The sequence below is a fragment of the Rhizobium sp. BK399 genome (genome assembly GCF_014194695.1).
Taxonomy (GTDB): domain Bacteria; phylum Pseudomonadota; class Alphaproteobacteria; order Rhizobiales; family Rhizobiaceae; genus Rhizobium.
Window position 1 is genome coordinate 1 of sequence record NZ_JACIAH010000007.1, and the last position, 112,603, is coordinate 112,603.

Consider the following 112,603-nt stretch of genomic DNA (forward strand, 5'->3'; position numbering starts at 1 on the left):
GCCAATCTCAAAGAAATCTCTAGAGCGAAGGACTTCGTCGCCAGCAGCGCCGCCGCCCTCGTTCAGTGAGTGGGCTTATAGATCCTACCCCTTTTCTAAGTCAACAGCCGTTTTCAAAAAAAGCGAGATTTCTTGCATCGTATTGAATTCTAAGCCGGATTTTCGGAGGCCGGGTTTTCTGCCCTCTGAATGCGCCGATAGCCGGGTCATTTTTACAGAAATAGCAGCGCGGGACGCGATGACGAGGTCCTTCGCCCTCACATCTTCACAATCGGATGATCTCAAGGGCGAATGATTTGCGTGCGCGCACGCGGCCCATTTGACTTCCATTATTAAACTATGCACTTTTCGGCGCCAGTCAGACCTGCCCGAAGAAGCCTACCGAAAGGACGCGGATCCACCTGCCATGATGACGGAGAAGATGATGATCCGCTCGTTCGGCAACGAGCCGCCGCTTCTCGCCGATGGCAGACGTGCGCCCGACCGCCGCGAAGTTTCACTACGTTGGCTTTCGGGTACGTTCCTCACCGGCATCACCTCAAGCGTGCTGATGGGTGTCGCGCTGTTTGCGGCACTCGACGGGCGCCAGCAGCTGGCGATCCCCGCGGAAGCCTACGCCACGATCAATGCCGACGCCCATGTGGACGATACAGATGTGACGCGCGGCGGTCGGCTGATTGCGTCCGCGATCGCCGCCAAGCCGTCGGACCGCAAAATCATGGAGGTCTCCACCGTCGTCCATGAGGGCGACAAGGAGGTCGTCCGTCGCCAGCCTTTCGCGCGCGTGAAGATGACGCTTGCCGCCAACCACGTGGCGACCGAGGATTATCCAAGCTTCAATCCACTGACGATCTTCGCGGCAGACGAGCCTGACGCACAGCCGGCTGTTCGCACCGGGCAGATCTACGGCTCCGATGTCGAGTCAGAGGTCAGCTTGAAGACCGTGGCTTATCCGACGACGAAATCCGATCTTCAGGTTGCAGCCGGCCTGACCCTCGATGAGATCGAGGAGAACGTCCGCTCCAACGGTTCGGTCCTGACCGACGGTGCGGCTCAGGTGGCAGCCCTTTACTATGTTGATCCGCGCCGTTTCTCCAATGATGACAACGACGTCGATCTGGCGACCGGCCTGACAGCGCGCGTTCTCGAACAGAACATGACGGTCTCGGCGCCGGAATCGATCACGCCGCAGACGGAAGAGTTCGCCGACGACATCATTCCGGTGCGTCAGGATACGTCGATCACCAAGGCCATGGCGGATTCGGGCTACCCCGAGCCACAGGCCAAGGGTGTCTCCGGCTATTTGTCGCCGCTAATCGGATCCGACGAACTGTCCAAGGGGGACGTGCTGCGCATCGGCATCTTGCAGAGGGGCGAACAGGCGAAAATCATCCGTGTCAGCGTCTATCGCGGCACCCGTCATCTCGTCACCGTGGCACTCGACGATCACGATCGCTTTGTTGCCGGCCGCGAACCGCCGCAGATCGACGCGGTCACCACCGCCTTCGACGACAGCTCGACATCGATCCCGTCTAACCAGAACCTGCCGCGCGTATATGACGGGATCTATCGTGCCGCACTCTCCTACGGCATGACGAAGGACATGACCGCGCTGATCATCAAGCTGCTGGCGAGCAGCGTCGATTTTCAGGCGGAGCTGCGCCCGACCGATACGTTGGAAGCTTTCTTCTCGGTCGCCGATTCCAGCGGCCAGGCAACGGAAGATTCCGAGCTTCTTTATGTGAACGCTCGCTTCGGCGACACGCAGACCAGCTTCTACCGCTTCCAGGATCCGGAAGACGGTTCGATCGACTACTTCGATCAGGACGGCAAGAGCATTCGGCAGTTTTTGCTGCGCAATCCGGTCCCGAACGGCATATTCAAGTCCGGCTTCGGCATGCGACGGCATCCGATCCTGGGCTTCGCACGCATGCATACGGGCGTCGATTGGGCCGCCCCGCGCGGCACGGCGATTATCGCTGTCGGTAATGGCACCGTAGAGAAGGCCGGCTGGGATTCCGGCGGCTATGGCAACCAGACGATCGTTCGCCACGCCAACGGCTATGAATCCTCCTACAATCACCAGAGCGCGATCGCCAAGGGCGTCGTTCCCGGCGCCAAGGTTCGCCAGGGCCAAGTGATCGGCTGGGTTGGAACGACCGGTGAATCCACCGGCCCGCATCTGCACTACGAAATGATCGTCAACGGCACCAAGGTCGATCCGTTGCGCGTGCGCTTGCCGGGCGGCAAGTCGTTGAAGGGCGGGGCGCTGGCAAAGTTCGAGGACGAGCGGAAGCGCATCGATGCGCTCCTTGGCAACCAGCCGCCGCCGCAGGTAGCAAGCAAATAACATCCCACAAAAATGGCGGCCGAGGCCGCCATTTTCCTTCCTGGTATCCAGAGCTTACGCCGCTTCGTTGACCGCGGAATTCCGCGTGCGGAACAATAGCCGGTCGGTGCCGCTGGTGATCTTCACCGTGGAGCCGTCAGGCACCTGGCCCGAGAGGATCTGTTCGGCGAGCGGATCCTGAACGTACTTCTGGATTACCCGCTTCAGCGGACGTGCGCCATAAACAGGGTCGTAACCCTTGTTGGCGAGCCAGTTGCGAGCATCGTCGTCGAGTTCGAGCGTGATCTTGCGCTCGGCAAGCAGGGCCACCAGCCGCTTCAACTGGATATCGACGATCGCGCCCATTTCCTCGCGCTTCAGGCGGTGGAACAGGATGATCTCATCGATACGGTTCAGGAATTCCGGCCGGAAATGACCGCGCACCACATCCATCACCTGTTCACGAACCGCTTCGCTGTCGTCCCCGTCCTTCAGCTGGGTCAGATACTCGGCACCGAGGTTCGACGTCATGATGATCATCGTGTTGCGGAAATCGACCGTCCGGCCCTGGCCATCGGTCAGACGACCATCGTCCAGAACCTGCAGCAGGATGTTGAAGACATCGGGATGCGCCTTCTCGATCTCGTCGAACAAGACAACCTGATACGGCCTCCGGCGAACGGCTTCCGTCAGCGCGCCGCCTTCATCGTAACCGACATAGCCGGGAGGCGCACCGATGAGCCGGGCCACGGAGTGCTTCTCCATGTACTCGGACATATCCATGCGCACCATCGCCGTTTCGTCGTCGAAGAGGAAGCGGGCAAGCGCCTTGGTCAGCTCCGTCTTGCCGACGCCGGTCGGACCGAGGAAGATGAACGAGCCGATCGGCCGGTTCGGATCCTGCAGACCGGCGCGCGCACGGCGCACGGCACGCGAAACGGCCTGAACCGCATCGCCTTGGCCGATCACCGATTTCGCCAGCTCGTCTTCCATCCTGAGCAACTTGTCGCGTTCGCCTTCCAGCATCTTGTCGACGGGGATACCTGTCCAGCGGGAAACGACATGCGCGATGTTGTCGGGGGTCACGACCTCCTGCACCATGGCGCTGCGATCGCTGTCCTGCTGTTCGGCTTCGCCAAGCTTCTTTTCCAGGTCCGGAATAACGCCGTAGGTGAGTTCGCCGGCGCGCTGGAACTCGCCCTTGCGCTGGGCGATCGCCAGATCGTTGCGGGCTTCGTCCAACTGCTTCTTCAGGTCGGCTGCCAGGCCAAGCTTCTGCTTTTCCGCCTGCCAGCGGGCCGTCAGCGCATCGGCTTCTTCCTCGAGACCGGTCAGCTCTGTTTCAAGCCGCACCAGCCGGTCGGCAGACGCCGTATCGGTTTCCTTCTTCAGCGCTTCGCGCTCGATTTTCAGCTGCATGATGCGGCGATCGAGTTCGTCCAGCTCCTCGGGCTTGGAATCCACCTGCATGCGCAACCGCGCAGCGGCTTCATCCATCAGGTCGATCGCCTTGTCGGGCAAGAAGCGGTCGGTAATATAGCGGTTGGAAAGCGTCGCAGCCGCAACGAGGGCCGAATCCGAGATCCGGACCTTGTGATGCTGTTCGTATTTTTCCTTGAGACCGCGCAGAATCGAGATCGTGTCCTCGACCGTCGGCTCCTCGACCATGACAGGCTGGAAGCGGCGGGCAAGAGCCGGATCTTTTTCGACATGCTTGCGGTATTCGTCGAGCGTGGTCGCACCGACGCAATGCAACTCGCCGCGGGCAAGCGCTGGCTTCAGGAGGTTGGAGGCGTCCATCGCCCCATCCGCCTTGCCGGCGCCGACAAGTGTGTGCATTTCGTCGATGAAGAGGATGATCTCGCCGTTTTCGGCCTGCACCTCATTCAGGACTGCCTTCAGACGCTCCTCGAACTCGCCGCGATATTTGGCGCCAGCAATCAGTGCGCCCATATCGAGCGCCATCAGCTTCTTGTCCTTGAGAGACTCGGGCACGTCGCCGTTGACGATGCGCAGCGCAAGGCCTTCGACGATGGCGGTCTTGCCGACGCCCGGCTCGCCGATCAGCACCGGATTGTTCTTCGTGCGGCGCGACAGAACCTGGATCGTGCGGCGGATTTCGTCGTCACGGCCGATGACGGGATCGAGTTTGCCTTCGCGGGCTTCGCTGGTCAGATCGCGAGCATACTTCTTCAGCGAATCGAAGCCCTGTTCGGCATTCGAGCTGTCGGCAGTACGGCCCTTGCGGATCTCGTTGATGACCTGATTGAGCGCAAGCGCAGTCACCCCGGCGTTCTTCAACGTCGTGGATGTCGAGGCCGAAGTCTCGATCGCCAGAGCCTGCAACAGGCGCTCGACGGTGACGAAACTGTCGCCGGCTTTCTTCGATGCCTCTTCGGCGGTCGAAAGAACCTTGGCAAGCGGCTGCGCAAGATAGATCTGCCCGTTGCCGCCGGAGACTTTCGGCAGCTTGGCAAGTGCGGCGTCGTTGGCAAGGCGCGCGGCCTTGGGATCACCGCCGGCGCGCTCGATGAGCGACGCTGCCATGCCCTGATCGTCGTCGAGCAGGACTTTCAGGACGTGTTCGGGGGTGAATTGCTGGTGCCCCTGCGCAAGCGCATAGGTCTGGGCGGACTGAATAAAACCGCGCACCCGCTCGGAGTATTTTTCGATATTCATACTGTACCTCCATAAATCGCCCTGCCCTCATAAGGCACAGGCCGATGACTGAGATTGAGCTCCCTCAAACGGCAAGCCCATCGTTCGGCCGCGTTTGGGATTTGCGGCTGACGAACCTGGGCTGGATATGGTGGAGGATTTCAAAAGTTTAAAGAGGCGATGACGCGAAAAACGCGCCGCCGTGCGACCGAGGGGGAGTAGCGTCGAAGCCTCTGCAGAATCCAAGTACGTTGTGGTAACAGGGCCGACAGTTTACGCTGTGATTTACGCATCCATCACTGGAAAACGCCCGCGCCGCATGTGTTCAACACCGGCGCGGGCTAATAGCTCCCCGTTATTGCGGGGCGAGCCGCTCAAGATCATTCAGCCGTTTCAGTGCGGCCTGCTGCCGAAGCAAGGCGTAGTTGATGCCACTTGCATTCAGTGAGCTGCCTTCCTGATACGGAAACTGGGTAAAATCTGAGAAGAAGTCCTTGATCTTGGCTTGCACGGGAACGAGCAGCCACATGTTGCGGGCAAGGAACTCGATGGCCCCGCCCCCCTCCTTCATGCCGCGTTCGTAGGGATCCATGCGCAGGTTTGCGATGTTGGCCCAGGCCGGTATTTCACGCGTCGCCGTGGCGATGTTTCCTTCGCTGTTGATTGCAAAGCTGAGCTTCCAGTCGTTCCAGCGAATGGCGTTGAGATTGCCGCCCTGGTCAAAATAATACACTGCGTCACGTGGGCCCGTTGGAACTTCGCCCTTTAGCAATGGTCCTAGATCATAACCATCCAGGTGCACCTTGAAGTCCTTGGTGCCGGCTTTGAAGCCCGCCTTCATCTGCTCCTTGACGTCTGGTATTCCGGCAACGCTTGCAAAAGTCGGCATCCAGTCCATCAACGTGACGATCTCGTTGACCTCGGTTCCGGGCTTAACGACACCCGGCCACCGAACCATCATCGGGATGCGGAAGCCACCCTCCCATGTTGTGCCCTTTTCACCGTGGAACATCGTCATTGCGCCATCTGGCCACAGAGCGAGTTCCGCGCCGTTGTCGGTGGTGTAGAGGACGATGGTGTTCTCGGCGATCCCCAGCTGATCCAACTGGTCGAGAAGCTGGCCGACGTGACCGTCGTGTTCCACCATGCCATCGGCATGGATGCCCTTCCCGGTCTTGCCAAGCGAGTCAGCCTTCAGGTGCGTGAAGACGTGCATGCGTGTCGAGTTGAACCAGCAGAAGAATGGTTTATCCGCCTTGGCTTGGCGGTCGATAAAATTCTTGGCGGCAGCCAGGAACTCCTCGTCGATCGTTTCCATGCGCTTGGTGTTGAGCTCACCAGTATCCTCGATCTTCCCATCCGCGCTCGACTTGATCACGCCACGAGGCCCGAACTGCCGGCGGAACGCCGGATCCTTCGGGTAGAAGTAACCCTCCGGCTCTTCCTCGGCGTTGAGGTGGTAGAGATTGCCGAAGAACTCATCGAAGCCATGCTTGGTCGGCAGGTGTTGGTCCTGGTCGCCAAGGTGGTTCTTGCCGAACTGGCCGGTCGCATAGCCCTGCGTCTTCAACACATCGGCGATGGTCGGCATCCAATCCTGGATACCATGCGGATCCCCCGGCATGCCGATCGTCAGCAAGCCGGTACGAAATGGCTCCTGCCCGAGAATGAAAGAAGCGCGGCCGGCGGTGCAGCTCTGCTGGCCATAGGAGTCGGTAAAGATGGCTCCCTCCCTGGCGATGCGGTCGATATTGGGCGTGCGGTAGCCCATCAGCCCCATCGTGTAGGCACTGATCTGCGGGATGCCGATGTCATCGCCGAAGATGACCAGGATGTTCGGCTTCTTGCCGGCTGGCGCAGCGGTCTGTGCCTGGGCTGCGGCGGAACTCGCCATACTGGCGACCGCGACGGCCCCAGCAGCAAGGGCGGTCGACCCTATCAGCAGGTTGCGGCGGGTAAGGTTGCTGGTGTCGGAGGAGGTTGCTCGTACGTCGTCGTCGCAGGCCATGTCGCGTGTCTCCCGTCAAACGTGAACGTTTGCAATGTTGTCTGGTGATGAGATGCATTGGCGCTCTCAACTCAGACACAGCCACGGCGAAGGCGTAAGTACGTTACAGTAAATACGCCGCACTTTAACGTTCGGCCGAGCCCGGATTGGGAGGGCGAGCCGAATCCCAAATGCAAAAAAGGCCGCTCCGAAGAGCGACCTTTCTACACAAGTACGGAACGCTGAAACGATCCGGCTATTCCGAAGCGGCATCGGCCAAAGCCGGGGCGTCGTTGGAACCCGCGTCTTCGCCCTCAGCGGAAGCCTCACCTTCTGCAGCGCGACGCGGACGGCGCGGACGGCTGCCGGTAGCGCGGCGCCGAGGCTGACGCTCGCGCGGCTGACCTGCAGCACTTTCCTCGTCCATCGAGACCTCTGCCGGAATGCCTTCGATCTCCGGCTGCGGACCGCTGCCGTCGTTGACTTCGGGCTGCGGCGCCGCAGCTACGGCTTCAACCGGCGCTGCAGCTGGTTGCTGTTCCTGGCGCCGCGGCTGGCGTGCCTGGTCGTCATGACGGCGCGGCTGCTCCTCGTGGCGACGCTGCGGCTGCTCGTCCGAACGGCGCTGCTGATGCTCATGTTGCTGGCGCGGCGGCTGAACGATAACGACATCATCGTTGTCGACACCTTCGATGTCGTCGCCTTCGCGCTCCGTGCCTTCACTAAAGTCGTTGCGATCGTCGCGCTGGAAGCGTTCCTGCATCTGCGCCTGTGCGGCAGCAATGATGCGGTTGTAATGCTCAGCGTGCTGCAGGTAGTTTTCGGCGATAACACGGTCGCCCGAACTCTGCGCGTCGCGAGCGAGCTGCGCATACTTTTCGGCGATATGCTGCGCGGTACCACGGATCTTAACGTCTGGGCCGGAGCTGTCGTATGTCCGCGTCAGCGGATTGCCGCCCTTGCGGTTGAAATTGTTGTTATTGTTATTTCCACCACCGCCGCCGCCGTTGTTATTGCCACGCCCGCGACCGCGCTTGTTCTGCTGTCCTGGCCTCATAGATCGTTCACCTGAATTCTCTGTTTGTTGTGGAGTTATGGCATCAACCGCCGTGGCCGGTTCACCGGCTCAGAGCCCTTGTGCCGCAAGCATACTGCGCCTTCGCGCCAACCTGCCGCTTGTTCTCAAGTCAGTTTGACTGATTCACGCATTGGGTCGTATTCAACCTTTGAAGCTCTCGTTTAAAAGAGCGGACCCCCGAGGCCGAGCTAGTATCGAACGGCTCACCGTTCTGTCCCATCTCTCCAACGCGTGGGGTCAACCTATATTGCTTCCCGTGGAAATCCAAGCCTTTTCTTCGCAATGACACCAATGTCCTGTTCGATGCTTTAAGTTGTCGCGCATCACTTGAGCGCGAACACAAGCGCCCGGTCATTCTGGCCGTAATCTTTTACGGATTCCAGAAGCTTGAAGCCTTCAGCCTCGAAAACGTCCGTTACGTCGTTTCGCTGGTCGTAGCCGATCTCAAGTCCCACGACGCCGTTCGGCTTTATGAACCTTGCCGCATCCTTGGCGATGGTTCTGTAGGCGTCAAGCCCATCCCGACCGCCATCCAGTGCGGCAAGGGGATCAAATTTCGTCACTTCGGGAGCGAGAGTGTGAACGACCTTAGAAGCGATATAGGGCGGATTTGAGACAATCGCATGAAACGTGCCGTGGATACTGTCAAACCAACTGGACTGTATGGCTTCAAAGCGATCCTGCAATCCGTTTCTTTCCGCGTTTGATTTTGCCGTCCTCAACGCGTCGGCCGATATATCGCTGCCGACACCTGACGCTTCCGGACACCCGCTCAACAGAGCTAGGCATATCGCCCCGGTTCCGGTTCCCAAGTCAAGGATATGGATACGGCCCTCGGTATTTGCAAGATCGTGCAGATATGGAAGCACCGTATCGACGAGAATTTCTGTATCGGGCCTTGGCTCGAGGGTTTCCGCTGACAACGAAAGCGGCAGACCATAGAACTCGCGTTCGCCGAGAATGCGATGAACCGGCTCATGCGCCAACCGGCGTTCGATCGCTTGCTCGATCAATGTCGCCTGCTCATTGCCCAGGGTCTCGCCACCGCGCGTCACGATGGCAGTCGTCGAAAGTCCAAGCAGCCCTGCGACAAGGACGCGGGCATCCGCGGCGGCGCTGTCTATTCCGACTTCGGTGAAGCGCCGGCGAGCTTCAACCAACATTTGGGAAACCGTAGGCTCGGCCTGTTTCCCGCTCATGCCGCTCATTGCTGCTCGCCGAGTTGCGCCAACTGGCTCGCCTGATAGTCGGCCATCAACGCGTCGACCACCTCGTCGATCTCGCCGACCATCATCCGGTCCAGTTTGTAGAGGGTCAGATTGATGCGGTGATCCGTCACCCGTCCCTGTGGGAAGTTGTAGGTACGGATGCGTTCGGAACGGTCGCCGGAGCCGACTTGGCTTTTGCGGTCGGCGGAACGCTCGCTGTCGGCGCGCTGGCGCTCGGCATCATAAAGGCGCGAGCGCAGAACCTGCATCGCCTTGGCGCGGTTCTGGTGTTGCGACTTCTCGGAGCTGGTGACAACAATGCCGGTCGGCAGGTGGGTGATGCGAACGGCTGAGTCCGTAGTGTTGACGTGCTGGCCGCCGGCGCCAGAGGAGCGCATCGTGTCGATGCGGATGTCTTCCGGCCGGATCTCGATGTCGATCTCTTCTGCTTCCGGCAAGACCGCGACCGTCGCGGCCGAGGTATGGATACGGCCTCCCGCTTCCGTTTCCGGTACGCGCTGGACGCGGTGGACGCCGGATTCGAACTTCAGCTTGGCAAACACGCCCTTGCCGGTGATCGTCGCGATGATTTCCTTGAAGCCACCCGCTTCGCCTTCGCTCGACGACAGGACTTCTACCTTCCAGCCATGGGCAGCCGCGTAACGCTCATACATCCGGAACAGGTCGCCGGCGAAGAGCGCGGCTTCCGAGCCGCCGGTGCCGGCGCGGATTTCCAAAATCGCGCTCTTCTCGTCGGCTGCATCCTTCGGCAGCAACAGGATCTGAATTTCCTGCTCCAGCGCCTCCAGCCGCTCCTTAACTTCGGGCAGCTCCAGTTCAGCCAGGTCGCGCATTTCGCGGTCCACGGACTTGTCGTTCAGCAAGGTCTCAAGGTCCGCAAGCTCCGCAATCGCCTTCTCGTAGGCGCGAATCTTCGTGACGACAGGCTGCAGCTCGGAATACTCGGAGGCGAGCTTGACGTAGACTTCGGCCGAAGGACCGGCCGACATGCGCGCTTCGATCTCGCCGAAACGGCGTTCCAGCTCGCGCATCTTTTCAACGGGAAGCTTCGCCACCCTTCACTCCGATTCTGCTTGTCTTGAACTATAGAGGAATATTATGAGCGTCGGCGAAGTGGGCAAGCACCTCGCGTATCGAGGTCGCCGACTTGGTATCGTCAAGCGCCTCGTTCATCACTTTTGCCAGCGCCTCGGCATCGAGACCGAGCAGCATCGCCTTAACAGGACCGATCGACGCCGGCGACATCGACACCGCACGGAAGCCGATGCCGAGCAGCGCCATTGCCGAGATCGGCTTGCCGGCAAGCTCGCCGCAGAGCGTCACCGGCGTGTTGTTTCGCTCACCCGCGCGTACGATGTCGCGCAGGATCCGGAGGAACGGCTTGCCAAGCGGATCGAAGCGATCGGAAACCCGTGCGTTGCCGCGGTCGACCGCCATCGAAAACTGGAAGAGGTCATTCGAGCCGACCGAAACGAAGTCGACCGCCGACATCAGCTCGTCGAGCTGCCAGAGCAGCGCCGGCACCTCCAGCATCGCGCCGAACTGCAGCTTGCGCGGCAGACCGTGGCCGAAGCGGGAGAGGTGTTGAACTTCCTTCTGCAAAAGCTCACGGACCGCGGCGATCTCGGAAACCTCGGTCACCATCGGTACCATCAGCTTCAGCTCGATACCGGCCGCTGCCTTCAGCATGGCGCGCAATTGCGTGCGTAGCAGGCCCGGACGATCGAGCGACAGGCGGATCGCCCGCCAGCCAAGCGCCGGATTTTCTTCTTCATGGCCACGGAAATAGGGAACGACCTTATCGCCGCCGATATCGAGCGTACGGAAGGTGACGACGCGCCCGGCCGCCTGCTTCAGCACGTTGCGATAGAACAGTTCCTGTTCTTCCGCCTTCGGCATGGTTGAGGCGATCATGAACTGCAACTCGGTACGAAACAGTCCGATGCCTTCGGCGCCCGAGTCCGAGAGCTGCGGCAGATCAACCAGCAGCCCGGCATTCATCATCAGGGACACGCGCTGCCCGTCCTTGGTGCGCGGCTCGACGGAGCGCAGCGCCCGGAACTGCTCCTGCCGACGGGCCCGGAACCGGACCTTTTCCTCATACGAACGCTGGTGTTCGGGCATCGGGCGAAGATGCACATGCCCGCCATCCCCATCGATGATCACGGCATCGCCGTTTTCGGCAAGCGCCACCACGCCGGCTGCCTGGCCGATGACAGGAATACCCATGGCTCGCGCAACGATCACCACATGGCTCGTCACCGCACCTTCCTCCAGCACGAGCCCGCGCACGTTGGCGCGCGGATAGTCCAACAGCTCAGCCGCGCCCATCGCGCGCGCCAAGATGATGGCGTCGCTCGGGAAACCATCGCCCGCGGTGCGACCGGTATAGCCGGTCAGCTGCCGCAGTAGCCGGTTCGCCAGATCTTCGAAATCGTGCATCCGCTCGCGCAGATAGGGATCCGTCATGCGGATCATGCGCGCCTTCGTGTCGCTCTGCACCTTCTCGACCGCGGCTTCCGCCGTCAGGCCGTTACGGATCGCTTCCTCGAGTTTGCGCACCCATCCCTGGTCATGAGCGAACATCCGATAGGTCTCGAGTACCTCGCGGTGCTCACCCTCCATCGAAACGTCGCGCTGCGACAGAAGGTCATCGATCGAGATGCGCAGCGACCCGAGCGCCTCGCCCAGACGACGGATTTCCTTCTCGGAATCCTCGTTCAGCAAGTTGGTAACGACAATGCGCGGCTCGTGCAGCACGACGTAGCCGAGGCCAATACCCTCGTTATAGGTATCGCCATCGATGGTCACCGAACGTGTCAGGTCGAGTTCGAGACCAGGCTTGGTGATCTTCTTGAGCTCGCCGGTGGCGATCATCTCGGCAAGCACCATCGCGGTCGTCTCGAGCGCTTCGAGCTCTTCTTCGCGGTAGGTGCGGCTTGCCTTGTTCTGCACGACCAGAACGCCGAGCGAACGGCCGGTGCGCAGGATCGGCACGCCAAGGAAGGAATGATAGATTTCTTCGCCGGTTTCCGGCAGGTAGCGGAAGGCGGGATGAGATTGCGCGTCGGAAAGATTGAGCGGCTGCGCCGATGCGGCGATCGTGCCGACGAGACCCTGACCCATCTTGAGTTGGGACAGGTGGACCGCTTCCTTCTTCAGACCTTCGGTTGCATAGAGTTCGAGGACGCCGTCGGCGCGCAGGACGTAGACGGAGCAAACCTCCGCCACCATGTTGCCTGCGATCTGGCGAACGATCCGGTCGAGACGCTCCTGCGGCTCCAGCGGCTCCGCCATCAACTCGCGTAGCCGCTTGAGCAGCACGCGCGGACCGCCGGAAAGGTCTCTCATTGCGTCTCAAGCTCCAAAACAAACATCAAAGTCACACAGCCGATTGCCGCGTGACTTCTCAACTTGAACGCGCGGCAAGTCTGTTCAGAATCAGTTCTTATCTAGACCGTAGCAGGAATGCAAAGTCCTGACAGCGAGTTCCGCATAAGGACCGTCGATCAGGATGGAAATTTTGATCTCAGAGGTCGTAATGGCCTTGATGTTGATGCCCTTGTCGGCCAGCGCCTTGAACGCGGTAGCGGCAACACCGGCGTGACTACGCATACCGATGCCGATGACCGAGACCTTTACGAGGCCCGATTCGTTCTGAACGACATCGTAGCCGATCTTTTCCTTGTTCTCGCCGAGAACCTTGATCGCCTTGTCGACATCACCAGACGGAACCGTGAAAGTCATGTCGGTCTTCGAGCCGTCTTCGGAGATGTTCTGGACGATCATGTCGACGTTGATGTGGCTTTCGGCCAGCGGTCCGAAGATCGCGGCGGAAACGCCCGGCCGGTCGGCAAGACGGCGAAGCGAGATCTGAGCCTCATCCTTGGCATAGGCGATGCCGGTGACTACTTCCTGTTCCACGATTTCATCCTCGTCACAAATCAGCGTTCCGGGCGGATTCAAGAAGTCACCCATGCCCGGAGCATCGGGATCTTCGAAAGAGGAGCGCACGAAGGTACGGACCTTGTGCACCATGGCAAGCTCGACAGAGCGAACCTGCAGGACCTTAGCGCCGAGCGAGGCCATTTCGAGCATTTCCTCGAAAGCGATCTTCTTCAGGCGGCGCGCCTGCGGCACGATGCGCGGGTCCGTGGTGTAGACGCCATCGACGTCGGTATAGATGTCGCAGCGATCGGCCTTCAGTGCCGCAGCAACGGCAACGGCAGAGGTGTCCGAACCGCCACGACCGAGCGTCGCGATGCGATTGTCCGGACCGATGCCCTGGAAGCCGGCGATAACGGCAACCTGCCCCTCGCCCATGCGGTTGACAATGTCTGCACCATCGATTTCCTGAATGCGGGCAGCACCGTGAGCATTGTCCGTGCGGATGGCGATCTGCCAACCCTGCCAGGAGCGCGCATTGATATCCATCGCCTGCAGCGCGATTGCCAACAGCCCGGCTGTCACCTGCTCGCCTGATGCAACGACAGCATCATATTCACGCGCATCGTAAAACGGGGAATATGCGCCGACGACCTTCGGCATGTTCTGCACCCAGCCAACGAGCTCGTTGGTCTTGCCGGACATGGCCGAGACAACGACCGCCACTTCATGGCCGGCATCGACTTCACGTTTCACATGGCGGGCAACGTTCTTGATGCGGTCCAGATCAGCGACGGAGGTTCCGCCGAATTTCATTACGATGCGTGCCATATGCCTCTACCACGACCTAGTGCCGAGAGAGACCAAAGCCAGACCCGGCATCACGAGCCCCCTGCATGGAGCCGCACGGCTGAAGAGCCAGGAATTGGGAGTTTCTGGAACCCTTCTAACGCCTTGCGCCCCCGGGGCCCAAGTTGCCGCGTCTCTTAGCGAGTTTGTGGGGGGGTGGCAAGGTGCCGAAAGGAGAATGCCGGCGTGACGGGCTGACCGTCAAAGGAGTGCGCCGATGCCATCACGCCTGTTTGCATTTTTGCCAGCCTCGGCCAGCAACGCCTGGTCTTTGTGCCTTCCCTAAGGTTCGATCTCGTCTTGCAGCCTCTTGAGGATGTGGATGAGCTGCGGAGCCATTTCCCTGATCTCGGTCAGGTGAATGGCGGTCAAGCGTTTCAACACTCCCTCAGCCTTGTCAGTAAGCTCCAGTGTTTGCCGCCGTTTGTCATTCGGATCGGCGCGGCGCGACACATAGCCAGCGCTAACCAGCCGACCGACCAGTTCCGTCGCCGAATGCGGCGCTATCAACAGTCGTTCTGCAAGCATTCCGATGGTCATCGCATCCTCGCCGCGATGACCCTTGATTGCGAGCAGCGCCTGATGCTGTTGTGTCGGAAGTCCCTCTTCCTGCGCTGCGGACGTGCTGAAGTCCATGAAACGGCGCAAAGTATAACGCAAGTTGGACAAGGCTTCGTAGTCGGCGGAACGCAAGACCCTCCTCGTCGCCGGTGCGGCGGCCGGCATGACGGCAATCTTCGGCTCCCCGGTTGCCGCAGTCATGCTCGCCGTCGAACTGCTGCTTTTCGAATGGAAGCCTCGAAGCTTCATCCCGGTTGCCATCGCCGCCTGCGTGTCGATCTGCTGGCGCCCCTTCCTCTTCGAAGCCGGCCCCCTTTTCCCCAAGCAGTTTCACATGGACCTTCCCTGGTGGGGCATCGGGATTTGTGCAGCAATGGGCATCGTCGCCGGCCTGCAATCCGGCCTCCTGACGACGCTGCTCTACAAGATCGAAGATCTCTTCGAGGCACTGCCGATCCACTGGATGTGGTGGCCAGCAATCGGCGGACTGTTCATCGGCTTCGGTGGCTTGATCGAGCCTCGCGCCCTGGGCGTCGGCTACGACATTATCGACGGATTGCTCAACAACACGCTTTTGCCGCCGGCGGTGTTGGCGATCCTGCTTGTGAAGTCGGCCATCTGGCTCGTGGCTCTGTCTTCAGGCACTTCGGGCGGTGTGCTTGCGCCACTATTGATCTTCGGAGGTGCTCTCGGCTGGCTAATCGGCCTGGCGCTCCCGGGCGACCCTGGATTCTGGGCCTTGCTTGGCATGGCCGCGATGATGGGCGGAACCATGCGGGCGCCGCTGACGGGAACCTTCTTCGCCGTCGAACTCACCGGCGACATTTCTGTGCTGGTACCGCTCTTGGCGGCGACGGTCACGGCCTACGCCGTGACCGTGCTTCTCCTTCGTCGCTCGATCCTCACGGAAAAGATCGCCAGACGTGGCCAGCACATCACGCGGGAATACGGCATCGATCCTTTCGAATTGACGCGAGCGCGCGACATCATGATCAAGGATGTCGATACGCTTTCGGCAAGGATGACAGTCGGCGAGGCCTGCGCGTTCTTCGCGACGACATCAAGAACGCACCGGGTTTATCCCATTGTCGACCAGGAAGGCGCCCTCAAAGGGCTTGTGTCTCGTGCCGAGGCGTTGCAATGGCAACAGGAAGCCGTGCTTTTCGACCAGCGCCTTGACGACATGGTTTCAGACGCCTCCATCCCTGCGGCTCATCCAGACGATACGGCAGGATACGTTGCCGACCTGATGCTTTCGACAGACGCTGGACGCATCCCGATCGTGGACCCACAGACCGCCAAGCTTGACGGCTTGATTGCGCGGAAGGACCTGCTGCGCCTTCGCCGCACCCTGCGGGCGGCAGAGACCGAGCGAAAACCCTTTCTCGGGCCACGGACGGCAGACGGCGAATAGTCACGATGCAGCCACCTGTTCTGACGCGCATACCCATCGAGGGCTTTCGCCTAGGCAATTGGCCCTGAGCCGCCGGAATGATGTTGCTACCTGCTCGAAAAGATGCAGTTCCATCGCACTCCAGAAAACAAGCGGCCTAGTCTCTCCCTAAATCCGGCGCCGGAGTTTGGACCGGCGCACCCGGTCCAAGCACTAGGGCTCCGATGCGCTTTGCAGAGGTACCGCTCAAGGCGCCCGATCGCCGAAACAATCCCGCTGAAGTCGTCAACTCGCGCCAATACCAAGTTTTGACTTCACAGTTTCTTAATTAGCCATCAGTTACCCTAAGTTGTTCGATAAGGGGCTGTGGCACAACGTGAACCGCATGAAGTGGGATCGGACGCGACAATCAGATACGTTGCATTCTTCAAGGTTTACCTGTCCGACCATCGTCTCAGGTGCGATGCCTGTGACGCTTCCACCGAAAGTCGTTGCACATGGCAGTTGTAATGCCGCCCACAAAGCCACCTGCTCAGCAGGCTCGCAAAGAAATCTACAATATCGTATTCGCGACGTTAAACCGGCTGGAGATTGAAGCCTCGCCGGCGAACTACGAGCTCATGTACGACGTCATCAGCGGCAACAATCCGGAGCTTCGCGAAAAGTTTTCGCGCCTCCGCAAGCCGATTGCGGATCATGAGGTCGAGGCGTTGGCTCGAACCTACCTACCGCATCATTTCGGCAAATCGATTCACGACGAGTCCGCAAGCCGCCTCCAAAACGAACTGACCAGTTTGAAAGAGTCGCTGCAGTCAGGCCAAAGCTCGCTCTCGACCTTCACGAACATGCTGGGCCAGGCGACCGGGAAAATCTCCTCGATCGACCCAAGGGACACGAAGACGATGCAGTCCCACCTCGGCTCCATTCGCCAACTGAGCGAGGTCCAGCAGTCGAAGAGTGCCAAGTTGCTTGAAAACGTTTCGACACAAATCTCAACAGTTGCGGCCATTTCAGACGAAGTGGAGCAATTCGAGCGCACGAAGTTTACGCATCCGACCACGAGGCTTGCCAACCGGCGCGGATTCCACAAGAAGCTTGCCGAGCTTTACGGCGCAGAACGCTACCCGGACGATATTTCGCTTCTTTTTTGTAATCTGTTGGTTCTGACGCCCTTTGAGACCGCGGAATTCCTCAGGCTCAAGGAAGCATTCCTCGAACGCCTTGGCGCTATCGTCTCGCAAACCGTTCAGACGATGGATTTCGCCGCGTGGCTTGACCGGCCGCAGATCGGCCTCATTGTCCGGACGAGCGCGGAGACGGAGGTCCAGAAGATTGCCGATCAACTGAAGAGAAGTTGCCTCGTTGCTTTTGACAGCCGACAGGGTGTGATGCCGAAAGTTATTGCCCGCTTCGGCTGCAGCACGACCCACCAGGCCGGCACGGCATCCGAACTGGTGGCGAACACTGAAAAGGCTCTTCAGACAGCGATTGACGAACAGAACGAGAAGGTAGTGTTCCTCTCGGGAGCCGCGCGCAAAGACTGGATGCTCTATCGCAGTTGACAACGTGGTGCGACGCCGGATCTCGCGGTGGTCATCACAGCCTTCGCCATTGCATAGTGTGTCAGAAAAAGGCAGCCTAGACTTGCCTGGAAACGCGCTGACGGAGGCTTGCTTGCTCCGGTCCTGTTGTGCCGCCAGGTCTCCGGCGCGAGGGCCTCGATCGGATCATGACGCGTGCGCAGCAAATAGGCGTTATCATCGGCCTTGCCATTGTCGCGGCCTTCACGATGTTGCGGGCAAGCGATCCGCCGCTTCTGCGGCAAATCCGTGACATTACCTTCGACGAGTATCAGCGCATTTCGCCGCGCGCCTTCGAGCCGACGCCGGTCCGTATCATCGACATCGACGAAGCCTCGCTCAAGGAATTCGGTCAGTGGCCCTGGCCACGCGACCGGCTTGCCCTTCTCGTGCAGCGGCTGTCGGATATGGGCGCAGCTGCGATCGCCTTCGACGTGCTGTTCGCCGAGCCAGATCGCCTGTCGCCACGCAGCGTCATGCGTGATGTCGCCGGCGTCGATCCGACCCTGCTGAGCCGGCTGCCCGACAATGACGAGCTTTTCGCCGAGGCGATCGCCGGACGTCCGGTGGTGCTCGGCTTCGGCCTAACCACTGAAGGCAATTATCGACCGCCGGTCAAGGCGGGCTTTGCCTTTACCGGCGAGAGCCCTCTCCACGCTCCTCCCCGCCTGGACGCAGCGACACCAATCCGCCCGCAGTTGCAGATCAACGCGACGGGTCTCGGCCACATCAGCCTCAATCCCGGCAATCCCTCCGCAGTCGTTCGCAAGGTCCCTCTCTTTCTGACGGACGGCGAACAACTCTATCCGAATCTGGCGATCGAGGCCCTGCGTGTCGCCCAGGGCGCTTCCACCTATGTACTGGCGGCCGCTCCCGAGGCTCCTGACACGCTGACATCGGTCAAGATTGGCGAGTTCGTCGTGCCGGTGACGGCAGGTGGGGAACTGTGGCTTTACACCAGCCCCGACATTGCCGACCGCTATATTTCCGCCGGCAAGATTCTTGCGCCGCAGGGTGTCGATCCGCAGGTCGCCGCTGCGATCGAAGGAAGTATCGTCTTCGTCGGCACGTCCTCCGCCGGTCTGCAGGACATTCGCACGACCGCTCTCGGCCAGAACGTTCCGGGTGTCTCCATGCACGCCCAGACCGTCGAGCAGATCCTGACCGGTCACTTTCTCTCCCGACCGGACTGGGCGGACGGATTGGAAATTCTTGCGATTGCCGTGCTGGGCACGATCCTGGTCGTGCTGACGACCTTCGTCAGCCCGGCCGTGGCACTCGCGTGCGGCCTGTGTATCACAGCGCTGGCGCTCGCCGCCTCCTGGTTTGCCTTTTCCGCCTGGGGCCTGCTTCTGGATCCGCTGGCTCCGATCATTGCCGGCTCGATCATCCATTTCGCCGCCACCTCGTTTCGCATCCTCGTCATCGACCGCGAGCGGCGCGAAGTCCGCCGAGCCTTCGGGCAATACCTCTCGCCCTCCCTACTCTACAGGATCGAGCACACCCGCGATGCGATGCGCCTCGGAGGCGATGACCGCGAACTGACGGTAATGTTCGTTGACGTGCGCGGCTTCACCGAACTCAGCGAACGGCTGCAGCCCGCCGAGGTCGTCCGCTTTCTGAATACGCTGCTCGATGCCCTCAGCCGTCATGTGACCGCCAATGAAGGCACGCTCGACAAGTTTATCGGCGACTCGATCATGGCCTTCTGGAACGCCCCGGTGGATGTCGCAAACCACCCTGCCAAGGCGGTTCGCGCGGCCCTTGCCATGCGTGAAACACTTGCATCCCTTAACGCGGCGGATGCCTTCGGCTTCGGCCCGGACTATCAGGTGGGCATCGGCATCGGCATTCACACGGGGCTTGCCTGTGTGGGCAACATGGGAGCGGAGACACGCTTCAACTATTCTGCCGTCGGTGATGCCGTCAACGTCGCAGCGCGCATCGAATCTGCCTGCAAGGAGGTTGGCTTCGATATCCTCGTTTCGGAGAACACCGCTGCCGAAATGGCACAGTTCGCACTGCTCGACGCCGGGCTACTCGGACTAAAGGGCAAGAGCAGCCGGGCACGACTATACGCTGTCGTAGGCGGCGAGCGGGTTCGAGATTCGAGTGCTTTTAGCGACATGCAGCGCATTCATACGGCGCTCGTTGCAGCGCTCCGCACTCATTCGGCGGAGAGCCGGAAAATGCTCAACGTCGCCAAACTAAAGGCGGGGGAGCTAACCGCGACACTGCCTCAATTTTACAGCCGACTCGGGCGCCGAGCCGACCACTTCCGTGACAGTCCCGGCGGCGATCACGACGGTACTCGCGTCGGCTTACCGCACGAGGCCAAGGTGCATCTTGAACCTTAATAGTTGCCGCTTCTGCCTCCGCCACCACCATAGCGACCGCCGCGATCTCGATCATTATCGTCGCCGCCACGTCCACGATGATCCCGGTCGTCGTGGTCGCGCCCGTGGTGATCCCGGTCATGGTGGTGGTGGTGATGGTCAGGCTTGTCCGGCTTGTCGGGTGGATCCGGCGTGTCCGGCGGCTGCTGCTGTGGCTCTGGCGCTTGAGGTGCCTGATGGGGCGGCTGAGGGGCGGGTGGAGGTGGCGCCGGCGCGGGGGCTTGCGGAGCCGGTTGCTGCTGCCGCTGCGGCTGTGGTCGATCCTGGCGGTCCTGTCGCAAGGATGCCAGCCCGCAGCTTGTACGAATGCCGCCGAGCACGCCGGAAAGTTGCTGATCACCGGAGAGGAACGGCAGCGCGCGTGGATTGCTCAGCGTCTGCAGCGTACGACGGTCGACCTTGCTAGGATCGGTCATCCTGCCGCCGCGAGTTGCAACCACGCAGTCGCACTGCTGACGCAATTGCCGACAGCCACCCGGACCGCAGAAACTCGCCGCACCACTCAGCAACACGATGGCAGTCGTCCCGTTGGGTCCAACGTAGAAGTCAAAGGCGGTACCACGTACACCAATGGTCCCTGCCGGAGTTACGATCGAGTAGGCGGACGATGCCGAATTGCCGCTGATCCACCGGAACGTGCCTTTCGCCGCCTTGATCGAAAGCCGCTTTACGGAAGCGGAATCATCGTAGACGAACTTGTCGATCACAACCGTCGAGCCAGCACCGACGGCAAGCTTCGTCCCATCCTTGAATATGAACTGCCCAAGACCCGAGGATGATGTTTTTATACGCTCGTCTCTGTGAACAGGCGATCGCACCACCAGTGGGCCGGTCTCGCCCGAGACCTCGGTCCGGATCAATGTCGCCTGACCAACAGGCTCGGCGGAAAACGCCGTCATCGGGCCAAACAACGCAGCAAAGACACCTGCAGCGACAGCACCACAGAAGCGAAACATGACCGCCCCCCAACAAACTTTTTTTATATTAGCATATTGTTAACTTTAACGTCTCCTCATCTTCTTGGTGTAGGCTGAGCATTTTCTCGCCTCGTCTTGGGGTTGCTTATGACGCAGCGTCTACGCCCGGCCCTTGACTTCCTCGACACTTCGTCCGACTTCACTCAGAACGAATGCGAGGAACGGAAATATGAGCGAAGCGGCAAAGAGCACGATCGACCAGGACGAAGTGGACCGCTTCTCGGCAATGGCGGCAGAATGGTGGAGTCCCACGGGGAAGTTCAGGCCGCTGCACAAATTCAATCCCGTTCGGCTCGCCTATATCCGCGACAAGGCAGCCGAGACCTTCGGCCGCGATGTTCGCAGCGCAAGGCCGCTTGAAGGGCTTCGCGTTCTGGATATCGGTTGCGGCGGCGGTCTCCTCTCGGAGCCAGTCGCACGGATGGGAGCAACCGTCGTCGGTGCGGATCCGTCTGAAAAGAATATCGGAATTGCCTCGACGCATGCGAAGGCTTCCGGCGTCGCCGTTGACTACCGTGCAGTTACCGCCGAGCAGCTTGCAGAGGCTGGCGAGACTTTTGACATCGTTCTAAACATGGAGGTCGTCGAGCACGTCGCAGACGTCGATTTCTTCCTCAGCACCTGCGCCAAGATGGTTCGCCCCGGTGGCTTGATGTTCGTCGCAACGATCAACCGGACGATGAAGGCGGCCGCACTCGCCATCTTTGCCGCCGAGAATATCTTGCGGTGGCTGCCGCGGGGCACGCATCAATACGAGAAGCTGGTCCGCCCAGAAGAGATCGAAAAGCCTGTCACGGAAAATGGCCTCACGATTATCGACCGCACAGGCGTGTTCTTCAATCCGCTGTCAAACCAGTGGAATCTGTCGAAGGACATGGACGTGAACTACATGTTGCTGGCGAAACGCGCCGGCCCATAACATCCACGATCAGGCGCTTGCCCGGCGTCCCTGTCGCGAGCCGCAACACTCCGTGAAAGGCTTGCCCGAACCGCAAGGACACAGGTCGCGACTGCGCCGTTGCAGACGACCGATCAGTGGCACCTTCACCGCCGACGGCAGCGACGACGCCACGAAGGCCACTAGCTTTGCCGACAGGCCCGGCACTACCAGCCGACGGCCGGACTTGAAACCGCGCCAGGCGCGCTCGGCCACGTAGACGGCGCTGAGCTTCGGCAGGATCTTGAACAGCGCGGCCCGACCCGCGCCGGAACTTTCAAGGAACTCTGTCGCCACCGGCCCGGGGGCGACGCAAGTCACCGTAACGCCGGTCGATCCGACCTCTTGATGTAAGGCCTCCGAAAAAGAGCGGACAAACGCCTTGCTGGCATAGTACAGCGCCATGTTCGGACCGGGAGTAAAGCCGGCAATGGAACCGAGATTGAGTACGCCGCCACGCCCGCGCGCCACCATTCCCGGCAGAAAATGCAGCGTCATATCCGTCAGTGCGCGGATGTTGAGGTCGACCATGCCGAGCTGGTCGGCAATAGGAAGCGTCGTCGCTGCCCCACGCAAACCATAGCCGGCGCTGTTGACCAGCACCTCACAAAACAGTCCGTTGGAAGTTAGGAATTCCTTCAATTGTGCCGATGCGTCGGTTGCACGAAGGTCAAGCGACAGCGTGAATGCCTGGCCGCCCGCCTCTTTCACATCGCTCGCCGCGGCAGCCAGTCCATCCAGCGACCGTGCAACAAGGACGACGACCGTCCCGTCTCGTGCAGCCACCTTCGCGATTGCCCGGCCGATGCCCCGTGATCCACCGACGACGACGACGGCGGGGCGCAATGTTTCACGCTGCTCGTCCATCATGATGCCGTTCCTGACGCAACCTCACCGGAGATCACCTCACTGGTAGCCAGGCCTCGGGCCTCATCGGCGATCGCGCCGTTCAGGATGCTCTCGAAGCGAACCAGGGCACGCGCAACGTTCGCGCCATCCATCACCCGATGGTCGTAGTGGATGCGGACCGTGACTGTCCCGTCTTCGGAAATCGGCCCATAGTTGAAAATGGTGGTCAGCGGCGTCAGCGGGTTCAAGGATTCTGCTCCGAGGCCCGAATAGACCGATAGCTGGAATGTGCCGAAACGCCGCCCGCGCTGTCGTCCAAGGTTCAGCCCGAGCCACATCAGCAGCCAGCGGATAGGGCCCGGCGCGCGGGCAAATTTCAGTGCCCTGCGAAACTCCTTGATCTCATGAATCGGCTTCGATCGGGCTGCAAGGAAGTGTTCCTCGATTTCCGCGATGGACTGATGCTCAGGATCCTTCATCGTACTCAGCAGAACGATCCGCTCGCCGTCATGCTCCCGCTCGTGCGCAACAGAGGCAACACTGACCGGATACTCATAGAGCTGCGGCCTGGGCAACTTGACATACGCGCGCCGCAGTTCCGGAACGTCCTGGCTGAGAAGCGCATAGCCTTTCAGAAACAACACCGTCCACGATGTCTTGGTCTGTTGCGCCATTCTCGCCTGTTGCAGCGGTGCGAGGTTCATCTGCCTCTGAACTGTGACGCGCGGCACACCGATCGAAAACCTCATCAGGTCCCCGACGAGACGCCGCGATGGCGAAAGCTTGATGGCACGTCCCCGCATCATGCGTCCTCTAATAGATGTAGGGGATGATTCGCTTCGTCCGGTCCATGTAGGCGCGATACTCCGGCCCGAAGATCTCGAGCATCATCCGCTCTTCCTTGTCCACCCGCAGAAAGAAGAGGACTGCAAAGCCGATCACCCCAGCCAGCCCAACCACCCAATTCGCCAGCAGAAACGCCTGGCCGAGCGCCATGAGCATAAAGGACGTATACATCGGGTGGCGGACGAGCGCGTAAGGGCCGTGGGAAATCAACTCATGCTTTTCGCGTATCTGCAGGGAGATCGACCAGTTCCTGCCGAGCGCCTTGTGCGTCCTGCGGAAGACCCACATGGCCGAGAAAAACAAGACTGCACCAATGATCACCGCCCACAAATGCGCCGGGTAGTCGGCAGCTTCCGGCTTCCCCGTCGCGACGTAGAAGCCCGGAATGAACGCGAGCCCGAGCAATGCGACCGAAAGTCCAACTATTTCAACGCCGGAGCGACGATCGCTAACGACCTTTGTGCGCCTCGCGCGGCGTTCCGAGGGATAGCGAATGGCATACCAAGCGATAATGCCAAGCACCCACACGATTTTACCAATGAGAGCAATGCTCAATTCAGATCACCGGAGTCCTTCGTCGATCATGCGAAGGCGATGACCTGATCGGCTCGCTTCGCACTCACGTATTCATTTCTCGTAGCTTTGTAATGAACTCTTGCGGACGAAGCCAGATGCTCGGCGTCTTGTATCCCATAGAACCTGCAATCTCGCCGACGAAATTGTTGCAATTGTCGACCGTGGCCTGCCACAACTTCGATTTTGCCTGCAATTGGCGAATGAAAGCGACGGTTTTGTTGTACTCGGCCTGGGTGAGCAGAATGCGCCAACTTGCCGAACGGTAGGCTTCTTCAAGGTCACCATCCGTCGCCCCGGTCGTAGCCGGAACGGGAATGAAATGCCCGAGAACGTAGGGCGCAGCGTCAGGAGAAGCCGGCGCAAGCCCGGCAACCTCCGGATTGATCATCCCGCCGGCCTTGTTCAGGCGTCCAAAGACCGCGTAGGTATGGCCATAGGTCAGCGCATAGCGTGAACGGAACTCGATGAAATACTGGCCTTCGCGCTGGGAGGCCTTACCGACTTGTGAACCGCTGGCATCCGAAGTGAACCTCGGTTGCGGCGGTTTGTCGTCCGATTGGCAAGATGTGAGTGCGAGAGCGGTGAGAACCAGCAGGAAAAGGGGGCCTTTTGCAAGCGTCATCGTTACGCTTTATCTCCGACATCGAATGAGCGCGGACCCTCAAGCAAAAATGCCAGCCTAGGGTTGCGCATTTGCGCAGAGGCGGCCCGGCTCCGACAAACGATCGGGGGAGGGGCCACGAAGTCCCTCCCCCTAACTCAAAGATCAGATGTTACTTGGTGATTGGTGCGGCTTCAGCCACCGGTGGCGGGGCCTTCCCCTTGCCTTTACCAACTGCTCCGCAAGCCGTCAGGCTCGAAACGGAAAACAACGCAACCAGGCACATGATTAGGATTCTGCTCATCAAAGTAGTCCTCTCCGTTAGCATGGAATAGGTTATCGAAGGCAACGATTCTACTAATAGCGGTAAAATAGCCCCAAGCCAAGTGCAGAAAGGGCACAGCCTACCCCCACGTCACGCAAGCGACGCGCAAAGCTAACAGACGGTGGCAATATCGATACAAAATGTAAGTATCATATGACCAAAACTGGCGTCCCGACGGGTGCCCGCCCGTAGAGATGAATGATGTCCTCATTGGTCATGCGGATGCAACCATTAGACACCGCCTGCCCAATCAGCCATGGTTCGTTTGTTCCGTGGATACGGAAATAAGTATCCTGTCCGCCGCGGTAAAGATAAAGCGCCGCCGCACCGAGGGGATTGTTCTCGCCGCCGGGAACACCACCTGCATATTGCGCCAAACGCGGCTTGCGCTCGATCATGCTCGCCGTCGGCGTCCACGATGGCCATTCAGCCTTCCGGCCAACAACGGCGCTGCCCTTAAGCGTGAGACCTTCCTCACCGACGGCAACACCGTAGCGTGTCGCGCGGCCTTCACCCTCGACATAGTAGAGACGACGCTCATAGGTGTTGACGACTACGCTGCCGGGCTGCTCGCTGCCCGAATATGCAACTTCCCGCCGACGGATGGGAGAACTCGTCGAGGAGAACGGATTCCCTATCGGCCAGCTCGCCGTAGTGCATCCAGAGGTCATCAAAGCGACACAGCCCAAGACAAGGCCACGGCGCGTAATATGGTCGTTATCCATCGTTACCTGCTAAGATTGGTGAGCCCTACTTCCTTCCTTTAGCATTCCGTGGTTTTCAGGCCAAGTCTCAACCCCACAGAGAATCTAAGCCTCCACAAATTGCATATGGGCGTATTAGTGGGCGGGCTCGGCTAACCCTTTCCATGCAAAAACCATCCTATCGTTGTATAAGTCTTTCATAAAGGTATCGCGGCGGCGCGCACCTCTTGCGGGAACAAGCACCAAAAAGCTAATTTGGACCGATTTCGCGCGCCGGCGCATCAGGGAATTTAGCGAGGATGCGCTGCCACATTGGCATTGCCTTGCTGCAGGGGGAGTATAACAGGAAACGATGAACCTTGGCTTCGAAGGAAAAGTAGCGATTGTCACCGGCGCCGGCTCCGGCATCGGCGCAGCCATCTCCCGCCGCTTGGCTGAGGAAGGCGCGCAGGTCGTCGTCACAGACATCAATGCCGAGGCAGCGGAGCGCGTTGCCGATGAGATTCATGTCCAAGGAGGCCTGTCGCGCCATTTCGCTGTCGATGTGACCGACGCGGCAGCGGTAGAAAAGCTGATTGGAACGGTTGTCGAGACGTGCGGCGGTCTGCATCTTGCCGTCAACAATGCCGGCGTTGATGGTGTTCGCAAGGCAACCGGCGACTACCCCCTCGACAACTGGCACAAGCTGATGGACGTCAACCTCAACGGCGTCTTCTATTGCATGAAGTACGAAATCGGAGCGATGTTCGCGGGTGGCGGCGGTGCTATCGTGAACGTCTCTTCAGTGCTCGGCACCGTCGCCTTGCCAATCGCATGCGCCTATACGGCAGCGAAACATGGCGTCGTAGGACTGACAAAGGCAGCTGCGATCGAATATGCTCGCCTGGGCATTCGAATCAACGCGGTCGGTCCTGGCTGGATCGAAACGCCGCTCTCGTCCGAACATCGCGACATTGCCAGCAGCCGACGCATGGAGGCGCTACAGCCCATGGGAAGGCGCGGCACGCCGGAAGAAGTGGCGGCTCTCGTCTGCTTCCTGTTATCCGAGCAGGCGAGCTTCATCACCGGTAGCTACCATCTCGTCGACGGAGCCTACAGCGCGCACTAGAGCTTCTCGGGGTTAAACTGAAGATTCCAGTCTAGTTCACGTCGTCAGGCAAAACAGGCAGGGCGGCGATCTCGATGCCCTCGTCCAGAAGCGCCTGCGCCTCATCCACTGTCGTCTGTCCGATGATCCCGCGAGCGTCGCTTTCTCCGTAGTGGATCTTGCGGGCCTCCTCGGGAAATCGCGTACCGACATCCTCGGAATTGGCCTTGATTGTCGCAACGGCCTCTTTCAGCTTTTGAAAAGCATCCCGACGCATCGTATCCATCGCCAGCGTCTGCATTTCGTCCTTCTTGCGCGCGGTCGATACCGAGGGCGCCATCAGGAGCTTGGAGATCGACGCCGAATTGCAGCTAGGACAGGTCAGGAAGCCGGATGCGATCTGGCGATCGAAATCGGCGCTTTCGGAAAACCAGCCTTCGAACTCATGGGCATTTTCACAACGCAGAGAATAACGGATCAAGCCGCGACGCCTCCTGCGACAACCCCCGCAACCCTCTCAATAGAGAAATCGCGACCGTTCTTCAGGTTCGGAATCTTGTCATGCGCGGCCTTGACGGCAGAGGGGTCAATGTCGGCGACGATAACGGCTTCGCCCTCCGGACCGGCTGACGCCAGCACCCTGCCCCATGGATCAACGATCATCGAGTGACCGAACGTTTCACGCCCGTCCTCGTGGCGACCGGCCTGAGCAGCAGCGACAACGAAAACGCCATTCTCGATTGCGCGCGCCCGCAGCAGGATTTCCCAATGAGCTTCGCCAGTCTGCTTCGTAAAGGCGGCCGGCACCGTCATCACTTCGGCTCCGGCGACAGCTTGCGCCCGAAAAAGCGCCGGGAAGCGGACGTCATAGCAAATCGCAAAACCCATTTCGGCAAAGGGCAGCGACAACACACGCGCCTCCGACCCCGGACGGTATGCCGCGCTCTCGCGCCAGCTTTCGCCATTGTCGAGATCGACATCGAACATATGAATCTTGTCGTAGCGATTGAGGATCTTGCCGTCGGGACCAAAGAGAAAGCCACGGTTGGCGAGCTTGCCGTCATCCAGAGCGATCGCGGTCGACCCCACATGCATGAAGATGCCCAGCTCTCTGGCGAGCTCCGAACCAGTGCGAGCGATGACATCGTTGCCCTCGTCGCGCAGCACAGCCTTGGCGGCGGCCCGGTCACGCTGCAGCATGCCGGTCATTTCCGGCGTCTGTATATAGGTCGCACCCTGACTGGCCGCCTCACGAACGAGGCGCACCATCGCCGCGGTGTTCCTCTCGGGATCGACACCGGAACACATCTGAATGGCAGCAGCCCTGAACGTCATTTCTCTTCCTTAGGCCGCGAGTAGCGGATCGAGCTCGCCGGCGCGATCCAGCGCGTAAAGATCATCGCATCCGCCCACATGCTGCTCACCAATGAAAATCTGCGGAAACGTCGTGCGGCCGTTGGACTTGCCGATCATTTCCTGGCGGAGATCAGGCGCGAAGGTCGCGTCGTGCTCGACGAAATCGACGCCCTTTTCGGACAACAGCGACTTGGCGCGCACGCAATAGCCGCAGGCTTGGCGCGTATAGATGGTGACGGGTGCCATTAGGACTCCAGACAAAATACAAGTTATCTTTTCGTCATATAGTTTCTGAAAGAGCCCTTGCAAAGGTCAAAACCGTGATGTCGGTCGCCCCCGCCTTGCGCAGAACCCTGGCCGCCGCCGCAACGGTGGCGCCGGTCGTGTAAACGTCGTCAACAAGGACGAGCCGCTTGCCGAAGACGTCGTTGTCCCGCGCCTTGGCGATCGCGAAGACACCGCGCACATTCTCCTCGCGCGCCTTTGCGCCGAGCCCCACTTGCGGGCGCGTCCGCTTGATGCGCAACAACGTGGCGGGCAGCAGCACCTTCCCGGATTGCTGTGCGAGATGACGGGCCAGTTCGGCCGCCTGATTGAATTTGCGCGAGAACATTCGGCTCCGATGCAGCGGCACCGGCAAGATGGCGTCGCAGCGCTCGACCATGCCGTCACTCGCCCGCAGCATCCATCCGGCCATCATCGGCGCGAGATCTGTTCGGTCGCGATATTTCAGGCCATGCACCAACTGACGCACCGGCTCGTCATGAAAAGCAGCGGATCGAAGTCGGTCAAAAGGCGGAGGATTGGCAATTGCCTCGGCGCTGAGGATACCCGAGCCAAGATCATGCGAGAATGGCACGCCCAGGACCTCGCAATAGGGCCGCTCAATAAAGCGCAGGCCAGACCAGCATTTCGGGCATAGACCGCTGTGGCGGCCGGTCGCGACACCGCAAACCACGCATCCCGGCGGATAGACGAGGTCGGCCAAAAGCTGGAAGGGACGCGTCAGGAGCGCCCCATTCAACTCCGCGGGCAATCGTAATCCCCTAAATCCCATCTGCCCCTCAACCCGTTACGCGAGACTAGCGCGTTTCGCGTCTGGAGAAAATCGCCTTGCGACACCCGGTTCGTGGGACTATGCACTGCCCATGGATATCATCTTCGACCAGCCCCGGATTGCTGCAAACCGGCATCGCGCGCTTCTCAACCATGACCCGAAGGCGACGTTTCTCCTTGATATCGCCGCAGAAGAATTGGGCGAGCGCCTCGCGGTGGTCGAACGGACGTTCGACCACGCTGTCGAATTGCATGGTGCGACCGGTGTTGCGGCCCGCGCAGCGATTTCAACCGGCAAGATCGGCAAACTGACCCGGGTCGAGAGCGAGCAGGCCTATGCGAAAGCAGAGGAGGCCTTCGTCAAGGCCACTCTCGAAGAGGTTCCTCTCGAGCCGCAATCCACCAATCTAGTGTTGGCGCCGCTCAGTCTTCACCTGACAAACGATACGCCAGGCGTCTTCATCCAGATTCGCCGCGCTTTGAAACCCGATGGTCTCTTTCTTGCGGCGATCCCAGGCGCGGGGACGTTGCAAGAGTTGCGCGACGTACTGCTGGCAACGGAGATCGAGCTTACCGGGGGCGCAAGTCCGCGGGTGATTCCATTTGCTGATGTGCGAGATGTCGGCGGACTGATGCAGCGCGCAGGCTTTGCCCTTCCCGTCATCGACGCCGAGACCTATACGGTGCGTTACGACTCGATTTTTCCCCTGATGAAGGACTTGCGGGCGATGGGGATGACCAATCCGCTCGTAGCGAGGAGTCGCAAGCCCCTGACACGCGCCTTCTTCCTACGGGCGGCGGAGATCTACGCCGAGCGCTATGCCGACCCGGATGGCCGGATCAGAGCTACCTTCTCGATCATCTATGTCTCGGGATGGGCACCGCACGAAAGCCAGCAGAAGCCGCTTCGACCTGGATCGGCGAAGGTCAGGCTCGCCGACGCGTTGAAGGTCGAGGAACACAAACTCAAGCAGTAGCGACCGCTCTTCCTAGTTCGGTAATGTGAGATAGTTGCCGACGCCAACGAAAAGGTCCGCGAGGCTACCGCTCATCGCTCCGAACCCAACGATTAGGCTAACCGCTATCAGCGATGCAATCAGGCCATACTCGATCGCTGTCGCGCCACGGATGTCAGCCAGAAATGCCCTTACTCTTTGCATTGCCCACCTCGGCGATCAAGCGGCAGTCGTCAAACACGTTGCGGCTGCCGCAGCAACAACGTCGGTGTCAGCAGCCAACCCCGCTTCCGTATCCCTGAACGACGCAGACCGAGCCAGGTGTCTCCTGAAGGACGCTCCGGCGGATCGTGTAGCGTTTGCCGTTCTCGGTCTTCGGAATCGAGCCGGTCGTCATTGTATCGAATTCAGATGGCGCGCTCGCAAAAACGCTCGACTTGGACTTGTCGGCAAGCATCGGCGTCAAGATCAAAGTCAAGGCTACAACAGCCGTGCCGAACAGCAGCGCGATGTTCAGCGCCCCCGTCCTGCTAGAGCCAGTCGAGGTCTGCTGCTTCTCTCTTACAGCTTTCCAGAAATCGTCGTCCATGCGTCAAGCCTTCTACACACACGCCAGTTGCTTGATTGAGGCCGATATTTGGCAGAAGGTGTTAAACGATCGATTAATATCCACACCCAAATTGGACGCTTGCGGAATAATAATCAGAAGTTCCTAAAGTAAATCCTGCAAGATCGGAATGAGTGGCTCGTCCGCGGGCGGCATCGGATAGTCGCGTAGAGCTTGCGGCTTCACCCACTTCAACGCCTGCCCCTCTTTCCCATGCGGAATTCCTTCATAGCGCCGGCACACATAGAGCGGCATCAAAAGGTGGAATTTCTCATAGGTATGGCTCGCGAAGCTGAGCGGCGCCAGGCAGGCGACCTTCGTCGTGATCCCCAGTTCCTCATGCAGCTCACGCACCAGTGATTCCTCGGGCGTCTCGCCCGGCTCGACCTTGCCGCCGGGGAACTCCCAAAGTCCGGCAAGTGATTTTCCCTCGGGGCGTTGCGCCAGCAGGATGCGTCCGTCCGAATCGATCAGGGCGCAAGCGGCAACAAGAAGGATGCTTCGGGCGGGCGTGGCGTCACTCATCGCGACGGCTCCTGCCGCCAATAGGAATAGCGATAGGCCTCATGGAAGCCGAGCCGCTCATAAAGCCCCAAAGCCGGAGAGTTCGTCGCTTTCACCTGCAACCAGGCCGAACGGGCGCTGCGCATTCTGGCCCAGCGCAAGGCGGAGGTCAGGATTTCCATCCCCAATCCCTCGCGGCGGCGCTCCCTGGCAACGGAAAGCGACATGATGCCGGCAAGGTCATTGTCTTGAACGCAAAGGACCGTTGCGAGTGGCCCCGTCTGCGTGTCCTCGATCATGAAGAGGCCTGACGGCGGCTTGATCGCGTTGATGATCTCTGCGAGCGCCGGCTTCAGCTTGGACGAGACGCCGTCGGTTGCCAGATTGGCATCCACGAAGCGGCCGATGTCATGGGTCGGCAAGTGATCGAGCGTATCAGGCAGCTCCGCATGGGCAAGATCGCAGGTCATCACGATCGTCTCGTCGAAGGATGACCATTGCTGCGCCCGAATAAGGTCGATCAGCACCGGTGAGGCCAGCGGTGTCTGACGAAGGACAGCCGGGCGGCCATAGGCTTCGAACTTGCGACTTGCCTTCGCCAGCCGAATTTCGACATCGCGGTGATCCGAAGGATCGAGCGGCACGATGGAGTTCAGCCGGTTGGACGGATGTCCCGCGGTCAGCCGCACCTGCCAGCTGCCGTCATACTGTACGGACGAGGCCGGCCAGGCGCGGAAACCGACGGCCTCCAGCCTGCGCACGAGCGGCAGATTTGGCTTCTTGGATAAAGTTTCAGTCAATGAAAGATCAGCTCCGGTAGTCACCGTTGATGGCGACATACTCCTTTGTAAGGTCGCACGTCCAGACCGTAGCGGTGCCGTTTCCGAGACCGATGTCGACCTTCACAGGAATATCCTGCTTTCTCATCACATTGGTTGCGGCTTCCTCGGAATAACCGGCGTCACGCTCGCCATTGACGGCGACACGCACATCGCCGAACCAAATCGCCAGCCGGTCGCGGTCTGCCATCTCACCCGACTTACCGACGGCCATGACAATACGGCCCCAGTTGGCGTCTTCGCCAGCAGCAGCGGTCTTGACCAGCGGCGAATTGGCGATCGACAACGCGATCCTCTTCGCAGCCGCATCGCTTTCGGCACCGGTCACGGTGATCTCCAGCATCTTCGTGGCACCCTCGCCGTCGCGCACGACCTGCAGCGCAAGATCCTTGAGAAGATCATTGAGCGCAGCGCGGAATGAGGCCAGGCGCGCATCATCGGCCTTCTCGACACGAACTTGACCATCTTCGGCAGCCGCGCCGGTAGCAAACAGCATCAGCGTGTCGGAGGTCGAGGTGTCGCTGTCGACCGTCATTGAATTGAACGTCGGATCAACACCCGCAGACAGGAGCGCCTGCAGGGCGGCGGGAGCGATATCGGCATCGGTTACCACGAAGGAAAGCATGGTCGCCATATCGGGAGCAATCATGCCGGCACCCTTGGCAATGCCGTTGATCGCCACCTTCACGCCGCCGATCTCCGCGCTGCGGGTGGCGACCTTCGGATAGGTGTCGGTGGTCATGATCGCCTTGGCGGCCTCGAACCAGAAGTCGCCGGTTGCATCCGCGTGCATCTGGTCGAGAACGCCAGAGAACTTCGTCGCGTCCAGCGGTTCGCCGATGACGCCGGTGGACGCGAGGTAAACCTCGCTCTCACCGCAACCAACGGCAGCCGCTGCCGACTTTGCCGTCAAGGCAGTCGCCTCACGCCCCTTCAGGCCCGTAAAGGCATTCGCATTACCGGAATTGACGACGACGGCGCGCGCGGTGCCATGCGGCAGGTTTGCGCGGCAAAAATCGACCGGTGCAGAGGGGCACTTCGAACGCGTAAAGACGCCGGCGACCGCTGCGGGCTTGTCGAACACCATCATCAGCACGTCGGTGCGGTTCTTGTACTTGATGCCGGCCGATGCAGTGGCCATGCGCACGCCGCGCAAGGCGGGCACGGTGGCATAGGATTTCGGAGCGAGCGGAGAAACGGAACCGGACATGGCGATCGACCTGATGGCTGGAAGGATTTTCAGGGCGAAGTATAAGCCGGCTCGCCCTGCGGAAATACGACAACTGCTATAGGGAAGGGCCCGGAAGAACCGGGCCCTAAACTTTGGATCTTACTGCTGCGGCTGCGCGGCGGGCGGTTCGTCGCCCGGCTGCGGCTGCTTGTTGGCGTCGTCGTAGCCCTTGCGCAGTGCTTCGTCGGTAATGTCGACCTTGGACTTTTCCTTGGCAGCGGCGAGAAGCGCAAGATACTTGTCACGCATGACGAGTTGGCGAACCTGATCCTTGACCTGATCGAAGGCCGGCGGAGGTGCGTCCCGCTTATCCTCGACGAGGATGACGTGATAGCCGAAATCGGTCTTCACGGGCGTCTTGGTGTAGGTGCCCTTGTCAAGCGCGAAGGCGGCCACTTCGAATTCCTTGACCATGCGGCCCTTGGTGAAATAGCCGAGATCACCGCCGTCAGCCTTGTTCGGATCGGTAGACTTTTCCTTCGCCAGATCCGCGAAGTTCTTGCCGGCGTCGAGCTGCTTGATCACGTCCTTGGCCTCGTCCTCGGTCTTCACGAGGATGTGGCGTGCGTGCACTTCTTCCTGCTTCGGAAGTGCCGCGACTTCCTTGTCGTAGCGCGCCTTCACTTCAGCGTCCGTGACCGTGTCAACAACCTGCTTCTTGAAGTAGGCGTTGTGCAGTTCGCGATCGGCGAGATACTGCATGCGCTTCTTGAATTCGGCGGTCTGGTCGAGCTTCTCGGCAATCGCGTCCTGAGCCAGCAGCTTGACGTCGATGGCGGCGGACAGCGCGGCGATTTTCTTCTGGTCGTCTGGCAACTGTGCCAGCTGCGGGTCGAGATTGGCGACAGCCAGATCGAGGTCGGACTGATGAATTTCGACATTGCCAACCTTGGCAATGACGGCATCCGGCTTGTCTTCCGCGTAGACCGGCGCCTGGAACGCAACAAAGGTTGCGAACGCCATCACAGCGATTTTGTTGTAGTTCAACATCAAATAACCCTTCACAGTTACACCCACCGGCTTCAGCTTCGTGAATTCAGCCTGAAACAGCCATCAACACTGGAATGTGGCCTTTGTATATCAGCCAAATCCGTTGACATCATTCGACCCCCCTCTTATCTGTCACGCAACCTCGCGTCCAGAACAGTTTCCTGGCGTTTCGAGACGTGTGCCTGAAATTCGGCTGGGCAGCGGATTAAGAAAAGCCGGGGGATATTATTGAGAAAGGACCAGTCATATGGTCAGCTTTGGCGGTATAGCCCGCAAAATATTTGGCTCTGCCAATGATCGCCGCGTGCGGTCCTTCCAGCCGAAAGTCGCAGCCATCAACGCCATCGAAGAAAAAACGAAGGCATTGAGCGACGAACAACTGGCTGCCCAGACCGTCGAATTCCGCAAGATGCTGGCTGACGGCAAGACGCTCGATGACATCCTTGTGCCTGCGTTCGCCGTTGTTCGCGAGGCTTCGCGCCGTGTTCTCGGCATGCGACCTTTTGACGTACAGCTGATCGGCGGCATGATTCTCAATGATGGCGACATCGCTGAGATGAAGACCGGTGAAGGCAAGACGCTTGTCGCGACCCTGCCGGTTTATCTGAACGCACTTGCCGGCAAGGGCGTGCACGTCGTTACCGTAAACGACTACCTCGCCCGCCGCGACGCCGCGACCATGGGCAAGATCTACGGCTTCCTCGGCCTCACCACAGGCGTCATCGTCCACGGCCTGTCGGACGAAGAGCGTGCTGCCGCCTATAACTGCGACATCACCTACGCGACCAACAATGAACTCGGCTTCGATTATCTGCGCGATAACATGAAGTACGAGAAGAACCAGATGGTCCAGCGCGGCCACAATTTCGCGATCGTCGACGAAGTGGACTCGATCCTCGTTGACGAAGCGCGCACGCCGCTGATCATCTCCGGTCCGCTCGACGACCGCTCCGATCTCTACAACACGATCGACGCCTTCATCCCCCAGCTAACCGAGGGCGACTACGAGATTGACGAGAAGCAGCGCTCGGCCAACTTCTCCGAAGTAGGCACGGAAAAGCTGGAAAACCTGCTCCGTCAGGCCGGCCTGCTGAAGGGTGCCTCGCTCTACGACATCGAGAACGTTGCGATCGTCCACCACGTCAACAACGCCTTGAAGGCACACAAGCTGTTCCAGCGCGACAAGGACTACATCGTCCGCAATGACGAGATCGTCATCATCGACGAATTTACCGGTCGCATGATGCCCGGTCGCCGTTACTCGGAAGGCCAGCACCAGGCGCTGGAAGCCAAGGAAAAGGTGACGATCCAGCCGGAAAACCAGACGCTGGCGCAGATCACCTTCCAGAACTACTTCCGCATGTACGACAAGCTCGCTGGCATGACCGGTACGGCGCAGACGGAAGCCGAAGAATTCGGCAACATCTATGGTCTCGAGGTCGTCGAAGTGCCGACCAACCTGCCGATCAAGCGTATCGACGAGGACGACGAGGTCTACCGGACCTTCGAAGAGAAGTACAAGGCGATCATTGCCGAGATTGCGGACGCGCAGACGCGCGGCCAGCCGGTTCTCGTCGGTACCACCTCGATCGAAAAGTCGGAACTTCTCGCCGAGCTGATGCGCAAGCAGGGCTTCAAGGACTTCCAGGTTCTCAACGCCCGCTACCACGAGCAGGAAGCCTACATCGTCGCCCAGGCCGGTGTGCCTGGCGCGGTGACGATCGCCACCAACATGGCAGGCCGAGGCACCGATATTCAGCTCGGCGGCAACCTCGAAATGCGTATCGAGCGCGAACTTGGCGAGGTCGAGCCCGGTCCCGAGCGTGACGCCAAGATCGAAGCGATCCGCGAGGAGATCAAGCAGCTCAAGGAAAAGGCACTCGCCGCCGGTGGCCTCTACGTCATCGCTACCGAGCGCCACGAGAGCCGCCGCATCGACAACCAGCTGCGCGGTCGTTCCGGTCGCCAGGGCGACCCGGGCCGCTCGAAGTTCTACCTGTCGCTTCAGGACGACCTGATGCGTATCTTCGGCTCCGACCGCATGGACGGGATGCTGCAGAAGCTCGGTCTCAAGGAAGGCGAAGCCATCGTCCATCCCTGGATCAACAAGGCGCTGGAGCGTGCGCAGAAAAAGGTCGAGGCTCGTAACTTCGATATCCGCAAGAACCTTCTGAAGTACGACGACGTTCTGAACGATCAGCGCAAGGTGATCTTCGAACAGCGCCTCGAGCTGATGGAATCGGCGAACATCTCCGAGACCGTCTCCGACATGCGCCGCGAGGTCATTGAAGACCTGGTCGAAAAGCACATCCCGGAACGCGCCTATGCCGAGCAATGGGATGCCGCTGGCCTGAAGGAACGGACCGCTGCCCTGCTCAACCTCGATCTGCCGGTTGAAGACTGGGTCAAGGAGGAAGGCATCGGCGAGGACAATATCCGCGAACGCCTGACGGAAGCGTCGAACGCGGCCTTCACAGAGAAAGCTGAGCGTTTCGGCGACGACATTATGCACTATGTCGAGCGCTCGATCGTCATGCAGACGCTCGATCACCTCTGGCGCGAGCATATCGTCAACCTCGATCACCTACGCTCCGTCATCGGCTTCCGTGGCTATGCTCAGCGCGATCCGCTGCAGGAATACAAGTCGGAAGCGTTCGAGCTCTTCACCTCGCTGCTCAACAACCTGCGTGAAGCCGTCACTGCCCAGCTGATGCGCGTCGAACTCGTACAGCAGGCGCCAGCCGAGCCGGAACCGCCGTTCATGCAGGCTCATCACCTGGATCCGGATACCGGCGAAGATGATTTTGCACCGGCCTTCCAGGCTTCTGAAGTGACTGTTGCCCCGGAAAACCGCAATCCAGCCGATCCGTCGACCTGGGGTCACGTCGGCCGAAACGAGCCCTGCCCTTGCGGCTCGGGCAAGAAGTTCAAACATTGCCACGGCGCCTTCGCACAGGCCTAAGCCAGCAGCAAACGTTCTGAAAATGCCGCCTTCGGGCGGCATTTTCTTTTGTGGAAACAGCGCACCGCATTAAGCGCCGACGCACGGCTACAACCGTTTCTTAACGCTGCTCTGCCAAGACTTCGGCTAGGATTTGCCTGAAGAGTTTTGCGTGTTTGTGATGGCGGTCATTGAGACGGCGGAAAAGATGCTGCCTGCGGGTCTGCGCCCGGCGGCTAGCCGTATGCTGCGCGCACTCGCTGCCGTCATGACGGCACGGGGAGACAAGGCTGCCGCCCAGCGCATGGCGCTGACCGCCTTTTCCATTCGCATTGTCAGCGCCAGTCTCGCCTTTCTGTCGCAAATCGTATTGGCGCGCCTCATGGGCGAATACGAGTACGGAATCTTTGTATTCGTCTGGGTTCTGATCGTCCTCTTCGGCGATCTTTCCTGCCTCGGCTTCCACACCGCCATTGTCCGCTTCCTGCCGCAATACAAGGCAGCGGGCGCGTTTGAAAAGATCCGCGGGTTGACCGGCACCGCCCGCATCTTCGGCTTGCTTTCCGGCACCGCCGCCCTTGCCGCCGGCATGATCGCCCTGCACGTCTTCGGCGAGAGGATCGAGAGCTACTACGTCATGCCGATCTTCCTCGGACTGATCGCCATGCCGATGATCGCGCTCGGCGACATCCTGGAAGGCACGTCGCGCGCCAATCACTGGCCTGTCATGGCGTTGAGCCCTGCCTACATCGTCCGGCCTGTACTCATCATTCTCTTTATGTTGACTGCGATCGGGCTCGGCGCGCCGCACACTGCGATGACGGCGATGCAGGCCGCGCTCGCCGCCACCTATGTCACCACCGTTGGGCAATACGTCGCGACGCTCTTGCGGTTGCGCCGTCATTACCACGAAGGTCCGCGTCAAGTCGATTTTCTCGGTTGGCTCGGCGTCGCTTTCCCGATCTTCCTCATCGAAGGCGTCGGCTTCCTCCTGACCAATTCCGACGTTGTCGTCGTCGGCATCTTCCTCGAGCCACACGACGTCGCGATCTATTTCGCTGCCGCCAAGACGATGGCGCTCGTCCACTTCATCAATTTTTCGGTGAAGGCAGCCTCCGGCCCTCGCTTTTCAAGCCTCATCGCTGAAGGGACACGCCAGCAGCTAGCGGCGGCTGCGATCGACGCGGCCAGATGGACTTTCTGGCCCGCGCTTGCAATCGGCCTTGCCGTGGTGGCTGCCGGTCACTTGCTGCTCTCGCTCTTTGGCGGCGCCTTCACGGACGGCTACGTGTTGATGGCGATCCTGCTCGCCGGCATTCTCTCCAAAGCGTTGGTCGGACCGGCTGAAACGTTGCTGATGATGGCGGGCAAACAGAACACGTGTGTTCTGCTTTATGCCGTAGCGCTTGCAGCGAACATCGGCCTCAACCTGCTCTTCATCCCCAGACTGGGCATCGAGGGCGCTGCGATCGCCACGGCCTCGGCCATGGGCGTGGAAGCCATCCTCCTGCACTTTGCTGTCCGGCATACGCTTGGCATCGCGCTCTTCGCCTTTGCCGCGTCTCCGGCCAAAACAGACATGGAAGCCCGATAAAATGGTCCGCAATCCTCCAGCTACCGAAACGACCGACGTCACGACGAACCGCATGGTTCACGAGCTTGCGGCTCTCGATTTCGATACGCCGCACGCGGACGCGCGTGTTGAAATCGGCCGCCCGGGCCGCGAGCTCTGCCTCTACTCAGGCAAGCTCGGCTACGAACTGCAGGAAGAGCTCGACTTCCTGTCCAATCGCGCGATGGAGCCGAACGTCTTCTTCACCGGGCGTTTTCTGGCGCCCGCCATGCCCCGCCTGGACGACAGGCAGGTTAGCTTCGCCCTGTTACGGGACCAGAACGACGCACGCAGCCGAATGCGCTTCCTCATGCCGTTCTCAGTCGAAAAGCCAGGCTTCGCCGTTGGCCCCTCGATCATCCGTGTCTGGTCGAACAGTTTCGCGCCACTCGGCACGCCGCTGATCGATGCCGAGGAAGCGGGCGAGACGCTGGACAATCTCTATGACGGCCTGACCCATCAAGACCTGCGCCTGCCGCAGATCCTGGTCCTTCCGGATGTCCGGCTGAACGGCATCTTTGCCCGTATGGCAAGGGCGGTCGCCATCAGCCGCAACCTGCCGATCACCATTACCAATCCCTACCAGCGCGCCATGCTGCAAAGCGACGAAGATGCCGTCGCCTACCTTCGCAGTTCGATTTCCTCGTCACATATGCGCGAGATGCGCAGGCAGTGGCGCCTGCTCGAGGAGCAGGGCACGGTCGTCTACAGCGTCGCCCGCCAGCCGCACGAAGTCCACACGCGCTTCGAGGAGTTCCTTGCGCTCGAGGCAGGCGGCTGGAAGGGCAAGAAGCGCAGCGCGCTCGTGACCGACCGCTACCACACCGCCTTTGCCCGTGAGGCCGTTTCCAATCTCGCCGCCGTCGACGCCGTGCGTATCCACACGATCGACTTCAACGGCAAGGCAATCGCTGCCACGGTGGTTTTGATGATGGGCGGCGAGGCCTATACGTGGAAGACGGCCTATGACGAAGCTTACTCGCGCTATTCGCCGGGCAAGCTGCTGATGGGCGAGTTGACGGAATGGCACCTCGACGACGCCAACATCATGCGCTCGGACTCCTGTGCTGTCCCTAACCATCCGATCATGGACCGCTTCTGGCAGGAGCGCGAGGACATGGGAACGATGGTGATCGGGCTTGCCCAGAATGGCGACCGCGACGTGCGCCAGGTGGCCGCCCAGCTTCACATGTATAGCAGCACGAGAAATGTTGCGAAGATGCTGCGCCAAAAGATCATGTCGCTTGCACGGCGCGGCAAGTCTCCGCAATAAGGCGCAAATCCCAAGAGCCTCAGCCGGCGCTGGCCCGCTCTCTGAGCAAGCGGCGGATAACCTTGCCCGTCGTCGTAAGCGGCAGTTCTGTAACGAATTCCACCTCGCGCGGGTACTCGTGCATCGAGAGACGTAGTTTCACCCAGTCGCTGATCTCCGACGCCAGTCCATCGCTCGGCTCGAACCCCGGCGCCAGCACCACATAGGCTTTGACGATCTCGGTACGGACGGGATCCGGCTTGCCCACCGCCCCGGCCAGTTGCACTGCCGGATGCCCGATCAGACAGTCCTCGATTTCCGCCGGTCCGATGCGGTAGCCCGAGGAGGTAATGACATCGTCATCCCGCCCGAAGAACGTCACATATCCGTCGGCGTCCTGACGGCCGATGTCCCCGGTCAGCAGCCAGTCACCAACGAACTTCCGCTCGGTTGCAGCAGCGTCGTTCCAATATCCGAGGAACATCACGGGATCGGGCCGGCGGATGGCTATCTGCCCGGCTTCGCCGATGACGAGCTCTTCGCCTGCTTCGCTGACGATCGCAACGCTATGCCCGGGCACCGGCCGACCGATCGCACCGGGACGACTGACCCCGATGGCGGCATTCGACGAGAGCACGAAATTGCACTCCGTTTGACCGTAGAACTCGTTGACGGTGATCCCCAGCGTGCGCTTGACCCACTCCTGTGTTTCCGCACCGAGCGACTCGCCTGCCGAACCGATCGTGCGCAACACGAGATCGTACTTGGAACGCGGATCAGGCACCGATTTCAGCAGCCGCAAGGCTGTCGGCGGGATGAAACCATTGCGCACCTTCATCTCGGCCATGATCCGATACGCCATGTCGGCATCGAATTTCTGCGCCGGTGAGGAGACGACGGGCACGCCGAGCAGCAGGCTTGGCAGGAGAGCGTTCAGTACCCCTCCGGCCCAGGCCCAGTCTGATGGCGTCCAGACCTTGTCGCTCGGTTGCGGAAAGCCTTCGTGCGCGAACTGCATGCCGGGTATGTGTCCAGCCAAGACCTGGTGCCCGTGCAACGCGCCTTTTGGCGGGCCTGTCGTTCCCGACGTGAAGATCATCAGCGCCGGATCGTGGGGTGCTGTCTTCGCGACCTCGAAGACAGGCGGATGGCTTTCGACCAACGCTGTAAACGATCGCACGCCATGACGATCGCTGTCGACGCAGATCACTTCTGCCAGGTCGGGCAGTCGTTCGCGTATGTGGCTAATGCGGTCGAGTCCGAACCTGTTGGTGATGACGGTGGAAGCGCCGGCGGTACGCAGCCTGTATTCCAACGCCTCGACGCCGAAGAGCAAGGCCAGCGGCAGCGCGATCGCGCCCATCTTGTAGATCGCGACATGGGCAATGACAGTCTCGAAAGACTGCGGCAGAAGCAAAGCGACCCGATCGCCTCTCTTTACCCCCAAAGACATCAGAGCATTGGCAAGCGACGAAGACCGATCCGCGAGTTGCCGATAGGTCATTGAGAGGTGATTGCCGTCGGGGCTGAAATGCTCAAGGCAGACGCGATCCGGCACGCGCTCGGCCCATTCGTCGCTGACCGCGCGGCCGATATTAAAATCCCCGGGTATATCCCACGCGAAATCGCGGTAGAGGTCTTCATAGCGATCGCGCTGCGGCAGTCTCATCGGCGAAAATCCAGTCAAATGCTGCAACAGCTAACACCCGAAACTCCGCCGACGCAAGCGCGAGACCAGCGGACGCCCCTCTGGTCGGTCACAAAACTTTTATGCGAGCAACCAACACTTTCGCGCTTGCCGCGCTAGATCAAGGAGCGCGCTGGGTAGCGATCGAATGTTTGGAGCAATTTCATGGACTACGTCAACTTTGGCGGCACCGGGCTGGAAGTTTCGAAAATCTGCCTGGGCTGCATGACCTTCGGCGAGCCTGCCCGCGGTAACCATAGCTGGACGCTCGGCGAGGAAGAAAGCCGGGCGCTGATCAGGCAGGCGCTTGATCTCGGCATCAATTTTCTCGACACGGCCAATGTCTACTCGGACGGATCGTCCGAAGAGATAGTCGGCCGAGCGATCCGCGACTTTGCCAAGCGCGACGAGATCGTGCTCGCGACCAAGGTTTTCAACCGCATGCGTCCCGGTCCGAATGGCGCCGGCCTCTCACGCAAAGCGATCTTCGACGAGATCGACAACAGCCTGCGTCGGCTCGGGACCGACCATGTCGACCTTTATCAGATCCACCGTTTTGACCATACGACGCCGATCGAGGAAACGCTGGAAGCCCTGCACGACGTCGTGAAGGCCGGCAAGGCGCGCTATATCGGCGCCTCCTCCATGTATGCCTGGCAATTCGCCAAGATGCTCTACACCTCGCGTGCCAATGGCTGGACACCCTTCGTCAGCATGCAGGATCACCTGAATTTGCTTTATCGCGAGGAAGAACGCGAAATGCTCCCATTCTGCCAGGATCAGAAGATCGCGGTGATCCCCTGGAGTCCACTCGCCCGCGGCCGGCTGACGCGCGACTGGGATGAGAAGACCGCCCGCAGCGAAACAGACGAATTCGGCAAGACGCTCTACAAGCAGGCGGAAGATGCCGATCGCGCCATTATTGGTGCCGTCGGCAAGCTGGCCGAGAAACATGGTGTTTCACGTGCCCAGATCGCCACTGCCTGGATCCTGCAGAAGAGCGCGGTGACAGCACCGATCATCGGTGCATCGAAAGCCAACCACCTTACTGATGCGGTCGCGGCGCTCGCCGTCAAGCTGGCGCCGGAGGACGTTGTAGCCCTCGAAGATCCTTACGTTCCCCACCGGGTCGAAGGCTTCAAGTAAAACGATTGTTGGCAAAGCGCCGGTCGCTGGCCTCGGCCGGCAACCGGCCAATTCGGTTTGCGCATTCCTCTCAAGGATCCACCATGACGACCATTCCCTTCGAGGCCCGCCGCTTTCAATCTACCGCCGCCTACTACACGCGTTATCGCGTCCCCTATCCGGATGAACTGATCGAGCGGATCGCTGAGCGCGGCGGTCTTGCGCCCGACGAACGCCTGCTCGATCTCGGTTGCGGTCCCGGCCAGCTCGGCATCGCCTTCGCGCGACTGGCCAAGGCGACCGTCACAGGCCTCGACCCCGAGCCCGAGATGCTGGAGGTGGCCCACGCTGATGCCGCCGCTGCCGGCGTTGATGTCACCTTTGTCAAAGGCTCTTCCTATGATCTTGATTCACGCTTCGCGCCCCTGAAGATGACGGTCATGGGGCGTTCTTTCCATTGGATGGACCGACTAGCAACGCTGACTGCGCTCGATGAGATCACCGTTGCCGACGGCTGCGTGGTGTTGTTTGGCGACCGTCATATCTCCTCGACGCCGGAGTGGCGACAGGCCGTGAACCCGCTTGCCGAAGCCTTCGCACCCGAGCGCAATGCCGATCGCGAACGACGCAAGGCACCCGACTGGATAGAGCATGAAAACATCCTGCTTCGCTCACCCTTCAACGATCTGGAGCGGATCTCGGTTATCAGGGAACGCAAGCTTGGCCTTGACGATATCGTCGGCCGCGCCTTTTCCACCTCTGTGACGTCGCCACAGGCGCTCGGCGAGAGAACGGCCGCATTCGAGGCAGAACTGCGCAACAGCCTTCTCAAGCTGTCGCCGGAGGGCGCCTTCGCGGAGGTGGTGGAGATCGGCGGCCTGATCGCACGCCGAAGCTAGCGGTCAGCGCTTCTTTACCGGAGAAAGCGCATCGCGGGTGGTATAAAGAAAGCTGTCGGAGAGCTCGCGGCTCTCGACGGCGCGTGCGAGGACGACGGCGCCCATCATCGCTGAGAGGGTCGTGAAGCCCTTCGCGCGCCGCTCCTCAGCCGTCTCGCCGGGAACGATACCGGATAGAATATCGACGAGCATCGAAAGCCCGTCATTGAAGGTCTCGCGCATCGGCCCGCGGCTGCGGCTGACCTCCTGGGCAAGCGAGGCAAAGACACAGCTGCCGCCTGGATCATCGACGCTGCATCGGGACAGATAGTGATTGAGCAGCGCATCCAGAGGCTGCGCCGGTGCCGCGGCAATGATCTCGTTCCAGCGGATCTTCACCTTTTCGATCAAGGTGCGGCTGACTTCGAGCGCCAGGTCCTCCTTCGATTCGAAATGCCCGTAGAATCCGCCATGCGTCATCCCGGCCGCCTTCATGATGTCGGCGACGCCGATACCGTCGAAACCCTTTTCGCGAAACAGCACGCCTGCGACCTGCAGGATCTTCTCGCGATTTTCGGCAAATTTCTCTCGGCTGACCCGCATTCATTTCTCCGCAATTGGCAGCTTGACAATTTATATGATGTCCATCATCAATATGCAATAATTATGATGATCATCATCTAAAATCCAGATCGTACGACAACCCCAGACGGAAGCGTCATTATGGTATCGACTGCACTTGCCTCATCGCTGGCGCGACGCAACATCCACTATGGATGGATTGTTGTCGCCGCAACTTTCCTGACCATGCTGGTGACAGCCGGCGCGATGGGCGCCCCCGGCGTCCTGATCAAGCCCCTTCAGGATGAATTCGGCTGGGAGACCTCGCAGATATCGTCGGCGCTTGCCGTCCGCTTGATTCTCTTCGGTCTCATGGGGCCTTTCTCGGCCGCCTTCATGAACTATTTTGGCGTCCGCAAGGTGATCGTCTTCGCGATGATCCTGATCTCAAGCGGCTTCGTCGGCTCGCTGTTCATGACTGAGCTTTGGCAGTTGCTTCTGCTCTGGGGCGTGGTTGTCGGCCTCGGCACCGGGCTGACCGCCATGGTGCTCGCCGCCACCGTCTCGGCCCGCTGGTTCACCAGGCACCGTGGCCTCGTGGTCGGCATGCTGTCGGCGAGTTCCGCCACGGGCCAGCTGGTCTTTCTGCCAATGATGGCGCAGCTGACGGAAACCTACGGCTGGCGCGCGACGGTCTTCTTCGTCTGTGGCATGATCCTGTTTGCGGCACTCGTCGTGCTCGCCTTCATGCGCGACCGCCCCTCCGATCTCAACCTGCCGTCCTTCGGAGAGGCACAGGTGACGCCGCCGCCCGCGCGGACCGGCGGACTGCTCACCATGCTCGCCGCACCTGTTGTCGTCCTCAAGGAGGTCTCAAAGACCTCGACCTTCTGGATCCTCTTTGCCACCTTCTTCATCTGCGGACTGAGCACAAACGGCCTGATCCAGACCCATTTCGTGACGCTCTGCGGCGATTTCGGCATCCTGCCGGTGGCTGCGGCCAGCGTTCTCGCCGTAATGGGCATCTTCGATTTCTTTGGCACGATCGGCTCTGGCTGGCTGTCCGACCGTTTCGACAATCGCTGGCTGCTTTTCTGGTATTACGGGCTGCGCGGACTGTCGCTGCTATTCCTGCCATTCAGCGATTTCACCTTCTACGGCCTGTCGATCTTCGCCGTCTTCTACGGCCTCGACTGGATCGCCACCGTTCCACCGACAGTGAAGATCGCCGCCGACCGCTTCGGCCGCGAAAAAGCTGGCATCGTCTTCGGCTGGGTCTTCACCGGCCATCAGCTGGGTGCCGCCACCGCCGCCTATGGCGCCGGCCTGTCGCGAACAGAACTGCAGAGCTATCTACCCGCCTTCTTCATTGCCGGCGCCTTCTGCCTGCTCGCCTCGGTCCTCGCGATCACGCTGAAGAAGTCGGGCCTTCACGCACCCGCTGCCGCCGGCGCACACTGACACGGTTTCCGGCCTGAGACGGCGGGCCGGAAACTCCAATAAATCAAGCCGAGAACTTCGCCCGCCGTCTTGCGCGCGCGGGCGAACGCATGCTAGACAGCCGCCTCGTCGGTATCCGTTGCCCCATTGGCGGAATTGGTAGACGCGCTCGACTCAAAATCGAGTTTCGAAAGAAGTGCTGGTTCGACCCCGGCATGGGGCACCACCGACAATCCCACTGCTGCTGCCAGACATCACCACCGGACAGTTTCTCTCGGGTGTTTTTTTGTCAGGCCTGGTCGACGCGTTTCCAGCACGATCGCTCAATGCGGCGCGCCAATAGCAACCACTCGGCGCCGATTGCGCCTAAGCGGTGCTCAAGCACGGCCGCAAGCAGGATCTTCAGTGAAAGCTTCCTGCGAAAACGACGCCCAGTGAGATAAAGATCATTGCCCCAACGATGACGGCAAGCTTGCTGATTGCGCCGGGGACGTGGACCCCTGCCGCATCGACCTTACATGCGAGATAGAGGGGGAATGCGACGAAGAAGATCGAGATCCACTTCGGGCGCATCATCGTCGCATCGACAGCCAGCATGATGACGAAGACCAGAAACATGCTGACGACAAGCATCCGGCCGATCACCCGCGTCCATTCGCTGCTCGCAGCGAAAATGGTGCGGAGATGCCCGCGATAGACAACGGCGAGAATAGCGATCGTCAATGCACAGCATTTGACAATTGATTCCACCAGCTCCAAGGCGGCGATGAGCTGCAGAGGCATCCCGTGGCTCGATGCTGCCCGCATCTTTGTCACCGTGTCACCGGTTGCCGCATCGAGATGGGTTACCGCCCAATAAACGTGCGGGGCAACAACAGCGAGACCAACCGCAATGGTCGCGGCCAGCCGCCAGTTGAGAACCAATCGGCGCAGGCTGGGTTCAAGCAGGAGCGCAACTACGGTCGCCACGGGGATGATCGCAAAGTTGTACTTTGCCAGAAATCCCAGGCCGGCCGCCGCGCCGAGAAGCGCGTAGTTGCCAGCCGACGGGCGCTCGGCCACTAACGTCAGCACGTAGAGGAACAGCGCAACAGCAGCGAAGGCGCCAATGCTGTGGGTCAAATCCCGCTGCGACAGCAGAAAGACCGCCGGCAGGCTCAGGAAGCCGAGAATGGAAATCCAGGCAGTGTCACGCTCTCCCACCACTTTGCGAGCAGCCAAGCCAAGAAACAGGCAGCTCATCAGCAACGTCGCATTCTTCATGAATGCCAGCGTATCGACTGACACGCCGAAGACCTTGGCGAAACAGTAGAACACCCAGTTGTAGAGAGGCGGCTGGTCGCCATAACCGAATTGCAACGCATGCGAGAGTGCGACTTGTTCCGCCTCGTCGGAGGCGAGATCGCCGCCGCGCAGCAGCCGAAGGACGAAGCTCGCGGTAAAATACGTTGCCAGCAGAAGGACGGGAAGGAGTGTGCTTAGCCGCGTCGAACGGCGAGGGGAAACATATGAACCACTAGTAGTATCCGTCAAATTTCGGCCCCATCTCCGCTCGCCTGGACAATGCTCTGTGGCGGAAACATGCAATTCCTCTGATAAACCGCACAACAGTTCACCTGTAACTTCGGGGACTTACCAGCGCCGTTCCTGCGGGGGGTGTTGCTCCAACGCAACGCTTGCCGAGCCGACCCGGTGGCAGCATTGCCGCCGCAATCTGTCTCTACCCACCATTTGGTTGGAGGTTGCAAATCAACTGTTTAACTTTTGAGGCGTTTCCGCCAAACTGCGGCCGCCCAAAAAGGAAAGCGCGCGCGTGCATCAGGAAGTATCGCTTATTGCCACAATTGCCGTGAGTTTCGTCTGTGCGGCGATCCTCGGTTACATCGCCGACCGACTGCGTCTGCCGCCACTGGTCGGCTATCTTCTCGCCGGCATTGCCATGGGGCCGATGACGCCTGGCTTCGTCGCCGATACCGAGCTTGCAAGTCAGTTGGCCGAAATGGGCGTCATCCTGTTGATGTTTGGCGTTGGTCTGCATTTTTCCACCGCCGATCTGCTCGCCGTGCGTGGCATCGCTGTCCCGGGCGCGCTCGCGAGGATCGCCATCGTCACGCTGATCGGTATTGGACTCGCCAACTGGTGGGGCTGGGGCCTTGGAGCCGGAATTGTATTCGGCCTCAGCCTGTCTGTGGCGAGTACGGTCGTGCTGCTGAAGGCCCTGGAAGAGCGTAACCTGCTGAATTCGGCCAGCGGCAGGGTGGCTGTCGGCTGGCTGATCGTCGAAGACCTGGCCATGGTTCTGGCGCTGGTGCTGCTGCCTGCCCTTGCCGGATTGCTCGGGGGCCATGCCGCCGATGGCGCCGGGGCCGGACTGCCGCTTCCCATGACGATTGCGTTGACGCTGCTGAAAGTCGGCGCCTTTGCCGTCATGGCAATCTTTCTCGGACCAAAGATCGTGCCCTGGCTCCTGACGCTGGTCGCCCGAACCGGCTCACGAGAACTCTTCACCTTGACGGTACTCGCGATAGCGCTGGGTATCGCATTCGGCTCGGCGGCAATCTTCGGCGTGTCGTTCGCGCTTGGCGCCTTTTTCGCCGGCGTGGTGATGAGCGAATCCAACCTCAGCCATCGGGCCGCCGCCGATTCGCTACCGCTTCAGAACGCCTTTTCCGTGCTGTTCTTCGTTTCCGTGGGGATGCTGTTCGACCCGTCGATCCTGGTGCGCCAGCCGATGGCGGTGATCAGTGCACTGGCTTTGATCATCGTCGGCAAGGCTATCATCTCTTTCCTGATCGTCGTCCTGCTTCGCTATCCGATCGGAATGGCACTGACGGTATCGGGCGGCCTCGCGCAAATCGGCGAATTCTCGTTCATTCTCGCCAGTCTCGGCGTTTCGCTTGGACTGCTACCGACTGACGGCAAAGATATCATCCTCGGATCGGCGATTATCTCGATCATCCTGAATCCGCTTGTCTGTGCTGGCGCCGAAGTGCTGCACACCCGGGTGCACACAAGGTGGCCGGTCCTCAGCAATCACTTTGGCCGCCGCCGGCACGAGGCACTCGGCCGAGAACTTGAAAAGATCCGGGCGATCAACGAAGCACGCGAACATCAGCATCAGCTCGAGATGCAGGAGCTTATCGAGACCTTCCCGTTGTTCGCCAAGGTGGACGAGGACTCGCAGGAGGAGTTGCTGCTGCTTTTCCGTCCGAAGTCGGCGCTTCCTGGCGAACGCGTGATCCGAAAGGGCGATCGTGGCGATGGCCTGTACTTCCTGTCTTCAGGTGCGGTCGAGGTGCAACTCCCGGACGGCCCGATCCCGCTCGAGCCAGGGGCGTTTTTCGGAGAGATGGCGCTTCTCAGCGGTGGACGTCGCACGGCGGATGTCGTCGCCGTCGACTTCTGCCAGTTCCTTGTGCTCGAACGGCGCGACTTCAACATGTTCACCGCAAAGCACCCCATCCTGCGTCAGGCCGTCAGCGAAATGGCGCGGGAACGCACCGAAATGAATGTGATGCGGCAACAACGCAGTCAGCCCTCCAGCGTCGCATCGTGACGCATCCGGCGCCGAGTGCGATCACGAAGATTTTTTGGCACGTCACCCTACGAACGACACAGCGCCCATTTACAGCCGCATCGGCGCCTCATAAAGCTCATGCGCCCGAAGCGAAAGGATTGGAATGCTCCGCAGACTCTACGACTGGACCATGTCTCTCGCCGCCCGGAAATCGGCCGAAGTCTGGCTTGCCGTTATCGCCTTCGTTGAAAGTTCCGTCTTTCTCGTTCCCGCCGATGTTCTCTTCCTGCCGATGGCGCTTGCAAAGCCCGAGCGCGCCTATCGCTATGCGTTAGTCGCGACCGTTGCCTCGGTGCTCGGCGGCATCGCAGGCTGGGCGCTGGGCTATTATGCCTACGATGCAATCGCTCGCCCTGTTCTGGAGTTCTACGGCAAGCTCGACGCCTTCGAGCAGCTGAGGCTCTATATTCATGACGAGTGGGAAATTCTCCTGCTCCTGCTCGTAACCTCCGGCTTGGCGCATCTGCCGCCGATCAAGGTGGTGACGATTCTTGCCGGCGTCATTCACATGAATCTCGGCTTCTTCATCATCTCGGCGATCGTTGCACGCGGTGCACGCTTCCTGTTCCTGGCGTGGTTGCTGCGCCGTTACGGCGAGCCGATCCGCCATTTCATCGAAAAGCGTCTTGGGCAGGTTGCGGGTGTTGTTGCCGCCGTCGCCATTGCGCTTGGGATTGCCTATAAACTACTTGCCCACTGAGCCATTTCCGCGGAGTCCTACATGCCTGCCTCGTTTTCCCTTGCACGCCCAGTCATCGGCTATTCGCTGGCACTCGCGCTCGGCATGGCGGTGGTAGTCGGCACCGCGCTCGGCTTCCAGTATATCGGCGGCTATATTCCCTGCGCCCTTTGCCTGCTGCAGCGCCAGCCCTACTACTACGGCATTCCGATCGCGATCCTCGGCGCAATCGCCTCCGCGGTTGGCCTTCCGAGCTGGATCGGCCGTGCGTTCCTGCTCGCCGCCGGTATTCTTATGATCGTCGGAGCCGGCATGGGCGTTTACCATGCCGGTGTCGAGTGGCAGTACTGGCAAGGGCCGGCGACCTGCTCGACCACGGCAGGCAGCATGACGCAGAACGCCGGTGACCTGTTGGGCGAACTGAACAGCATCAAGGGTCCGTCCTGCACCGACGCGGCGCTGCGCGTCCTCGGCCTGTCCTTCGCCGGTTGGAACGTGATCGCGAGCCTGGTCCTGGCCGCCTTCGCCTTCATCGGCGTCCGCAAGACGGCTTGAGCCTTTCCGATTCGAGACTGATCAGGGCTGCAGTTCGCTATCCCAGTACAGATAGTCGAGCCAGCTGTCGTGCAGGTAGTTCGGCGGGAAAAGCCGGCCGTTGTTGTGCAGATCCTGCACCGTAGGCTGGTACGGCTTCTGATTCGGGAACATGCCAGCCTGCTTCGGCAGCTTGCTGCCTTTTCTGAGGTTACAGGGAGAGCAGGCCGCAACGACGTTCTGCCAGGTCGTCTCCCCGCCATGGGCGCGCGGAATGACGTGATCGAACGTCAGGTCGTCATGTTCGCCGCAATACTGACATTCGAACTTGTCGCGCAGGAACACGTTGAAGCGGGTGAACGCCGGATTGCGGGAAGGCTGGACGTAGGTCTTGAGGCAGACGACGCTCGGGAGCCGCATCGAAAAGCTCGGCGAGGACACCGAATGTTCGTATTCTGCAATGATATTCACACGGTCGAGAAATACCGCCTTGATCGCGTCCTGCCAGGACCACAGCGACAAGGGGTAATAACTCAGGGGCCTGTAGTCAGCGTTCAGGACGAGCGCCGGCAGGGCCTGTGGGGAGACTGCAATCGTCAAGGGACTCTCCTGATCGATTCGGCATCTGCCCTCTTATATTAGGCCGGTTGTGACGGCATTGTGAAGTCTAATAAATTCAGGCATCAATCCTGTTGTTCAAGCACTGCAGTTCAGTCGATCGGCAATATGCCGCGACCGAGCTTGACGGCGTAATAGGCCCAGAAAAGCCTTGCCGCGACTGAACGCCATGGCGACCATGCACGAGCCAGCGAGGCCAGCTCGCGGGGCGGTGGGCGAACCCCGAGACCGAATGCCGCAGCCACGGCGTTCTGCAAAGCGACGTCACCGGACGGAAATACGTCCGCGTGGCCGCCGCAAAACATCAGATAAACCTCGGCGGTCCAGGGACCGACGCCCTTGAGAGCCGTCAGCTCTGCCAGCGCCACCTCGGGCGGCAACGCAGAGAGCGCCAGGAGATCGAGGCGACCGGAAGCCACCGCCTCGGCAATGCGCGCAAGCGTTTCGGCCTTGGCGCGCGAAAGGCCGAACTCCCGCCATGCGTCGGGATGAAGTAGCACATAGTTGTCGGCGGTCAGCAAGCCTTCGGCTGGCTGCATCCGCTTCCAGATCGCTTCGGCGCTGGCGCGCGACACCATTTGCGAGACGATGATGTGCGCAAGCCCCTCAAAACCGGGCTCACGCAGCCGCAACGGCAGCGGCCCGGCCTCGACCGCAATGGTAAAAAGCCGCGGGTCGAGGCGAAGCAGGCTCTCCAGCCCTTCCCTCACATCGTCGTCACTGCGAATGATCAGCACGCTTCCTCGCGATCCCACCGAATCCGTGGCAGAAGAAAGCATGACCGCGATTCCCCGTCAAAAGCCTGTCTTTCGTTTTGCGCCAAGCCCCAATGGCCCACTACATCTTGGCCACGCCCTGTCGGCCTTTCTCAACCAGGACATGGCGGCATTGTCGGATGGACGTTTCCTGCTGCGCATAGAAGACATCGACCTGACGCGCTGTACACCCGAATTGGAAGCCGGCATCTACGCCGATCTTGAATGGCTCGGTATCGACTGGGAACGCCCGGTGCGGCGTCAGTCGGAGCATTTTGTAGAATACCAGACGGCACTCGACAACCTGATCGGGCGCGGCCTCGCATACCCATCGTTCATGACGCGAGGCGAAATCAAGGCGCGGGTTTCTCTCACCGAAGCCGCCGGCAACCCCTGGCCGCGTGATCCCGACGGCTCGCCGCTCTATCCACCCGACGATCGTGACCGCTCCGCGCTCGACCGTCAGCAACTGCTCGCATCTGGCACGAAGCACGCCTGGCGTCTCGATATGGCGAAGGCCTTGACGGCTGCGGGCAGCGCCATTTCCTGGGAGGAGACAGGAGACGGCGACCGTGGCCGGATCGCTGCAGATCCTGGTGCCTGGGGGGACGTCGTCCTATCGCGGTCGGATGCGCCGTCGAGCTACCATCTCTCGGTGGTTCTTGACGACGCCCTGCAAGAGGTCACCCACGTGGTCCGCGGGCTCGATCTCTTTCATTCGACCTCGGTGCACCGGCTGCTGCAAAATCTGCTCGGCCTGCCGGTGCCAATCTATCATCATCATCGGCTGATCGCCGATGAAGACGGACGCAAGCTTTCGAAAAGCCGAAGCGATACGGGGCTTGCCGAGCTTCGCGAGCGCGGCCTGTCACCCGCCGATATCCGCCGCCTTGTGGGGCTTTGAGGTCTTGCCCTGCCCACCGCCCAAAAAATTGCTCTTGAAGATCGCACGTACTCGAAACTTCAGGAGCGCGGCATTGAGCTCTGCACCGATGATGAAGATGACGCCGACCATATAAAGAAAGATCAAAACGATCATCACCGATGCCAGGCCGGCGTAGGTCGCGGTATAATTCGCGAAGGTCGCCAGGTAGTAGGCGAAGATCAACGCTCCCGCCAACCAGAGCAGGAGCGTCACCAGGACTCCCGGCACGACGTCGAACACGCGCCGACGCCCCGCGGGCAGCCACAGATGCACGACGAAGAGGCCGACGGTCAGCATGAACAACGTACCGTAGACACGCCAGCTGAAGACAACCTCCAGCGTATCGGCAAAGAGCGGGAACCACTGGCGCGCATAATCGAGAGCCAGCGGCACGGCGACAAGCAGGATGCTGACGGCGGCAAAGATGATGACCGCGATAACGACATAGCCAAGGCTTGCAAGGCGCGTGAGATACCATGGCCGCGTTTCCTGGACGCGGTAGGCGCGGTTGAGCGAGATTCGCAGGGCCTCGACGCCGTTCGAGGCGAAGTAGGCGGCCGCCAGCACGGACACCGTGAGCAGGCCGCCGCGCGGTACCGTCAGAACCTGAATCACCTGATCGACGAGCGGTTTTGCGATCGCCTCGGGCCAGGTATCGAAGATCAGATGTATCGCCCTATCGGAAAACTGGTCGGCCCCCAGGAAGGTCGCCAATGTCGTCCCAAAAATGAGGAAGGGAAATACCGCCAGAAGCGTGGACAATGCGACATGGCTCGCCATCGCGAAGCCGTCGTCCTCTATAAGGTGGCAGATAGCATCGTAGACCACATCATAGAAGATGCGCATTATCTTCGGCATTGCGTCTCCCGGCTTTCGTCGTTGTATCGCCCGTTCGAATATGGGAAACCACTCCCATTTTGTACAGGAATCATTCCATGTCGGATCAGCGCACTATCATCGTGACAGGATGCTCTTCCGGCATCGGCGCACACTGCGCCCGCGCGCTGAAAGCTGATGGCTGGCGGGTCTTCGCGACCGTACGCAAGTTTGATGACTTGGCATCGCTCGAAGCCGACGGCATCGAAGCGCTCCGTATGGACTATACCCGCCCTGATACGATCTCGGATCTTGTGCGCGATGTGGTGGCGCTAACTGGCGGACGCATCGACGCGCTGTTCAACAACGGCGCCTATGGTCAGCCCGGCGCCGTCGAAGACCTTCCGACCGACGCCCTGCGCGCTCAGTTCGAAACGAACGTCTTCGGTTGGCATGAATTGACCCGCCAGGTGGTGCCGCTGATGCGCAAGCGCGGCCAGGGTCGGATCGTGCAATGCTCATCGATCCTCGGCGTCGTGCCGTATCGCTTCCGCGGTGCCTACACCGCCTCCAAGTTCGCGCTCGAAGGCCTCAGCATCAGCCTTCGCATGGAGCTGCAGGGCACCGGCATTCATGTGAGCCTGATCGAACCCGGGCCGATTGCCTCCCGCTTCACGGCAAACGCACTCGCAAAAATCAACGAGCACATCGACGTCAAGAACTCGGTGCATGCGGCAGATTACCGCCGTCAGCTTGCACGCCTTGACGGCTCGGGTAGTCCTAATCGACATAAGCTCGGTCCGGACGCCGTTTATGCCGTGCTGAAGCACGCATTGAACTCCAGCAATCCGAAACCACATTACCCCGTAACCACGCCGGCGAAGCAGGGCATGGTGCTGAAGAGGCTGCTGCCCGCTGACCTCTTCTACCGCCTGATGCGCTGGGTGGACTGATCAAGAAAGCCAGAGCCAGCATGTCCACGGTCACCTATATCCTCGCGATCATCGTCATGGGCATCGTCGCCCTCGTGTTGATTCGCGGGCTCTTCAACATGATGAAGGGCGGCAATCCGAATCTTTCTAACAAGCTGATGCAGCTGCGCGTGCTGCTGCAGGCAATCGCCGTGCTCCTGATCATGCTGACGCTCTGGCTGACCGGTGGCGGCCGCCCTAGCTAAGGCGGGGAAGAGAGAGGGGAGAGGCATGGTAAGGCTCAATAAGATCTACACCAAGACCGGCGATGACGGCACGACGGCGCTTGTTTCCGGGCCGCGTCGCCTGAAATACGATCTACGTGTCGAAGCCTACGGGACGATCGATGAAGCCAACTCCGCGATCGGCGTCGCGCGCCTGCATATGCAGGGCATGCCGGTCCTGGAGCGGATGCTGATGTTGATCCAGAACGACCTCTTCGACCTCGGCGCGGACCTTGCGACGCCCGACGATGGCAAGCCGCCGGCGCACGAGCCGCTGCGCATCGTCGATAGCCAGGTCGCACGCATCGAGAGTGACATCGATGAGTTGAACGCGGACCTGCAGCCTCTGAAGTCTTTCGTGCTGCCGGGTGGTCACTCGGCCGCGGCACACCTTCATCTCGCCCGCACGATCGCACGCCGGGCCGAGCGGCTGATGGTCGAGCTCGCCCGCGCCGACGGCGAAGTCGTCAGTGAAGCGGCATTGAAATACGTCAACCGCGTTTCCGACTTCCTGTTCGTCGCCGCCCGCCATGCCAATGACCGCGGGCACGCGGATGTGCTTTGGGTTCCGGGGAAAAACAGGTAGGTTCCTCGCCGACCATGTGACGCGAACGCCGGGGGCAGGCTTCATGTTCATACCACTGCACGATGCCAATACGCTGAAGCATATCAAGGTCCAATGGGTGACGATGGCGCTGATCGCGGTGGACTTCGCGATTTGGCTATTCACCGGGGTTGTCGCCAGCCAGTCTGTGTCGCAGGCGACGATTGTCGGCCTGGGTTACATTCCTGCGGTATCCTTTCATCACGCAACGCTGGCGCCGGCGCTGGCCCTCATCCCCGAACCACTGACCTACATTACCTACTCCTTCGTGCATTCCGGTTTCTGGCACCTCGCGCCAAACATGCTCTTCCTTTGGGTCTTCGGCGATAATGTCGAAGACGCGATGGGGCATTTCCGTTTTCTTATCTTTTATCTGCTTTGCGCGGCTGCCGGCGCTCTCGTCCATGGGCTCGTGGGCCCGACATCGGAAGCGCCGCTTGTAGGCGCCTCAGGCGCGATCTCCGGCGTGGTCACCGCCTACGTCGTCTTGCATCCCCGCGTGAAAGTCTGGGTATTGGTGCTGATGCGCGTGCCGCTGCCGTTGCCGGCCTTCGTCCCGCTGCTTTTGTGGATCGGCCAGCAGTTCGTCATGCTGGTGCTGGAGCCAAACGGCGGCATTTCCTGGGGCGCGCATGTCGGCGGGATCGTCGCCGGTGGCGTTCTGGTTCTCGTCATGCGCCGCCGCGGCGTTCCGCTTTTCGATCGCGAAGTCGTCATGCCGAGGGCCGTCAGGGACCGGCCGACGCCCAACCCGGCAATGGTCGCGGTACCTGGCCAACCGCTACGTCCGCGGCTGCCCTGGGATAAGCCCTGACCCCATTATTGACGTGAACGTAAAGGTAATATACTCACGGGATCAATTTGCCATTCTGCGGCATGTGAGCGTTGTGTTTGGAGGAAAAACGCGTATCCATGTCGCCATTCGACAATCGGAGCAGCGCCGAAACGCGCATTTTCTTGGCGAAAGAGTTGAAGGAAGGACCCCATGAAAATTCTCGTCCCCGTGAAGCGGGTGGTTGATTACAACGTGAAGATCCGCGTGAAGCCGGATGGCACAGGCGTCGAGCTCGCGAATGTGAAGATGTCGATGAACCCGTTCGACGAGATCTCGGTGGAGGAGGCGCTGCGGCTAAAGGAAGCCGGCAAGGCCGAGGAAGTCGTTGTCGTGTCGATCGGTCCTGCCAAGTCTGAAGAGACACTGCGCACCGCACTCGCCATGGGCGCGGACCGGGCGATCCTGGTCGAGACCGACGATGCCGTCGAGCCACTCGCCGTTGCCAAAATTCTCAAGGGCGTCGTCGACGCTGAAGAGCCGGGTCTCATCATCGTTGGCAAGCAGGCGATCGATGACGATTCCAACCAGACCGGCCAGATGCTGGCGGCGCTGCTCGGCACCGCGCAGGCAACCTTCGCCTCGAAGATCGAAATCGGTGATGGCAAGGCAACCGTGACGCGCGAAGTCGACGGCGGCCTGCAGACCATCGACGTCAAGCTCCCGGCCGTCGTCACATCAGATCTGCGCTTGAACGAGCCGCGCTATGCCTCGCTGCCGAACATCATGAAGGCGAAGAAGAAGCCGCTCGACAAGAAGAGCCCCGCCGATTTCGGCGTCTCCACAGCGCCGCGCCTGAAGGTCTTGAAGACCGAAGAGCCGTCCGGCCGCAAGGCGGGCGTCAAGGTCAAGTCGGTCGCCGAGCTGGTCGAAAAGCTGAAGACCGAAGCCGGCGTCCTCTAGGGTTCGAGAAAGGGAGATTATATCCATGGCCATTCTTCTTCTGGCTGACCACGACGGCAGCCACCTTTCCGACCAGACCGCCAAGACGCTGACGGCGGCATCGAAGATCGGCGGCGACGTCACCATCCTCGTCGCGGGTGCCGGCGCCAAGGCCGCCGCCGAACAAGCTGCCAAGCTGTCGGGTGTTTCCAAGGTGCTGGTTGCGGAGGACGCAGTCCTTGCCAACAACCTCGCCGAACCCCTGGCGGCCCTGATCGTTTCGCTCGCGGCAAGCTATGACACGCTCATCGCCGCCGCCACCTCGACCGGCAAGAACGTCATGCCGCGCGTTGCCGCCCTGCTCGACGTCGCCCAGGTCTCGGAGATCATTGAAGTGGTCTCTGCCGACACCTTCAAGCGGCCGATCTATGCTGGCAACGCCATCCAGACGGTACAGGCGACCGACGCCAAGAAGGTCATCACCGTGCGCACTGCCTCCTTCGCCGCCGCTGCCGAAGGCGGTTCCGCCGCGGTTGAGACCGTCGCGGCTGCTGCCAATCCCGGTCTGTCGACCTTCGTCAAGGACGCACTGTCGGCCTCCGACCGTCCGGAACTGACCTCGGCGAAGATCATCATCTCGGGTGGCCGGGCGCTGGGCTCGGCCGAGAAGTTCAAGGAAGTCATCCTGCCGGTCGCCGATAAGCTCGGGGCCGCCGTCGGCGCCTCGCGCGCCGCCGTCGATGCCGGCTACGCCCCGAACGACTGGCAGGTCGGGCAGACCGGCAAGGTCGTGGCACCTGACCTTTACATCGCCTGCGGCATCTCCGGTGCCATCCAGCATCTCGCCGGCATGAAGGATTCGAAGGTCATCGTCGCCATCAACAAGGACGAAGAGGCGCCAATCTTCCAGGTCGCCGACTACGGCCTCGTCGCTGATCTGTTCGATGCCCTGCCGGAACTGCAGAAGGCCCTTTGAAACGAGCAGATGCCTTCATTTCGCACTTGCGAATGACTGGAAAATTATCTTTTTAAGGGCTACTACTTCTGCCGGGCGATCATTCGTCCGGCAGTTTTGCTAGAAAAATGCGGCGGCGCGGCGGCGCATGCCGAGCGGGGGTTTGGAGATGAATGCGGTGTTGAAAACGGTTGGTATCATCGGCGCGGGCCAGATGGGTTGCGGCATTGCACAGGTTTCGGCAACGGCCGGCTACAAGGTCCAAATCTACGATCTCTCCGACGAACGCGTCCAGCACGGTCTCGCCACCATCAATGGCAACCTCGCCCGCCACGTAACGAGTGGCAAGATGACGGACGACGAGCGCTCCGCCACGCTTTCCCTGATTTCAGGCTCCTCCGACCTCAACGATCTCGCCGCCTGCGATCTGGTGATCGAAGCGGCGACCGAGGACGAAAGCGTCAAGCGCAAGATCTATGCTCAGGTCTGTCCGGTCCTGAAGCCGGAAGCGATCCTTGCCACCAACACATCCTCGCTCTCGATCACCCGGCTTGCCTCAACCACCGATCGGCCCGAACACTTCATGGGCATCCATTTCATGAATCCGGTTCCGGTCATGAAACTCGTGGAGCTGGTTCGCGGCATCGCGACCGACGAGGTGACCTTCGCGACAGCCAAGGAATTCGTCGCATCGCTGGAAAAGACCGTGACGGTCGCCGAGGATTTCCCGGCTTTCATCGTCAACCGGATCCTGCTGCCGATGATCAACGAGGCGATCTACACGCTCTATGAAGGCGTTGGCACCGTCGATGCGATCGACACCGCAATGAAGCTCGGCGCCAACCACCCGATGGGACCGCTGCAGCTCGCCGATTTCATTGGTCTCGACACCTGCCTGTCGATCATGCAGGTGCTGCACGACGGCCTCGCCGACTCCAAATACCGCCCCTGCCCGCTACTGGTGAAGTATGTCGAGGCCGGCTGGCTCGGCCGTAAATCCGGCCGCGGCTTTTACGACTATCGCGGCGAAACGCCGATCCCGACGCGCTAAGGTTTGGCGGCGGCCAGAGCAGCGGGAATCCCCTGCTCCACTACCAACGCCGTGAGTGCTCGCTCGACGCGAATTCGGATTTCCGCGTTTTGACCGGCTCGTGCATCAAAGCAGGCGGCGCCAATCGTTAAGTTCCGCCTTCCTTTTGCTTTTCTTGCCGCCCGAGCGGTTGATTCCGCTCAACGCTGGTTTGAGAGCTACTCCTTGATGTCAGGCTCGACGAGCTTCGCCAAGTTGCGAAGCGATTCCTGCCAGCCAAGATAACATGCCTCCGGAGGGATCACGTCTGGCACGCCCGCCTGGACGACATCGAGCTCTGTGCCGACCGAGACTTTTCGAAATGTCACGGTGACTTCCATTTCGCCGGGCAAGTTGGGATCATCGAATTTATCCGTGTAGCGAAGCTTCTCGCCCGGTACCAGTTCGAGATAACTGCCCCCGAAAGAATGGCTGTCGCCGGTCGTGAAATTCCGGAAGGACATCCTGTGTGTTCCGCCGACGGTCGGCTCAAAATGGTGGACCGTGCAGGTAAACCCATTGGGTGGAAGCCATTTGGCCAGCGCGTCCGGCTCCACGAATGCGCGATAGACTTTCTCGGGACTGGCCCCCAGGACGCGATGAAGACGTATCGTATTGGGCATGACGTTCCTCCTTTGGATTGAACTCTGAGAACGCGCATAGGACGAACCTGCTACGGTCAATCCGACAACGGGATTGAATATTTGGCACCAGCCTGGCTCGGTCCATTCAGCAGCGCCGAGCAATGCATGCCATATCTTTGCGGAGCGAAACCGGCAAAGCGATCCCATCTGAGGGGGCGTTCTTTACAGTAATATACGTCCCCAATGATGCCATCTTATGCATGATCTCCGCGTTCAATCTCAATCCGATCTGACAGAAAGAGTGCGAAATGTTGAAACGCAATTTAACGGTGGCGATCGTCCTAGTTGCCTCCGCCTTTCACTCCGGAGCAGCGAGCGCCCAGACCTTGAGCTACGCAGACGCGGTGACGAAGCTGGCGGATGACTGCGGCGCGGACATCCAGAAGCTCTGCAAGGGGCTAAATCTCGGGAATGGGCGAATTGCAGATTGCCTGCAGCAGAACGCCGCCAAGGTGTCGGCAACTTGCAAGGGCTCGTTGAGCACCGCCTTCCAGTCGATCACCCAGCGCGAACATGCCCAGGTGTCGTACAAACAAGTCTGTCAGAGGGACATGTCGAAGAGCTGCTCCGGCATCAAGGGTGACGGCTTTGTTCTCGCCTGCCTCGTCAAGAAGGAAAAGCGTGTCAGCAAGGAATGCAACCAGGTCATTACCGATGCGGGATGGAGATGAACCAATGAAGCGCATTTTTTCAAGGATGTCCCTGGCCATCGCCGTCGCGGTTCTCCTTCCCGGACTTGCCGCCGCACAGGAGGTGTCGCAAGAGCGGATCGTCAAGGGACTGGGCAAACTGACGGCAGCGGCCCCTGTGATCGATCTCGTGATTTTGCGCGAGGAGGCGATCAGTGGCGGAAGCAAGCCGATGTCGGCACTTCCAAATTGGCAACGGATCGCGAAGCTGCCGCAGATGGTTGTCGAGATCAATTTCGAGAATGACTCCGTTTCCATTCAGCCGAAGTCGTACCGCACACTCGGGATGATCGCCGACGCCCTGCATCATCCAAACCTATGGGCCTACAATTTCCTCATTGTCGGTCACTCAAGCGCGACAGGCGATGAAAAGCACAATCTCGAGCTTAGTGAGCAACGTGCGGCGGCCATCAAGGAAGCTCTTTCGACAACCTTCGCAGTCGATCCTCGACGCCTCTACGCCGTCGGCGTTGGTGAACACTTGCCGATCGAAGGCACCGATGTGAACGGGTCGAACAACAGGCGCGTGCAACTCATCAATCTTGGGGTCTTCAAGAGCAAATCGTAGTTTGACAGGGATTGCACGGCGTCGAACGAAACGCCGTGCAATCCGATGAACCGCTGCGGAGCGAAGGCGACAGCGGACGAGAGTCGCCGCCGGACGCACCCTTCTCGATGCCGCTCGCGGGGACTATTCTTTCTCCCGGACTCCCTAACCTGGCGATTGGAGGGCTCGTGTCGGTAGGCAGCCGTAGCAAACTTCCCTTCGTGTTGGCGGTCGCAACGCTTCCGACGATTTTTGCATCGGGAAGCGATGCGGCGGATCTCACCGTTCGAATTGATAGCGGAATGCTGAGAGGCGAGAGGTCAGGCACTGTCCTAAGCTTCAAAGGAATCCCCTACGCGGCACCGCCGGTCGGCAGGCTGAGATGGCGCAATCCGACACCAGTACAAAAATGGACCGGCGTCAGGGACGCGCGCAACTTCGGTCCTTCATGCATGCAGACTGACGACGTGCCGAAGTCCGAGGATTGCTTGACCCTCAATGTCTGGAGACCCGCCAAGCACTTCGAGAGATCGCTTCCGGTGATGGTTTGGATTTACGGCGGCGCGCTTGTTCACGGAAACACCGCTCAATATCCCGGCAACCAGCTTGCCGCCCAGAGAGTCGTGTTCGTCAGCATGAATTACCGCATGGGACGGCTGGGCTTCTTTGCCCATCCCGGGCTCATAGCGGAATTGCCCGGCGAACCGGTGGGCAATTATGGTTACATGGACCAGCTTGCAGCCTTGAGGTGGGTCCAGCAAAACATCAGAGCCTTCGGTGGCGACCCAACAAAAGTAACCATATTCGGAGAGTCAGCAGGTGGCGGCTCGGTGATGGCACACATGATATCGCCGCTATCACGAGGACTTTTCCAGGCAGCCATTTTGCAGTCGCCGACCCTCCCCACCGCGCGTGCGCGAAGCTTGCAGCAGCCGTCATTGAAACAAGCCGAGAAAATCGCGTTGGACTACGCAAAGTCTCTCGGAATTGCTGGCAGCGATTCAGCCGCTCTGGCGGCGCTCCGGGCGCTGCCTGCTGAAAAGCTGACGGAGGGTGCGTCTGCCCAAGCGGTGCTGACAGGAATGTCGACGGGTAAGCCCATTGTCGGCGTCTCCGGTCCGATCGTGGATGGGCGGTTCTTGCTCGAAACACCCGAAGCGGCCTTCGCAGCACGACGGCAGGCGTCAGTGCCCGTCATTGTGGGTGCGGATAGCCTTGGTCTTGGCATCGGTCAGGCGGCGTCGAAAGACGACCTCTTCCAGATGTTCGGAGAGCAGGCAGCGGAAGCCCGTGCGCTTTATGACCCAGACAATCAGGAGACGCTTGATGCGCTGAAACAGCGGGTCCTCGCCGACAAGACGATTATTGAACCGTCTCGCCATCTCGCTGACGAGATGCTCCGAGCGGGTCAGCCGACGTGGTGGTATCGTTTTTCCTATGTCGCCGAGGCCCTGCGCAACGATCCGACATGGAAAGGCACTCCGCACGGCTCCGAATTTCCCTATACGTTCGATATTCCTGCCGCGTTGGTGAAAGGCAAAGTTACGCCAGCCGACTGGGCCATGGCCGCGCTGGCGAGTGCTTATTGGGTTGATTTTGCAACGAAGGGTGATCCCAACGGCGGATCCCGGCCGAATTGGCCAATCTACGATCCCAATGTCGATAAAGTCATGAGATTCACCAATGGCGGCGCGCTTGTAGCGCCCGATCCGCTGAAACGCAGGCTTGATCTCTGGCAACGATATTGGAACGAACAGAACTGACGGGTCAGGCGCTGCGGTTCAGAGGGCTTGGCCGGTGTTGTGCCGCAAGTGGCGACGCGAGATTTTTGGACAATTCTATTTCTGGTGCTATGTCTTGAAAGCGGTTTGAGGCGAAGCGCGGAGCGCGCATGTCGACAGCGGTTGCCATTCTGGGGGGTATCGGGCTGTTCTTGCTCGGTATGACCGTCATGACCGACGGCCTAAAGGCGCTGGCGGGATCGGCGCTGCGCACCGTGCTAGGCAAGGCCGCTGCAACACCGCTTTCGGGCGCTTTTTGGGGCGCGATCGTCACTCTGCTCGTCCAGTCGTCAAGCGCTGTGACGATGACGACGATTGGCCTTGTCAGCGCCGGACTCCTGACCTTCCCGCAAGGACTCGGCCTCGTATTTGGAGCAAATGTCGGCACGACGGGAACCGCCTGGCTCGTGGCGCTGATCGGTGTGCGCGTCTCGCTTTCGACCTACGCCTTGCCGATCATCTTCTTTGGCGCGCTGGCGAAGTTGCTTGGTGGTCGGCGGATCGCGGCCATCGGCGGCGCCCTCGCGGGATTTGCGCTGGTTCTCTATGGTTTGACAACGTTGCAGCAGGGCATGGGCGGCTTGGCCGAGACCCTGCATCCGTCCGACCTGCCCGCTGTCCTCGGCACGCCGGGTGTCGGCTGGATGGAGGGCTCGGTCGGCCTCTTAAGCCTTATCGTCGTCGGCTTGGCGATGACGGCAGTCATGCAGTCCTCGACAGCGTCGATCGCCGTGACCATCTCGGCTTTCTACGCCGGTGCGGTCGGCCTCGAGCAGGGCGCGGCCCTGATCATCGGTCAAAACATCGGGACGGCGACCAGCTCCGCCTTGGCGGCCATTGGCGCCAGCGCAACGGCCAAGCGCCTGGCTCTTGCCTATGTCCTGTTCAAGCTCATCGCAGCACTCATCGCAATCGTCGCCTTTCCTTTCACGGCGCCGCTGATGCGGGCCTTTACCGCATCGATCGATGGGATGACGCTGCTGGCTGCCTACCATACGGCCTATAATGTGGTCGGCGTCGCAGTGCTCCTTCCTGCGACGGAGTGGTTCACCCGCACGGTCGAGCGGCTCTTGCCCTCCAAGCAGACGGCACTTCAGCAAGCGCTCGATCCAAGCGCGCTCGCCAGTCCGGTGATCGCCGTCGAAACCGCACGCCGTGTCATAGCCGGCGTTCTCGGAAGGATCGCGGCCGCCGTTTCCGCGACCCTTTCCGGCGGCGGCACGCAGTCAACCGAGGCCAACGACGCGGCCGCGCTTCTGGAAGTGCGGGCGTTCCTCTCCGAACTGAGTGCCGGTCCAGAGACGGACGCTGAGCGCCAGCGTATGACGAGCACGCTCCACGCACTCGACCACGCCTCCCGCCTCCTCGAAAGCTTGGCCGACGGCGGTCCGCTAAGACATCCGGCCGAGGCAACAGATGGCCTCCGCACCACCGATCTTTGCACACGCACCATGCGTGCGGTGGAGGCAATCGCCGGTTCCATCACCTCGGAATGTGCTCTGACCATAAAAGCCACCCCCATCGGCTGGAACGTCTCGGCCGAGGTCGCCGTGGCGCTCGCTGACGCCGAGGCTGCTGCAAGCGCGCTAGAAGTCCTGCAGCGCAACCATCGCGCCGCCATCCTCGCATCCGTTGCCCCAGGCGAGCTGACGGCGGCGGACGCATTTGCGCGGATCGATGCTGCCCGACGGCTGGACCGGATCGCTCATCACGCCTGGCGCGCGGCCGTCCATCTCCTCGGTCGTGGTGCAAATGCCGATTGAGGCGTGTCGTGAGCCGACGCGAGCGGGCAAGATACGGCGTTGCCGCTCTTTTTTGAGAGGAGAGACCTCGGCGGGGGTTCCGCGACAACCACCGAGGTCTCCCTGTACCCCTTCGAGAAGAATTCTTGAGGTAGAGCGCGCAGCGATTTTGGAAACCCAATGACGACGCATAAATTGAGTCAACCGGCGTGCGGGGCGATGCCATCGTCACAAGCGGACCGGCTTGTCGCTCCGTCGCTATCCTTGCCAAACGCAAAACACCCAGCCCGGCTATTGTGCTAGATTGCGTCATCACGTGCTTCCGTTGCGGAGGGATCGAGAATGCAGCGCAAGCTGGCCACGATCATGGTCGGGGATTTCGTCGGCTCCACCCCTGCTATGGAAACGGACGAGGAAGGGGCAATTGTCCGAATCGATGCCGTCCTCGACACGGTTCGTTCGGTCGTCCGGCGTCATGACGGCCGTGTCTTCGGCACCGCAGGCGACGCCCTGCTCGCCGAGTTCAGCAGCCCTGTCAACGCGCTGAGGTGCGCGATCGCGGCGCGTGCCGAGATCGCCGCCATGCCTGGATCGAGCGGTGGCGAGATGCGTTTCGGCCTCCACGTTGCAGATGTCGTCGTGGTCGGCACGGACCTGCGCGGCGACGGGGTGAACATCGCCGCCCGCATCGAGACGTCGGCTCAACCTGGCGCAATCGAGGTTTCAGGGCTGCTATACGACCAGGTCCGGCGGGTGTCGCCATGCGGGTTCGAAGATACCGGCGAACGGCAGCTGAAGGGCATTATCGAGCCGATCCGGGTCTACCGGGTCACCGAACTGGTGGACCGCCACGTGTTTCAGTTCGCTCCAACGCGTTCCACGCCGAATGCGGCCCAATCTCCTCGTACGAACTCGATCGCAGTGGCGCGCTTCGACATTGCACCCGGCGCTGTCGTGGATCAATCTTTCCTGGCGGAAGGCATTACCGACGACCTCACACTGGAGCTTAGCCGCCTGAAGGGATTGTTTGTCAGTTCCCGCTCCGCGGCAACCGCCCTGACGACCAAAGACCCGGTCGAGATCGGCCGCCTACTCGGCGTTGGCTATGTCATCAGCGGTTCCATCCGGCAAGCGGGTGACGAGATGCGGATCAACATCCAGTTGACGGAAACTGGTGAGGGTCTGGTCATCTGGTCCGATCGCATCACGCGTCCGTTTCGCGAATTGCTCGATGTCATGGACGAGATCATCGCGCGCGTTGCAGCCACCGTCTCTGGACGGGTCGAGCAGTCGGAACTTGCTGCGGCTCGGTTGAAGCGTCCGGAAAACATGACCGCCTACGAGTATTATCTGCGCGGACTTGACCATCACCGCCTGATTGGCGTCTCGGATAGTCACATCCACGAAGCCATGGCCTGGTTCGAGCGCTCCATGACCACGGACCCCGGGTTCGGCCGGCCTTTCGGCATGCACGTCTGCTCATGGAGCAACCTGCCAAGTTTTGACCTCCAGAAGGCGGAACAGCAGGTCGCACACGCGCTCGCCCTCGATCCCACGGACCCTGAAGCCCATCGCATCATGGGCGCGATCAAGATGAAGTCAGGCGATTTCGTTTCGGCGCGTTACCATCATATCCGTGCGCATGAACTCGCCCCGAACGACGCCTATATTCTCGGCCGCAGCGCGGCGTTCTATGTTTATGCCGGAGAGCCTGAGCGCGCCCTCGAAATGCTTGATCGCGCCGAGACGCTCGATCCCTTCCTGCCAGTCTGGATCACCGAGGAGCGAGTGGCGGCCCTCTACGCGCTGGGTCGTTTCGACGACATGCTGCGCGTCGCGCTCACACTGCCCTTCCAGACGAGGAGGACGTCGCTCTACCAGATCGCTGCCTGCATGGCCTGCGGCAACACGGCACGGGCTGAGCTTCTGGTTCGGCAGGCGCTTTCGCTCGATCCCGGTCTCTCGGCAGTCTACATCAGGATGCAGGAAACCTATGCGGACACGTCGATCACGGAGACCATGATCCAGCGCAATTGCGATGCCGGCTTGCCATTGACGCCGCGGAAGCCCGCGGTCCGGAAGAAATCGCTCTTGCTGAGATGACGAGCGCCGAGCAGCGTGCCTTCGCGTTCAGCTCACGACAGGGCGAAGATCCTTACCTCTCTCCCGATGCCGTGAAGCTCCTCCATCCGGGAGACCGAGCTGATGCCGCTATCTCGCAGGATCTCCGAAACGTGGGCGTCCCCGACAATCGCTTCCGTCGTCAGGATCACGTTTGGATCGGCAAGGCCCTGCACGCGCGACGCGATATTGACCGTCTGGCCGAAGTAGTCCTGCCGGTCGTTCAGGTTGACGGCAAGGCATGGTCCCTCATGGATGCCGATCTTCAGGAGGAGATCGTCGCTGCCATGTTCGGCATTCAATTGAAGCATCGCCTCCCGCATCCGCAGGGCGGCCGCAACCGCGCGGTCGGGGCTCGGGAAAGTCGCCATCACAGCATCGCCAATCGTCTTGACGACCGCTCCGGCCTCCGTGGCGACGATCTCGTGAAGAACCCTGAAATGGGCCCGCACCAGGTCGAAAGCGGCGAGATCCCCCACACGCTCGTAGAGGGCGGTCGAGCCTCTGAGGTCCGTGAAAAGGAACGTCAGGCTTGTGATCTTCAGCCGCTGGTCGACGTCAAGCGTGTCGGTCCGGTAGATGTCGCGGAAGCTCTGGTTCGTCAGCAGACGCTTGGCCGTCAGGAATGGTCGCCTGCTGCCCAATAGGTTATGCAGGTCGTCTCCAGCGACGCAGATGTTCGGTACAACTCTGCGATCGGTGTGGTTCTCGAGGGCGATCCGCAGAGGGCCTGGACGGAGCGTTAGCGTATCGCTCAACGCATGCCCGCGACTGATGACCATCGAGAGGTTCTGCCGTTCGCCGGTCGGCTCGCCCTGCACGTCGATGAACTGCGCCGAATGTGTTACCGCATCGAAAATGATGACGAATTGTGCCGGCAGTCGTACGGAGACGAAAGCCTTCTCGCCCGGATCCAGCTCGATGATCTCCAAGAGGATTCGTCCGAAGATCGCTTCGAAGTCCTCTGGCAAATCGACGCCGGAGCTGAAGAAGATTTGACGGTAGTACTCCAGCGGAGGTAGCCGATCGGGATCATGGGCAGCGATCCGGCGCACGCGCGGACTGACCGTGAATGTCACCTCGACCATCTCGTCGAGCGTTGGCTCGTAGCCAGCTGCACAGAGCGCGCAATGGTAGCTCTCCTGGTCGACGGTCTTGAGGGTCGCGCCGGTGTCAAGGACTCCACCACAACCTGGACAAAGGACATTCCAGGTCATCTCGAACACGCCCAGACGGGCCGCATGCAGCAGCGCCGCGATCGTTTTCTCTTCATCGAGATGATGTGCCTTTGCGAAGGCCAGCGCATTGATGCGATTGAGATCCCGATCCGAGCCGCGCATGACTGCGTTCTCGATGCACTCGACCGTCTGCCGGTCGGCCGCCTGTCGCAGGGCGGCAAAAAGCGCGTCCACTTCACTCATCAGACAAGCCTCTCTGCGCCTGGTCCCACGACGGACGGCGCAGGAGCAGAAATCATAACACGGGAACGCCCTGATAGAAATCTTGACACCTGACACTGCCCCCTAGCACTCCGGCGTATGCGCTGCGGATTACTACCTGGACTGGAGCCAAGTCGCCAGATCTTTGCGCCGCGGAAACCCAGGCGCCCGGTGCGAAAATTGCATCGGCCGGCGAAAACTCAGCTCCCAGCGGATCAGTCGTCCGGCAACCACCGACAACCGGTTCCCGCGCACTGCGCGCAGCACAGTCGTTGTAACTTTCTTTTTCACAGGGTCTTGTAACTATGATTTTCATAGTCAATTAGGGTCTTGTTGAAGCCAGTTCAACGACCGCGTTGCAAGCCAAGGAGATGACCAATGGTTGACGCCACCTACCCTCGAGAGCAAACCGCATTCCTTCTTGTCGATCCGTACAACGATTTCCTGTCCGAAGGCGGAAAGGTTCATCCACATATCAAGCCAATCGCCGATGAGGTGGGGCTTCTTGATAACCTCCGCCGTTTGGATGGTGCCGTGCGATCGGTGGGCATCCAGGTGGCCATCGTTCCCCACCGTCGGTGGGAGCCCGGCGACTATGAGGATTGGGATCACCCAAATCCGACGCAGCAATTGATCATGCACCGCCACAGCTTCGCGCGCGGTGAGTGGGGCGGCGAATGGCACCCCGATTTTGCGCCGAAGCCCGGCGACATCGTCGCCAAGGAACACTGGGGTCAAAGCGGGTTTGCCAACACCGATCTCGACATGCGGCTGAAGCAGAAGGGTATCACCCATGTGATCGTGGTCGGATTGCTCGCCAACACCTGCATCGAGTCCACTGCCCGTTTCGCGATGGAACTCGGTTATCACGTGACCCTTGTGACCGACGCAACGGCCGCCTTCTCGCACGCGATGATGCATGCGGCGCATGAGTTGAACGGTCCGACGTTCGCGCACTCAATCCTGACAACAGCGGAACTGATCGAGGCTTTGCCTGAGGCGCAAGGCTAAACCCAAAACGGAACCTGAAAGGTACGGCAATGAAAGAGACACCAAAGGCTGAGAGCGATGCCATGTCGGGGCTCCGGCGCCCGGTCATCTTCGGTGCGGAAGTGCGTCAGGCGCTCGAAGCCGCGAAGCCTGAGGTCGTCATTAATCAGCTCCCCTGACTCCCGGCCCACCGGCTAAGCGTCGATGACGCGCTCAAAAGGCCGGTGCGAAGGTCGTCTATCATGACCTCTCACTAACGGGAGCCGCCAACCACAAGGCGAAGGCATCTCTCGGCTCCTCTCCGCGACCATGGCTCTGGAAGTCTTGAGGGCAACGGCCGAGAAGACGAGGGAGCGACGCCGTTGCCAATGAGGACAAGGAAGGCTTCACATCCCCCCAATCCCGCCGGTCTGGAAGACCTTCGAAATGCTTCACAGTGTCGTCGAGCTGCACCCACGCATGTTTCGATTGCTCGAAGACGGACATGGCAGGCGGCGCGTAGGCAGGGTCGGCAAACGCGCCGACCCCCACACCGATCCAGGACGGCGCACCATCGGCCTTCCAATAGACGGTCGAACCGCAGGTCGGGCAAAAATACATATGAACCTTGCGGCCGCTATCGGCAGTGCGAATGAATTCGGTCGACGTCCCGCATATTTCGACACAATCGATTGCATAGAACGAATTGGCGCTGAACGGTGCGCCCGTTCTTCGCTGACACGCGAGACAGTGACACAGCGCCGTCAATAGTGGTGGTTCGCTAACGGCCGGTCTGAGAGCGCCACAGGCGCATTGGGCATCGGCCATAAAAACTCCTTCCGCTTACGCGGTGAGATCAATCGAGCTGTGAGGGGTGTAACGCAGGCCCGAACCGCAATTCATGCGAAGGGGCGGAGCCCTGATGCAATGTCGGCCTACTAAACATGAATGTAGACCGCGGACCGCCGAAGTCTAGTGGACCGCCTAGTACTACGAGCGGCGAGCGCCGGATCTCATACGACGAGCAACCTTTGGCGATCGTCGCCGGAGAGGCTGGTCCGGAATTTTCGTTGCGTTATGCTTGGTGGGCATCGCTTGGCAATTGCGTTTCGCGGGAACGCGCCCTTTAGTAGAGCTGGTCGTGGCAAACGGTGTATCAGGGCACAAGCGCATGGATCCCACACACTTGTTCGAACTGGTTATCGGTATGTTCGTGGCGATCATCGCGCTGCACTATGCCGCCGACCGGTTTGGGTTGCCGCCGTCCGTGGCCCTGCTTGCCGGCGGCGCGCTGCTCGCTTTCCTGCCGGGCCTGCCGACGATTACCGTCGACCCCGGTTTGGTGCTCGTCATCTTCCTGCCGCCACTCCTCATGGACGGTGCTTGGTCCATCGCTCTTCATCCGCTGCGCCGTCATGTGATCGGCATCGCCTCGCTTGCCATCGGAGCGGTGTTTTTCACCTGCGCCGTCGTGGCCGCTGTCACCCATCTCCTGTTTCCGTCGCTGCCCTGGGCAGCGTGCGCGGCGCTCGGCGCAATCGTTTCGCCACCTGACGCCGTTTCCGCCCGCGCTATCCTGGAGCGGGTACGGTTGCCCCGGCGCCTGCAAATCCTGCTCGAGGGCGAAAGCCTGCTCAACGACGCGAGCGGCCTCGTGCTGTTCCGTTTCGCGGTCGCCGCCGCGGTCACCGGGGGTTTCAGCGTGGTCGACGCGGCAGGAAGCTTCCTGCTTCTGGCAGCAGGCGGCGCCTTCGTCGGCATCATCGTCGGAACGGTCTGGGTTCTGTTCGTGCGGCGGCTCGGCGATGAGTACCTGATAATCGCCGGAACGACCCTGTTGTGTTGGGCCTCATATCTGCTGGGCGAACTGATCCATGTTTCGGGCGTCATTGCCACCGTGACCGCCGGCCTGATCATGGGTTGGTATCAGCACACGGTCCTTTCGGCCTCGACGCGCATGCGCGGCACGTCGTTCTGGACCGTGATCGTCTTCCTGATGGAAGCCGCTGTCTTCATATTGATCGGGCTATCGCTGCGCGGGGTCGTCGAACGCGGCGGCGGCTTTGGTGTCGTCGCTGCAACGATGGGATTGCCCATCCTTGCAATCCTTGTCGCACTCACGCTCGCACGCTTTGCCTGGCTCTTCGGATCCGACCTCGTGATCAAGGTCTGCAACCTTCTGGGTTTTGATCGATACACGCCGCTCGGCAGCCGCGGCGTAACTGTCATAGGCTGGGCAGGCGTCCGCGGCGTCGTGACGCTGGCGCTTGCCCTGAGCGTGCCGGAAGGCTTCCCCGGCAGGGACCTCATCCTGGTTACGTCGTTCGCCGTCATTGTCGGAACCGTGCTTGTGCAGGGAACGACGCTCGGACACGTCATCAGTTGGGCACGGCTGACCGAGCCCCAGGCGGAAAGGGCGCACCTCTCCATGAGCCAGGCCGAAGCTGCCATGGCCCAGGCGCAATTCGCGACAGTCCAAAGCCTGGCCTACGACAAAGAGGGAAACCTCATCCATCCCCAGCTGCTGGAGCGCTATCAGCGCAGGGCCGTGGCGATCGTCGACTATGCCGCACGCACCGACCACTACTCGCCGATCCTCCATGCCCATTTCGATGTCGTTCTCGAGGCGGTAGCGACAGGGCGCCGTGAACTGATCCGGCTCCACCGCGCTGGCGAGATCGACGACGAGACGTTGCATGAGCTGGAACGGGACCTGGATCTCGAGGAGCTCAGCGCGATTTCAGCCAAGTCGTGACCGAAGCCATGGTGATCAGCCGCGCCGGGCGGCTTCGATCTTAGCAACGTCGATCTTTTGCATCGTCATCATCGCGTCAAACGCACGCTTGGCTTGCGCGCCGCCAGCCGCGAGCGCTTCAGTCAGAACGCGCGGGGTGATCTGCCAGGAAACACCCCACTTGTCCTTGCACCAGCCGCATTCGCTTTCCTGACCGCCATTGCCGACGATGGCATTCCAGTAGCGATCGGTTTCCTCCTGATCGTTAGTCGCGATCTGAAAGGAAAAGGCTTCGTTGTGCTTGAAAATGGGGCCGCCGTTCAGGCCGATGCAGGGGATACCGGCAACCGTGAATTCGACCACCAGCACGTCTCCCTGCTTGCCGTCCGGATAATCTCCCGGTGCGCGAATGACGGCACCGACCGCACTGTCCGGAAAGGTCTCGGCGTAAAAGCGCGCGGCGGCCTCGGCCTCCTTGTCGTACCATACGCAGATCGTATTCTTGGGCATGTCGCGGTTCCTTCGCTGTTGGTTGCCGTGTCCTCCTGACATAAGGGGCAAACCGACTTTCTCCAGTTGAGAGAAGCCGTTTCACGCTTCTACAACCAAAAGCGGTCGAAGGTGCTTTGGAGACGGATGGAAACGACGGAATGCCTTAAGAGCCCACCGCGCCCTTGATCAGCGCCTTCGCGTCGTCGCTGTCCCAGGCGGCCGGGCCGTTCATGGCGGAGATCAGGCAGCCCTTGTCGTCAATCAACAGCGTGACCGGCAGACCGAAGGCAAGGCCTTCCTTCTTCAGGCTGTTGAACACCTCGATGGTGTTGTCGCGATAGAGCTTCAGCGCATCGACGCCGATTTCGCTGAGGAAGGCCTTTGGCTTCTCGTCATCGCCGGTGTCGATGTTGACCGGCACGACCTGAAACTTGTCGCTGCCTAGCTCCTTCTCCAATGTGTTCAGAGCCGGCATTTCCTCGCGGCAGGGCACACACCACGTCGCCCACAGATTGAAGAGCACCGTCTTGCCGGCGAAACTGTCGAGCGTCATCGGCTGGCCGTCTGCGCCCTTGAAGGCGACGGTAGTGAGCTTGCGATGCTCGTCAGGGGCAACCATCGCCGCCACCTGGCCCTTGAGCAGCGGTGCGATCCGCGTGGCAATCTCCTTTGTCGCCGCGCATTCGCCCGAGGCCGTTTGCGTCCCGCCATTGCCAGACCCGGCTTCCCTGATGTAAACCGCTGCCGCACCGGCAATAATGCCTGCGACGGCCGCGATCCCGATCAGCTTCAGGGATGGCAGGCGCAGGGGCGTTCTTGTCGTCATTTCATTCTCCGAGACACGCGTTCTTCAAGGCAGGCATCGTCATGGCCGACAGCACGGACACCAAATCCTCCAACCAGATGTGGGGCGGCCGTTTCGCCTCCGGTCCCGATGCGATCATGGAGGAGATAAATGCCTCGATCGGTTTCGACAAGAAGCTGTTTGCCCAGGACATCCGCGGCTCGATCGCCCATGCCACCATGCTTGCCCACCAGGGCATCATTTCCGCTGACGATAAAGACAAAATCGTCGCGGGGCTAAACACGATCCTGTCAGAAATAGAGAGCGGCAACTTCGAATTCTCCCGCAAGCTCGAGGACATTCACATGAATGTCGAGGCCCGTCTCGCGACGCTGATCGGCCCGGCCGCCGGTCGTCTCCACACGGCCCGCTCGCGCAACGACCAGGTGGCGCTCGACTTCCGCCTGTGGGTGAAGGAAGAGCTGCAGAAGACCGAGCAGCTGCTCACCAATCTGATCGCAGCCTTCCTCGACCGCGCCGAAGAGCATGCCGACACCGTCATGCCCGGTTTCACGCACCTGCAGACGGCGCAGCCCGTCACCTTCGGTCATCACTGCATGGCCTATGTCGAAATGTTCGGCCGCGACCGCTCGCGCGTCCGTCACGCCATCGAGCACCTGGACGAAAGCCCGATCGGCTCGGCGGCACTCGCCGGCACCGGCTATCCGATCGATCGCCATATGACGGCCAAGGCGCTCGGCTTCCGAGAGCCGACCCGCAATTCGATCGACACCGTTTCGGACCGCGATTTCGCCATCGAATTCCTGGCCCTCGCCGCCATCTGTGCCATGCACCTGTCGCGTCTGGCCGAGGAGATCGTCATCTGGTCGACGCCTCAGTTCGGTTTCGTCCGCTTGTCGGATGCCTTCTCCACCGGCTCCTCGATCATGCCGCAGAAGAAGAACCCGGATGCCGCCGAGCTGGTGCGCGCCAAGACCGGCCGCATCAACGGCTCACTGATCGCCCTGCTGACGATCATGAAGGGTCTGCCGCTCGCCTATTCCAAGGACATGCAGGAAGACAAGGAACAGGTCTTCGACGCCGCCGAAAGCCTGGAACTGGCAATATCAGCCATGACCGGCATGGTCCGCGACATGACAATCAATACCGCCCGTATGAAGGCCGCGGCCGGCTCCGGCTATTCGACGGCGACCGACCTTGCCGACTGGCTCGTGCGCGAAGCCGGACTGCCGTTCCGCGACGCCCACCATGTGACCGGCCGTGCGGTAGCGTTGGCCGAGAGCAAAAGCTGTGATTTGGCCGAGCTGCCGCTTGCCGATCTGCAGGCCATCAACGCTGCCATCACCGACAGGGTGTACGATGTTCTGACGGTCGAGGCATCGGTTGCCAGCCGCAAGAGCTTCGGCGGAACCGCGCCTTCGGAAGTGCGCAAGCAGATCGCCTATTGGCGCGCCCGCAACTGACCTCAACAATCAGGGTGCACAAGCTGGATAAACTTCGCTATGAAGATGTCCACCAGTGCCGCTTCCCAAGAGGAATTCCATGCAGAAGAGCTTGCCGCAGATCGTCCGCCTGACGGTTGTTTTTGCCGTGATCGGCCTTGCCGTCGCCGGGTGCGGACGAAAAGGCGATCTCGATCCGCCGAGCGCGAATGCAACGAAGACCGGCGACTCGTCGAAGCCGACGCCGCAGCCGGGCACCGCGAACAGGCCATTCATTCTCGATCCGCTTCTCTAAGAGGCCAAGACCGTGAACCATTTCCAGTACATTGACGGCGTCCTCCACGCCGAAAACGTTCCCGTTCCCGAGATCGCCAAGGGCGTCGGCACGCCGTTTTACTGCTATTCCACGGCAACACTCGAGCGCCACTACCGCGTCTTCGCCGAAGCGTTGAGCGGTGTCGACGCGATGGTCTGCTATGCCATGAAGGCGAACTCCAACCAGGCGGTACTGAAGACGCTCGGCAATCTCGGCGCGGGGATCGACGTTGTCTCCGAAGGCGAACTGCGCCGCGCACTGGCCGCCGGCATCCCGGCATCGCGCATCATGTTCTCGGGCGTCGGCAAGACGCCGCGGGAAATGGATTATGCGCTCGAGGCCGGTATCTACTGCTTCAACGTCGAGTCCGAGCCGGAACTCGAGATCCTCAACCAGCGTGCCGTCAAGGCCGGGAAAAAGGCACCGGTCTCCTTCCGGATTAATCCCGATGTCGACGCACGGACGCATGCGAAGATCTCGACCGGCAAGAAGGAAAACAAGTTCGGCATTTCATGGGAGCGCGCCCGCGCCGTCTATGCCCGCGCCGCGACCCTGCCTGGGATCGAAGTGACCGGCATTGACATGCATATCGGCAGCCAGATTACCGACCTGCAGCCGTTCGAGGACGCCTTCAAGCTGCTGCGCGAACTGGTCGGCACGCTGCGCGCAGACGGCCACGCCATACACCACGTCGATGTCGGCGGCGGCCTTGGCATTCCTTACCGCGATGACAACAACCCACCACCGTCACCGGAAGCCTATGCCGCAGTCGTCACGAGCGCGCTGCGCGAACTCAACTGCAAGATCGTCACCGAGCCCGGCCGCCTGATCGTCGGCAATGCCGGCATTCTGGTCACCGAGGTGGTTTATGTGAAGGACGGCGGCGAGAAGACCTTCGTGATCGTCGACGGCGCGATGAACGATCTCATCCGCCCGACGCTCTATGAGGCCTATCACGAGATCCGCCCGGTCGTGATCTCGGCGGCGAACGCGCCCCGCATCAAGGCGGATGTCGTCGGTCCTGTCTGCGAAACCGGCGATTTCTTGGCGCTGGACCGCGAAATGGCCATTCCGAAGCCGGGCGACCTTTTCGCCGTTAGCACCGCGGGCGCATATGGGGCGGTTCAGGCAGGCACGTACAACAGCCGCCTTTTGGTTCCCGAAGTGCTGGTAAAAGGCGGCGATTTCCACGTGATTCGCCCGCGCGGCACCTATGAAGAGCTGATCGGACTCGATTCCGTTCCGGCTTGGCTGGATTGATCACGCGCTCGACGATGACTTCACTTTTTGGCGAAGAGCCCTGAAAAATCGGGATCGATCGGCGCTTGCCCTCGTCTTCGCCACAAAGAATGTTATCCTTGATTGAGAGCGAATTGCGCTAGCAATCGCCGAAGCGCCCTCTGCCCTTGAACGCCAGCTCGCGGAGAACGGATTGAACAAGAGCTCCAGCAGGGAGAAAAACGGTGCATTTGCCCTGAGGCCATCCTTGGCAAGGCTGGTTGCGGCAAAGCGCTTTCTGGCGCGCTTGGTGCTGCTGTCCGAGCAAATCTTGCCGCTCTTCCTGCCGATCCTTTCCGTCGTGGCGCTGTATCTGGCGGCATCGTGGTTCGGCGTCTTCCGCTACGCACCAGAGTGGATCCGCCTGGCGCTGCTCGTCGTTTTCGCGATTGCCGCCGTCGCAACGCTGCTTCCGCTGCGTCGGCTCCATTGGCCCGACACGGCCGCTGCCGACCGGCTGCTCGAACAGCGCAACGGCCTGCAGCACCAGCCGGTGGCCGTCCAGGAAGACGAGCCCGCCACCGACACTCCCTTCGCGCGCGCCCTCTGGCGCGAACACCAGACGCGTATGGCGGAGAAGATCGCGGCGCTCGATACTGGCTTTCCGCGTCCCGACATCGCCTCGCACGACCGGATGGCGTTGCGCGCCGTTCCCGCGCTGCTTGTGGTGATGGCTTTCGGCTATTCGCTGTCGATGAACGGCGGCTCGATTACGGACGCGCTGCAGCCGCGACCGACACCGCAGGCGACCGATCCCGCCGTGCGCATCGATGCCTGGGTTACGCCTCCGTCGTACACCGGCCGCGCCCCGATCTATCTGACGGCGAATGGCACCGAGCAGGCGGCGATCCGCGTTCCTCAACTCTCGAATCTGACGATCCGCGTCAGCGGCGGCAAGACCGCCGAGAAAGTCATCTTCAGGAACGAGAACGGCGAGGCGCAGGAGATCGTGTCTCAAGAGGCGGGCAAGCCGACCGCGCCAATTCCGCAGCCTGAAGGCGCTGCAAATACGCCTCCGTCGGCTGCCACGCATGAGATGAAGCTCGAGGAAAACGGCCAGCTTGAAGTCAACGGCCGGACGTGGAGCTTCGATGTCATCGCCGACAAGGCGCCGGAAATAGCCTTCAATGGGATGCCGAAGCCGACGGTCAATGGTGCGCTCGAAATCGGCTTCACCGTCAAGGACGACTACGGCGTGCAGGAAGCGCGTGCCGAGATCGTTCCCGTTGATGCCGACCCCGCCGCAACACCTCTGTATCCACTGCCCGATTTCCGGTTGGACATCCCTCGCCGCAACTCGCGAGATGCGAAAGGCGTAACCAGCAAGAACCTCACCGAGCACCCGCTGTCCGGCAAGCGCGTCCGCATTACGCTCGTTGCCAAGGACGCTGCAGGCCAGACCGGCCGTAGTCCTCCGCATGAGATGACGCTGCCGGCCCGCCCGTTCAACGAGCCGCTTGCCGCTGCCGTGGCCGAGGAACGGCAGGTGTTCACGCTAGATACACGGAAGATGCCGGAAGCGGTTGCGCTGAACGAAGCACTGACGCTGCGGCCGGAAGAGACGATCCCGAACCTGACCAACTACCTGCTGCTGCAATCGGCGCTGACACGCATGAAGCTCACCAAGGGCGAAGAGGCGATGAAGGACACCGCCGATTATCTTTGGGACATTGCGATCGGCATGGAGGATGGCGACCTTTCGCAGGCCGAGCGCAACCTCCGCAATGCGCAGCAGAACCTGGCCGACGCGTTGCAGCGCAATGCACCGGATGCCGAGATCAAGAAGCTCATGGACGAGCTGCGCAAGGCAATGCAGGACTACATGAAGGAGCTCGCCCAGCGCATGCAGAATGCGCCGATGCAGCCGAACCAGAACGCGCAGAACATCATTCGCCAGCAGGACCTGGAGCGGATGATGGATCAGATCGAGAATCTGGCTCGCTCGGGCAATCGCGATGCGGCCCAGCAGATGCTCTCCGAACTGCAGCGGATGATGAATAATCTGCAGGCCGGCAGGCCGCAGCAAGGACAGCAGGGCCAGGACAACAGCCAGATGCGCCAGCAGATGGACAAACTCGGCCAGATCCTGCGTGACCAGCAGAAGCTGATGGAGGAAACCTTCAAGCTGGATCAGCAGCTGAAGGACCGCATGCAGCGTGGCGACCCCAACATGGGCATGAACGATCCGCTCCTCGACGACATGCCGATGGACAACGACGGCATGCAACAGGATCAACGGCAGGGCCAGCAAGATCAGGGTCAGAATCCGAACCAGAACCAGCAAGGTCAGAACCAGCCGGGGCAGCAGCCTTCGGATCAGATGACCGCGGAGCAGCTGCGCGAAGCCCTGAAGCAACTGCGTTCGCGCCAGGACGAACTCGGCAAGCAGCTCGGAGAGCTTCAGAAGGGGCTCGGCGACATGGGTATCAAGCCCGGCCCGGGCTTCGGCCAGGCGCAGCGCGAAATGGAAGGCGCCGGGCGTGAGCTCGGCCAAGGCCATGGCGAGCCCGCCATACAGGGCCAGGGACGCGCATTGGAAGCGCTGCGCCAAGGCGCGCGCGACATGATGAACCAGATGATGCAGGCAATGCAGGGTCAGCAGGGCCAGGGCCCACAGGGGCAGGTGGGACAAGGCAACCAGAACGGCCGCGATCCCCTTGGCCGTCCACGCCGCGCTGAAGGACCGGATTTCGGCGATCAGGTGAAGGTGCCTGACGAGATTGACGTCCAGCGGGCCCGAGAAATCCTCGACGCCATTCGCGAAAAGCTCGGCAACAACCCGACGCAGGCGATCGAGCGGCAATATCTGGAACGACTGCTAGACATCCAGTAGCGCGTTTGTGCCATTTCGGGTCACAATAGCGTGAGATTCAATGCCTCCACGCGAGAGATACCTATGTCTACTGTGACGCGAGATCGCGCGTCGTTTGGGCACGAGTTGAGGGTATTTCCATGAAAACGGAATTGAAGCTGATTGCAGCTGTCGCTCTTGGATTCGGCATGGCCGCAAGCACGGCAAGCGCATGGGATATCGGTGGTTTCGCAACGACCAACAGTGGCGGCAAGACGCTCGCTGCAGACGGTTACGAATCAAACTGGGATAGATCGGACCGCTATCGCCCGGCTCCCTACAGCATGGAGACGACGGGAAGCATCTCGTCCAATGGCTCGAAGGTACGGCGACCGGTGAATTGCCCGCCGCGGCCGGTTCCCGGTACGCTGCAGACGCAGGGTGGGAACAGCGGAACGACGATAAATTCGGCTTGCCCCGATTATTGAGAAGCTGCGGCTTTCTTACCGGTTGTGCCATCGTCTTAGTGAAGCGATGACAGAGTTGTGCCGATGCCATTGTCGACGCCAAGCTCCAAAATTGAACGCCAAGGCTAGCCTTGCCTGCCGAAAGCTTCGTATGTCACCCTGCAGGTGAATAACGATAGCGATTCGATGGCAATTCTCTTCAAGACGGTAATCAGCGAAAGCGCGGCATTTGAGTTGATCGAGAATGCGCTTGCCCGAACCGGCGAATATGATGGCTACCTCAACGTCGTGGCTGACGAAGGCGAGAAGACCCTCCCCTGGTCACCCGGCATGCATGCCGAGCAGTTCCAGGCGGAAATCACGGAGATTCTCCGTTCGACCTGGGACATCTGCCGCTTCTGGGTGATCTACGAACGCCGGGACGATCGACAGGATGCCGAGGCCAACGCCATTCGCAATGCGGCGTTCAGGCTGACGCGCGGCTATGCCGGCGTCATTGTCGTCACGCTCAGCCTGCTTCACAAGCGCGACAGCCTTGCCGATATCGAACTGATCTTTGTGTGTTTCCAGCAGGACTTCCAGCGACGCAATTTTCGCGTCCGCTATGAAGGCAAATTCATCCCCAACGAGGGCTGAATTGTCGAGAGAGTGCCGTTAGCCGCCTCAGGCGGCCAACGCGCGCGCCACGGCCTTGCGAATGTCAGGCAAGGCAAAGGGCTTCGAGACGACATCGACAATCTTTTCCGCCAGGTCGTCAGCGCGTTCGCGCTGTTCCGCATAGCCGGTCATCAGCAGGATTTTCAGCGCCGGGAAAGCGGATTTCGCCTGATGCGCCAGTTCGATGCCGTCCATCACGGGCATGCGGATATCCGAGAGCAGCAGGTCGTAGACGCCGTCTCTGAGTTTTTCCAGTCCTTCCGCACCGTCGGCAGCTTCCTCGGTCTCATGACCGTCAAGACGCAAAGCGCGGGCTACGAAAGAGCGCAGGGAATCCTCGTCTTCCGTAATCAGAATTTTTGCCATGGTGTGCATCACTCCGTTTCATGCCCCGCAACGGAAATCACACGACTTTCCTTTGCGATCGGTAAACGGCACGAAGGGATGGACGGGATGGTTAACAACCCGTCTTATCCTGACATAGTCAGGCGTCGCCGGTGACGACGCCGACAAAAGGAAGTTCGCGGAACGCATAAGCGACATCCATGCCGTAGCCGACGACGAAATAGTCGGGGCATTCGAAACCGACATAGTCGGCCTCCAGCTTTTCCTTGCGCTTGACGCTCTTGTCGAGGAGCACGGCGATATTGACGTTGCGGGCGCCGCGCTCGTAAAGCAATTCCTTGGCAAACAGCAACGTGCGGCCAGACTCCAGAATGTCGTCGATCAGAAGAACGTCGCGATCCTTCACGTCGCTGTCGATGTCCTTGACGATCCGAACCCCTTGCGAGACCGTGCCGGTGCCATAGCTCGACAGCGTGATGAACTCGACCTCGGGCGCCAACCCGCTGTCATGCAGCGCGCGAATAAGGTCGGCAGCAAAGATGAACGAGCCCTTCAAAACCGCGATGACCAGCAGATCCTTCGTCGGTCCCGATGCAATCTGCTTCGCCATCACATGATTGCGTTCGGCGATCTGCTCGGCGGTGAAGAGTGGTTCGATGTTTTTTCCGCGCACGACGGGCATAAGAAGGCTTGCTCCATGACTAGAAGCACAAGCCGTTACCACAAACGGCGGGACGAAACACCCCTTAGGGCATGAAGGAAAGCCGGACTTCCGGCATTTTTCCACCCGCGTACTGCACTCTGGTCGAAAATCCGCGGCTCTGCCCGCCATAAATGACATCTGCAGGCGGGTTGATGACGATGCTTGCGGTCAGCTGCTCATTGGCAAGAAAATCAGCGCGGATGGGGCGCACGACCTGTGTCGTGCCGCTCTGATTGTCGATGATGCCATTGATCAGCAACACCCGCATGCCGTTCGCATCGCGGGGCGTCATCGTTACATGCGCGAAATGCAGCGGCGAGTCCGTCGATGCCGCCTCGCTTTGCGAAAAGCCAGCAAATCCCCCAACGAGGCCGAACACGAGCACTGAGAGAGCGAGCACCAGCGCGACGAAGGTTCTGACCGATGCCTGCTGCAACCAAGCCTCGCCTGCCCGAGCGAGCGCGGATGGAAGCGACCGCGGTTCTACGCTCGACATGCTCGACGGCTGTGACGGGCGCCGTCGATTGTCATTGAAGCTGCGTCTATCAAAGCCTTGTGTGCGGTTGTTCGAAATCACCACGAATTCGGCATCGGCGACGTCCGTTGGTCGAGCTCGGCGCGCCTCGCGCTTGATCGGTTCGGGCGGCAGAAAATCATAGGTACGGCCGGGCGCCTGGCGTCTGAACGAGGAGGAAGTCATGATGACGGCCTTTCCGGTGTCCACATGGTTTCGGGGCCGGACAGAAATCCGGCATTGAAACGAATCCTGCTCAGTCGTAAATTTTAATGGTTAATGCTTCGCAAAGATCGCCATCAAAGCGGCGTCTTTCCGGTAAATTTACTGGTTGTTAATGGTGTTGGTTAACAAGTCGTGCGGTGAACAAACAAAAGACTGATCTCCCGTTGATCCACTTCGAAAATGTCGGTTTGCGCTATGGCATGGGCCCGGAAATTCTCCGGGACCTGACGTTCGACATTCCGAAGAAATCGTTCCAGTTCCTGACCGGCCCTTCGGGCGCCGGCAAGACCACGCTGCTGAGATTGCTGTTCCTTTCGTTGCAGCCGACCCGCGGGCTGATCCGCATGTTCGGACGCGACATTTCCGACATTCCGCGGCCCGAACTGCCGCTGCTGCGTCGCCGTGTCGGCATCATCTTCCAGGAATTCCGTCTGCTGGATCATTTGACCACCTACGAAAACGTAGCCTTGCCACTGCGCGTTCGCGGCAAGGACGAGAGCTCCTACAAGACGGACGTACTCGAGCTTTTGAAGTGGGTCGGCCTCGGCGAGCGCATCAATGTCCTGCCACCGGTGCTGTCGGGCGGCGAAAAACAGCGCGCCGCGATCGCGCGCGCCCTGATCGACCGTCCCGAAATTCTTCTCGCCGACGAGCCGACCGCGAACGTCGATCCGCCGATGGCCCGCCGACTGCTCAATCTGTTCCTTGAGCTCAACCGTCTCGGTACGGCGGTTGTCATCGCGACCCATGATCTGGCCCTGATGGACCAGGTGGAAGCCCGCCGTATGATTCTCTCGGAAGGGCACCTCGATATCCATGACTAAAGCTGCGCCCAAACCGCCCGCAGAGGCCGCCCAGAAAAGCCAGAAGCGGCCGGAGATGAAGGTGCGCCCGACGGCCCCGATCCTGCCCTCCGCCAACATTCAGGGCAATGCGCTAATGGTGGTCATCGCCATCATGGCCTTCCTTGCCTGCCTGACACTCGGCGGCGTCAGCATGGTGCGCTCCACGGCTGCGAGCTGGGAAAGCCAGATTTCCCGCGAGGTCACGATCCAGATCAAGCCCGACGAGGGGTTGGACATGGAGAAGACGCTGGCGCAGGCGCGCGACCTCGCGCTCACCTTCGTCGGCACCAAGGACGGCCAGATCGTTGACGAAGCGGCAACTGCTCGTCTCCTCGAACCCTGGCTCGGCACCGGGCTCGACATCAAGGAGCTGCCGGTTCCGCGGCTTATCATCATCACCATCGACGAGAACAACCCACCGGATTTCGAGGCGATGCGGACGCTGCTGAAGGAGAGCATTCCTCAGGCCTCGCTCGACGACCACCGCACTTGGGTAGACCGGCTGGTTTCGATGGCCCACACGACCGTTATGATCGGCACCGGCATCCTGCTGCTGGTTTTCTCGGCGATGGTGCTGACCGTGGTCTTCGCGACCCGTGGCGCCCTGTCCGGCAATCGTCACATCGTTGAAGTTCTGCACTTCGTCGGTGCGGAAAGCTCGTTTGTCGCCACCGAGTTCCAGAAGCACTTTCTGAAAATCAGCCTCAAGGGATCGGCGGTCGGCAGTGCCCTCGCCGCGCTCTTCTTCATGACCGCCGGCTTCCTGCAGAGCCGCACGCTGGCGACCCCGCAGACCGACCAGGCAACCGCTCTCTTCGGTACGTTTTCGGTCGGCGCCCTCGGCTATGCCGGCATCTTCGCAACCATGATCGTCATCGCGCTACTGACGACTTTTACAGCTCGCCTCACCGTCATGCGAACGATTTACGAGATTGACACGTTGCGTTCCGATCCGACACGGGCGGACGGGCTCGTGAATTGAGCTTTACATGCCTTTTTTGCCATGAAAGCGTCTGTTCGCCGCCGCAATCTGCATATATTTTCCGATTCATGAGCATGGGCCACATGTCGCGCACCCCGATTCGCCCGGAAACGGAGCTTGCTCGCTCCGAAGGGAGGCCTGTGCGCGGTCCTGTGCGGCGCATGCTGCGCTGGGGTGGCATGGCGTCCGTTCTGGCCATGGCCCTCGTCTTTGGTGGGTTTCTGCGGTTTGCCGATTCGGTCACGACGCTGAAGCCGCCGCTTGATCCCCGGGCGGATGCGATCGTCGTTCTGACCGGCGGCTACCAGCGTATCGACCAGGCCGTCGAATTGCTGCAGAAAGGCGCCGGCAAGCGCCTGCTGATTTCGGGGGTTCACCCGGCAACCACGCCAAAGCAGATCCGCAGAATGACCCAGGCCTCGCCTGAGCTTTTCTCCTGCTGCGTCGACGTCGGCTACGATGCGCTCGATACGATCGGCAACGCGCAGGAAGCATCGAACTGGATCCACCAGCGCGGCTACAAGAGCGTCCTTGTCGTTACCAATAACTACCATATGCCGCGCAGCCTGGCGGAACTCGCTTACGTCGACTCCGAAACCCAGTTCATTCCCTATCCTGTCGTGAACACCGACCTGAAGACGAGCGACTGGTTCACCGACCCCAACGCCGTCCGCGTGATGCTCGCCGAGTATGCGAAAGTGCTCTTCGCCGGCGCGCGAAACCTGACCGGGCTCGGCCGTCACCCGGGGCTACGCTCGGCCGGCGTCTCCGGCTAAGACCGACGGAAACCTTTTTCTGCGAGCCAATATCGTGTAGGAGGGCGCAACCGCCTCTTGCGGGCATTGGCCTCGGGAAAATTTATGATCGCCCTGCGTTCCGTTCTCTTCAACACGATCTTCTACGCCAACCTCATCCTCCGGATGATCGTACTGTCCCCCTATTACTTCCTCGCACCACGCAAGGAAGCCTATAGTGTGCCGAAGAACTGGGCGCTGTCGTGCCACTGGCTGATGGAAAAGATCGTGGGCACGACCTTCGAGATCGAGGGCATGGAGAACCTGCCTGACGGCGGCTATATCCTGGCGCCGAAGCACCAGTCGTTCTGGGACACCTATGCCCTGCTGCCGTGGCTGAAGGATCCGGTCTACATCCTCAAACGCGAGCTGATGTGGATTCCGCTCTTCGGCTGGTATGCCAAGAAGCAGCGGATGATCCCGATCAACCGCGGCGCGCGCGGCAAGGTGATGGTCGAGGCATTGCGGCGGACCAAAGAAGAACTGGCGACCGGCCGCCAGCTGATCATCTATCCCGAGGGAACCCGTCGTCCGCCGGGCGCAGAGCCGCTCTACAAATACGGCATCGCCCGCATGTACCGCGACCTGCAGCTGCCGGTCGTGCCGGTCGCCATGCATCCCGGCTTGTTCTGGCCGCGACGCAGCACAATGCGCTATCCCGGCCACTTCAAGGTAAGAATCCTGCCGCCGATCCATCCTGGGATGGATCCCGATGCCTTCTTTGCCCATCTGATCGAGGTGACCGAGAGGGCAAGCGACGAGCTGCTGATCGACACCATCAAGCGGAACCCGGATCTGCCGCTCCCGCCGACCGCCGCTAACCGTCTCGCGGAATTGCAAAAGAGTGAGACAGCGACGGCCTGAGGTCAGGCGGCTTGTTTCAGCCGCTCCACTTCGCCGACCACCTGCTCCAGCCAGTGATCGCGAATGCCCATTTCCCGCAAGTGCGCCAGTGTATTGAAGACATAGGCGTCGTTCGGCCCCGACTTGCCTTGAGCACGGTGGACTACGGATGCGGCCGCAATCGCATCGAGACTGCCGGCATATTGCGTGTGTTTGCGATCTACGACATAGGCGACCGCCTTGCTTGTCCGGCCGTCCGCCAGCTGGAGCGGCAGGCAGCGCTCGAGATAGACGTTGGTGACCAGCTCGCGCTCCCGGAGATAGTCGATCGTTTCATCCCATAGCGACGGGGCGATCCGGAAGCCCATGCCGCGACATGATCCGCCGCGATCGAGGCCCAGCACGAGGCCTGGATTCTGCTCGGTGCCACGATGCACCCAGGAACGGACGCAGAGCGAACGCCTGTAGCCATAGACAAGAGCCTGAGAACGCTCCAAAAACTCGAAACCCGGATTCCACATCAGGGATCCGTAGCCAAATACCCAAAATTCGTCCATATCGCACGCCAGACCGACATTCCCACTCGCGAGTCACCATTGGAGAACATCATGGCATCGTCAAGCCAATCCCGTAGCGGCAGAAAATTCTGGTTGCTCGGCGGCGGTATCGTCCTGGTGATCGCGCTCTACACCGCCGGCTGGTTCTATGCTGCCTCGCAACTGAAAACGACCGTGCTGAGGGCGATCGCACCCGGCAATACAGCCGGCGTCAGCGGCGAGTGCGCGGATATCGACTTCCGCGGCTATCCGTTCCGCATTGGCCTCTTCTGCTCGAAAGTCGATGTCGATGACAGCGTCAACGGCGTGTCGGCGAGTTTCGGCCAGCTGCGCTCAGCAGCCCAAGTCTACGCTCCAGGCCATATCGTGTGGGAACTCGACTCGCCTGCCGAGATCCGTAGTGCCCACGGCCTGACCCTCAACGCCGAATGGGCTAGCCTGCAGTCCAGCCTGATAACGAAGCTGAAGGGCATCGACCGTTCCTCCACCGTCATCGAAGGGCTGAAGGGAACGGCAGTATCCTCGCAGACCGGCCAGTCGATCAACTTCGACGCCGCTCATACCGAAATTCACCTCCGTCAGAACGGCGGCGATCTTGACAGCGCGATCTCCGTCACGGACGCCAATACCGTGATCAAGGACTGGCCGGCCTTCCCCAAGCTCTCGGCGAGCGCCGACGTGACGCTCGCCGGCAAGGCCGGCATGATCGATGGCAGCGATCAAAGAGGCCTCTACGGCTCGAGCGGCGAACTGCGCAAGGTTGTGGCCGATATTGGTGACGGCAAGGTCATGACACTGAGCGGCCCCTTCTCCTTCGACGAAGAGGGCTATCTCTCAGGCAAGTTCAAGCTGGAGATCGAACAGCTCGGCCCTTGGCGCGACAGCATCAAGCAGACCTTCCCCGAGATCGCCAAGACCGTCGATACCGCCGCCAAGCTTTTGAAGGCGCTGGCAGGCGGCGGCGACAAGGTGTCGGTCGACCTCGTCGTGGCACGCGGCAATGCCACGGTCGGCGGCTTCATCCCGCTCGGATCGATCCCGCCGATCTGAAACTAGGGCCTTTCAGGGTCAAGCATTCTTCTCGAGCGGATGCGGGCGACCGAAGTCGGGGGCATCGACATCCTGACCCGCCTGGATGATCGAGCGGCGGATCGAGCGGGTTCGCGTGAAGAGATCGAAGATCTTGTCGCCCTCGCCCCAGCGAATGGCCCGCTGCAGATAGGCGAGATCTTCGGAGAAGCGCGCCAGCATTTCGAGGATGGCATCCTTGTTGTGAAGGCAGACATCGCGCCACATCGTCGGGTCGGAGGCGGCGAGACGCGTGAAATCGCGGAAACCGGAGGCGGAATATTTGATGACTTCCGACTCAGTGACCGCTTCCAGATCGTCCGCAGTGCCGACGATGTTGTAGGCGATGATGTGCGGCAGGTGCGAGACAATAGCCAGCACCTTGTCGTGATGCTCCGGATCCATCTCGTCGACCTTGGAGCCCAACGCTTCCCAGAACTGCCGCAGCCTTTTCAGTGCTGCTTCATCCGTGCCCGCGATCGGCGTGAAAATGCACCAGCGCCCTTCGAAGAGCCCCGGGAAACCGGCGTCCGGACCGGACTTCTCGGTACCCGCCAGCGGATGGCCAGGAATGAAATGGACATGCGGCGGCATATGCGGCTGCATCTGCGCTATGACCGAAGCCTTGGTCGAGCCGACGTCGGTGACAATCGCACCGGGCTTCAGGCTGCCGGCGATCTCCTTGGCAACACTCTCTGATGCCCCTACCGGCACCGAGACGATCACGAGGTCCGCATCCTTGACCGCCTCGGCCGATGACGTCGTATAGCGGTCGCCGAGTTGCAGTTCCTCGGCCCGCTTCAGCGTGTCGGCACTGCGCGTGGCGATGACAACCTCTTTCGCCAGACCAAGCCGCTTGATGTCATGCGCGATGGAGGAGCCGATCAGGCCGATCCCGATCAGCGCAATGCGATCGAACTGCACCGTCATGACTTGCGTCCCATAAACTCGCCGAGCGCTTCGATGACGCCGCGGTTCGCCTCTTCCGGGCCGATGCTCATGCGCAGCGCGTTGGGGAATCCGTAGCCCTTCACCGCCCTCAGGATATATCCGCGGCTTGTCAGGAACTCATCGGCCTCGGGCGCGCGCTTGCCGTCGACATCGGGGAAGTGAATGAGCACGAAATTGGTGACCGATGGCGTCACCTTGAGACCGATAGCCTCGAGCGCGACCGTCATCTTTTCGATCCACATCAGATTGAAGGCGACCGCTTCCTGCATGAACCCTTGGTCGCGGATGGCAGCAGCACCGGCAGAGATGGCCGCTGCGTTCATGTTAAACGGACCACGGACACGATTGACCGCATCGATGATATCGGCCGGCGCATACATCCAGCCGACACGCAGCGCCGCCAAGCCGTAGACCTTCGAGAAGGTGCGGGTCATGACGACGTTCGGGTTGGACGACACGATCTCGATGCCGGCCTCATAATCGTTGCGGCGGACGTATTCGGCATAGGCCGCGTCAAGGATGAGCACGACGTTCTTGGATAGGGCAGCATGCAGGCGACGAATCTCGCTGACGGGGACGAATGTGCCCGTCGGATTGCCGGGGTTGGCGATAAAGACCATCTTCGTCTTCGGCGTAACCGCAGCAAGGATCGCATCGACGTCAACCGTTGCGTCCTTCTCCTTGACGGTAACGGGGGTGGCACCCGCACCCATGATCTGGATCTTGTAGACGAGGAAGCCATGCTCGGTGATGATGGCTTCGTCGCCAGTGCCGAGATAGACATGGCAGAGCAGCCCGAGCAACTCGTCCGAGCCATTGCCGCACATGATGTTAGCCGGGTTAAGCCCGTGAACCGCCGCGATGGCCTCGCGCAGTTCGAGGGCCTGCCCGTCCGGATACCGTTCGAGGCTGTCGGCGGCATTGCGGAAGGCGTCGATTGCCTTCGGGCTCGCGCCAAGCGGCGTCTCATTGGACGAGAGCTTGTAGACACGGGCGACGCCCGGCGCATGTTCCTTGCCCGGCACATAGGCTGCGATATCCAGAATACCGGAACGCGGAACGGGCTTGCTCTTGTCTTCGCTCATCAGATCGACCTTGGGAAAATACCGGGAAAAATTCGGCTGAAAATTGCCAAGAGGCAATAGAACGGAAAGGCGATCTTGTCGAGTGCCGCGGGACCTGGGTCAGGACCGGCTAGCGGCTGCGCGTCGTCGGAACACCATGCGGCGCCAGCACCGGCACGAAGACGCGCCGCGAGGCGCGGGCGGCAACGGGCAGGCCCTGATAGAGTCGCTTCTGCGCCTCGACGATGATGACGCCGGAAAAGGCGGGCCATAAGGTGCGTCCCACGCGGTCGAAAACGCTGCGCAATCGCATCATGGTCCGCAGCTTCGACGGCGGAAAGAACAGAGCCTCCGCTGTCGCGCCGGGCGTGAAATTGGTCTCGCGCAACAGACTTGTCAGCTGCCCGCGCGAATAGGGGCGCCCTGACCCAAACGGTGTATGTTCCATGCGCGCCCAAACACCGCGACGGTTCGGCACGACAATGACCAGCCGACCGCCAGGCGCCAGCACGCGCCACAGCTCCTTCAGGGTTTCCCGTGGGCTCTCGGCGAATTCGAGCGAATGGACCATCAGCACCCGGTCGATCGATGAATCGGGCAGCGGCAGCTCCTCGTCGAAGATCAGGGCCGTCGTCGACAATGCACCCACAGGCCAGTTCACCGCCCCCTGCCCCGCCGGCATGAAGGCAAAGGTTCGCTCCGTGTCGGGCTGGAAGCGATCGAGGAAGGGAACGACATAGCCCAGACCCACAAGGCGCTCCTGCGGCAGCCGGACCCAAAGCGAGGAAAGCGCCATGGCGATCGACTGCTCGGCAATACGTCCGAGGTCGGAATGATAGAACTGGCGAAGGTCGACGATATCAGCGTGCATTGAGGCAAATGTTATCAATGGGCGGTTGGACTTCAAGGCACGACCCTCTACATTCCCGGTAAACCCGCGATAAAGAGGCTGCCTGAGACTATGAAACCTTTGGATTTAGACGTTTTTCTTTGCCGTTCCGATAATTTCGGCGTGTTGGTTCATGATCCGGAAACCGGCCTGACCGCCTCGATCGACGCGCCCGATGCCGCTGCCGTCGAAAAGGCGGCAAGCCGCCGTGGCTGGACGATCTCGCATATTTTCACGACCCATCATCACACCGACCACGTTGAAGGCAATCTGGCGCTCAAGGAGCAGTATGGCTGCGAGATCATCGGTCCGGTCAACGAAGCGGTGGCGATCCCTGGCCTCGACAAGACGATGGCCGACGGCGACACGTTCCTGTTCGGCGACCACACGGTTTCGGTCATCGAAACACCAGGGCATACGGCCGGGCACATCTGCTATCACTTTGTCGACGACAAGCTGCTGTTTGCCGCCGACACGCTCTTTGCGCTCGGCTGCGGCCGCCTGTTCGAGCGACCGGCCGCCGATATGTGGCATTCGCTGCAGAAGTTAGCCGTTCTGCCCGACGAAACCGCCGTCTATTTCGGCCACGAATATACCCTGTCGAACGCGCGCTTCGCACTCACCATCGATCCTGATAATCAGCGCCTGATCAGCCGTGCAGCCGAGATCGAGGCGCTGCGGGCCGAGAACAAGTTCACGATTCCGACGACGCTGGCGCTGGAGAAGGAGACCAACCCCTTCCTGCGCGCCGCCGATCCCGCCATCCGCCGCAACCTCTTGATGGAAACCAAGACCAACGAGGAAGTCTTCGCGGAAATTCGCCGGCGCAAGGACAATTTCTAATGTCGCCGGACGACATTATTCGCGAACTTGGAATGCAGCCGCACCCCGAAGGCGGCTGGTATGTGCAGACCTTTCGCGACACCGACGGCGGATCACGCGGCCATTCGACGGCGATCTACTATCTATTGAAGGCGGGGCAGCGATCCCACTGGCACCGTGTTCGCGATGCTGTAGAGGTATGGCATCATTATGCCGGGGCTCCGCTTGCTCTTCACCGCTCGCAGGATGGCAGCGGCCGCGAGACGGTGGTGCTTGGGACTGACATCCTCAAGGGCGAGCGTCCGCAGGCGGTCATTCCCGCCAACTGGTGGCAATCGGCTGAAACGACAGGCGATTACACGCTCGTCGGATGCACCGTTGCGCCAGGCTTCGACTTCGCCTCCTTCGAGATGGCACCACCGGACTGGCAGCCTGTCGGTTGAACGCTATTCGGCGGCCGCCGGCTGTTCGGCAGTCGTGGCCTTCCGGCGAAACAGCTCGTTTGCGGCGAGAACGGCGCCGCCTGTAACCAGCACGCACGCAAGCGCGATCCGCCAGCTCGGCTCGGCAAAGCCGAACAGCGTCAGGTTCAACGTCGAAAGAAGCGGCGCGGCATAGCTCGCAGCGCCGAGGATCTGGATATCACCATTCTTGACGCCGTAATCCCAGGCATAGAAGGCTGCACCGACCGGGAAGAGCCCGAGGCCGAGAACCGCAACCCACTGCGAGACCCCCACGGGCCAGACCGTTGTCTCCAGGCCGAGATGGCAGATGGACGACAGGATCGCGGTCGCGAGGCAGAAGCCGGTGACGACATCGGTCGAGACAGCATCGAACCGGCGCGTCAGCAGTGAATAGCCCGACCACGTGAAGGCGCAGAGGAAGGCCGCGCCATAGCCGACGGCATAGGCACCATCGAAGTTGATGCCGTTGCGGCCGACGATCAGGAAGGTGCCACAGAGACCGGCCAGCGCTCCCGCGACATGATACCAGCGCAGCCGTTCGCCCGGTAGCAACGCCGACCCGACAACGATCAGCAGCGGCCAGAGATAGGCAATCAGCCCGGCCTCGACCGCCGGCGCATTCCTGAGCGCCGTGAAGTAAAGGAAATGATATCCGAACAGCCCGGCGATCCCAACGATCCATACCTTGGCCGGCTGCTTGAGCAGAGCGAGCCGCGACGGATTGAGGATCAGCACGACGATGCCGGGGATGCTGCCGATGGCAAAGCAGATCGCGGACAGCTGGAAGGGCGGCATCGTACCTGACGCAGCCGTGAATAACGCCAGGAACGACCACATGAGAATAGCCGCAAAGCCGATTAGCGTTGCCCGAAGCTTCACCTGTCCCCCTTTACGGAGACACTTGCTCCGTCAGCTCGCGCCGTATTTCACCGCCGTGATCGTCACCGGACCGTATTGCGTCGGAATACGGACGTAGACCGGAGCATATACATTTGCAGCATCCGACTTGGCAAACCAGATTTCCATCCGGCTGCTCTTGCTCAGATAGTCGATATCGCTGCGGCCCTTCTTGTAGCCGGAGCGCGGGACGAAGCGCACGCTGCAAACGGTCGCTTTGCCGCTGAACCCCGACGTCGAGAAATCCTGAGAGCCCTTTGGCGAGAGCACCAGATCCATGCGCATTTCGCCATCGTAGATCGGCAGTTTCTGCGCGCAGACATTGGCGTCGGCAGGGAAGATCAGGCCGGAGATCGGATCAAGGACGGAACGCAGGTCGCTTGCCGGCACGCTGACCCAGTTCTTCGGCGGTGTCCGTGGCGGCCTGACGGTCGTCGAAGTGATATTGCCGTTGTTGTAACGCACCTCGTATGTCCGGGCGCGCTTGCCGCTCTTGTAATAGAGATAGTAGCGGGACGCCTGCAGCCGGTCACCGCGCAGGACGCCGTCAACGCTGGTCTTTGCAGAGATATTGGTGACGAGATCGGCAAGTCCTGCCGAGCTGATGTCGCCGGATACCTTGTAGCTCTTGTCGTCCTCGATCTTCGTCAGGAAGGCGGCGCGCGCAATCGTCAGGATACCAAGCGAAACCCTGTACTCGGTGCGATGCACGATCTCGCTTGCGCCGGCCGGAATGGCCACCAGCGCTGCGACTGCGGAAATAAGAATGCGTTTGCCCAGATGAGCCATGAAATGAACCTTGTTCAGGCGGCTGGAAACGCCGTTGATAACGGTCTATACGCCTGTCTCTCGATGAAGCAAACACGAGCTTTTTGACAGAATTGCGGGAAATGCCAAGGATTGGCTTGACGCGCACGGCCTGTCTGACTATAGAACCGCAACTTTCCAATCATGGTCTGATGGATTGCTAGCCCGGTTTTGCGTGGGCGTGCACCCGATGGCCGAGAAAAACAAGAATAGGTGTTCCATGTCCCGCATGTGCGAATTGACCGGCAAGGCAGTCCTCGTTGGCAACAATGTCAGCCATGCCAACAACAAGACCAAGCGCCGGTTCCTCCCGAACCTGTGCCAGGTTACGCTGATCTCCGACGCGCTCGGCCAGCGTTACCGTCTTCGCGTTTCGGCTGCTGCTCTTCGTTCCGTCGAGCATCGTGGCGGTCTCGATGCCTTCCTGATCAAGGCAAGCGAAAATGAACTGTCGATGCGCGCTCGTCTGCTGCGTCGCCAGATCGTCAAGAAGACTGCCGAAGCCGCTGCTGCGTAAGCTTCGACTGCTTCTTTTTCATACGGCTTCAGAAGGCTTGCACGGATGAACTCCGGACAAGCCTTTTGCTTTGCCGGTCTGTTCCTCCAACTGGTGGCATACCCCAGGATAAAAAAATGCTGACGACACGCTCTACGCTTATCTATGTCACCCTCATGACGCTGGTCGTCGTCGCCTCGAACTTCCTCGTGCAGTTCCCTCTGAATGCCGAATTCGCCGGCATCAATCTGGCCGACATCCTGACCTGGGGTGCTTTTACTTATCCGGTCGCCTTCCTCATCACCGATCTGACCAACCGCCAGTTCGGACCGCAGGCGGCCCGCAAGGTCGTCTTCGCCGGCTTCGTCGTCGGTGTGGCGCTGTCCTTCTATACCTCGGTGCCGCGCATCGCGATTGCGTCGGGCTCGGCCTACCTGGCCGGTCAGCTGCTTGATATCTCGGTCTTCAATCGCCTGCGCCGTCAGGCCTGGTGGCGCGCGCCGCTCGTCGGCTCGCTGATCGGCTCGATGCTGGACACGATCATCTTCTTCTCCTTCGCATTTGCTGCCTTCTTCGTCTTCTTCGGCCCGAATGATCCCTTCGCGCTGGAATCCGCCCCGATCCTCGGCGCATTCACGGCCGAAGCCCCGCGCTGGATTTCCTGGGCGATCGGCGACTTTACGGTGAAGGTAGTCGTCGGTCTCGTAATGCTGCTGCCATACGGCGCACTGATGAACGTGCTGCGCCCCCTGCAGGCCGCCGCCGCCCGCTGAGCGCGCTCCCCCCAATTCGAGTTCCAGCTGTTCGGCGGAGCCTATGGCTCCGCCGTTCCTGTTACTGAGACCGAGTCAGGGAGAATTCTCGTCGGGAAGTGTGTGCGGCCCCGAGCCCAATTCGAGCGACGCAGCGAAGCAAAATAGATTCTCCGGTGACGAGCGTACGAAGAGCGGCGGGCAACGGATCGGGACTGATTGCGGGCATTGAACCGAAAGTCGATTTCGGCGGCTGATACGCCGCTGTCACCGCTGCAGGTGTGCCGTGTCGCCAGATGGTACCTCGACCAGTCGAAATTCCAGCATCAGGTTGCGCTGCAGGATGGAGTGATTGTCGTCGGAGACTATCACCACATGCGTGGTCCCGTCCTCGGCTGCGAAGACATCCAAGCCTTCCATGTTGTCGATCTGGTAGCCGAAATCGCCCTGCAGCAAGATCTCTCCGTCCATCACGGAACCGGGACGAATGTCGGCGGCCTTGATGCGGCGGAGTCGCATTCCGATGCCTTCCGCGACATTGAAGCGCCGCTCGAGGAGCAAGAGGTCACCATTCTGCAGAAACGCTCCGTCCGTCGCGTCGAAGTCGCCATAATGGGCGAGCGCAAGACGTCCCTTCAATGGCCCGTCGAGGATCGCGGCGTAGGCATTGTCATCGGCGTCCAAGCTGCGCTCGGCCACAATCAGTGTGCCGCCCTTCAGCGCGCTGTCCGCGGGCGCGACGGCGATCGTTTCAAAGCCGCGATTGGCGCGCAGGGATTTCTTGGAAAACGGATTGGGAATCATGTCGATTGCACGCGACACCTCAAAGCCCGGATCGGGATAGACGTCAACGCGGTGATCCTGTTCGAAGGAGACCAGGATTTCGTTGCCGTGCAACGCCAAGCCCTCCGCATCCATATGTCCCTTGCCTTCGAAGGTCCGCCCGGCACGATTCCTCATCGGCGTGATCGCGACGTCGGCGAGACCAGACAGGCGCCCCTGTGGATCGCGCTCGATGCGCCCGGTCATCCAGTGGCCGGTGTCGAGTACGCCGACGAAATGCGTCTTGTCCTGTCGAAACCGGATCGACGACAGCGAGCCAAACAGCCGCTGCGGCGAGACCATTTCCAACCCGCCGAGGAATTCAAGCGGACCGAACCGGGTATCGTCGGAACCAATCTTGAATTCAGTGATGGCGCGGCTGCGAACCTCGACGCTGCCATCGGCAAGTGCTGGCGGCACGAATGCCGCCAGACCAACGGCGATCGCGATCAGGCTGGCGAAAGGCTTCCCGAGCATCCAGAAAGCGTCCTTTCGCGGTTAGCCGGCGCGGCGGAGGCGACCGCCCCGCGGCTGGACGGTCTTGTCTTCGAAGAGCGATGCAAGCTGCTCGGTCATCGCACCGGCCAGCTCGTCCGCGTCGACGATGGTTACGGCGCGCCTATAATAGCGCGTCACGTCATGGCCGATGCCAATTGCCAGAAGCTCGACGGGAGAACGCGTCTCGATGCGCTCGATGACGGCGCGTAGGTGCCTTTCCAGGTAGCTGCCCGGATTGACCGACAATGTCGAATCGTCGACCGGCGCGCCGTCGGAGATCATCATCAGGATCTTGCGTTGCTCGCGCCGCGCGATCAGGCGGTTATGCGCCCACATCAGCGCCTCGCCGTCGATGTTTTCCTTCAGCAGGCCTTCGCGCATCATCAGGCCAAGATTGGCCCGCGCGCGGCGCCAGGGAGCATCGGCCGACTTGTAGATGATGTGGCGCAGATCGTTGAGACGGCCAGGCGTCTGTGGCTTACCGCTGCCGAGCCACTTTTCGCGCGCCTGTCCGCCCTTCCAGGCCTTCGTCGTGAAGCCGAGGATCTCCACCTTGACACCGCAGCGCTCGAGTGTACGGGCCAGGATATCGGCGCAGGTGGCGGCGACCGTGATCGGACGGCCACGCATCGAGCCCGAATTGTCGATCAGAAGCGTCACGACCGTATCGCGGAACTGCGTGTCTCGCTCCATTTTGAACGAGAGTGCCTGCATCGGGTCGATAATCATGCGTGTAAGGCGTGCTGGGTCGAGATAGCCTTCCTCGAGGTCGAAATCCCAGGAACGGTTCTGCTGTGCCATCAAGCGGCGTTGCAGGCGGTTGGCCAGTCGCCCGACCGCGCCCTGCAGGTGCGCCAGCTGCTTGTCGAGGAAGGCGCGCAGGCGCTCCAGCTCGGCGGCGTCACAGAGCTCTTCGGCCGTGATCGTCTCATCGAATTCCTCAGTGAAGACGTGGTAGTCGACCTTCTCGTTGAAGTCGTCGAAGGGGGTGTTCGGACGGCGGGTTTCGCCCGGAGTCTCGGAATCTTCCTCGCCCTCATCCTGCATGTCGTCGTCGGAGATTTCGGCGCCTTCGGTCTCGCCGTCCTCCATCTGCTCGTCGGCGACTTCGCTGTCCTCTACGGGTGCGGCATCGGAGCCGGCGTCGTCGTCGACTTCGTCCTGATCCTGCTCGTCGCCGTTCGGCTGGTCTTCCTGCTCAGACTCGTCGTCGGACTCCGGCTCGCTGTCGTCGTCGCCATACTCCTCGGCCATTTCCATGGCGGAGAGCATGTGGCGTATTACCTTCGAGAAGGCCTGCTGGTCACTGATGACGGCGGGAAGGTTGTCGAGATCGGCTCCGGCCTTTTCCTCGATGAAGGAGCGCCAGAGATCGAGCACCTTGCCGGCAGAAGCTGGCGGTTGCTGGCCGGTCAGCTTCTCGCGCACCATCATGGCGACGGCTTCGCCGATCGGCGCATCCTCCTGCCGCTCGATGCCAGAGAGATTCGCCTTGGCGTATTTCTCCTCGGTCATCGAACGCAAGTTGGCGGCCACACCTTCCATGCGCAGCGCGCCGATCGATTCCACACGCGCCTGCTCGACAGCGTCGAAGATTGCGCGGGCGTCGGAACCCTGCGGCGCCATCGTCGCGTGCACCTTATCGTCGTGGCAAGCGAGTCGCAGCGCCATCGAGTCGCCAAGTCCACGCGTCACCGCCAGCTCATGCTTCGTCGGGCGCTTGGAGAGTTCGGGCAAGCGGACACGCTCGGCCGTCATTCCGGGGCGCTCATTGGCGAAGGTCACCTCGACGTCGCCATCGCCGGCGATCGCGCGAACACTGCCTGATATCGCCCGACGCAACGGTTCGACGTCGACTGGCGAGCCGGGCTTTGCTTTCGAATTGTCACCGCGAGCAGCCATGGTCGGTCGGCCTTAGGCCTCCAGAACAATGTTTGCAGCACTCTCTTTCAGCTCGACGCCGAAAGCGCGCTGGTAGTGCTCGGCCACCAGCGGGCGCTCCAGCTCGTCGCACTTGTTCAGGAAGGTGGTGCGGAAGGCGAAGGCGAGGTCACCGAAAATCTCAGCGTTCTCGGCCCAGGTGATGACGGTACGCGGGCTCATAACGGTCGACAGGTCGCCATTCATGAACGAAGCGCGCGTGAGATCGGCAACGCGGACCATCTTGGAGACGATGTCGCGGCCGTTCTTGTCCTTGCCGAAGCTCTTCACCTTGGAAGCGACGATATTCACTTCGTGATCGTGCGGCAGATAGTTCAGAGTGGTGACGATCGACCAGCGGTCCATCTGTGCCTGGTTGATCTGCTGCGTGCCGTGATAGAGGCCCGTCGTGTCGCCGAGACCGATGGTGTTTGCGGTTGCAAACAGGCGGAAGGCGGGGTGCGGGCGAATGACGCGGCTCTGGTCGAGCAGCGTCAGGCGACCGGACGACTCCAGCACGCGCTGGATGACGAACATGACGTCCGGGCGGCCGGCATCGTATTCGTCGAAGACGAGCGCGACATTATGCTGGTACGCCCAGGGCAGGATGCCGTCCTTGAATTCAGTAACCTGCAGACCGTCCTTGAGGACGATCGCGTCCTTGCCGACGAGGTCGATACGGCTGACATGGCTGTCGAGGTTGATACGCACGCAGGGCCAGTTGAGGCGAGCGGCGACCTGTTCGATATGCGAGGACTTACCGGTGCCGTGATAGCCGGAGATCATCACGCGTCGGTTATGGGCAAAGCCGGCAAGAATGGCGAGCGTGGTCTCGCGGTCGAAGAGATAGTCGGGGTCGAGGTCCGGAACATAGGCGCTGCCCTGGCTGTAAGCCGGCACGCGAATATCGGAATCGATACCAAAGACCTCCCTGACCGAAACGGTGGTGTCCGGAATCTCCGAAATATCAAGGTCAATCTTGCTCATCATGTCTCCAAGGCGGGTGCCCGACACCCGGCCATACTGTATCAGCCCATTTCACAACCATGACGCCGCAAGTCTACACTGCGCTCGTTCATGTCGGAACGTCGGCGATGCTTCTCCGGGACTGAAACGAAACCTCGGGGGCGGTAAACTACCGCTAGCGAGCATTCTTGAACAAAGTCCCGGACAAGAAACGCCGCGCCCGGAAGTGGCCGAGGCGCCTGTGGGACAAACGCAAAAAATTGTGCCGCGGTTGCCTGCGGCCTCAGCCGATTTGGGACCATACCTGATTGAAGACCAAGAGCAAGGACGGGAACTAACAAAAACCGTTCTGCTTCAATAATTGATAGGCCTGGATGACGGCGCGGAACCGTTCCTCCGAACCACGGTCGCCGCCGTTGGCGTCGGGGTGGTGCTTCTTGACCAGTTCCTTGTACCGGCTCTTGATCTCCGAGGAGGTCGCGCTGGCGTCAAGGCCCATCGTGTCGAACGCCTTCGCTTCGAGGCTTTTCAGCTTGCGCTGCTCAGGGAAGCGCGGGCCGTTTCCCTTGGTGCCGTTGACGAAGCCGAAGGGATCGCGGACGCGGTAAGTACCCGAGCGCATATCGGAATGCAGCGGGCTGTTCTTGGCCGACTTGTTGACGCCGACCGTCCAGGTCGGGCGGTGGCCGGTGATCGCTTCCTTCTGGTAGCGCGCGATCTCGCCGTCGGAGAGGCCGGAAAAGTAGTTGTAGCCCTTGTTGTATTCCTTGACGTGCTCGAAGCAGAACAGAAAAAACTGCCCCTCGGCATTGCGTCCGACGGGAGCGCGATGCACGCCTTTCTTGTCGCAGCCGTCCCACTGACAGGAAGGGGGAGCCTGTTCGGGTTCCTGCTCGCGTTTGCGGCGGGTGCGGATGCGGTCGAAATATTTGGAATCGAGTCTCATGACGGCACTAATTTTAGGCCTCCGAAGAGGCGACAACAAGAATTGACAAACCGGAATGTTGCTGGCTTGGTGGGAACCTTTTTCGCAAAGCAACGAGACCATGACCCTGCAGACCCGCATCGAAGAAAAGCTGACCGCCGCGTTCGCGCCGGAGCGCCTCAGCGTGATCAATGAAAGCCATCTTCATGCAGGTCATCAGCCTGATATGACGGGGACCGGCGAGACCCATATGCGGGTTCGCATCGTATCCGCCATGTTTGCCGGCATGCCGCGACTGGCAAGACACCGTGCGATCACGGAGCTTTTGAAGCCAGAACTGGATGCCGGATTGCATGCCCTCGCCGTCGAGCCAGCAGCACCAGGCGAACCGGTGCGCTGGTAGCGAGCACGGGCTCTATATAGTGACCTGGTCGCACTTTCCAATGCGACCGAAAGGGTCATCGTCCCTTTTCAGCGGATCAGAAGAGCCGTCGCGTAAAGACCGATGCCGAATACCGTGTGCGAGACCAGGTTCAGGAAACGCACCTTGTTCGGGTTTGGCGTCTTAGACGCGGCCCAACCGATGCCGAGGCCCGGTTGCAGCAGGAACCAGCCGGCACCAACGGTGACAATCGCCCAGATCCACGCCGGTAGAAACGTCGGCGCTGCGAGCCAGGCCGGGCCCGTAAGCAGCACAAGCAGGATCCCGTAAAGAATGCCGACCGCATAGTGGCCGATCCAGCCGAGCGCGAGCTCGTGCTTGTACGGAGCGGCCGTGCCGATATCTCCGTGGAAGACCTTGCCGTCCTTCAGGTGCCAGAACCAGCGCCCCACCGGCGCCCAGTTCGGCAGTGGCCCCCCCGTGGCTTTCGCAAGAACAATTGCCCAGATGTCCATGAGGACCGTTGCCCCGACGCCGATGGCGATGGCCCGCCAGAAAATATCAAACATATCAAATCCATAATAATGATGTCGGCGACGGACTCCTCTCCGTCGCAAACAAGAGTTGATGCTCGCCTCAGGCCGGACCTGCTTCGTTTTCCTCTGCCGGCCGGATTCGAAGTTTGGTGATGCGGTTCTTTTCGCGCTTCATCACGATGAAGCGCTTGTCGTGGAAGGTGAAGGCCTGCCGCTCCTCCGGGATCGTCATCGACTCGTGGATGACGAGGCCAGCAATCGTCGTCGCTTCCTCATCCGGCAAATGCCAGTCGAGCGCGCGGTTGAGATCGCGGATGGGCACGTTGCCGTCGACCACGATCGAGCCATCCGCCTCCTGACGTACCCCCTGGATATCGATGTCGTGTTCGTCGGCGATGTCGCCGACAATCTCCTCAAGGATGTCCTCGAGCGTCACGATGCCTTGCACCTCGCCATACTCGTCGACGACGACCGCGAAATGCTGCTTGCGGCGCAGGAATGCATTCAGCTGCGCTTCCAGGCTCGTACTGTCAGGCACGAACCACGGCTTCTGGGCGATCTTGCTGATATCAAGATGCTCTGGCTCCGCATCACGCTCGGCAAGCGCGCGCAGCAGATCCTTGGAGTGCACAACGCCTATGATGTTGTCCGTTGACCCACGCCAGAGCGGCATGCGGGTGAACGGGCTTTCGAGGATCGTTCGCACGACCACCTCGGGTGGATCGTCGGCATTGATCGCCCGCATCGCCATGCGGTGCACCATGATATCGGAGAGTTCCAGTTCGCCGAGATCAAGGACGCCTCCCAACCGGTCGCGGTCCGCCTTCACGACCGATCCCTCCCGGTGCAGAAGGTCGACGGCGCCGCGCAGTTCTTCGTGCGCCGAGAGCATCGAAACCTCGCGCGAGAGATTGATGCCGAACAGCGACAGAATCCGGCGAACGATTGCATTGACGAAAGACGACAACGGGCCGACGACGGCGACGAACGTCTTGACCGCATAGGCGGTGTTCAGCGCAAACCGATCCGGCGTCGAGATCGCCCAGCTCTTCGGCAAGACTTCGGCGAAAATGACAAGAATGACGGTCATCGCGAGGGTCGCGAGCGCGACGCCCGAATTGCCAAACAGCCCGAGGAACAGGCTGGTCGCCAGCGACGAAGAGAGGATGTTGGCAAGATTGTTGCCGATCAGCAGGGCGCCGATCAGCCGGTCCCGGCGCTCGATCAGCTGACGCACGATCCCTGCGCGTTCCTCGCCATTGGCCTCGAGTGTGTGAATGCGGCTGCGGGACACCGCAGTCAGCGCCGTTTCCGAACCTGAAAAGAACGCAGACATGAGGACGAGGGCCACGATGGAGACAATTTCCGGCCAGTATACGGAAAGAAATGCCAGCGTGCCTTCGAGGGTCATTGCGGGTGTTTCTCCTTGAGGAAGCTCAGCACTTCCGAGGCGGGAACATCATTGGCGACAAAGGACTGCCCGATGCCGCGCGTCAGGATGAAGGTCAGCTTGCCGCCCTTCACCTTCTTGTCTTGGGCGATCGCATCCATCAAGACTTCGGCCGGCGGCAGCGCGCCGAGAATTTCCGACATGCGGGTCGGCAGGCCGACGGCCTTCAGGTGGGTTTCGACGCGGCGGGCGTCATCCGGGCTTGCGAGGTTCATGCGCGCCGAGAATTCGTGCGCCAGGACCATGCCGATCGAAACGCCTTCGCCATGAACGAGGCGCGCGCTGTCATAGGCGGTTGCCGCCTCCAATGCGTGGCCGAAGGTGTGGCCGAGATTGAGAAGCGCGCGCTGTCCGGTCTCGCGCTCGTCGGCGACGACGACATCTGCCTTCGCCTGGCAACTCGTGGCAATCGCCTCGATCCGAGCCGCACCCCCGGCAAAAACCGCTTGCCAGTTGGCTTCCAGCCACGCGAAAAAATCAGGCTTGTCGATCAGGCCGTACTTCGCGACCTCGGCATAGCCGGCGCGAAATTCCCGAGCGCTCAGTGAATTCAAGACGTCGGTATCGGCAAGCACCAGGTCCGGCTGATGGAAAACGCCGATCAGGTTCTTGCCGTGACGGCTGTTGATGCCCGTCTTGCCGCCGACCGAGGAGTCGACCTGCGACAGCAGTGAGGTCGGCACCTGCACGAAACGCACGCCGCGGCGCACGATGCCGGCCGCAAAGCCGGTGAGATCGCCAATGACGCCACCGCCGAGTGCAATCACGTAATCGTTGCGCTCGATCCGCGCTTCAAGGACCTTGTCGCAAACCGTCATCAGGTGTTCGAAGCTCTTGGTCTTCTCGCCTGCCGGCAGCACAAGCGTTGCCGAAGCGATGCCCGCTGCTTCGAGGCTTTGCACCAGCGCATCCAAATAGAGCGGGGCCACGTGCTCGTCGGTGACGACTGCCGCCTTGCGGCCCTTGAGGCGCGACGCGATCTCCGCACCGGCGCGGGCGATCAGGCCGGGACCGATCAGAATGTCATAAGTACGCTCGCCGAGCGGCACATGGACCTTGCGTTCGGAGGCAGGGGCAATCGCATTCATCTGGCTGCACTTTCGGTTCGGGCGTCGATCACGGCTTGGAGCACCTCTTCTGCCATGAGTTCCTTGCGCACATCGCGCGAGAGGACAGTGAGGTCGGCGAGTTCGTAGATCGGATAGCGCGCGTTCATCAGGCTTTCGAGGGTCTGCTTCGGGTTCTCTGTCTTGAGCAGCGGCCGAGTATCGCGCTTGCAGACGCGCTCCCAGAGAACCTCAAGATCCGCCTTCAGCCAGACGGAAATACCACCCTTCTTGATATGCTTGCGCGTCCGGTCGTTGATGAAGGCGCCGCCACCGGTGGAAACAACGCGCGGCCCGTTCTTCAGAAGACGCTTCATGACGCGGGTTTCGAGCGCGCGAAATTCTTCTTCCCCGTAAGCGGCAAAGAGCTCGGTGATCGACATGCGCGAGACCTTCTCGATCTCGGCATCGCTGTCGACGAAAGGAATGCCAAGCTGATGTGCAACGATCCGTCCGACAGAAGATTTGCCCGCGCCCATCAGTCCGACCAGGATCAGGTTGCGAGAACCAAGCGCAGCGCGAGCCCTGTCTTTCAAGCTTTCGGCAACGGTCAGAACTGGGTCGCTCATTGGTCCATTCACACTTTGTTTTCGAACGGTATCGACAAATGCAGGTGGAGCGTCAAGTCGCGCGCAAGGGAAACGTGGTCCAAATGCAGCTTCTTGCACTTGCAAACATGCTTCTTCATAAAGAAGCAGAGCCATGGAGTTGCTGAATGCCGAGTTTGTTCCGTTTTCTCGCCATATTGGCGATCATCGCCGGTGCGATATACGGAACGATGTGGGCATTGGTTGTTTTTGTCGAGCCGCAGGAGCGCGACGTGACGATCCGCCTTCCGTCCGAGCGGGTCAATCCGCCCGCCACCGGCGCCATCAACCCGTCCAAGAAGTGAGACCATGAAGGATCTCGGCTGGGCTCACGTCGAAGCCTTTCTGGAAATGATGAGCGCTGAGCGGGGTGCTGCGGCTAATACGCTTTCGTCCTATGAGCGCGACCTCGACGATCTGCACAGCTTCCTGAACGGCAAGGGCGTGCGGCTGCTGGAGGCGACATCGGCGGACCTTTCGGCCTATCTCTCCTCGCTCGGCGCCAAAGGGTTCAAGCCCTCTTCCCAGGCGCGGCGACTGGCGGCGATGCGCCAGTTCTACAAGTTCCTCTATGCCGAGGGCCTACGCACCGACGATCCAACCGGCATTCTCGACGCGCCGAAGAAGGGCCGCGCGCTTCCGAAGACGATGGGAGTCGACGAAGTCGGTCGGCTGCTGGAGCAGGCGGAAACCGAAGCACAAGATCCAGCGCCCGGCCAGCTTCAGCGGCTACGGATGCTGGCCCTTCTCGAGTTGCTCTACGCGACGGGGATGCGTGTCAGCGAACTCGTCTCGCTTCCTGCCCGCGTACTCGACCAGGACGGACGCTTCCTGATGATCCGTGGCAAAGGCAACAAGGAACGGCTTGTGCCGCTGTCGCAGTCGGCGATCGTTGCAATGAAGCTCTACGGCAGGATGCTTGCAACCGAGAACGCCGCCGCCAAAGTGCCGCAGGAAGGTCCCTGGCTGTTCCCCGCAGCTTCCAAGGAAGGCTATCTGCCGCGTCAGGTCTTTGCGCGAGACTTGAAAAATCTTGCGATCCGGGCAGGTCTCACCCCATCTATGATCTCGCCGCACGTCATGCGGCATGCATTCGCAAGTCATCTTCTCGCCAATGGCGCGGATCTTCGCGTCGTTCAGGAACTGCTCGGTCACTCAGACATTTCAACCACGCAAATTTATACGCATGTGTTGGAGGAACGGCTTCAACAACTGGTCCAAACGCACCACCCCCTTGCCAAACAGGCCAAAAAGCAGGAATAGGACCGGCAACAAAGGGCGCGCTTAGGAATAGCAGCCCCGGCAAAAGGAACGGAAACGCACCTCATGCACAACTATCTCGACTTCGAAAAGCCGATCTCCGACCTCGAAGGCAAGATCATCGAACTGAAGAAGCTCGCGACCGAAGACGAGAGCATCGACACGTCAGATGAAATCGGCAGGCTCGAAGTTCGCGTTCGCGAGGCGATGGTCGATATCTATTCGAAGCTCAACGCTTGGCAGAAGACGCAGGTCGCGCGCCATCCGCAGCGACCGCATTTCGTCGACTACGCCAAGACGCTGTTTCAGGAATTCACACCGCTTGCCGGCGACCGAAAGTTTTCCGAGGATGCTGCGATCCAGGCAGGCCTTGCCCGTTTCCGCGGCCAGCCTGTCGCCGTTCTCGGCCAGGAAAAGGGCAATGACACCAAGAGCCGCCTGAAGCACAATTTCGGCAGCGCCCGCCCGGAGGGTTACCGCAAGGCAATCCGCGTTCTCGAGATGGCTGATCGCTTCGGTCTCCCCGTCATCACCCTCGTCGATACGGCAGGCGCCTATCCGGGCGTCGGCGCCGAAGAACGCGGCCAGGCGGAGGCCATTGCCCGTTCGACCGAGATGTGTCTTTCGGTGAAGGTGCCGATCGTCTCTGTCGTCATCGGCGAAGGCGGCTCGGGCGGCGCCATCGCGATCGCCACCGGCAACCGCGTTTACATGCTCGAGCACGCGATCTACAGCGTCATTTCGCCGGAAGGTGCAGCCTCGATCCTCTGGCGCGATTCCGCCCGTGCCCGCGAAGCCGCCACCAACATGAAGATCACGTCCGACGACCTGAAGGCGCTCGGCATCATCGACGGCATCATCAGCGAGCCGCTCGGCGGCGCCCACCGTGATCCCGACAGCGTCATTGCCGCAACGGGCGATGTCATCGCCAACGCGCTTGGTGAGCTTTCCAACCGCACCGGCGAGCAGCTCCGCAACGATCGCCGGCAGAAGTTTCTCAACATGGGCCGCAATTTGTAGTGCACAAGCGCGCAGATGCCCTGTGAATGAGGCCAAACCTTGGCCACAATAATGTTATCAGTAACATTCCTACTTGCGGGGGACGCGAGCGCGCTTCATAGGCTGCTAAGAGTTTGTGAACCATAGTCAGCCTATGATTCGCTCCGCATCTGGGGCCAGGTTGCATACTGTTGATGGGCTATTTTGAATGCGCATTCGTCATTTTGCATATGTTTCCCTGATGGCGCTGGCGCTCGCCGGCTGCAACGACGCATTGGAAACCGCCCAGGTCGACCTCTCGAGAGTCAAGAACAAGGTCGAGCAGCCGCTTCCGCCGAAGATCCTGTCCGAAATGTCGGCCAAGGGGATGCAGCGCAATTCGCCGATCATGATCCGCATCTTCAAGGAAGAAGGCGCGTTGGAGATCTGGAAGGCGAAGACCGACAATCGCTTCGACAAGATCGCCGACTACAAGATCTGCGCCTGGTCCGGTCGCCTCGGTCCCAAGGTGAAAGAGGGTGACCGGCAGGCGCCGGAAGGCTTCTACGAGCTGACGCGCGCCAACCTGAATCCGAATTCGAAATATTATCTGGCGATCAATACCGGCTTTCCGAACCGCTACGACGCTATCAATGGCCGCAGCGGTACCAATCTAATGATCCATGGCGCCTGCTCGTCGTCGGGCTGCTACTCGATGACCGACCAGCAGGTGCTCGAGATCTACGCCTTCGCCCGTGACGCCTTTTCCGGCGGCCAGTCGACAGTGCAGCTTCAAGCCTTCCCCTTCCGCATGACGGCGGAAAACATGGTCCGGCATCGTCTGAACTCGAACATCGAATTCTGGAACATGCTGAAGGTCGGCTACGACAACTTCGAGGTCACCAAGCGTCCTCCAGAAGTGAACGTCTGCGAGAAGAAGTACGTCTTCAACCAGCAGGCAACCGGCAACGGCACCTTCAGTCCAGCCGGCGCGTGCCCGGCGATGTCGACGCCGCCGGCACTGACCGCTGCCCTTGCCTCCTACGGCAAGACCTATGACGCCGACTACGCCAAGGCCGTAAAGAAATACGACGGCATGGCTTGGTACGACCCGAGCGAAGCCGAACGCAAGGCGGTGGTCGCAAAGCTCAGGAAGGGTCGCGAATTGGCCTACGCACCAACGGGCACGTCGCTCGAAGCCGGCAAGATGGTGAAGGTCGCGGATCTGGAAGAGATGATGGCGAGCAAGACCGCATCCACGGTCGCCGCGAACGCGGCACCGGGCGCGGCGCCAGCAACGTCGGAAGCAAAGGCGATTGCCGTCGCTGCTGCTATTCCGGCCCAGGTTCCAGTCCCCACGCCGAGCCCGCTCGCCTTCGCGCCGGTGGAACAGCCTGAGCCTGTCGAAGTCGCCTCGAAGAAGCCGTTCTGGAAGTTCTGGGGCAAGGACTGATGGCGTGAGCGCCATTCTCTACGATTTGCGCGGGCTGAAATGCCCGCTACCGGTGCTGAAGACCCGCCGCAAGATGTCCTCGCTGCCGAGCGGCGCGTTGATCCAGGTCGAAACCACGGATCCGCTCGCCGGTATCGACATTCCCCACTTCTGCAACGAAGACGGCCACCAGCTGATCGAGGCGGAAAAGACCGAAGCCGGCCACCGCTTCCTCATCCGCAAGGGATAGCTCAGAACCGCATTCCCGGCACAGCGAGCGGATTGTCGTTCAGCGCCGCTCGATCCGGCGTATCGATGCGCGGCTTGCCAAGAAACGCATCGAACAGATCCTTGACGAAGGCCTCCGGCAGATCCTTGGTGATCAGCACCATGCGCGTGCGACGGTCCTCGGGGTCCGGCCAGGCCGGCAGCCGCGACGGCGGATGGAAGATGCTCTGCACGCCGTGAAGGACCAGTGGACGATCCGGGCGGTCTGAGACAGCGACGATCGCCTTCATCCGCAGTAGTTTTTCGCCGTGCGCCGACCGCAAGAGATCGATGAACATGTCAAGCGCCATCGGGTCGATCGGCTTGTCCTCGACGATCGAGAAGGATCGGATCGAAGCGTCATGACGGTTCACGTCATGCGGATCCTGATGATCGTGCCCATGATGATGGTGGTGGCCGCCCGCCCCGTGATGATGGTGATCATGGTGGTGCGCGTGGGCATCTTCGTCCCGCAGCCAGCGACCAACGTCGGCAATCTTGCTGGCAGGATCATAGAGGCCGTTGACGAGAAGGCTTGCCTGGCCAGCCTCGACGCTATCGGCATCCATCAGTGCCGCGCGCGGATTGAGCGCATAAAGGCGCTTTTCTAAAGCAAGCAATCCTTCCGGCGACGCCATAGCCCGCTTCGAGAGAACCAGCCGATCAGCAACCGCGGCCTGCTTCACCGCCTCCTCGTGATTATCGAGGGTCTGCGAACCGTTGACCGCATCGACCACCGTTACGATGCCATCGAGATCGAAATTCGTGGCGATAACAGGGTTGCCCATGATCGCCTGCATGACCGGTGCCGGATCTGCCAGCCCTGTGGTCTCAATGACGACGCGCTTCACCGGCTTGACGCGGCCGGTCTGCACCGCATCCATCAAGTTGGCGAGCGTATCGACCAACTCGCCGCGCACGGTGCAGCAAAGGCAGCCATCCGACAGTTCAATGATGGCGTCGCCGGAGCTTTCCACCAGCAGATGATCGATGCCGACATCCCCGAACTCGTTGATGATGACGGCAGCGTCCTTCATCGCCGAATCCTTGAGGATCCGGTTCAGCAGGGTGGATTTGCCGGCGCCAAGAAAGCCGGTCAGGATGGTGACCGGGATTCGATTGGAAGCTGCGCTCATCGCGAATTGACCTTAGAAGGAGGTGGCAGGACGTGGCAGCGGCACCGGCACGTTGGCAATCGTTCCTGCGGTCTCGGCGGTTGCCAGCTTGTCGGGCTGCGGCTCGTTCTGACCCGGAATGAGACCGGCAAAGACGAAGTTCGGCTCGTGGTCCATTTCCTGGATATAGGGCGACTGAACCTTCATGCGACCGACTTCATCGCGCGTTTCACTGCGGACCTTGGCGCCCTTGGCGCTGCAGATATCGGCGGTGATATCCGTGACCTGGTCCTGGCCCGGCCCGTAGGGTTGCAAGGAAGTGAGCGTATCGGGCGCGGAAAACTGCGAGGTGAAGCCCTTCTGCAGCAAGTCGGCGGACGCATCCGCGCGAGCAGCCAGACTATCGGTGCCGAGCACGACGGAGATCAAGGTACGGCCGTTACGGGTCGCCGAAGCAATCTGATTGAACCCCGAAGCACAGATGAAGCCCGTCTTCATGCCGTCGGCGCCGGCGAAGCGTCCAATCAGGACGTTGATGCTCGGTACGTTCTTCGTGCCGGTCGTGATGCCCTCGAGCGAGAAGTATCCGGCATATTGCGGGAAGTCACGGCGCAGCGCGACGGAAAGAACCGCAAGATCGCGTGCCGTCGTGTACTGGCCCTTGCCGGGCAGGCCGTTCGGATTGACGAAATGCGAATCATTCATGCCAAGCTTCGCCGCCTCGGCATTCATCTTCAGCACGAAGGCTTCCTGCGTGCCGCCAACGGCCTCGGCAACCGCAACCGCGATGTCATTTGCCGACTTGACCATCAGGATCTTCAACGCGCTATCGAGCGTCAGCTTCTGTCCCGGTTTGAAATACATCTTCGCCGGCGGCTGGGCCGCCGCCCGCTTGCTCATCACGATGGGGGTATCGAGGCTGATCTGGCCGGCGCGAACCGCATCGAAGACCGTGTAGACCGTCATCAGCTTGGTCAGTGACGCCGGATACCACTTGCGGAAAGCCTCGTCATGCTCCAGCACGCGGCCGCTTTGCACATCGACCAGGATGTGTGGGTTCGCATAAGCCTGCGCTGTGGCCGAGAGAGCGATGGCGGCTGCGGAAGCTGCGATTGAAAGCGGCCGCAAGGCGGCAAGCAAGCGATTCTGGCGCGTCGACACGGTTCGTCCTTAAAGATGTCCGGAAGTCTCGAAAGTTTCCCCTATTTAACGTATATGGCCATGACATGGCAAAGGGCCTTGATTAAGTTATTTCTGCGGCATCGTGTCCCCGCGACCCGGTTCCGTCCCCGTTTCGATTTCACGACAGGAAGCTGACATGCCGATTTTGAACAGAGCCGCCGAACTTCAGGACGAGGTGACAGAGTGGCGCCGGCATATCCACGCGCGTCCCGAACTTCTCTTCGCCGTCGAGAACACCGCCGCCTTCGTTGCCGAAAAACTCAAGGAATTTGGCGTCGACGAGATCGTCACCGGCCTCGGCAGAACGGGCGTCGTGGGCCTGATCAAGGGCAAGGGTGAAGGCAGCCGCACGATCGGCCTGCGCGCCGACATGGACGCCTTGCCGCTGACGGAAATCAGCGGCAAGCCATGGGCTTCGACCACGCCAGGCAAGATGCACGCCTGCGGCCATGATGGCCACACCGCCATGCTGCTCGGCGCGGCGAAATATCTGGCCGAAACGCGCAACTTCAACGGCAATATCGCGGTCATCTTTCAGCCGGCTGAAGAAGGCGGCGGCGGCGGCAACCTGATGGTCAAGGACGGCATGATGGAGCGCTTCGGCATCGAAGAGGTCTATGGCATGCACAATCTGCCGGGTCTACCGGTCGGACATTTCGCCATCCGCAGCGGCGCGATCATGGCGGCCACCGACGAATTCACCATCACCATCAAGGGCCGCGGCGGCCATGCCGCACAGCCGCACCGCACGATCGATCCGATCACCATCGGCGCCCAGGTCGTCAGCAACCTGCAACTCATCGCCTCCCGAAATGTCGACCCGTTGCGCTCGATCGTCGTTTCGGTCACCAAGTTCAACGCCGGCTTCGCGCACAACGTCATCCCGAACGACGCAACGATCGCCGGCACCGTGCGCACGCTCGACGAAGAGGTGCGCAACCTTGCCGAAACCCGATTGAAAGAGATCGTCAACGGCCTCGTTGCCGCCCACGGTGCCGAAGTCGATATCAATTTCAACCGGAACTACCCCGTCACCTACAACCACGCGACGGAAACCGGACACGCCGTCCGCATTGCCGGCGAGATCGCCGGCGCGGGCAACGTCAACGCCGAGATCGACCCGCTGATGGGCGGCGAGGATTTCTCCTACATGCTGAACGCCCGCCCCGGCGCCTTCATCTTCATCGGCAATGGCGATACCGCAGGCCTGCACAACCCCGCCTACGATTTCAACGACGAAACCATCACCCACGGCATTTCCTACTGGGTGCGGCTCGCCGAACAGCGCCTCGGCGACTGAAATTCACTTCATCCAACACATGCAAAAGAGCTTGGCTTCCGGCCAAGCCTTTTGTATGCATGACGCTCAAGTGGTCCCGTAGCTCAGCAGGATAGAGCACCAGATTCCTAATCTGGGGGTCACGCGTTCGAATCGCGTCGGGATCACCACTGTTTTCGCTAGTAGACGAGGTTTTGGCGCTTCGCGCCAGCTGTCGCTATCATTTCTCGATTGACATTCCTTCCCCACACAATTCTTGCCTCGATTGCATTAGCGACATAGATTGCACGGCGTCATTGTTTCCCGGGGGACGTTCTATGCTTCGAATTTCGATGACGTTGCTTCTATGCTCTCTTGTAGCGACCGCATTGCCGGCATCCAGTTCGGCACGCAGCTGGCATTCCGATGATACTGCCGCCCTGGTCGGGGGCCTGCTGCTAGGCGGCATTGCCGCTTCAGCCGCCTCGCATGATCATGTACATCAAAACCAGTACATTCCTCCGCCACCGCCCTATCCGCCTCGCAGCGCGCCCTTCAGTCCCGCCCGCGACGTCATCTGCTATCCAAGGCAGGGCGCCTGCTTCAATCCCGACGGCGATTTTCTGCCGACCTGGACCAACCGGCTATTCTGATTGCGAGGAAACCGAGATGAGACGACTGGTAGCAGCACTCGCCGCATGCCTGGGAGCCGCTTCGCCCTCCTTTGCCGAAACCCCGACCAGCGGCTTCGTTCGCTTGCACGCGATCGACCTGCTGGAACGCGCGCTGACGCAGGAACAGCAGACCAAACTTCAACTTGTCGCCTACCAGACGGCGATTGCCGACGTCTGCCTGGGATTTACGCTCGACGGTGCAAAAATGGGAAAGGCCTTCGAGGCGCTTGCGCCGGCCGACGCGGCCAAGATGAGCGATGCCCAGAAGGACTATCACGACAAGCACATCCTGGTGATCTATGGCATTCTCGTCGGCGGTGAACTGGCCGCGCTGTCCGACGATCCGTCGGAAGCCTGCGCGGCGGCCGAGGAGGTCAAGGCCGACCCCGACTTCGCCGACCAGGTGGTCTGGCAATGAGCTGACGGGAGCACCCGACACCCGACGGCTCAGAGTCCAGACAGAAACGCGGCCAGTTCGTCGGTATCGACAGGCACCCGATGCCGCTCCTCCGGATACGCGCCGCCGGCAATGTCGGCGGCATATTCGCGGAATGCCGCGATCCGTTCCGCCTGGATGCGGTCGTATTCGGCGGCAAGATTGCGATAGACCTTGGCGTGGCGCGGATAGTGCCCGCGGTTGAGGCCTAGCACATCTTCGGAGAAGAGGTACTGCGCGTCGCATCCGCTGCCGGCGCCCATCGAGATCATCAGCATCGACGTGCGCTCCGAAATCGCCGCCGCCACCTCGGCCGGCACGACCTCGATCTCGGCGCTGAACGCGCCGGCGGCTTCCAGATCCTTCACTTGCCTATAGACGAAGGCGGCGGATTGCGCCGTCTTGCCCACGGCGCGAAAGCCGCCCGTCCAGGTGGAATGCGATGGGATGAGCCCGGTGTGCCCGCAGACCGGAATATATTCGTCACGCAACCGCCGGATCGTCTGCAGACTGGCTGCACAATAGACGGCATCGGCGGAGGCCGCCCGCATTTT

Annotated in this window: 110 protein-coding genes, 2 tRNA genes and 2 pseudogenes (1 of these 114 cut by a window edge); 58 read left to right on the forward strand and 56 right to left on the reverse strand. The window is 60.7% G+C overall.

The annotated features are described in order from the left end of the window. Positions 1-406 precede the first annotated feature (406 nt). Positions 407-2,350, forward strand: coding sequence for a M23 family metallopeptidase (locus FHT97_RS15970; RefSeq protein ID WP_183863560.1), 1,944 nt, complete (start codon positions 407-409; stop codon positions 2,348-2,350). A gap of 54 nt (positions 2,351-2,404) precedes the next feature. Here the strand turns inward: FHT97_RS15970 and clpB are convergent, their stop codons facing one another. The 8 genes from clpB to FHT97_RS16010 all read right to left on the reverse strand — a co-directional run bounded on the left by clpB (position 2,405) and on the right by FHT97_RS16010 (position 14,651). Further along, positions 2,405-5,008 carry an ATP-dependent chaperone ClpB gene (clpB, locus tag FHT97_RS15975; RefSeq protein WP_183863562.1) on the reverse strand — a complete coding sequence of 868 codons (2,604 nt, stop codon included), beginning with the start codon at positions 5,006-5,008 and terminating at the stop codon, positions 2,405-2,407. 334 nt (positions 5,009-5,342) lie between these two features. Then, the gene (locus tag FHT97_RS15980; protein WP_183863564.1) at positions 5,343-6,995 is read right to left on the reverse strand and encodes an arylsulfatase; all 1,653 of its coding nucleotides are present in this window, start codon (positions 6,993-6,995) and stop codon (positions 5,343-5,345) included. 235 nt (positions 6,996-7,230) lie between these two features. Continuing rightward, positions 7,231-8,031 (reverse strand): DUF4167 domain-containing protein, encoded by an 801-nt coding sequence (locus tag FHT97_RS15985; RefSeq protein WP_183863566.1) that lies wholly within the window; start codon positions 8,029-8,031, stop codon positions 7,231-7,233. A gap of 344 nt (positions 8,032-8,375) precedes the next feature. Then, on the reverse strand, positions 8,376-9,251 hold the full coding sequence (gene prmC, locus FHT97_RS15990) for a peptide chain release factor N(5)-glutamine methyltransferase (RefSeq protein WP_183863815.1): 876 nt from the start codon (positions 9,249-9,251) through the stop codon (positions 8,376-8,378). 5 nt (positions 9,252-9,256) lie between these two features. Next, the gene (gene prfA, locus FHT97_RS15995) at positions 9,257-10,336 is read right to left on the reverse strand and encodes a peptide chain release factor 1 (RefSeq protein WP_016556369.1); all 1,080 of its coding nucleotides are present in this window, start codon (positions 10,334-10,336) and stop codon (positions 9,257-9,259) included. Between the two features lie 28 nt (positions 10,337-10,364). Continuing rightward, positions 10,365-12,632, reverse strand: coding sequence for a phosphoenolpyruvate--protein phosphotransferase (ptsP, locus tag FHT97_RS16000; protein WP_183755313.1), 2,268 nt, complete (start codon positions 12,630-12,632; stop codon positions 10,365-10,367). 90 nt (positions 12,633-12,722) lie between these two features. Next, positions 12,723-13,997 carry an aspartate kinase gene (locus FHT97_RS16005; protein WP_183863568.1) on the reverse strand — a complete coding sequence of 425 codons (1,275 nt, stop codon included), beginning with the start codon at positions 13,995-13,997 and terminating at the stop codon, positions 12,723-12,725. 300 nt (positions 13,998-14,297) lie between these two features. Next, positions 14,298-14,651 carry a helix-turn-helix domain-containing protein gene (locus tag FHT97_RS16010; protein ID WP_310503127.1) on the reverse strand — a complete coding sequence of 118 codons (354 nt, stop codon included), beginning with the start codon at positions 14,649-14,651 and terminating at the stop codon, positions 14,298-14,300. 43 nt (positions 14,652-14,694) lie between these two features. Between FHT97_RS16010 and FHT97_RS16015 the strand changes: the two are divergent. From FHT97_RS16015 to FHT97_RS16025, 3 genes and pseudogenes are all read left to right on the forward strand, one after another. Then, positions 14,695-15,990 (forward strand): annotated as a pseudogene (locus FHT97_RS16015) (chloride channel protein); the annotation flags it as partial. A gap of 488 nt (positions 15,991-16,478) precedes the next feature. Next, positions 16,479-17,531, forward strand: a complete 1,053-nt coding sequence (locus FHT97_RS16020; protein WP_348649623.1) for a diguanylate cyclase — start codon at positions 16,479-16,481, stop codon at positions 17,529-17,531. A 167-nt stretch (positions 17,532-17,698) separates the two neighbouring features. Next, entirely contained in the window at positions 17,699-19,906 is a 2,208-nt protein-coding gene (locus FHT97_RS16025; protein ID WP_183863579.1) for an adenylate/guanylate cyclase domain-containing protein, read from the forward strand. Here the strand turns inward: FHT97_RS16025 and FHT97_RS16030 are convergent. Beyond that, positions 19,903-20,901 (reverse strand): FecR domain-containing protein, encoded by a 999-nt coding sequence (locus FHT97_RS16030; RefSeq protein WP_183863581.1) that lies wholly within the window; start codon positions 20,899-20,901, stop codon positions 19,903-19,905. The two genes, FHT97_RS16025 and FHT97_RS16030, sit on opposite strands and share 4 nt — an antisense overlap. A 190-nt stretch (positions 20,902-21,091) precedes the next feature. On the opposite strand from FHT97_RS16030, the gene ubiG reads away from it, so the two are divergent. Continuing rightward, positions 21,092-21,841 carry a bifunctional 2-polyprenyl-6-hydroxyphenol methylase/3-demethylubiquinol 3-O-methyltransferase UbiG gene (ubiG, locus tag FHT97_RS16035; RefSeq protein WP_114713909.1) on the forward strand — a complete coding sequence of 250 codons (750 nt, stop codon included), beginning with the start codon at positions 21,092-21,094 and terminating at the stop codon, positions 21,839-21,841. A gap of 9 nt (positions 21,842-21,850) precedes the next feature. On the opposite strand, the gene FHT97_RS16040 is transcribed toward ubiG, so the two are convergent. The 6 genes from FHT97_RS16040 to FHT97_RS16060 form a co-directional block, all read right to left on the reverse strand. Next, positions 21,851-22,729, reverse strand: a complete 879-nt coding sequence (locus FHT97_RS16040; protein WP_183863582.1) for an SDR family NAD(P)-dependent oxidoreductase — start codon at positions 22,727-22,729, stop codon at positions 21,851-21,853. Next, complete coding sequence (locus FHT97_RS16045) at positions 22,726-23,511, reverse strand: hypothetical protein (protein WP_183863817.1); 786 nt, start codon at positions 23,509-23,511, stop codon at positions 22,726-22,728. Before FHT97_RS16045 ends, FHT97_RS16040 begins: the two co-directional genes overlap by 4 nt. A 10-nt stretch (positions 23,512-23,521) precedes the next feature. Then, positions 23,522-24,109 carry a protein-S-isoprenylcysteine O-methyltransferase gene (locus tag FHT97_RS16050; protein ID WP_183755303.1) on the reverse strand — a complete coding sequence of 196 codons (588 nt, stop codon included), beginning with the start codon at positions 24,107-24,109 and terminating at the stop codon, positions 23,522-23,524. 64 nt (positions 24,110-24,173) lie between these two features. After that, positions 24,174-24,752, reverse strand: coding sequence for a hypothetical protein (locus FHT97_RS16055; protein WP_183863584.1), 579 nt, complete (start codon positions 24,750-24,752; stop codon positions 24,174-24,176). 151 nt (positions 24,753-24,903) lie between these two features. Further along, positions 24,904-25,035: an ABC transporter gene (locus tag FHT97_RS30820; protein ID WP_088693697.1), complete on the reverse strand. Its 132-nt coding sequence runs from the start codon at positions 25,033-25,035 to the stop codon at positions 24,904-24,906. A gap of 170 nt (positions 25,036-25,205) precedes the next feature. Then, positions 25,206-25,781: a L,D-transpeptidase gene (locus FHT97_RS16060; protein ID WP_183755301.1), complete on the reverse strand. Its 576-nt coding sequence runs from the start codon at positions 25,779-25,781 to the stop codon at positions 25,206-25,208. Between the two features lie 331 nt (positions 25,782-26,112). Between FHT97_RS16060 and FHT97_RS16065 the strand changes: the two genes are divergently transcribed. Further along, entirely contained in the window at positions 26,113-26,868 is a 756-nt protein-coding gene (locus FHT97_RS16065; RefSeq protein WP_183863585.1) for an SDR family NAD(P)-dependent oxidoreductase, read from the forward strand. Positions 26,869-26,899: 31 nt separating this feature from the next. Here the strand turns inward: FHT97_RS16065 and FHT97_RS16070 are convergent, their stop codons facing one another. Genes FHT97_RS16070 through FHT97_RS16085 form a run of 4 tightly spaced genes read right to left on the reverse strand, consistent with a single transcriptional unit; the run spans position 26,900 to position 29,260 of the window. Continuing rightward, positions 26,900-27,328, reverse strand: a complete 429-nt coding sequence (locus FHT97_RS16070) for a DUF1178 family protein (RefSeq protein WP_183755299.1) — start codon at positions 27,326-27,328, stop codon at positions 26,900-26,902. Beyond that, positions 27,325-28,182: a carbon-nitrogen hydrolase family protein gene (locus tag FHT97_RS16075; RefSeq protein WP_183863587.1), complete on the reverse strand. Its 858-nt coding sequence runs from the start codon at positions 28,180-28,182 to the stop codon at positions 27,325-27,327. Before FHT97_RS16075 ends, FHT97_RS16070 begins: the two co-directional genes overlap by 4 nt. 9 nt (positions 28,183-28,191) lie before the next feature. Continuing rightward, positions 28,192-28,449 (reverse strand): glutaredoxin 3, encoded by a 258-nt coding sequence (gene grxC / locus FHT97_RS16080; protein WP_016556387.1) that lies wholly within the window; start codon positions 28,447-28,449, stop codon positions 28,192-28,194. A gap of 34 nt (positions 28,450-28,483) precedes the next feature. After that, on the reverse strand, positions 28,484-29,260 hold the full coding sequence (locus tag FHT97_RS16085) for a ComF family protein (RefSeq protein WP_183863589.1): 777 nt from the start codon (positions 29,258-29,260) through the stop codon (positions 28,484-28,486). 91 nt (positions 29,261-29,351) lie between these two features. On the opposite strand from FHT97_RS16085, the gene FHT97_RS16090 reads away from it, so the two are divergent. Beyond that, on the forward strand, positions 29,352-30,236 hold the full coding sequence (locus FHT97_RS16090) for a methyltransferase domain-containing protein (RefSeq protein ID WP_183863591.1): 885 nt from the start codon (positions 29,352-29,354) through the stop codon (positions 30,234-30,236). Positions 30,237-30,248: 12 nt separating this feature from the next. Here the strand turns inward: FHT97_RS16090 and FHT97_RS16095 are convergent, their stop codons facing one another. From FHT97_RS16095 to FHT97_RS16120, 6 genes are all read right to left on the reverse strand, one after another. After that, positions 30,249-30,419 (reverse strand): Flp family type IVb pilin, encoded by a 171-nt coding sequence (locus FHT97_RS16095; protein WP_183755295.1) that lies wholly within the window; start codon positions 30,417-30,419, stop codon positions 30,249-30,251. A gap of 67 nt (positions 30,420-30,486) precedes the next feature. Beyond that, entirely contained in the window at positions 30,487-30,804 is a 318-nt protein-coding gene (locus tag FHT97_RS16100; protein WP_016556391.1) for a hypothetical protein, read from the reverse strand. Positions 30,805-30,927: 123 nt separating this feature from the next. Continuing rightward, positions 30,928-31,347: an 8-oxo-dGTP diphosphatase MutT gene (gene mutT, locus FHT97_RS16105; protein WP_183755294.1), complete on the reverse strand. Its 420-nt coding sequence runs from the start codon at positions 31,345-31,347 to the stop codon at positions 30,928-30,930. After that, a complete protein-coding gene (locus FHT97_RS16110; RefSeq protein ID WP_183863593.1) occupies positions 31,344-32,126 on the reverse strand; it encodes a GNAT family N-acetyltransferase in 783 nt (260 codons plus the stop codon). The genes mutT and FHT97_RS16110 overlap by 4 nt, the downstream gene beginning before the upstream one ends. Positions 32,127-32,133: 7 nt before the next feature. Next, positions 32,134-33,375: a bifunctional glutamate N-acetyltransferase/amino-acid acetyltransferase ArgJ gene (gene argJ / locus FHT97_RS16115; protein ID WP_183755292.1), complete on the reverse strand. Its 1,242-nt coding sequence runs from the start codon at positions 33,373-33,375 to the stop codon at positions 32,134-32,136. Positions 33,376-33,495: 120 nt separating this feature from the next. Next, positions 33,496-34,386: a peptidylprolyl isomerase gene (locus FHT97_RS16120; protein WP_183863595.1), complete on the reverse strand. Its 891-nt coding sequence runs from the start codon at positions 34,384-34,386 to the stop codon at positions 33,496-33,498. Between the two features lie 247 nt (positions 34,387-34,633). Between FHT97_RS16120 and secA the strand changes: the two genes are divergently transcribed. The 3 genes from secA to FHT97_RS16135 all read left to right on the forward strand — a co-directional run bounded on the left by secA (position 34,634) and on the right by FHT97_RS16135 (position 40,212). Next, a complete protein-coding gene (secA, locus tag FHT97_RS16125) occupies positions 34,634-37,348 on the forward strand; it encodes a preprotein translocase subunit SecA (RefSeq protein ID WP_183863597.1) in 2,715 nt (904 codons plus the stop codon). Between the two features lie 160 nt (positions 37,349-37,508). Then, on the forward strand, positions 37,509-38,921 hold the full coding sequence (locus FHT97_RS16130) for a polysaccharide biosynthesis C-terminal domain-containing protein (RefSeq protein WP_183863818.1): 1,413 nt from the start codon (positions 37,509-37,511) through the stop codon (positions 38,919-38,921). A 1-nt stretch (position 38,922) separates the two neighbouring features. After that, on the forward strand, positions 38,923-40,212 hold the full coding sequence (locus FHT97_RS16135; RefSeq protein ID WP_183863599.1) for a GNAT family N-acetyltransferase: 1,290 nt from the start codon (positions 38,923-38,925) through the stop codon (positions 40,210-40,212). A 19-nt stretch (positions 40,213-40,231) separates the two neighbouring features. Here FHT97_RS16135 and FHT97_RS16140 read toward each other — a convergent pair whose 3' ends face one another. Beyond that, positions 40,232-41,860, reverse strand: a complete 1,629-nt coding sequence (locus FHT97_RS16140; protein WP_183863601.1) for an AMP-binding protein — start codon at positions 41,858-41,860, stop codon at positions 40,232-40,234. Positions 41,861-42,043: 183 nt separating this feature from the next. Between FHT97_RS16140 and FHT97_RS16145 the strand changes: the two genes are divergently transcribed. Together FHT97_RS16145 and FHT97_RS16150 are read left to right on the forward strand one after the other, a co-directional pair. Continuing rightward, positions 42,044-43,024 (forward strand): aldo/keto reductase, encoded by a 981-nt coding sequence (locus FHT97_RS16145; RefSeq protein WP_183863603.1) that lies wholly within the window; start codon positions 42,044-42,046, stop codon positions 43,022-43,024. Positions 43,025-43,107: 83 nt separating this feature from the next. Beyond that, on the forward strand, positions 43,108-43,902 hold the full coding sequence (locus FHT97_RS16150; RefSeq protein WP_183863605.1) for a class I SAM-dependent methyltransferase: 795 nt from the start codon (positions 43,108-43,110) through the stop codon (positions 43,900-43,902). A 3-nt stretch (positions 43,903-43,905) separates the two neighbouring features. Here the strand turns inward: FHT97_RS16150 and FHT97_RS16155 are convergent, their stop codons facing one another. Next, complete coding sequence (locus FHT97_RS16155) at positions 43,906-44,484, reverse strand: TetR/AcrR family transcriptional regulator (RefSeq protein ID WP_183863607.1); 579 nt, start codon at positions 44,482-44,484, stop codon at positions 43,906-43,908. A 120-nt stretch (positions 44,485-44,604) separates the two neighbouring features. Between FHT97_RS16155 and FHT97_RS16160 the strand changes: the two genes are divergently transcribed. Together FHT97_RS16160 and FHT97_RS16165 are read left to right on the forward strand one after the other, a co-directional pair. Beyond that, positions 44,605-45,903, forward strand: coding sequence for an MFS transporter (locus FHT97_RS16160; protein ID WP_183863609.1), 1,299 nt, complete (start codon positions 44,605-44,607; stop codon positions 45,901-45,903). A 120-nt stretch (positions 45,904-46,023) separates the two neighbouring features. Beyond that, positions 46,024-46,108: transfer RNA gene (locus tag FHT97_RS16165), tRNA-Leu, on the forward strand. A 176-nt stretch (positions 46,109-46,284) separates the two neighbouring features. Here the strand turns inward: FHT97_RS16165 and FHT97_RS16170 are convergent. Next, positions 46,285-47,415 carry a glycosyltransferase family 39 protein gene (locus FHT97_RS16170; protein WP_183863611.1) on the reverse strand — a complete coding sequence of 377 codons (1,131 nt, stop codon included), beginning with the start codon at positions 47,413-47,415 and terminating at the stop codon, positions 46,285-46,287. A gap of 280 nt (positions 47,416-47,695) precedes the next feature. Here FHT97_RS16170 and FHT97_RS16175 point away from each other — a divergent pair, with 280 nt between their 5' ends. The 3 genes from FHT97_RS16175 (at position 47,696) to FHT97_RS16185 (ending at position 50,693) form a co-directional block, all read left to right on the forward strand. Continuing rightward, positions 47,696-49,438, forward strand: a complete 1,743-nt coding sequence (locus FHT97_RS16175; RefSeq protein ID WP_183863613.1) for a cation:proton antiporter — start codon at positions 47,696-47,698, stop codon at positions 49,436-49,438. A gap of 124 nt (positions 49,439-49,562) precedes the next feature. Then, positions 49,563-50,159, forward strand: coding sequence for a YqaA family protein (locus FHT97_RS16180; RefSeq protein ID WP_183755281.1), 597 nt, complete (start codon positions 49,563-49,565; stop codon positions 50,157-50,159). 21 nt (positions 50,160-50,180) lie between these two features. Further along, positions 50,181-50,693, forward strand: a complete 513-nt coding sequence (locus FHT97_RS16185) for a disulfide bond formation protein B (protein WP_183863615.1) — start codon at positions 50,181-50,183, stop codon at positions 50,691-50,693. A gap of 21 nt (positions 50,694-50,714) precedes the next feature. On the opposite strand, the gene FHT97_RS16190 is transcribed toward FHT97_RS16185, so the two are convergent. Both FHT97_RS16190 and FHT97_RS16195 read right to left on the reverse strand, forming a co-directional pair. Further along, positions 50,715-51,272, reverse strand: a complete 558-nt coding sequence (locus FHT97_RS16190) for an HNH endonuclease (RefSeq protein ID WP_007790722.1) — start codon at positions 51,270-51,272, stop codon at positions 50,715-50,717. 110 nt (positions 51,273-51,382) lie between these two features. Further along, positions 51,383-52,069: a DNA-3-methyladenine glycosylase gene (locus FHT97_RS16195; RefSeq protein ID WP_183863617.1), complete on the reverse strand. Its 687-nt coding sequence runs from the start codon at positions 52,067-52,069 to the stop codon at positions 51,383-51,385. Between FHT97_RS16195 and gluQRS the strand changes: the two genes are divergently transcribed. Next, positions 52,068-52,949 carry a tRNA glutamyl-Q(34) synthetase GluQRS gene (gene gluQRS, locus FHT97_RS16200; protein WP_183863619.1) on the forward strand — a complete coding sequence of 294 codons (882 nt, stop codon included), beginning with the start codon at positions 52,068-52,070 and terminating at the stop codon, positions 52,947-52,949. The two genes, FHT97_RS16195 and gluQRS, sit on opposite strands and share 2 nt — an antisense overlap. On the opposite strand, the gene FHT97_RS16205 is transcribed toward gluQRS, so the two are convergent. Then, entirely contained in the window at positions 52,914-53,828 is a 915-nt protein-coding gene (locus FHT97_RS16205) for a YihY/virulence factor BrkB family protein (protein WP_183755277.1), read from the reverse strand. The two genes, gluQRS and FHT97_RS16205, sit on opposite strands and share 36 nt — an antisense overlap. Before the next feature lie 77 nt (positions 53,829-53,905). Between FHT97_RS16205 and FHT97_RS16210 the strand changes: the two genes are divergently transcribed. The 7 genes from FHT97_RS16210 (at position 53,906) to FHT97_RS16240 (ending at position 59,305) form a co-directional block, all read left to right on the forward strand. After that, positions 53,906-54,739, forward strand: coding sequence for an SDR family oxidoreductase (locus FHT97_RS16210; protein WP_183863621.1), 834 nt, complete (start codon positions 53,906-53,908; stop codon positions 54,737-54,739). A gap of 20 nt (positions 54,740-54,759) precedes the next feature. Next, positions 54,760-54,963: a twin transmembrane helix small protein gene (locus tag FHT97_RS16215; RefSeq protein ID WP_007790735.1), complete on the forward strand. Its 204-nt coding sequence runs from the start codon at positions 54,760-54,762 to the stop codon at positions 54,961-54,963. A 25-nt stretch (positions 54,964-54,988) separates the two neighbouring features. Beyond that, a complete protein-coding gene (locus FHT97_RS16220) occupies positions 54,989-55,567 on the forward strand; it encodes a cob(I)yrinic acid a,c-diamide adenosyltransferase (RefSeq protein WP_114713933.1) in 579 nt (192 codons plus the stop codon). A 43-nt stretch (positions 55,568-55,610) separates the two neighbouring features. Further along, positions 55,611-56,399, forward strand: a complete 789-nt coding sequence (locus FHT97_RS16225; RefSeq protein WP_183863623.1) for a rhomboid family intramembrane serine protease — start codon at positions 55,611-55,613, stop codon at positions 56,397-56,399. A gap of 171 nt (positions 56,400-56,570) precedes the next feature. Then, on the forward strand, positions 56,571-57,320 hold the full coding sequence (locus FHT97_RS16230; RefSeq protein WP_183863625.1) for an electron transfer flavoprotein subunit beta/FixA family protein: 750 nt from the start codon (positions 56,571-56,573) through the stop codon (positions 57,318-57,320). A 25-nt stretch (positions 57,321-57,345) separates the two neighbouring features. Next, positions 57,346-58,275, forward strand: coding sequence for an electron transfer flavoprotein subunit alpha/FixB family protein (locus FHT97_RS16235; RefSeq protein WP_183863627.1), 930 nt, complete (start codon positions 57,346-57,348; stop codon positions 58,273-58,275). Between the two features lie 148 nt (positions 58,276-58,423). Then, positions 58,424-59,305, forward strand: coding sequence for a 3-hydroxybutyryl-CoA dehydrogenase (locus FHT97_RS16240; protein ID WP_016556416.1), 882 nt, complete (start codon positions 58,424-58,426; stop codon positions 59,303-59,305). Between the two features lie 197 nt (positions 59,306-59,502). Here FHT97_RS16240 and FHT97_RS16245 read toward each other — a convergent pair whose 3' ends face one another. Then, complete coding sequence (locus FHT97_RS16245; RefSeq protein WP_183863629.1) at positions 59,503-59,946, reverse strand: SRPBCC family protein; 444 nt, start codon at positions 59,944-59,946, stop codon at positions 59,503-59,505. A gap of 269 nt (positions 59,947-60,215) precedes the next feature. Here FHT97_RS16245 and FHT97_RS16250 point away from each other — a divergent pair, with 269 nt between their 5' ends. From FHT97_RS16250 to FHT97_RS16270, 5 genes are all read left to right on the forward strand, one after another. Further along, positions 60,216-60,638, forward strand: a complete 423-nt coding sequence (locus FHT97_RS16250) for a cysteine rich repeat-containing protein (RefSeq protein WP_183863631.1) — start codon at positions 60,216-60,218, stop codon at positions 60,636-60,638. 4 nt (positions 60,639-60,642) lie between these two features. Then, positions 60,643-61,224 carry an OmpA family protein gene (locus tag FHT97_RS16255; RefSeq protein ID WP_183863633.1) on the forward strand — a complete coding sequence of 194 codons (582 nt, stop codon included), beginning with the start codon at positions 60,643-60,645 and terminating at the stop codon, positions 61,222-61,224. A 107-nt stretch (positions 61,225-61,331) separates the two neighbouring features. Then, positions 61,332-62,966 carry a carboxylesterase family protein gene (locus tag FHT97_RS16260; protein ID WP_183863819.1) on the forward strand — a complete coding sequence of 545 codons (1,635 nt, stop codon included), beginning with the start codon at positions 61,332-61,334 and terminating at the stop codon, positions 62,964-62,966. A 128-nt stretch (positions 62,967-63,094) separates the two neighbouring features. Then, the gene (locus FHT97_RS16265) at positions 63,095-64,747 is read left to right on the forward strand and encodes a Na/Pi symporter (protein ID WP_183863635.1); all 1,653 of its coding nucleotides are present in this window, start codon (positions 63,095-63,097) and stop codon (positions 64,745-64,747) included. Between the two features lie 321 nt (positions 64,748-65,068). Then, positions 65,069-66,829, forward strand: coding sequence for an adenylate/guanylate cyclase domain-containing protein (locus FHT97_RS16270; protein ID WP_183863637.1), 1,761 nt, complete (start codon positions 65,069-65,071; stop codon positions 66,827-66,829). Positions 66,830-66,861: 32 nt separating this feature from the next. Here the strand turns inward: FHT97_RS16270 and FHT97_RS16275 are convergent, their stop codons facing one another. Next, positions 66,862-68,268 carry an adenylate/guanylate cyclase domain-containing protein gene (locus FHT97_RS16275; protein ID WP_183863639.1) on the reverse strand — a complete coding sequence of 469 codons (1,407 nt, stop codon included), beginning with the start codon at positions 68,266-68,268 and terminating at the stop codon, positions 66,862-66,864. A 396-nt stretch (positions 68,269-68,664) separates the two neighbouring features. Between FHT97_RS16275 and FHT97_RS16280 the strand changes: the two genes are divergently transcribed. Both FHT97_RS16280 and FHT97_RS31420 read left to right on the forward strand, forming a co-directional pair. Then, complete coding sequence (locus FHT97_RS16280) at positions 68,665-69,297, forward strand: isochorismatase family cysteine hydrolase (RefSeq protein ID WP_183863640.1); 633 nt, start codon at positions 68,665-68,667, stop codon at positions 69,295-69,297. A 29-nt stretch (positions 69,298-69,326) separates the two neighbouring features. Beyond that, the gene (locus FHT97_RS31420; RefSeq protein WP_259126849.1) at positions 69,327-69,455 is read left to right on the forward strand and encodes a hypothetical protein; all 129 of its coding nucleotides are present in this window, start codon (positions 69,327-69,329) and stop codon (positions 69,453-69,455) included. A gap of 232 nt (positions 69,456-69,687) precedes the next feature. Here FHT97_RS31420 and FHT97_RS16285 read toward each other — a convergent pair. Continuing rightward, positions 69,688-70,083, reverse strand: a pseudogene (locus FHT97_RS16285) (GFA family protein); the annotation flags it as partial. Between the two features lie 343 nt (positions 70,084-70,426). Between FHT97_RS16285 and FHT97_RS16290 the strand changes: the two are divergent. After that, the gene (locus tag FHT97_RS16290) at positions 70,427-72,010 is read left to right on the forward strand and encodes a Na+/H+ antiporter (RefSeq protein ID WP_183863641.1); all 1,584 of its coding nucleotides are present in this window, start codon (positions 70,427-70,429) and stop codon (positions 72,008-72,010) included. Between the two features lie 15 nt (positions 72,011-72,025). Here the strand turns inward: FHT97_RS16290 and FHT97_RS16295 are convergent, their stop codons facing one another. Both FHT97_RS16295 and FHT97_RS16300 read right to left on the reverse strand, forming a co-directional pair. Continuing rightward, positions 72,026-72,499 (reverse strand): VOC family protein, encoded by a 474-nt coding sequence (locus tag FHT97_RS16295; protein WP_183863642.1) that lies wholly within the window; start codon positions 72,497-72,499, stop codon positions 72,026-72,028. 145 nt (positions 72,500-72,644) lie between these two features. Beyond that, the gene (locus FHT97_RS16300; RefSeq protein ID WP_183863643.1) at positions 72,645-73,307 is read right to left on the reverse strand and encodes a TlpA disulfide reductase family protein; all 663 of its coding nucleotides are present in this window, start codon (positions 73,305-73,307) and stop codon (positions 72,645-72,647) included. Between the two features lie 41 nt (positions 73,308-73,348). On the opposite strand from FHT97_RS16300, the gene argH reads away from it, so the two are divergent. From argH to FHT97_RS16330, 6 genes are all read left to right on the forward strand, one after another. Further along, a complete protein-coding gene (gene argH, locus FHT97_RS16305; protein ID WP_183863644.1) occupies positions 73,349-74,749 on the forward strand; it encodes an argininosuccinate lyase in 1,401 nt (466 codons plus the stop codon). A 79-nt stretch (positions 74,750-74,828) separates the two neighbouring features. Next, positions 74,829-75,023 carry a lipoprotein gene (locus FHT97_RS16310; RefSeq protein WP_016556431.1) on the forward strand — a complete coding sequence of 65 codons (195 nt, stop codon included), beginning with the start codon at positions 74,829-74,831 and terminating at the stop codon, positions 75,021-75,023. A 12-nt stretch (positions 75,024-75,035) separates the two neighbouring features. Continuing rightward, on the forward strand, positions 75,036-76,304 hold the full coding sequence (lysA, locus tag FHT97_RS16315; RefSeq protein WP_183863645.1) for a diaminopimelate decarboxylase: 1,269 nt from the start codon (positions 75,036-75,038) through the stop codon (positions 76,302-76,304). 172 nt (positions 76,305-76,476) lie between these two features. Next, entirely contained in the window at positions 76,477-79,155 is a 2,679-nt protein-coding gene (locus FHT97_RS16320; protein ID WP_246712657.1) for a TIGR02302 family protein, read from the forward strand. A gap of 119 nt (positions 79,156-79,274) precedes the next feature. After that, positions 79,275-79,601, forward strand: a complete 327-nt coding sequence (locus FHT97_RS16325) for a hypothetical protein (RefSeq protein WP_183863646.1) — start codon at positions 79,275-79,277, stop codon at positions 79,599-79,601. 165 nt (positions 79,602-79,766) lie between these two features. Continuing rightward, on the forward strand, positions 79,767-80,216 hold the full coding sequence (locus tag FHT97_RS16330) for a hypothetical protein (RefSeq protein WP_016556435.1): 450 nt from the start codon (positions 79,767-79,769) through the stop codon (positions 80,214-80,216). Positions 80,217-80,243: 27 nt separating this feature from the next. On the opposite strand, the gene FHT97_RS16335 is transcribed toward FHT97_RS16330, so the two are convergent. The 3 genes from FHT97_RS16335 to FHT97_RS16345 form a co-directional block, all read right to left on the reverse strand. Next, complete coding sequence (locus FHT97_RS16335) at positions 80,244-80,603, reverse strand: response regulator (protein ID WP_007789408.1); 360 nt, start codon at positions 80,601-80,603, stop codon at positions 80,244-80,246. Between the two features lie 118 nt (positions 80,604-80,721). Continuing rightward, complete coding sequence (hpt, locus tag FHT97_RS16340) at positions 80,722-81,264, reverse strand: hypoxanthine phosphoribosyltransferase (RefSeq protein WP_183863647.1); 543 nt, start codon at positions 81,262-81,264, stop codon at positions 80,722-80,724. A 64-nt stretch (positions 81,265-81,328) separates the two neighbouring features. Beyond that, on the reverse strand, positions 81,329-81,985 hold the full coding sequence (locus tag FHT97_RS16345; protein ID WP_183863648.1) for a hypothetical protein: 657 nt from the start codon (positions 81,983-81,985) through the stop codon (positions 81,329-81,331). A 203-nt stretch (positions 81,986-82,188) separates the two neighbouring features. Here FHT97_RS16345 and ftsE point away from each other — a divergent pair, with 203 nt between their 5' ends. The 4 genes from ftsE to FHT97_RS16365 all read left to right on the forward strand — a co-directional run bounded on the left by ftsE (position 82,189) and on the right by FHT97_RS16365 (position 85,509). After that, a complete protein-coding gene (gene ftsE / locus FHT97_RS16350) occupies positions 82,189-82,848 on the forward strand; it encodes a cell division ATP-binding protein FtsE (protein WP_007528031.1) in 660 nt (219 codons plus the stop codon). Next, positions 82,841-83,851, forward strand: coding sequence for an ABC transporter permease (locus FHT97_RS16355; protein ID WP_019280493.1), 1,011 nt, complete (start codon positions 82,841-82,843; stop codon positions 83,849-83,851). The genes ftsE and FHT97_RS16355 overlap by 8 nt, the downstream gene beginning before the upstream one ends. A 74-nt stretch (positions 83,852-83,925) precedes the next feature. After that, on the forward strand, positions 83,926-84,627 hold the full coding sequence (locus tag FHT97_RS16360; RefSeq protein WP_183755254.1) for a YdcF family protein: 702 nt from the start codon (positions 83,926-83,928) through the stop codon (positions 84,625-84,627). Between the two features lie 84 nt (positions 84,628-84,711). Continuing rightward, a complete protein-coding gene (locus tag FHT97_RS16365; protein WP_183755253.1) occupies positions 84,712-85,509 on the forward strand; it encodes a 1-acyl-sn-glycerol-3-phosphate acyltransferase in 798 nt (265 codons plus the stop codon). Positions 85,510-85,511: 2 nt separating this feature from the next. Here FHT97_RS16365 and FHT97_RS16370 read toward each other — a convergent pair whose 3' ends face one another. Then, a complete protein-coding gene (locus tag FHT97_RS16370) occupies positions 85,512-86,045 on the reverse strand; it encodes a gamma-glutamylcyclotransferase (protein ID WP_183863649.1) in 534 nt (177 codons plus the stop codon). 51 nt (positions 86,046-86,096) lie between these two features. On the opposite strand from FHT97_RS16370, the gene FHT97_RS16375 reads away from it, so the two are divergent. Continuing rightward, positions 86,097-87,095: a DUF2125 domain-containing protein gene (locus FHT97_RS16375; protein WP_183863650.1), complete on the forward strand. Its 999-nt coding sequence runs from the start codon at positions 86,097-86,099 to the stop codon at positions 87,093-87,095. An 18-nt stretch (positions 87,096-87,113) separates the two neighbouring features. Here the strand turns inward: FHT97_RS16375 and FHT97_RS16380 are convergent, their stop codons facing one another. The 3 genes from FHT97_RS16380 to FHT97_RS16390 all read right to left on the reverse strand — a co-directional run bounded on the left by FHT97_RS16380 (position 87,114) and on the right by FHT97_RS16390 (position 90,035). Next, positions 87,114-88,043 (reverse strand): prephenate/arogenate dehydrogenase family protein, encoded by a 930-nt coding sequence (locus FHT97_RS16380; protein WP_016556444.1) that lies wholly within the window; start codon positions 88,041-88,043, stop codon positions 87,114-87,116. Then, positions 88,040-89,149: a histidinol-phosphate transaminase gene (hisC, locus tag FHT97_RS16385; RefSeq protein WP_183863651.1), complete on the reverse strand. Its 1,110-nt coding sequence runs from the start codon at positions 89,147-89,149 to the stop codon at positions 88,040-88,042. Before hisC ends, FHT97_RS16380 begins: the two co-directional genes overlap by 4 nt. Positions 89,150-89,258: 109 nt before the next feature. After that, complete coding sequence (locus FHT97_RS16390; RefSeq protein WP_016556446.1) at positions 89,259-90,035, reverse strand: class I SAM-dependent methyltransferase; 777 nt, start codon at positions 90,033-90,035, stop codon at positions 89,259-89,261. Positions 90,036-90,089: 54 nt separating this feature from the next. On the opposite strand from FHT97_RS16390, the gene gloB reads away from it, so the two are divergent. Beyond that, complete coding sequence (gene gloB / locus FHT97_RS16395) at positions 90,090-90,860, forward strand: hydroxyacylglutathione hydrolase (RefSeq protein WP_183863652.1); 771 nt, start codon at positions 90,090-90,092, stop codon at positions 90,858-90,860. Continuing rightward, complete coding sequence (locus tag FHT97_RS16400) at positions 90,860-91,282, forward strand: cupin domain-containing protein (RefSeq protein WP_183863653.1); 423 nt, start codon at positions 90,860-90,862, stop codon at positions 91,280-91,282. The genes gloB and FHT97_RS16400 overlap by 1 nt, the downstream gene beginning before the upstream one ends. Before the next feature lie 3 nt (positions 91,283-91,285). Here FHT97_RS16400 and FHT97_RS16405 read toward each other — a convergent pair whose 3' ends face one another. Both FHT97_RS16405 and FHT97_RS16410 read right to left on the reverse strand, forming a co-directional pair. Then, positions 91,286-92,182, reverse strand: a complete 897-nt coding sequence (locus tag FHT97_RS16405; RefSeq protein ID WP_183863654.1) for an EamA family transporter — start codon at positions 92,180-92,182, stop codon at positions 91,286-91,288. 30 nt (positions 92,183-92,212) lie between these two features. After that, a complete protein-coding gene (locus FHT97_RS16410; protein ID WP_183863655.1) occupies positions 92,213-92,989 on the reverse strand; it encodes a DUF3108 domain-containing protein in 777 nt (258 codons plus the stop codon). 238 nt (positions 92,990-93,227) lie between these two features. Between FHT97_RS16410 and rpmB the strand changes: the two genes are divergently transcribed. Both rpmB and FHT97_RS16420 read left to right on the forward strand, forming a co-directional pair. Further along, entirely contained in the window at positions 93,228-93,524 is a 297-nt protein-coding gene (gene rpmB, locus FHT97_RS16415) for a 50S ribosomal protein L28 (protein WP_016556451.1), read from the forward strand. 116 nt (positions 93,525-93,640) lie between these two features. Then, complete coding sequence (locus tag FHT97_RS16420) at positions 93,641-94,276, forward strand: queuosine precursor transporter (RefSeq protein ID WP_016556452.1); 636 nt, start codon at positions 93,641-93,643, stop codon at positions 94,274-94,276. Positions 94,277-94,522: 246 nt separating this feature from the next. Here the strand turns inward: FHT97_RS16420 and FHT97_RS16425 are convergent, their stop codons facing one another. The 4 genes from FHT97_RS16425 to FHT97_RS16440 all read right to left on the reverse strand — a co-directional run bounded on the left by FHT97_RS16425 (position 94,523) and on the right by FHT97_RS16440 (position 99,407). Next, entirely contained in the window at positions 94,523-95,554 is a 1,032-nt protein-coding gene (locus FHT97_RS16425) for an esterase-like activity of phytase family protein (RefSeq protein WP_183863656.1), read from the reverse strand. 21 nt (positions 95,555-95,575) lie between these two features. Beyond that, complete coding sequence (cobT, locus tag FHT97_RS16430) at positions 95,576-97,477, reverse strand: cobaltochelatase subunit CobT (RefSeq protein WP_183863657.1); 1,902 nt, start codon at positions 97,475-97,477, stop codon at positions 95,576-95,578. A gap of 12 nt (positions 97,478-97,489) precedes the next feature. Beyond that, positions 97,490-98,482, reverse strand: coding sequence for a cobaltochelatase subunit CobS (gene cobS / locus FHT97_RS16435; protein WP_183863658.1), 993 nt, complete (start codon positions 98,480-98,482; stop codon positions 97,490-97,492). 313 nt (positions 98,483-98,795) lie between these two features. After that, positions 98,796-99,407: a J domain-containing protein gene (locus FHT97_RS16440; protein ID WP_016556456.1), complete on the reverse strand. Its 612-nt coding sequence runs from the start codon at positions 99,405-99,407 to the stop codon at positions 98,796-98,798. Between the two features lie 100 nt (positions 99,408-99,507). Here FHT97_RS16440 and FHT97_RS16445 point away from each other — a divergent pair, with 100 nt between their 5' ends. Beyond that, positions 99,508-99,789, forward strand: coding sequence for a BolA family protein (locus FHT97_RS16445; protein WP_183863659.1), 282 nt, complete (start codon positions 99,508-99,510; stop codon positions 99,787-99,789). A gap of 68 nt (positions 99,790-99,857) precedes the next feature. Here FHT97_RS16445 and FHT97_RS16450 read toward each other — a convergent pair whose 3' ends face one another. The 4 genes from FHT97_RS16450 to FHT97_RS16465 form a co-directional block, all read right to left on the reverse strand. Then, complete coding sequence (locus FHT97_RS16450) at positions 99,858-100,337, reverse strand: DUF2938 domain-containing protein (RefSeq protein ID WP_183755241.1); 480 nt, start codon at positions 100,335-100,337, stop codon at positions 99,858-99,860. 67 nt (positions 100,338-100,404) lie between these two features. Further along, positions 100,405-101,715, reverse strand: a complete 1,311-nt coding sequence (locus FHT97_RS16455) for an HlyC/CorC family transporter (RefSeq protein ID WP_183863660.1) — start codon at positions 101,713-101,715, stop codon at positions 100,405-100,407. Next, positions 101,712-102,842, reverse strand: coding sequence for a 3-dehydroquinate synthase (aroB, locus tag FHT97_RS16460; protein WP_183863661.1), 1,131 nt, complete (start codon positions 102,840-102,842; stop codon positions 101,712-101,714). The genes FHT97_RS16455 and aroB overlap by 4 nt, the downstream gene beginning before the upstream one ends. After that, positions 102,839-103,429 (reverse strand): shikimate kinase, encoded by a 591-nt coding sequence (locus FHT97_RS16465; RefSeq protein ID WP_183863662.1) that lies wholly within the window; start codon positions 103,427-103,429, stop codon positions 102,839-102,841. Before FHT97_RS16465 ends, aroB begins: the two co-directional genes overlap by 4 nt. Positions 103,430-103,575: 146 nt before the next feature. Here FHT97_RS16465 and FHT97_RS16470 point away from each other — a divergent pair, with 146 nt between their 5' ends. The 5 genes from FHT97_RS16470 (at position 103,576) to FHT97_RS16490 (ending at position 107,367) form a co-directional block, all read left to right on the forward strand. Continuing rightward, the gene (locus FHT97_RS16470; protein ID WP_183755237.1) at positions 103,576-103,752 is read left to right on the forward strand and encodes a hypothetical protein; all 177 of its coding nucleotides are present in this window, start codon (positions 103,576-103,578) and stop codon (positions 103,750-103,752) included. 4 nt (positions 103,753-103,756) lie between these two features. After that, entirely contained in the window at positions 103,757-104,710 is a 954-nt protein-coding gene (xerD, locus tag FHT97_RS16475) for a site-specific tyrosine recombinase XerD (RefSeq protein WP_183863663.1), read from the forward strand. Between the two features lie 63 nt (positions 104,711-104,773). After that, the gene (locus FHT97_RS16480; RefSeq protein WP_016556464.1) at positions 104,774-105,727 is read left to right on the forward strand and encodes an acetyl-CoA carboxylase carboxyltransferase subunit alpha; all 954 of its coding nucleotides are present in this window, start codon (positions 104,774-104,776) and stop codon (positions 105,725-105,727) included. A gap of 187 nt (positions 105,728-105,914) precedes the next feature. Continuing rightward, entirely contained in the window at positions 105,915-107,138 is a 1,224-nt protein-coding gene (locus FHT97_RS16485; protein ID WP_183863664.1) for a murein L,D-transpeptidase family protein, read from the forward strand. 4 nt (positions 107,139-107,142) lie between these two features. Continuing rightward, positions 107,143-107,367: a sulfurtransferase TusA family protein gene (locus FHT97_RS16490; RefSeq protein ID WP_183863665.1), complete on the forward strand. Its 225-nt coding sequence runs from the start codon at positions 107,143-107,145 to the stop codon at positions 107,365-107,367. 1 nt (position 107,368) lies between these two features. Here the strand turns inward: FHT97_RS16490 and FHT97_RS16495 are convergent, their stop codons facing one another. Together FHT97_RS16495 and FHT97_RS16500 are read right to left on the reverse strand one after the other, a co-directional pair. Further along, positions 107,369-108,520 carry a GTP-binding protein gene (locus tag FHT97_RS16495; RefSeq protein ID WP_183863666.1) on the reverse strand — a complete coding sequence of 384 codons (1,152 nt, stop codon included), beginning with the start codon at positions 108,518-108,520 and terminating at the stop codon, positions 107,369-107,371. A gap of 12 nt (positions 108,521-108,532) precedes the next feature. Further along, positions 108,533-109,660, reverse strand: a complete 1,128-nt coding sequence (locus tag FHT97_RS16500) for a D-alanyl-D-alanine carboxypeptidase family protein (RefSeq protein WP_183863667.1) — start codon at positions 109,658-109,660, stop codon at positions 108,533-108,535. Between the two features lie 157 nt (positions 109,661-109,817). Between FHT97_RS16500 and FHT97_RS16505 the strand changes: the two genes are divergently transcribed. The 4 genes from FHT97_RS16505 to FHT97_RS16520 all read left to right on the forward strand — a co-directional run bounded on the left by FHT97_RS16505 (position 109,818) and on the right by FHT97_RS16520 (position 112,031). Continuing rightward, positions 109,818-110,981: a M20 aminoacylase family protein gene (locus tag FHT97_RS16505; protein WP_183863668.1), complete on the forward strand. Its 1,164-nt coding sequence runs from the start codon at positions 109,818-109,820 to the stop codon at positions 110,979-110,981. A gap of 72 nt (positions 110,982-111,053) precedes the next feature. Then, positions 111,054-111,130, forward strand: a tRNA-Arg gene (locus tag FHT97_RS16510). Between the two features lie 147 nt (positions 111,131-111,277). Next, positions 111,278-111,592: a hypothetical protein gene (locus FHT97_RS16515; RefSeq protein WP_183755230.1), complete on the forward strand. Its 315-nt coding sequence runs from the start codon at positions 111,278-111,280 to the stop codon at positions 111,590-111,592. 16 nt (positions 111,593-111,608) lie between these two features. Beyond that, the gene (locus FHT97_RS16520) at positions 111,609-112,031 is read left to right on the forward strand and encodes a hypothetical protein (protein ID WP_183863669.1); all 423 of its coding nucleotides are present in this window, start codon (positions 111,609-111,611) and stop codon (positions 112,029-112,031) included. Positions 112,032-112,060: 29 nt separating this feature from the next. On the opposite strand, the gene FHT97_RS16525 is transcribed toward FHT97_RS16520, so the two are convergent. Next, positions 112,061-112,603 carry the 3' portion of a 3-methyl-2-oxobutanoate hydroxymethyltransferase gene (locus tag FHT97_RS16525; protein WP_183863670.1) on the reverse strand. Its footprint extends 255 nt past the window's final position, so 543 of the gene's 798 nt are visible here — the last part of the coding sequence; its start codon lies off the right edge, out of view — the gene reads right to left on this strand; it ends in the stop codon at positions 112,061-112,063.

Coding starts and splice junctions, on each gene's coding strand:
- FHT97_RS16355 (WP_019280493.1), top strand. CDS start 82,841: ATGACTAAAGCTGCGCCCAAACCGCCCGCAGAGGCCGCCCAGAAAAGC.
- FHT97_RS16335 (WP_007789408.1), bottom strand. CDS start 80,603: ATGGCAAAAATTCTGATTACGGAAGACGAGGATTCCCTGCGCTCTTTC.
- FHT97_RS16020 (WP_348649623.1), top strand. CDS start 16,479: ATGCCGCCCACAAAGCCACCTGCTCAGCAGGCTCGCAAAGAAATCTAC.
- FHT97_RS16375 (WP_183863650.1), top strand. CDS start 86,097: ATGGCATCGTCAAGCCAATCCCGTAGCGGCAGAAAATTCTGGTTGCTC.
- FHT97_RS16145 (WP_183863603.1), top strand. CDS start 42,044: ATGGACTACGTCAACTTTGGCGGCACCGGGCTGGAAGTTTCGAAAATC.
- FHT97_RS16205 (WP_183755277.1), bottom strand. CDS start 53,828: ATGCCGAAGATAATGCGCATCTTCTATGATGTGGTCTACGATGCTATC.
- FHT97_RS16520 (WP_183863669.1), top strand. CDS start 111,609: ATGAGACGACTGGTAGCAGCACTCGCCGCATGCCTGGGAGCCGCTTCG.
- FHT97_RS15985 (WP_183863566.1), bottom strand. CDS start 8,031: ATGAGGCCAGGACAGCAGAACAAGCGCGGTCGCGGGCGTGGCAATAAC.
- FHT97_RS16010 (WP_310503127.1), bottom strand. CDS start 14,651: ATGGACTTCAGCACGTCCGCAGCGCAGGAAGAGGGACTTCCGACACAA.
- FHT97_RS16310 (WP_016556431.1), top strand. CDS start 74,829: ATGCAGAAGAGCTTGCCGCAGATCGTCCGCCTGACGGTTGTTTTTGCC.
- FHT97_RS16130 (WP_183863818.1), top strand. CDS start 37,509: ATGGCGGTCATTGAGACGGCGGAAAAGATGCTGCCTGCGGGTCTGCGC.
- FHT97_RS16120 (WP_183863595.1), bottom strand. CDS start 34,386: ATGTTGAACTACAACAAAATCGCTGTGATGGCGTTCGCAACCTTTGTT.
- FHT97_RS16295 (WP_183863642.1), bottom strand. CDS start 72,499: ATGCCCAAGAATACGATCTGCGTATGGTACGACAAGGAGGCCGAGGCC.
- FHT97_RS16420 (WP_016556452.1), top strand. CDS start 93,641: ATGCTGACGACACGCTCTACGCTTATCTATGTCACCCTCATGACGCTG.
- FHT97_RS16060 (WP_183755301.1), bottom strand. CDS start 25,781: ATGGATAACGACCATATTACGCGCCGTGGCCTTGTCTTGGGCTGTGTC.
- FHT97_RS16185 (WP_183863615.1), top strand. CDS start 50,181: ATGCCTGCCTCGTTTTCCCTTGCACGCCCAGTCATCGGCTATTCGCTG.
- FHT97_RS16140 (WP_183863601.1), bottom strand. CDS start 41,860: ATGAGACTGCCGCAGCGCGATCGCTATGAAGACCTCTACCGCGATTTC.
- FHT97_RS16260 (WP_183863819.1), top strand. CDS start 61,332: ATGCCGCTCGCGGGGACTATTCTTTCTCCCGGACTCCCTAACCTGGCG.
- FHT97_RS31420 (WP_259126849.1), top strand. CDS start 69,327: ATGAAAGAGACACCAAAGGCTGAGAGCGATGCCATGTCGGGGCTCCGG.
- FHT97_RS15980 (WP_183863564.1), bottom strand. CDS start 6,995: ATGGCCTGCGACGACGACGTACGAGCAACCTCCTCCGACACCAGCAAC.
- FHT97_RS16250 (WP_183863631.1), top strand. CDS start 60,216: ATGTTGAAACGCAATTTAACGGTGGCGATCGTCCTAGTTGCCTCCGCC.
- FHT97_RS16045 (WP_183863817.1), bottom strand. CDS start 23,511: ATGCGGGGACGTGCCATCAAGCTTTCGCCATCGCGGCGTCTCGTCGGG.
- cobT (WP_183863657.1), bottom strand. CDS start 97,477: ATGGCTGCTCGCGGTGACAATTCGAAAGCAAAGCCCGGCTCGCCAGTC.
- FHT97_RS16265 (WP_183863635.1), top strand. CDS start 63,095: ATGTCGACAGCGGTTGCCATTCTGGGGGGTATCGGGCTGTTCTTGCTC.
- FHT97_RS16215 (WP_007790735.1), top strand. CDS start 54,760: ATGTCCACGGTCACCTATATCCTCGCGATCATCGTCATGGGCATCGTC.
- FHT97_RS16360 (WP_183755254.1), top strand. CDS start 83,926: ATGGGCCACATGTCGCGCACCCCGATTCGCCCGGAAACGGAGCTTGCT.
- rpmB (WP_016556451.1), top strand. CDS start 93,228: ATGTCCCGCATGTGCGAATTGACCGGCAAGGCAGTCCTCGTTGGCAAC.
- mutT (WP_183755294.1), bottom strand. CDS start 31,347: ATGAGTGACGCCACGCCCGCCCGAAGCATCCTTCTTGTTGCCGCTTGC.
- FHT97_RS16290 (WP_183863641.1), top strand. CDS start 70,427: ATGGATCCCACACACTTGTTCGAACTGGTTATCGGTATGTTCGTGGCG.
- FHT97_RS16345 (WP_183863648.1), bottom strand. CDS start 81,985: ATGACTTCCTCCTCGTTCAGACGCCAGGCGCCCGGCCGTACCTATGAT.
- FHT97_RS16370 (WP_183863649.1), bottom strand. CDS start 86,045: ATGGACGAATTTTGGGTATTTGGCTACGGATCCCTGATGTGGAATCCG.
- FHT97_RS16455 (WP_183863660.1), bottom strand. CDS start 101,715: ATGACCCTCGAAGGCACGCTGGCATTTCTTTCCGTATACTGGCCGGAA.
- FHT97_RS16275 (WP_183863639.1), bottom strand. CDS start 68,268: ATGAGTGAAGTGGACGCGCTTTTTGCCGCCCTGCGACAGGCGGCCGAC.
- ubiG (WP_114713909.1), top strand. CDS start 21,092: ATGAGCGAAGCGGCAAAGAGCACGATCGACCAGGACGAAGTGGACCGC.
- argH (WP_183863644.1), top strand. CDS start 73,349: ATGGCCGACAGCACGGACACCAAATCCTCCAACCAGATGTGGGGCGGC.
- FHT97_RS16005 (WP_183863568.1), bottom strand. CDS start 13,997: ATGGCACGCATCGTAATGAAATTCGGCGGAACCTCCGTCGCTGATCTG.
- FHT97_RS16365 (WP_183755253.1), top strand. CDS start 84,712: ATGATCGCCCTGCGTTCCGTTCTCTTCAACACGATCTTCTACGCCAAC.
- FHT97_RS16410 (WP_183863655.1), bottom strand. CDS start 92,989: ATGGCTCATCTGGGCAAACGCATTCTTATTTCCGCAGTCGCAGCGCTG.
- FHT97_RS16065 (WP_183863585.1), top strand. CDS start 26,113: ATGAACCTTGGCTTCGAAGGAAAAGTAGCGATTGTCACCGGCGCCGGC.
- FHT97_RS16195 (WP_183863617.1), bottom strand. CDS start 52,069: ATGCTTTCTTCTGCCACGGATTCGGTGGGATCGCGAGGAAGCGTGCTG.
- clpB (WP_183863562.1), bottom strand. CDS start 5,008: ATGAATATCGAAAAATACTCCGAGCGGGTGCGCGGTTTTATTCAGTCC.
- FHT97_RS16040 (WP_183863582.1), bottom strand. CDS start 22,729: ATGATGGACGAGCAGCGTGAAACATTGCGCCCCGCCGTCGTCGTCGTC.
- FHT97_RS16235 (WP_183863627.1), top strand. CDS start 57,346: ATGGCCATTCTTCTTCTGGCTGACCACGACGGCAGCCACCTTTCCGAC.
- FHT97_RS16400 (WP_183863653.1), top strand. CDS start 90,860: ATGTCGCCGGACGACATTATTCGCGAACTTGGAATGCAGCCGCACCCC.
- FHT97_RS16425 (WP_183863656.1), bottom strand. CDS start 95,554: ATGCTCGGGAAGCCTTTCGCCAGCCTGATCGCGATCGCCGTTGGTCTG.
- aroB (WP_183863661.1), bottom strand. CDS start 102,842: ATGAATGCGATTGCCCCTGCCTCCGAACGCAAGGTCCATGTGCCGCTC.
- hisC (WP_183863651.1), bottom strand. CDS start 89,149: ATGAGCGAAGACAAGAGCAAGCCCGTTCCGCGTTCCGGTATTCTGGAT.
- FHT97_RS30820 (WP_088693697.1), bottom strand. CDS start 25,035: ATGAGCAGAATCCTAATCATGTGCCTGGTTGCGTTGTTTTCCGTTTCG.
- argJ (WP_183755292.1), bottom strand. CDS start 33,375: ATGTCCGGTTCCGTTTCTCCGCTCGCTCCGAAATCCTATGCCACCGTG.
- hpt (WP_183863647.1), bottom strand. CDS start 81,264: ATGCCCGTCGTGCGCGGAAAAAACATCGAACCACTCTTCACCGCCGAG.
- FHT97_RS16160 (WP_183863609.1), top strand. CDS start 44,605: ATGGTATCGACTGCACTTGCCTCATCGCTGGCGCGACGCAACATCCAC.
- FHT97_RS16255 (WP_183863633.1), top strand. CDS start 60,643: ATGAAGCGCATTTTTTCAAGGATGTCCCTGGCCATCGCCGTCGCGGTT.
- FHT97_RS16440 (WP_016556456.1), bottom strand. CDS start 99,407: ATGAGACTCGATTCCAAATATTTCGACCGCATCCGCACCCGCCGCAAA.
- FHT97_RS16030 (WP_183863581.1), bottom strand. CDS start 20,901: ATGTTTCGCTTCTGTGGTGCTGTCGCTGCAGGTGTCTTTGCTGCGTTG.
- FHT97_RS16330 (WP_016556435.1), top strand. CDS start 79,767: ATGGCAATTCTCTTCAAGACGGTAATCAGCGAAAGCGCGGCATTTGAG.
- xerD (WP_183863663.1), top strand. CDS start 103,757: ATGAAGGATCTCGGCTGGGCTCACGTCGAAGCCTTTCTGGAAATGATG.
- FHT97_RS16155 (WP_183863607.1), bottom strand. CDS start 44,484: ATGCGGGTCAGCCGAGAGAAATTTGCCGAAAATCGCGAGAAGATCCTG.
- FHT97_RS16515 (WP_183755230.1), top strand. CDS start 111,278: ATGCTTCGAATTTCGATGACGTTGCTTCTATGCTCTCTTGTAGCGACC.
- gluQRS (WP_183863619.1), top strand. CDS start 52,068: ATGACCGCGATTCCCCGTCAAAAGCCTGTCTTTCGTTTTGCGCCAAGC.
- FHT97_RS16445 (WP_183863659.1), top strand. CDS start 99,508: ATGACCCTGCAGACCCGCATCGAAGAAAAGCTGACCGCCGCGTTCGCG.
- ptsP (WP_183755313.1), bottom strand. CDS start 12,632: ATGAGAGACCTTTCCGGCGGTCCGCGCGTGCTGCTCAAGCGGCTACGC.
- FHT97_RS16085 (WP_183863589.1), bottom strand. CDS start 29,260: ATGGGATTTAGGGGATTACGATTGCCCGCGGAGTTGAATGGGGCGCTC.
- FHT97_RS16505 (WP_183863668.1), top strand. CDS start 109,818: ATGCCGATTTTGAACAGAGCCGCCGAACTTCAGGACGAGGTGACAGAG.
- FHT97_RS16240 (WP_016556416.1), top strand. CDS start 58,424: ATGAATGCGGTGTTGAAAACGGTTGGTATCATCGGCGCGGGCCAGATG.
- FHT97_RS16450 (WP_183755241.1), bottom strand. CDS start 100,337: ATGTTTGATATTTTCTGGCGGGCCATCGCCATCGGCGTCGGGGCAACG.
- FHT97_RS16180 (WP_183755281.1), top strand. CDS start 49,563: ATGCTCCGCAGACTCTACGACTGGACCATGTCTCTCGCCGCCCGGAAA.
- FHT97_RS16220 (WP_114713933.1), top strand. CDS start 54,989: ATGGTAAGGCTCAATAAGATCTACACCAAGACCGGCGATGACGGCACG.
- prmC (WP_183863815.1), bottom strand. CDS start 9,251: ATGAGCGGGAAACAGGCCGAGCCTACGGTTTCCCAAATGTTGGTTGAA.
- FHT97_RS16210 (WP_183863621.1), top strand. CDS start 53,906: ATGTCGGATCAGCGCACTATCATCGTGACAGGATGCTCTTCCGGCATC.
- FHT97_RS16150 (WP_183863605.1), top strand. CDS start 43,108: ATGACGACCATTCCCTTCGAGGCCCGCCGCTTTCAATCTACCGCCGCC.
- FHT97_RS16380 (WP_016556444.1), bottom strand. CDS start 88,043: ATGACGGTGCAGTTCGATCGCATTGCGCTGATCGGGATCGGCCTGATC.
- FHT97_RS16230 (WP_183863625.1), top strand. CDS start 56,571: ATGAAAATTCTCGTCCCCGTGAAGCGGGTGGTTGATTACAACGTGAAG.
- FHT97_RS16280 (WP_183863640.1), top strand. CDS start 68,665: ATGGTTGACGCCACCTACCCTCGAGAGCAAACCGCATTCCTTCTTGTC.
- grxC (WP_016556387.1), bottom strand. CDS start 28,449: ATGGCACCCGTCACCATCTATACGCGCCAAGCCTGCGGCTATTGCGTG.
- FHT97_RS16245 (WP_183863629.1), bottom strand. CDS start 59,946: ATGCCCAATACGATACGTCTTCATCGCGTCCTGGGGGCCAGTCCCGAG.
- gloB (WP_183863652.1), top strand. CDS start 90,090: ATGAAACCTTTGGATTTAGACGTTTTTCTTTGCCGTTCCGATAATTTC.
- FHT97_RS16055 (WP_183863584.1), bottom strand. CDS start 24,752: ATGACGCTTGCAAAAGGCCCCCTTTTCCTGCTGGTTCTCACCGCTCTC.
- secA (WP_183863597.1), top strand. CDS start 34,634: ATGGTCAGCTTTGGCGGTATAGCCCGCAAAATATTTGGCTCTGCCAAT.
- FHT97_RS16090 (WP_183863591.1), top strand. CDS start 29,352: ATGGATATCATCTTCGACCAGCCCCGGATTGCTGCAAACCGGCATCGC.
- FHT97_RS16485 (WP_183863664.1), top strand. CDS start 105,915: ATGCGCATTCGTCATTTTGCATATGTTTCCCTGATGGCGCTGGCGCTC.
- FHT97_RS16025 (WP_183863579.1), top strand. CDS start 17,699: ATGACGCGTGCGCAGCAAATAGGCGTTATCATCGGCCTTGCCATTGTC.
- FHT97_RS16470 (WP_183755237.1), top strand. CDS start 103,576: ATGCCGAGTTTGTTCCGTTTTCTCGCCATATTGGCGATCATCGCCGGT.
- FHT97_RS16270 (WP_183863637.1), top strand. CDS start 65,069: ATGCAGCGCAAGCTGGCCACGATCATGGTCGGGGATTTCGTCGGCTCC.
- FHT97_RS16095 (WP_183755295.1), bottom strand. CDS start 30,419: ATGCAAAGAGTAAGGGCATTTCTGGCTGACATCCGTGGCGCGACAGCG.
- FHT97_RS15970 (WP_183863560.1), top strand. CDS start 407: ATGATGACGGAGAAGATGATGATCCGCTCGTTCGGCAACGAGCCGCCG.
- FHT97_RS16465 (WP_183863662.1), bottom strand. CDS start 103,429: ATGAGCGACCCAGTTCTGACCGTTGCCGAAAGCTTGAAAGACAGGGCT.
- FHT97_RS16300 (WP_183863643.1), bottom strand. CDS start 73,307: ATGACGACAAGAACGCCCCTGCGCCTGCCATCCCTGAAGCTGATCGGG.
- FHT97_RS16135 (WP_183863599.1), top strand. CDS start 38,923: ATGGTCCGCAATCCTCCAGCTACCGAAACGACCGACGTCACGACGAAC.
- FHT97_RS16325 (WP_183863646.1), top strand. CDS start 79,275: ATGAAAACGGAATTGAAGCTGATTGCAGCTGTCGCTCTTGGATTCGGC.
- FHT97_RS16495 (WP_183863666.1), bottom strand. CDS start 108,520: ATGAGCGCAGCTTCCAATCGAATCCCGGTCACCATCCTGACCGGCTTT.
- FHT97_RS16225 (WP_183863623.1), top strand. CDS start 55,611: ATGTTCATACCACTGCACGATGCCAATACGCTGAAGCATATCAAGGTC.
- FHT97_RS16075 (WP_183863587.1), bottom strand. CDS start 28,182: ATGACGTTCAGGGCTGCTGCCATTCAGATGTGTTCCGGTGTCGATCCC.
- FHT97_RS16100 (WP_016556391.1), bottom strand. CDS start 30,804: ATGGACGACGATTTCTGGAAAGCTGTAAGAGAGAAGCAGCAGACCTCG.
- FHT97_RS16480 (WP_016556464.1), top strand. CDS start 104,774: ATGCACAACTATCTCGACTTCGAAAAGCCGATCTCCGACCTCGAAGGC.
- cobS (WP_183863658.1), bottom strand. CDS start 98,482: ATGAGCAAGATTGACCTTGATATTTCGGAGATTCCGGACACCACCGTT.